At 66.8% G+C, this 111,455-nt stretch carries 109 protein-coding genes (2 of these 109 only partly in view); 41 read left to right on the forward strand and 68 right to left on the reverse strand.

What is annotated here, in order from left to right:
* The 5 genes from ACSQ3M_RS13940 to ACSQ3M_RS13960 all read right to left on the reverse strand — a co-directional run.
* Positions 1-99, reverse strand: partial view of an S-methyl-5'-thioadenosine phosphorylase gene (locus ACSQ3M_RS13940; RefSeq protein WP_436150670.1) — the start only. It extends 783 nt beyond the left edge of the window; 99 of the gene's 882 nt are visible here — the first part of the coding sequence; its start codon is at positions 97-99; the stop codon falls past the left edge of the window.
* A 150-nt stretch (positions 100-249) separates the two neighbouring features.
* Positions 250-1,128 carry a cytochrome c1 gene (locus ACSQ3M_RS13945; RefSeq protein WP_436150671.1) on the reverse strand — a complete coding sequence of 293 codons (879 nt, stop codon included), beginning with the start codon at positions 1,126-1,128 and terminating at the stop codon, positions 250-252.
* Positions 1,129-1,132: 4 nt separating this feature from the next.
* Complete coding sequence (locus tag ACSQ3M_RS13950; RefSeq protein ID WP_436150672.1) at positions 1,133-2,407, reverse strand: cytochrome b; 1,275 nt, start codon at positions 2,405-2,407, stop codon at positions 1,133-1,135.
* A 57-nt stretch (positions 2,408-2,464) separates the two neighbouring features.
* On the reverse strand, positions 2,465-3,016 hold the full coding sequence (gene petA / locus ACSQ3M_RS13955; protein WP_436150673.1) for a ubiquinol-cytochrome c reductase iron-sulfur subunit: 552 nt from the start codon (positions 3,014-3,016) through the stop codon (positions 2,465-2,467).
* A gap of 190 nt (positions 3,017-3,206) precedes the next feature.
* Complete coding sequence (locus ACSQ3M_RS13960; RefSeq protein WP_436150674.1) at positions 3,207-5,072, reverse strand: ABC transporter ATP-binding protein; 1,866 nt, start codon at positions 5,070-5,072, stop codon at positions 3,207-3,209.
* Positions 5,073-5,427: 355 nt separating this feature from the next.
* Here ACSQ3M_RS13960 and ACSQ3M_RS13965 point away from each other — a divergent pair, with 355 nt between their 5' ends.
* The 4 genes from ACSQ3M_RS13965 (at position 5,428) to hemF (ending at position 8,856) form a co-directional block, all read left to right on the forward strand.
* On the forward strand, positions 5,428-5,886 hold the full coding sequence (locus tag ACSQ3M_RS13965) for a RidA family protein (protein ID WP_436150675.1): 459 nt from the start codon (positions 5,428-5,430) through the stop codon (positions 5,884-5,886).
* Positions 5,887-5,949: 63 nt separating this feature from the next.
* Positions 5,950-7,362: an aminotransferase class V-fold PLP-dependent enzyme gene (locus tag ACSQ3M_RS13970; protein WP_436150676.1), complete on the forward strand. Its 1,413-nt coding sequence runs from the start codon at positions 5,950-5,952 to the stop codon at positions 7,360-7,362.
* 83 nt (positions 7,363-7,445) lie between these two features.
* Positions 7,446-7,919, forward strand: coding sequence for a tRNA (cytidine(34)-2'-O)-methyltransferase (locus ACSQ3M_RS13975; protein WP_436150968.1), 474 nt, complete (start codon positions 7,446-7,448; stop codon positions 7,917-7,919).
* Positions 7,920-7,932: 13 nt separating this feature from the next.
* A complete protein-coding gene (hemF, locus tag ACSQ3M_RS13980) occupies positions 7,933-8,856 on the forward strand; it encodes an oxygen-dependent coproporphyrinogen oxidase (protein WP_436150677.1) in 924 nt (307 codons plus the stop codon).
* Between the two features lie 76 nt (positions 8,857-8,932).
* On the opposite strand, the gene ACSQ3M_RS13985 is transcribed toward hemF, so the two are convergent.
* From ACSQ3M_RS13985 to ACSQ3M_RS14000, 4 genes are read right to left on the reverse strand one after another with little or no spacing between them, the layout of a single operon-like run.
* The gene (locus tag ACSQ3M_RS13985) at positions 8,933-10,165 is read right to left on the reverse strand and encodes a CCA tRNA nucleotidyltransferase (RefSeq protein WP_436150678.1); all 1,233 of its coding nucleotides are present in this window, start codon (positions 10,163-10,165) and stop codon (positions 8,933-8,935) included.
* Positions 10,162-10,434 carry a DUF6111 family protein gene (locus ACSQ3M_RS13990; protein WP_436150679.1) on the reverse strand — a complete coding sequence of 91 codons (273 nt, stop codon included), beginning with the start codon at positions 10,432-10,434 and terminating at the stop codon, positions 10,162-10,164. Before ACSQ3M_RS13990 ends, ACSQ3M_RS13985 begins: the two co-directional genes overlap by 4 nt.
* A gap of 14 nt (positions 10,435-10,448) precedes the next feature.
* The gene (locus ACSQ3M_RS13995) at positions 10,449-11,117 is read right to left on the reverse strand and encodes a CoA pyrophosphatase (RefSeq protein WP_436150680.1); all 669 of its coding nucleotides are present in this window, start codon (positions 11,115-11,117) and stop codon (positions 10,449-10,451) included.
* Positions 11,117-11,722, reverse strand: a complete 606-nt coding sequence (locus ACSQ3M_RS14000; RefSeq protein ID WP_436150969.1) for a DUF1285 domain-containing protein — start codon at positions 11,720-11,722, stop codon at positions 11,117-11,119. The genes ACSQ3M_RS13995 and ACSQ3M_RS14000 overlap by 1 nt, the downstream gene beginning before the upstream one ends.
* Positions 11,723-11,884: 162 nt before the next feature.
* Here ACSQ3M_RS14000 and ACSQ3M_RS14005 point away from each other — a divergent pair, with 162 nt between their 5' ends.
* From ACSQ3M_RS14005 to ACSQ3M_RS14020, 4 genes are read left to right on the forward strand one after another with little or no spacing between them, the layout of a single operon-like run.
* A complete protein-coding gene (locus tag ACSQ3M_RS14005; protein WP_436150681.1) occupies positions 11,885-12,901 on the forward strand; it encodes an AAA family ATPase in 1,017 nt (338 codons plus the stop codon).
* A gap of 10 nt (positions 12,902-12,911) precedes the next feature.
* Positions 12,912-13,829, forward strand: a complete 918-nt coding sequence (locus tag ACSQ3M_RS14010; RefSeq protein WP_436150682.1) for a DUF58 domain-containing protein — start codon at positions 12,912-12,914, stop codon at positions 13,827-13,829.
* 18 nt (positions 13,830-13,847) lie between these two features.
* Entirely contained in the window at positions 13,848-16,673 is a 2,826-nt protein-coding gene (locus ACSQ3M_RS14015) for a DUF4159 domain-containing protein (RefSeq protein ID WP_436150970.1), read from the forward strand.
* Positions 16,674-16,691: 18 nt separating this feature from the next.
* Positions 16,692-18,779 (forward strand): hypothetical protein, encoded by a 2,088-nt coding sequence (locus ACSQ3M_RS14020; protein ID WP_436150683.1) that lies wholly within the window; start codon positions 16,692-16,694, stop codon positions 18,777-18,779.
* 121 nt (positions 18,780-18,900) lie between these two features.
* Here ACSQ3M_RS14020 and ACSQ3M_RS14025 read toward each other — a convergent pair whose 3' ends face one another.
* The 5 genes from ACSQ3M_RS14025 to ACSQ3M_RS14045 form a co-directional block, all read right to left on the reverse strand.
* Complete coding sequence (locus tag ACSQ3M_RS14025) at positions 18,901-19,401, reverse strand: GNAT family N-acetyltransferase (RefSeq protein WP_436150684.1); 501 nt, start codon at positions 19,399-19,401, stop codon at positions 18,901-18,903.
* 52 nt (positions 19,402-19,453) lie between these two features.
* Positions 19,454-20,293, reverse strand: coding sequence for an SAM-dependent methyltransferase (locus tag ACSQ3M_RS14030; protein WP_436150685.1), 840 nt, complete (start codon positions 20,291-20,293; stop codon positions 19,454-19,456).
* Positions 20,290-21,342: a glycosyltransferase family 4 protein gene (locus ACSQ3M_RS14035; protein ID WP_436150686.1), complete on the reverse strand. Its 1,053-nt coding sequence runs from the start codon at positions 21,340-21,342 to the stop codon at positions 20,290-20,292. The genes ACSQ3M_RS14030 and ACSQ3M_RS14035 overlap by 4 nt, the downstream gene beginning before the upstream one ends.
* Before the next feature lie 196 nt (positions 21,343-21,538).
* Positions 21,539-21,940 carry a 6-pyruvoyl trahydropterin synthase family protein gene (locus tag ACSQ3M_RS14040; protein ID WP_436150687.1) on the reverse strand — a complete coding sequence of 134 codons (402 nt, stop codon included), beginning with the start codon at positions 21,938-21,940 and terminating at the stop codon, positions 21,539-21,541.
* Positions 21,941-21,990: 50 nt separating this feature from the next.
* On the reverse strand, positions 21,991-22,983 hold the full coding sequence (locus ACSQ3M_RS14045; protein ID WP_436150688.1) for a zinc-dependent alcohol dehydrogenase: 993 nt from the start codon (positions 22,981-22,983) through the stop codon (positions 21,991-21,993).
* 56 nt (positions 22,984-23,039) lie between these two features.
* Between ACSQ3M_RS14045 and mdoH the strand changes: the two genes are divergently transcribed.
* Together mdoH and ACSQ3M_RS14055 are read left to right on the forward strand one after the other, a co-directional pair.
* Positions 23,040-24,848 carry a glucans biosynthesis glucosyltransferase MdoH gene (gene mdoH / locus ACSQ3M_RS14050; RefSeq protein ID WP_436150689.1) on the forward strand — a complete coding sequence of 603 codons (1,809 nt, stop codon included), beginning with the start codon at positions 23,040-23,042 and terminating at the stop codon, positions 24,846-24,848.
* A complete protein-coding gene (locus ACSQ3M_RS14055) occupies positions 24,845-25,603 on the forward strand; it encodes an FkbM family methyltransferase (protein ID WP_436150690.1) in 759 nt (252 codons plus the stop codon). Before mdoH ends, ACSQ3M_RS14055 begins: the two co-directional genes overlap by 4 nt.
* Before the next feature lie 22 nt (positions 25,604-25,625).
* Here ACSQ3M_RS14055 and ACSQ3M_RS14060 read toward each other — a convergent pair whose 3' ends face one another.
* The gene (locus ACSQ3M_RS14060; RefSeq protein ID WP_436150691.1) at positions 25,626-26,084 is read right to left on the reverse strand and encodes a DUF3237 domain-containing protein; all 459 of its coding nucleotides are present in this window, start codon (positions 26,082-26,084) and stop codon (positions 25,626-25,628) included.
* Positions 26,085-26,176: 92 nt separating this feature from the next.
* Between ACSQ3M_RS14060 and ACSQ3M_RS14065 the strand changes: the two genes are divergently transcribed.
* Entirely contained in the window at positions 26,177-27,034 is an 858-nt protein-coding gene (locus ACSQ3M_RS14065; RefSeq protein WP_436150692.1) for a LysR family transcriptional regulator, read from the forward strand.
* An 85-nt stretch (positions 27,035-27,119) separates the two neighbouring features.
* Here the strand turns inward: ACSQ3M_RS14065 and ACSQ3M_RS14070 are convergent, their stop codons facing one another.
* Positions 27,120-27,476 carry a hypothetical protein gene (locus ACSQ3M_RS14070; RefSeq protein WP_436150693.1) on the reverse strand — a complete coding sequence of 119 codons (357 nt, stop codon included), beginning with the start codon at positions 27,474-27,476 and terminating at the stop codon, positions 27,120-27,122.
* A 205-nt stretch (positions 27,477-27,681) separates the two neighbouring features.
* Here ACSQ3M_RS14070 and ACSQ3M_RS14075 point away from each other — a divergent pair, with 205 nt between their 5' ends.
* From ACSQ3M_RS14075 to ACSQ3M_RS14095, 5 genes are all read left to right on the forward strand, one after another.
* The gene (locus ACSQ3M_RS14075) at positions 27,682-28,665 is read left to right on the forward strand and encodes a hypothetical protein (RefSeq protein ID WP_436150694.1); all 984 of its coding nucleotides are present in this window, start codon (positions 27,682-27,684) and stop codon (positions 28,663-28,665) included.
* A 40-nt stretch (positions 28,666-28,705) separates the two neighbouring features.
* Positions 28,706-29,455, forward strand: coding sequence for a sulfite exporter TauE/SafE family protein (locus ACSQ3M_RS14080; RefSeq protein ID WP_436150695.1), 750 nt, complete (start codon positions 28,706-28,708; stop codon positions 29,453-29,455).
* A gap of 104 nt (positions 29,456-29,559) precedes the next feature.
* The gene (otnI, locus tag ACSQ3M_RS14085) at positions 29,560-30,339 is read left to right on the forward strand and encodes a 2-oxo-tetronate isomerase (protein ID WP_436150696.1); all 780 of its coding nucleotides are present in this window, start codon (positions 29,560-29,562) and stop codon (positions 30,337-30,339) included.
* On the forward strand, positions 30,336-31,340 hold the full coding sequence (locus tag ACSQ3M_RS14090; RefSeq protein WP_436150697.1) for a glucokinase: 1,005 nt from the start codon (positions 30,336-30,338) through the stop codon (positions 31,338-31,340). Before otnI ends, ACSQ3M_RS14090 begins: the two co-directional genes overlap by 4 nt.
* A gap of 44 nt (positions 31,341-31,384) precedes the next feature.
* Positions 31,385-32,431 (forward strand): acyltransferase family protein, encoded by a 1,047-nt coding sequence (locus tag ACSQ3M_RS14095; RefSeq protein WP_436150698.1) that lies wholly within the window; start codon positions 31,385-31,387, stop codon positions 32,429-32,431.
* 99 nt (positions 32,432-32,530) lie between these two features.
* Here ACSQ3M_RS14095 and ACSQ3M_RS14100 read toward each other — a convergent pair whose 3' ends face one another.
* Positions 32,531-32,890 carry a hypothetical protein gene (locus ACSQ3M_RS14100; RefSeq protein ID WP_436150699.1) on the reverse strand — a complete coding sequence of 120 codons (360 nt, stop codon included), beginning with the start codon at positions 32,888-32,890 and terminating at the stop codon, positions 32,531-32,533.
* 111 nt (positions 32,891-33,001) lie between these two features.
* Between ACSQ3M_RS14100 and ACSQ3M_RS14105 the strand changes: the two genes are divergently transcribed.
* Positions 33,002-34,813 carry an ABC-F family ATP-binding cassette domain-containing protein gene (locus ACSQ3M_RS14105; RefSeq protein WP_436150700.1) on the forward strand — a complete coding sequence of 604 codons (1,812 nt, stop codon included), beginning with the start codon at positions 33,002-33,004 and terminating at the stop codon, positions 34,811-34,813.
* A 290-nt stretch (positions 34,814-35,103) separates the two neighbouring features.
* The gene (locus ACSQ3M_RS14110; RefSeq protein ID WP_436150701.1) at positions 35,104-35,850 is read left to right on the forward strand and encodes a glucose 1-dehydrogenase; all 747 of its coding nucleotides are present in this window, start codon (positions 35,104-35,106) and stop codon (positions 35,848-35,850) included.
* Between the two features lie 162 nt (positions 35,851-36,012).
* On the opposite strand, the gene ACSQ3M_RS14115 is transcribed toward ACSQ3M_RS14110, so the two are convergent.
* The gene (locus tag ACSQ3M_RS14115) at positions 36,013-36,912 is read right to left on the reverse strand and encodes a metallophosphoesterase family protein (protein ID WP_436150702.1); all 900 of its coding nucleotides are present in this window, start codon (positions 36,910-36,912) and stop codon (positions 36,013-36,015) included.
* Positions 36,913-37,290: 378 nt separating this feature from the next.
* Between ACSQ3M_RS14115 and ACSQ3M_RS14120 the strand changes: the two genes are divergently transcribed.
* Complete coding sequence (locus tag ACSQ3M_RS14120) at positions 37,291-37,767, forward strand: NUDIX domain-containing protein (RefSeq protein WP_436150971.1); 477 nt, start codon at positions 37,291-37,293, stop codon at positions 37,765-37,767.
* 3 nt (positions 37,768-37,770) lie between these two features.
* Here ACSQ3M_RS14120 and ACSQ3M_RS14125 read toward each other — a convergent pair whose 3' ends face one another.
* Positions 37,771-38,355: a cytochrome b gene (locus ACSQ3M_RS14125; RefSeq protein ID WP_436150703.1), complete on the reverse strand. Its 585-nt coding sequence runs from the start codon at positions 38,353-38,355 to the stop codon at positions 37,771-37,773.
* A gap of 255 nt (positions 38,356-38,610) precedes the next feature.
* On the opposite strand from ACSQ3M_RS14125, the gene ribA reads away from it, so the two are divergent.
* Positions 38,611-39,738 (forward strand): GTP cyclohydrolase II RibA, encoded by a 1,128-nt coding sequence (gene ribA, locus ACSQ3M_RS14130; protein WP_436150704.1) that lies wholly within the window; start codon positions 38,611-38,613, stop codon positions 39,736-39,738.
* A 47-nt stretch (positions 39,739-39,785) separates the two neighbouring features.
* Entirely contained in the window at positions 39,786-42,146 is a 2,361-nt protein-coding gene (locus ACSQ3M_RS14135; RefSeq protein WP_436150705.1) for a hypothetical protein, read from the forward strand.
* Here the strand turns inward: ACSQ3M_RS14135 and ACSQ3M_RS14140 are convergent, their stop codons facing one another.
* From ACSQ3M_RS14140 to ACSQ3M_RS14155, 4 genes are all read right to left on the reverse strand, one after another.
* Positions 42,147-43,007 (reverse strand): TIGR01459 family HAD-type hydrolase, encoded by an 861-nt coding sequence (locus ACSQ3M_RS14140; RefSeq protein WP_436150706.1) that lies wholly within the window; start codon positions 43,005-43,007, stop codon positions 42,147-42,149.
* Complete coding sequence (locus ACSQ3M_RS14145) at positions 43,004-43,936, reverse strand: sugar kinase (RefSeq protein WP_436150707.1); 933 nt, start codon at positions 43,934-43,936, stop codon at positions 43,004-43,006. Before ACSQ3M_RS14145 ends, ACSQ3M_RS14140 begins: the two co-directional genes overlap by 4 nt.
* Positions 43,937-44,028: 92 nt before the next feature.
* The gene (locus ACSQ3M_RS14150; protein ID WP_436150708.1) at positions 44,029-45,276 is read right to left on the reverse strand and encodes a hypothetical protein; all 1,248 of its coding nucleotides are present in this window, start codon (positions 45,274-45,276) and stop codon (positions 44,029-44,031) included.
* 86 nt (positions 45,277-45,362) lie between these two features.
* Positions 45,363-45,935 (reverse strand): DUF1134 domain-containing protein, encoded by a 573-nt coding sequence (locus tag ACSQ3M_RS14155; RefSeq protein WP_436150709.1) that lies wholly within the window; start codon positions 45,933-45,935, stop codon positions 45,363-45,365.
* A 298-nt stretch (positions 45,936-46,233) separates the two neighbouring features.
* Between ACSQ3M_RS14155 and ACSQ3M_RS14160 the strand changes: the two genes are divergently transcribed.
* Positions 46,234-46,635, forward strand: a complete 402-nt coding sequence (locus ACSQ3M_RS14160; protein WP_436150710.1) for a YHS domain-containing (seleno)protein — start codon at positions 46,234-46,236, stop codon at positions 46,633-46,635.
* A gap of 16 nt (positions 46,636-46,651) precedes the next feature.
* Here ACSQ3M_RS14160 and ACSQ3M_RS14165 read toward each other — a convergent pair whose 3' ends face one another.
* The gene (locus ACSQ3M_RS14165; protein WP_436150711.1) at positions 46,652-47,494 is read right to left on the reverse strand and encodes a 3'(2'),5'-bisphosphate nucleotidase CysQ family protein; all 843 of its coding nucleotides are present in this window, start codon (positions 47,492-47,494) and stop codon (positions 46,652-46,654) included.
* Positions 47,495-47,767: 273 nt separating this feature from the next.
* Between ACSQ3M_RS14165 and chpT the strand changes: the two genes are divergently transcribed.
* From chpT to ACSQ3M_RS14195, 6 genes are all read left to right on the forward strand, one after another.
* Positions 47,768-48,406 carry a histidine phosphotransferase ChpT gene (gene chpT / locus ACSQ3M_RS14170; RefSeq protein ID WP_436150712.1) on the forward strand — a complete coding sequence of 213 codons (639 nt, stop codon included), beginning with the start codon at positions 47,768-47,770 and terminating at the stop codon, positions 48,404-48,406.
* 123 nt (positions 48,407-48,529) lie between these two features.
* Positions 48,530-51,145 (forward strand): chemotaxis protein CheW, encoded by a 2,616-nt coding sequence (locus ACSQ3M_RS14175; RefSeq protein ID WP_436150713.1) that lies wholly within the window; start codon positions 48,530-48,532, stop codon positions 51,143-51,145.
* Positions 51,142-51,645 carry a chemotaxis protein CheW gene (locus ACSQ3M_RS14180; protein ID WP_436150714.1) on the forward strand — a complete coding sequence of 168 codons (504 nt, stop codon included), beginning with the start codon at positions 51,142-51,144 and terminating at the stop codon, positions 51,643-51,645. Before ACSQ3M_RS14175 ends, ACSQ3M_RS14180 begins: the two co-directional genes overlap by 4 nt.
* 29 nt (positions 51,646-51,674) lie before the next feature.
* Positions 51,675-52,040 carry a response regulator gene (locus ACSQ3M_RS14185; RefSeq protein ID WP_110488743.1) on the forward strand — a complete coding sequence of 122 codons (366 nt, stop codon included), beginning with the start codon at positions 51,675-51,677 and terminating at the stop codon, positions 52,038-52,040.
* Between the two features lie 112 nt (positions 52,041-52,152).
* A complete protein-coding gene (cheB, locus tag ACSQ3M_RS14190; RefSeq protein WP_436150715.1) occupies positions 52,153-53,271 on the forward strand; it encodes a chemotaxis-specific protein-glutamate methyltransferase CheB in 1,119 nt (372 codons plus the stop codon).
* Positions 53,268-54,164 carry a CheR family methyltransferase gene (locus ACSQ3M_RS14195; protein ID WP_436150716.1) on the forward strand — a complete coding sequence of 299 codons (897 nt, stop codon included), beginning with the start codon at positions 53,268-53,270 and terminating at the stop codon, positions 54,162-54,164. The genes cheB and ACSQ3M_RS14195 overlap by 4 nt, the downstream gene beginning before the upstream one ends.
* 155 nt (positions 54,165-54,319) lie before the next feature.
* On the opposite strand, the gene ctrA is transcribed toward ACSQ3M_RS14195, so the two are convergent.
* A complete protein-coding gene (gene ctrA, locus ACSQ3M_RS14200; RefSeq protein WP_114829414.1) occupies positions 54,320-55,021 on the reverse strand; it encodes a response regulator transcription factor CtrA in 702 nt (233 codons plus the stop codon).
* Between the two features lie 389 nt (positions 55,022-55,410).
* Here ctrA and fliI point away from each other — a divergent pair, with 389 nt between their 5' ends.
* Positions 55,411-56,703 (forward strand): flagellar protein export ATPase FliI, encoded by a 1,293-nt coding sequence (gene fliI / locus ACSQ3M_RS14205; protein ID WP_436150972.1) that lies wholly within the window; start codon positions 55,411-55,413, stop codon positions 56,701-56,703.
* Between the two features lie 5 nt (positions 56,704-56,708).
* Here fliI and ACSQ3M_RS14210 read toward each other — a convergent pair whose 3' ends face one another.
* Positions 56,709-57,272, reverse strand: coding sequence for a TlpA disulfide reductase family protein (locus tag ACSQ3M_RS14210; protein ID WP_436150717.1), 564 nt, complete (start codon positions 57,270-57,272; stop codon positions 56,709-56,711).
* Between the two features lie 128 nt (positions 57,273-57,400).
* Positions 57,401-58,603 (reverse strand): MFS transporter, encoded by a 1,203-nt coding sequence (locus ACSQ3M_RS14215; RefSeq protein ID WP_436150718.1) that lies wholly within the window; start codon positions 58,601-58,603, stop codon positions 57,401-57,403.
* Between the two features lie 351 nt (positions 58,604-58,954).
* Here ACSQ3M_RS14215 and fliJ point away from each other — a divergent pair, with 351 nt between their 5' ends.
* Complete coding sequence (gene fliJ, locus ACSQ3M_RS14220) at positions 58,955-59,359, forward strand: flagellar export protein FliJ (RefSeq protein ID WP_092156084.1); 405 nt, start codon at positions 58,955-58,957, stop codon at positions 59,357-59,359.
* A 10-nt stretch (positions 59,360-59,369) separates the two neighbouring features.
* Here fliJ and ACSQ3M_RS14225 read toward each other — a convergent pair whose 3' ends face one another.
* From ACSQ3M_RS14225 to ACSQ3M_RS14240, 4 genes are all read right to left on the reverse strand, one after another.
* Entirely contained in the window at positions 59,370-59,984 is a 615-nt protein-coding gene (locus ACSQ3M_RS14225; protein WP_436150719.1) for a GNAT family N-acetyltransferase, read from the reverse strand.
* 64 nt (positions 59,985-60,048) lie between these two features.
* Complete coding sequence (locus ACSQ3M_RS14230) at positions 60,049-60,612, reverse strand: TetR/AcrR family transcriptional regulator (protein ID WP_436150720.1); 564 nt, start codon at positions 60,610-60,612, stop codon at positions 60,049-60,051.
* A 399-nt stretch (positions 60,613-61,011) separates the two neighbouring features.
* The gene (locus ACSQ3M_RS14235; protein ID WP_436150721.1) at positions 61,012-61,227 is read right to left on the reverse strand and encodes a hypothetical protein; all 216 of its coding nucleotides are present in this window, start codon (positions 61,225-61,227) and stop codon (positions 61,012-61,014) included.
* 57 nt (positions 61,228-61,284) lie between these two features.
* On the reverse strand, positions 61,285-62,079 hold the full coding sequence (locus ACSQ3M_RS14240; protein ID WP_436150722.1) for an NAD(P)H-dependent oxidoreductase: 795 nt from the start codon (positions 62,077-62,079) through the stop codon (positions 61,285-61,287).
* Between the two features lie 93 nt (positions 62,080-62,172).
* On the opposite strand from ACSQ3M_RS14240, the gene ACSQ3M_RS14245 reads away from it, so the two are divergent.
* Entirely contained in the window at positions 62,173-63,093 is a 921-nt protein-coding gene (locus tag ACSQ3M_RS14245; protein ID WP_436150723.1) for a LysR family transcriptional regulator, read from the forward strand.
* A 7-nt stretch (positions 63,094-63,100) separates the two neighbouring features.
* Here ACSQ3M_RS14245 and gpmI read toward each other — a convergent pair whose 3' ends face one another.
* Positions 63,101-64,615 carry a 2,3-bisphosphoglycerate-independent phosphoglycerate mutase gene (gpmI, locus tag ACSQ3M_RS14250; RefSeq protein WP_436150724.1) on the reverse strand — a complete coding sequence of 505 codons (1,515 nt, stop codon included), beginning with the start codon at positions 64,613-64,615 and terminating at the stop codon, positions 63,101-63,103.
* Between the two features lie 119 nt (positions 64,616-64,734).
* Between gpmI and ACSQ3M_RS14255 the strand changes: the two genes are divergently transcribed.
* Both ACSQ3M_RS14255 and ACSQ3M_RS14260 read left to right on the forward strand, forming a co-directional pair.
* Positions 64,735-65,478, forward strand: coding sequence for a haloacid dehalogenase type II (locus ACSQ3M_RS14255; RefSeq protein ID WP_436150725.1), 744 nt, complete (start codon positions 64,735-64,737; stop codon positions 65,476-65,478).
* 22 nt (positions 65,479-65,500) lie between these two features.
* A complete protein-coding gene (locus ACSQ3M_RS14260) occupies positions 65,501-66,187 on the forward strand; it encodes a glutathione S-transferase family protein (RefSeq protein WP_436150726.1) in 687 nt (228 codons plus the stop codon).
* Positions 66,188-66,310: 123 nt separating this feature from the next.
* On the opposite strand, the gene ACSQ3M_RS14265 is transcribed toward ACSQ3M_RS14260, so the two are convergent.
* Complete coding sequence (locus ACSQ3M_RS14265) at positions 66,311-67,078, reverse strand: glucose 1-dehydrogenase (RefSeq protein ID WP_436150727.1); 768 nt, start codon at positions 67,076-67,078, stop codon at positions 66,311-66,313.
* Positions 67,079-67,199: 121 nt separating this feature from the next.
* Between ACSQ3M_RS14265 and ACSQ3M_RS14270 the strand changes: the two genes are divergently transcribed.
* On the forward strand, positions 67,200-68,237 hold the full coding sequence (locus tag ACSQ3M_RS14270) for an L-idonate 5-dehydrogenase (RefSeq protein ID WP_436150728.1): 1,038 nt from the start codon (positions 67,200-67,202) through the stop codon (positions 68,235-68,237).
* Positions 68,238-68,241: 4 nt separating this feature from the next.
* On the opposite strand, the gene ACSQ3M_RS14275 is transcribed toward ACSQ3M_RS14270, so the two are convergent.
* Both ACSQ3M_RS14275 and ACSQ3M_RS14280 read right to left on the reverse strand, forming a co-directional pair.
* A complete protein-coding gene (locus ACSQ3M_RS14275; protein WP_436150729.1) occupies positions 68,242-69,993 on the reverse strand; it encodes a sensor domain-containing diguanylate cyclase in 1,752 nt (583 codons plus the stop codon).
* Positions 69,994-70,318: 325 nt separating this feature from the next.
* Complete coding sequence (locus tag ACSQ3M_RS14280; protein WP_436150730.1) at positions 70,319-71,992, reverse strand: formate--tetrahydrofolate ligase; 1,674 nt, start codon at positions 71,990-71,992, stop codon at positions 70,319-70,321.
* Between the two features lie 233 nt (positions 71,993-72,225).
* Between ACSQ3M_RS14280 and ACSQ3M_RS14285 the strand changes: the two genes are divergently transcribed.
* Positions 72,226-72,822: an intradiol ring-cleavage dioxygenase gene (locus ACSQ3M_RS14285; protein WP_436150731.1), complete on the forward strand. Its 597-nt coding sequence runs from the start codon at positions 72,226-72,228 to the stop codon at positions 72,820-72,822.
* Between the two features lie 32 nt (positions 72,823-72,854).
* Here the strand turns inward: ACSQ3M_RS14285 and ACSQ3M_RS14290 are convergent, their stop codons facing one another.
* The 18 genes from ACSQ3M_RS14290 to ybgC form a co-directional block, all read right to left on the reverse strand.
* Positions 72,855-73,118 (reverse strand): hypothetical protein, encoded by a 264-nt coding sequence (locus ACSQ3M_RS14290; protein WP_436150732.1) that lies wholly within the window; start codon positions 73,116-73,118, stop codon positions 72,855-72,857.
* An 18-nt stretch (positions 73,119-73,136) separates the two neighbouring features.
* Positions 73,137-75,116 carry a hypothetical protein gene (locus ACSQ3M_RS14295; protein ID WP_436150733.1) on the reverse strand — a complete coding sequence of 660 codons (1,980 nt, stop codon included), beginning with the start codon at positions 75,114-75,116 and terminating at the stop codon, positions 73,137-73,139.
* 98 nt (positions 75,117-75,214) lie between these two features.
* The gene (locus tag ACSQ3M_RS14300; RefSeq protein ID WP_436150734.1) at positions 75,215-75,625 is read right to left on the reverse strand and encodes a low affinity iron permease family protein; all 411 of its coding nucleotides are present in this window, start codon (positions 75,623-75,625) and stop codon (positions 75,215-75,217) included.
* Between the two features lie 74 nt (positions 75,626-75,699).
* Positions 75,700-76,812 (reverse strand): S-(hydroxymethyl)glutathione dehydrogenase/class III alcohol dehydrogenase, encoded by a 1,113-nt coding sequence (locus ACSQ3M_RS14305; RefSeq protein ID WP_436150735.1) that lies wholly within the window; start codon positions 76,810-76,812, stop codon positions 75,700-75,702.
* 137 nt (positions 76,813-76,949) lie between these two features.
* Complete coding sequence (locus tag ACSQ3M_RS14310; protein WP_436150736.1) at positions 76,950-77,846, reverse strand: hypothetical protein; 897 nt, start codon at positions 77,844-77,846, stop codon at positions 76,950-76,952.
* Between the two features lie 291 nt (positions 77,847-78,137).
* On the reverse strand, positions 78,138-78,998 hold the full coding sequence (locus ACSQ3M_RS14315) for an outer membrane protein (protein ID WP_436150737.1): 861 nt from the start codon (positions 78,996-78,998) through the stop codon (positions 78,138-78,140).
* Between the two features lie 267 nt (positions 78,999-79,265).
* On the reverse strand, positions 79,266-80,609 hold the full coding sequence (gene glmM, locus ACSQ3M_RS14320; RefSeq protein ID WP_436150738.1) for a phosphoglucosamine mutase: 1,344 nt from the start codon (positions 80,607-80,609) through the stop codon (positions 79,266-79,268).
* A gap of 198 nt (positions 80,610-80,807) precedes the next feature.
* The gene (gene ftsH, locus ACSQ3M_RS14325) at positions 80,808-82,733 is read right to left on the reverse strand and encodes an ATP-dependent zinc metalloprotease FtsH (protein ID WP_436150739.1); all 1,926 of its coding nucleotides are present in this window, start codon (positions 82,731-82,733) and stop codon (positions 80,808-80,810) included.
* Between the two features lie 111 nt (positions 82,734-82,844).
* On the reverse strand, positions 82,845-83,903 hold the full coding sequence (tilS, locus tag ACSQ3M_RS14330) for a tRNA lysidine(34) synthetase TilS (protein ID WP_436150740.1): 1,059 nt from the start codon (positions 83,901-83,903) through the stop codon (positions 82,845-82,847).
* Positions 83,900-84,835, reverse strand: a complete 936-nt coding sequence (gene ybgF, locus ACSQ3M_RS14335; protein WP_436150741.1) for a tol-pal system protein YbgF — start codon at positions 84,833-84,835, stop codon at positions 83,900-83,902. Before ybgF ends, tilS begins: the two co-directional genes overlap by 4 nt.
* Before the next feature lie 129 nt (positions 84,836-84,964).
* Positions 84,965-85,465: a peptidoglycan-associated lipoprotein Pal gene (gene pal, locus ACSQ3M_RS14340; RefSeq protein ID WP_436150742.1), complete on the reverse strand. Its 501-nt coding sequence runs from the start codon at positions 85,463-85,465 to the stop codon at positions 84,965-84,967.
* A gap of 178 nt (positions 85,466-85,643) precedes the next feature.
* On the reverse strand, positions 85,644-87,002 hold the full coding sequence (gene tolB, locus ACSQ3M_RS14345) for a Tol-Pal system beta propeller repeat protein TolB (protein ID WP_436150743.1): 1,359 nt from the start codon (positions 87,000-87,002) through the stop codon (positions 85,644-85,646).
* A gap of 5 nt (positions 87,003-87,007) precedes the next feature.
* Positions 87,008-88,129, reverse strand: a complete 1,122-nt coding sequence (gene tolA / locus ACSQ3M_RS14350) for a cell envelope integrity protein TolA (protein ID WP_436150744.1) — start codon at positions 88,127-88,129, stop codon at positions 87,008-87,010.
* Positions 88,130-88,175: 46 nt separating this feature from the next.
* Positions 88,176-88,625, reverse strand: coding sequence for an ExbD/TolR family protein (locus tag ACSQ3M_RS14355; RefSeq protein ID WP_436150745.1), 450 nt, complete (start codon positions 88,623-88,625; stop codon positions 88,176-88,178).
* Between the two features lie 11 nt (positions 88,626-88,636).
* Positions 88,637-89,350, reverse strand: coding sequence for a protein TolQ (gene tolQ / locus ACSQ3M_RS14360; RefSeq protein WP_126115987.1), 714 nt, complete (start codon positions 89,348-89,350; stop codon positions 88,637-88,639).
* Positions 89,351-89,740: 390 nt separating this feature from the next.
* Positions 89,741-90,190, reverse strand: coding sequence for a DUF2852 domain-containing protein (locus tag ACSQ3M_RS14365; RefSeq protein ID WP_436150746.1), 450 nt, complete (start codon positions 90,188-90,190; stop codon positions 89,741-89,743).
* Positions 90,191-90,347: 157 nt separating this feature from the next.
* A complete protein-coding gene (locus tag ACSQ3M_RS14370; protein WP_436150747.1) occupies positions 90,348-90,995 on the reverse strand; it encodes a TetR/AcrR family transcriptional regulator in 648 nt (215 codons plus the stop codon).
* Between the two features lie 58 nt (positions 90,996-91,053).
* Positions 91,054-91,461, reverse strand: a complete 408-nt coding sequence (gene ybgC, locus ACSQ3M_RS14375; RefSeq protein ID WP_436150748.1) for a tol-pal system-associated acyl-CoA thioesterase — start codon at positions 91,459-91,461, stop codon at positions 91,054-91,056.
* A 127-nt stretch (positions 91,462-91,588) separates the two neighbouring features.
* Between ybgC and ACSQ3M_RS14380 the strand changes: the two genes are divergently transcribed.
* Positions 91,589-91,783 carry a hypothetical protein gene (locus ACSQ3M_RS14380; RefSeq protein ID WP_436150749.1) on the forward strand — a complete coding sequence of 65 codons (195 nt, stop codon included), beginning with the start codon at positions 91,589-91,591 and terminating at the stop codon, positions 91,781-91,783.
* A 7-nt stretch (positions 91,784-91,790) separates the two neighbouring features.
* Here the strand turns inward: ACSQ3M_RS14380 and ACSQ3M_RS14385 are convergent, their stop codons facing one another.
* The 4 genes from ACSQ3M_RS14385 to ruvA all read right to left on the reverse strand — a co-directional run bounded on the left by ACSQ3M_RS14385 (position 91,791) and on the right by ruvA (position 94,538).
* On the reverse strand, positions 91,791-92,294 hold the full coding sequence (locus ACSQ3M_RS14385) for a DUF3828 domain-containing protein (RefSeq protein WP_436150750.1): 504 nt from the start codon (positions 92,292-92,294) through the stop codon (positions 91,791-91,793).
* Positions 92,295-92,389: 95 nt separating this feature from the next.
* A complete protein-coding gene (gene ruvB / locus ACSQ3M_RS14390) occupies positions 92,390-93,412 on the reverse strand; it encodes a Holliday junction branch migration DNA helicase RuvB (RefSeq protein ID WP_436150973.1) in 1,023 nt (340 codons plus the stop codon).
* Between the two features lie 23 nt (positions 93,413-93,435).
* Positions 93,436-93,924, reverse strand: coding sequence for a GNAT family N-acetyltransferase (locus ACSQ3M_RS14395; protein ID WP_436150751.1), 489 nt, complete (start codon positions 93,922-93,924; stop codon positions 93,436-93,438).
* Positions 93,921-94,538, reverse strand: a complete 618-nt coding sequence (gene ruvA, locus ACSQ3M_RS14400; protein ID WP_436150752.1) for a Holliday junction branch migration protein RuvA — start codon at positions 94,536-94,538, stop codon at positions 93,921-93,923. The genes ACSQ3M_RS14395 and ruvA overlap by 4 nt, the downstream gene beginning before the upstream one ends.
* Before the next feature lie 92 nt (positions 94,539-94,630).
* Here ruvA and ACSQ3M_RS14405 point away from each other — a divergent pair, with 92 nt between their 5' ends.
* Positions 94,631-95,842 (forward strand): NAD(P)/FAD-dependent oxidoreductase, encoded by a 1,212-nt coding sequence (locus ACSQ3M_RS14405; protein ID WP_436150753.1) that lies wholly within the window; start codon positions 94,631-94,633, stop codon positions 95,840-95,842.
* Here the strand turns inward: ACSQ3M_RS14405 and ruvC are convergent.
* Together ruvC and ACSQ3M_RS14415 are read right to left on the reverse strand one after the other, a co-directional pair.
* On the reverse strand, positions 95,824-96,342 hold the full coding sequence (gene ruvC / locus ACSQ3M_RS14410) for a crossover junction endodeoxyribonuclease RuvC (protein ID WP_436150754.1): 519 nt from the start codon (positions 96,340-96,342) through the stop codon (positions 95,824-95,826). The genes ACSQ3M_RS14405 and ruvC overlap by 19 nt on opposite strands.
* A gap of 105 nt (positions 96,343-96,447) precedes the next feature.
* Positions 96,448-96,927: a hypothetical protein gene (locus ACSQ3M_RS14415; RefSeq protein WP_436150755.1), complete on the reverse strand. Its 480-nt coding sequence runs from the start codon at positions 96,925-96,927 to the stop codon at positions 96,448-96,450.
* Between the two features lie 320 nt (positions 96,928-97,247).
* On the opposite strand from ACSQ3M_RS14415, the gene ACSQ3M_RS14420 reads away from it, so the two are divergent.
* Positions 97,248-98,027 carry a sulfite exporter TauE/SafE family protein gene (locus ACSQ3M_RS14420; protein ID WP_436150756.1) on the forward strand — a complete coding sequence of 260 codons (780 nt, stop codon included), beginning with the start codon at positions 97,248-97,250 and terminating at the stop codon, positions 98,025-98,027.
* Between the two features lie 2 nt (positions 98,028-98,029).
* Here the strand turns inward: ACSQ3M_RS14420 and ACSQ3M_RS14425 are convergent, their stop codons facing one another.
* Entirely contained in the window at positions 98,030-98,776 is a 747-nt protein-coding gene (locus ACSQ3M_RS14425) for a YebC/PmpR family DNA-binding transcriptional regulator (RefSeq protein WP_436150757.1), read from the reverse strand.
* 165 nt (positions 98,777-98,941) lie between these two features.
* Between ACSQ3M_RS14425 and ACSQ3M_RS14430 the strand changes: the two genes are divergently transcribed.
* Complete coding sequence (locus ACSQ3M_RS14430) at positions 98,942-100,294, forward strand: methyl-accepting chemotaxis protein (RefSeq protein WP_436150758.1); 1,353 nt, start codon at positions 98,942-98,944, stop codon at positions 100,292-100,294.
* A 78-nt stretch (positions 100,295-100,372) separates the two neighbouring features.
* A complete protein-coding gene (locus ACSQ3M_RS14435) occupies positions 100,373-102,376 on the forward strand; it encodes a PhoX family protein (protein WP_436150759.1) in 2,004 nt (667 codons plus the stop codon).
* A 108-nt stretch (positions 102,377-102,484) separates the two neighbouring features.
* Here the strand turns inward: ACSQ3M_RS14435 and fba are convergent, their stop codons facing one another.
* From fba to rpmE, 8 genes are all read right to left on the reverse strand, one after another.
* Positions 102,485-103,567, reverse strand: coding sequence for a class II fructose-bisphosphate aldolase (gene fba / locus ACSQ3M_RS14440; RefSeq protein WP_126115974.1), 1,083 nt, complete (start codon positions 103,565-103,567; stop codon positions 102,485-102,487).
* A 92-nt stretch (positions 103,568-103,659) separates the two neighbouring features.
* Positions 103,660-103,896 (reverse strand): hypothetical protein, encoded by a 237-nt coding sequence (locus ACSQ3M_RS14445; protein ID WP_436150760.1) that lies wholly within the window; start codon positions 103,894-103,896, stop codon positions 103,660-103,662.
* 54 nt (positions 103,897-103,950) lie between these two features.
* Positions 103,951-105,144 carry a phosphoglycerate kinase gene (locus tag ACSQ3M_RS14450; RefSeq protein ID WP_436150761.1) on the reverse strand — a complete coding sequence of 398 codons (1,194 nt, stop codon included), beginning with the start codon at positions 105,142-105,144 and terminating at the stop codon, positions 103,951-103,953.
* Positions 105,145-105,155: 11 nt separating this feature from the next.
* Entirely contained in the window at positions 105,156-105,725 is a 570-nt protein-coding gene (locus ACSQ3M_RS14455) for a putative glycolipid-binding domain-containing protein (protein WP_436150762.1), read from the reverse strand.
* Entirely contained in the window at positions 105,722-106,171 is a 450-nt protein-coding gene (locus ACSQ3M_RS14460) for a hypothetical protein (RefSeq protein WP_436150763.1), read from the reverse strand. The genes ACSQ3M_RS14455 and ACSQ3M_RS14460 overlap by 4 nt, the downstream gene beginning before the upstream one ends.
* Before the next feature lie 70 nt (positions 106,172-106,241).
* Positions 106,242-107,252: a type I glyceraldehyde-3-phosphate dehydrogenase gene (gene gap / locus ACSQ3M_RS14465; RefSeq protein WP_436150764.1), complete on the reverse strand. Its 1,011-nt coding sequence runs from the start codon at positions 107,250-107,252 to the stop codon at positions 106,242-106,244.
* 108 nt (positions 107,253-107,360) lie between these two features.
* Positions 107,361-109,364 (reverse strand): transketolase, encoded by a 2,004-nt coding sequence (tkt, locus tag ACSQ3M_RS14470; protein WP_436150765.1) that lies wholly within the window; start codon positions 109,362-109,364, stop codon positions 107,361-107,363.
* A gap of 308 nt (positions 109,365-109,672) precedes the next feature.
* A complete protein-coding gene (gene rpmE / locus ACSQ3M_RS14475) occupies positions 109,673-109,906 on the reverse strand; it encodes a 50S ribosomal protein L31 (protein WP_066471911.1) in 234 nt (77 codons plus the stop codon).
* Positions 109,907-110,052: 146 nt separating this feature from the next.
* Here rpmE and ACSQ3M_RS14480 point away from each other — a divergent pair, with 146 nt between their 5' ends.
* Positions 110,053-111,455: the 5' portion of an ABC transporter transmembrane domain-containing protein gene (locus tag ACSQ3M_RS14480; RefSeq protein WP_436150766.1), read on the forward strand. 376 nt of this gene lie beyond the right edge of the window; only the first 1,403 of its 1,779 coding nucleotides appear in the window; its start codon is at positions 110,053-110,055; its stop codon lies beyond the right edge, outside the window.

Here is a 111,455-nt window from a genome sequence, read left to right on the forward strand (position 1 = left end):
GCCCCAGGGGCTCTCGATCCGCTCCTCGCGAAGGTCGCTGAGCCCCGGCAGGTCGTAGATGCCGGAGCCGCCGATGATGCCCAGAACCGCTTCAGCCATGTCGCCTGCCCTCGAAAGCTTTCCCGGCCAAGGATCAGAAGTTTGTGACGCCTGCGCAACCGCCGACGGCTGCGAAGCACGCTGATCCACAGCCTCGCCCACAAACAAAAAGGGCCCCGTTTCCGGGGCCCTTTCTGATTTCAATTCCGCTCAGTGCACCGAAGCGTGGTCGGGCAGGCGCGACCAGATCTTCTTCTTGGTGAAGTAGAGCAGACCGGCGAAGAGCGCGAGGAAGAGCATGACCTGCAGGCCCATGCGCTTGCGCGCCTCGAGATGCGGCTCCGCCATCCACATCATGAAGGCCGTGACGTCCTTGGCGTATTGATCGACCGTCTCGGGCGCTTGCGGCTTGCCGTCCGCCGCCTTCGTATACTCGACCTGCCCGTCATTGAGCGGCTTCGGCATCGCGATCAGATGGCCGGACATGTATTCGTTGTAGTTCTGGCCGGGCAGCAGCGCCGGGAAGTCCTTCGGCGGATCCTTGTAGCCGGTCAGGAGCGCATGGATATAGTCCGGCCCATTCTCCTGATACTGCGTGAAGATGTCGAAGATGAACCATGGGAAACCGCGCTCATAGGTGCGCGCCTTGGCCAGTACCGACATATCGGTCGGATAGGCTCCGCCATTGGCCGCGCGCGCCGCCAGCTCGTTCGGGAAGGGCGAAGGGAAACGATCGGCCGCACGGCCAGGACGCTCGAACATCTCGCCGACGTCGTTGGGACCGTCCTTGATCTGATAGGTCGCAGCCAGCGCGTCCACCTGGCTGCGCGAGAACTCCGGCCCGCCGGGCTGGGCGAGATTGCGGAACGCGACCAGGCTGGCGCCATGGCAGGCGGCACAGACCTCCTTGTAGATCTTGAAGCCGCGCTGCAATTGCGCGCGGTCGAACTTACCGAACGGGCCGGAGAACGACCAGGACACGCCCGGCGGCTTCGGGGCGCCCTCGGCGGCCAGGACCGGCGAGGCTGCAGCGATGGCGAGGCCGGTGACGAGGCCCGTCAGGGCGCGGCGAAACGAGGTGGTCTTCATCTCGTCAACCCTTGACGTTCGGTTCGGAAGCGGTGGCGTGGGCCAGGCGGGTACCCGAGCCGCCGAGCACCGAGTCGGCAATAGAGGTCGGCAGCTGCGTCGGCCTTTCGAAGATGCCGATCAGTGTCAGCGCCGCGAAGAAGCCGAAATACAGCACCGTCAGGATGCGCGAGATCGTCACATAAGGTTCTGCGGCCGGCATGGCGCCGAGATAGCCGAGCCCAATGCAGACCAGCACGAACATCCAGAAGAACTGGCGCGCGATCGGCCGGTAGGTCATCGACTTGACCTTGGAGGTGTCGAGCCAGGGCAGGAAGGCCAGGATCACGATCGCGCCGCCCATGGCGAGCACGCCGCCGAGCTTGTCGGGGATGGCGCGCAGGATCGCGTAGAACGGCAGGAAGTACCATTCCGGCACGATGTGGGCAGGCGTCGAAGCCGGGTTGGCCGGGATATAGTTGTCGGCATGGCCCATGAAGTTCGGCTGGTAGAACACGAACCAGGCGAAGACCAGCATGAAGCAGACCATGCCGAACAGGTCCTTGATGGTGGCGTAGGGCGTGAAGGGAACGGTATCCTTCTTGACGTCCTTCACCTCGACGCCGGTCGGATTGTTCTGGCCGACATGATGCAGCGCCCAGATGTGCAGCCCGACGACGCCGACGATCATGAACGGCAGCAGGAAGTGCAGCGAGAAGAAGCGGTTCAGCGTCGGATTATCGACCGAGTAGCCACCCCACAGGAAGGTCACGATCGTCTCGCCGATCACCGGCAGCGCCGAGAACAGATTGGTGATGACGGTCGCGCCCCAGAACGACATCTGGCCCCAGGGCAGGACGTAGCCCATGAACGCTGTGGCCATCATCAGCAGGAAGATGATGACGCCGAGGATCCACAGCACCTCGCGCGGCGCCTTGTACGAACCGTAATAGAGCCCGCGGAAAATGTGGACATAGACGGCGACGAAGAACATTGAGGCGCCGTTGGAGTGCAGATAACGCAGCAGCCAGCCGAAGTTCACGTCGCGCATGATGTGCTCGACGGAGTTGAAGGCGAGCGCGGCGTTTGGCGTGTAGTGCATCGCCAGGATCACGCCGGTGATGATCTGCGCCACCAGCATGAAGGCGAGGATGCCGCCGAAGGTCCAGAGGTAGTTGAGGTTGCGCGGCACCGGATAGGACACCGCCGAATCGTGCACCAGACGCACGATCGGCAGGCGCGCATCGAGCCAGCGCTCGATCCCCGTCTTCGGCTGGTAGCTGCTGCTGTGACCGCTCATTCTGCTCGCCTCAAGCTCTCTCAAATCTGCCGATGCCGTCTTCGCCTGCTTGGAGGCTCAGCCGATCTTGATCTTGGTGTCCGCGGTGAACGCATAGGGCGGCACCGGCAGGTTCAGCGGCGCTGGACCCTTGCGGATGCGGCCGGAGGAATCGTAGTGCGAGCCATGGCAGGGGCAGTACCAGCCGTCGAACTCGCCCTTCGACTCGCCGGGAGCAGTGCCGAGCGGCACGCAGCCGAGATGCGTGCAGCTGCCATAGACGACGAGATACTTCTCGTGGCCGGCCTTGGTGCGCTGCTCGTCGGTCTGCGGATCGCGCAGCGTCGCGACGTCGACCGCCTTGGCCTCGTCGACCTCCTTCTTGGTGCGGTTGCGCACGAAGATCAGCTTGCCGCGCCAGAACAGCTTGATCGCCTGGCCTTCCGCGATCGGAGCGAGGTCGAGATCGATCGGGGCGCCGGCAGCGACGACCTGCGCGTCGGGCGCCAGCTGGCCGACCAACGGCAGCAGCAGCGAACCGGCACCGACCACGCCGACCGCGGCAGTGGTCAGGAACAGAAAATCGCGGCGGGTAGGTTCGGTGCCAGTCGTCTCTGTCGCGTGCGCCACGATCCAGTTCCCTGCTCGGCTGCCGGCCTGGCCGGCTCAATCAAAATCACGCGCCCTCATAGGAGCGCGGGCGCTGAGCCGCCGTTTGGCGGCGCGTCGCCTGCGCGCTCTTTGGCATGCAGTTTTGATGAAGTCTACTGTCGCACGTGCCGCACCTGTCGCATCGCAGCAACGCTGCTCTGCAGTCGGCTCAGGCCGGCATCCTGTCGCCGTCGGCGAGCGCCAGGAAGCCGCCCGACTGCCGCGCCCACAGCCTTGCGTAGAGGCCGCCGCGCCGCACCAGCTCGTCATGGCTGCCCATATCGACGATCCTGCCGTTGTCGAGCACGATCAAACGGTCGAGCGCGGCGATGGTGGAGAGCCGGTGCGCGATCGCGATCACAGTTTTACCTTCCATCAATGTGGAAAGCTGTGCCTGAATCTCGGCTTCCACCTCCGAATCGAGTGCCGAGGTCGCCTCGTCGAGGATCAGGATCGGGGCGTCCTTGAGCAGCACGCGCGCGATCGCGATGCGTTGGCGCTGGCCGCCGGAGAGCTTGACGCCGCGCTCGCCAACCCGCGAGTCGAAGCCCTGCCGCCCGTCCTGGTCGCTGAGGCCGACGACGAAATCATGCGCGGCGGCACGCCTGGCTGCCGCCGCGATCTCGTCTTGCGTCGCGCCGATCCGGCCATAGGCGATGTTGTCACCGATCGAGCGGTGCAGCAGCGAGTTGTCCTGCGTCACCATGCCGATCTGGCTGCGCAGCGATTCCTGCGTCACCCCGGCGATGTCCTGCCCATCGATCAGGATACGGCCCGCATCGAGCGGATAGAGCCGCAGCAACAGGTTGACCAGCGTCGACTTGCCGGCTCCGGAGGGACCGACCAGCCCGACCTTTTCACCAGGCTTGATCTCCAGGTTGAGGTCGTCGAACAGGCCCAGCGGCTTGCCGTAGTTGAACCGGACATGCTCGAAGCGCACCCCGCCGCGCGCGACCTGGAGCGGCACGGCGTCCGGCGCATCCGGCAGGTCGTGCGGCTTGGCGATCGTCTCCATGCTCTCCTGCACCGAGCCGATATTCTCGAAGACGCCGCGCACCAGATGGATCAGCCAGCTCGACATCTGCACGAGGCGCAGGACGAGCCCGATCGCAGCGGCGACCGCGCCCGGCGTCATCTCGCCCTGGCTCCATAGATGCAGGCAGAGCCAGGCCGTCGCCACGACGAGCAGGCTGTTCATCGTCTGCAGGATGACGCTGACCCCGGTGATCAGCCGCGACAGGTTGAGAAAGGAGGCGTTCCAGCGTGTCAGCGCGTCGCGGACCGCCGAGCGCTCGGCATCGGCACGGGCGAAAAGCTTGACCGTCAGGATATTGGTGTAGGCATCGACGATCCGGCCCGTCGTGGTCGAGCGGCCAAGCGAGTTCGCCTCCGAACGCTTTTTGGCGCGTGGCACGAAATAGACCAGCAGCACGACATAGGCGGCGAGCCAGACGATCACCGGCATGGCGAGCCAGATGCTGGTCGAGCCGAAAAAGCCGAGCGCGACCGAGGCGAAGATCAGCGCGTACCAGAGATCGTCGATCACCTCGATCGTCGCGCCGCGGATCGCCTGCCCGGCCTGGATCACCCGCGACGAGAGCCGACCGGCGAAATCGTTCTGGAAATAGGAGAGCGCGTGGCCGAGCGTGTAGACATGGTTGCGCCAGCGGATCTGGTTGGTGATCTGCGGCACCACCACCTGGTCGACGATGGCGTGATTGGCGAAATAGATCAGTGGCCTGAACACCGTAACGAGGATGGCCGCACCGATCAGCAGCCTGCCATGCTCGCTGAAGACCTGCTCCGGCGAGTTCTTCGCCAGCAGGTCAACGAACCAGCCGACCATCAGGTACATCGCCGCCTCGATGCCGGAAAAGCCGAGACCGGTCAGCATGATCAGGGCCATCCAGCCCTTCGCGCCCTTGATATGGTGCCACATGAAGCGGAACACGCCTGTCGGCGGCGTCTTGCGCTCGTCGAACGGCGCGAAGACGTCGATGCGGCTTTCAAGGAAACGGAAGAGCGGGGCGAACATGAAGGGGCCGCCCTCCTCGGATCGGTCGATACCGATATGGGGCGCATTGCGCGCTGTGGCCAGAGCTTGTGGCGCGCTCCGGTCAAGCCATGACAGCAGCGCATGGCGAACGGGAGACTAGCGGTCGGAAGGCTGCGGAGCGCGGATCGTTCAGGCGCCTGCACAGGCAATGCGGGAACGTAGAATAAAATTCCACCTGAGCGCGCATTATTGGAAGAATGTTACCGACAGTCGTACGACAAAGGAACCACTACTTCTGCATGGCGGAGTGCACACCTGCCTCCTTGCCTGCGTCCTCCGGCCCCGCCGAGCATGCCTCTACGCCGCGTGTGACAGCGGCGCTTTGGAGGCGACAATGACCAAGATGCTTTGCGGGCTTGCTCTGGCGGGCGCGCTTGTCCTGCCGGTATCGGTGCAGGCCCAGACCGCCGGCAAGACGGTGATCGCGACGCCGAACGCCCCCGAGGCGATCGGCCCCTATTCGCAGGCGATCAAGGCCGGAAACATGGTGTTCCTCGCTGGACAGATCCCGATCGACCCAAAGACCAAGCAGTTGATGAAGGATGCCAGCATCGAGGATCAGACCAAGCTCGTCCTCGACAATCTCAAGGCCGTGCTCGAGGCCGACGGCCTGACCATGGACAATGTCGTCTCGACCAGCGTTTTCATGAAGGACCTCAACGAGTTCGGCAAGATGAACGAGGTCTATGCGACCTATTTCAAGACCGCGCCGCCCGCGCGCGCCACGGTCGAGGTCGCCCGTCTCCCCAGAGACGTGAAGGTCGAGATCGGCGCCATCGCCGTCCGCCCCTGAGCTGCCGCCCTCCGGCAGCTCACCGCCCGACAAGAGGTTCCCTCGCAACCATGGAGTAGGCCTATGCAAGCCTCGGACGAGAAGACACTCGCTTTCGATCCGAACCGCCGCGCCTTTATCGGCGCCCTCGCTTCCTCCGCCGCCTTCGCCGGCTCGCTGGCGGGCTTCGTGCCGACCAGCGCCAGCGCTCAGGCGCCAGCGGCTGCTGCCCTCGCCAACGACGCCGCCTTCTGGACGGATGTCCGCAAGCTCTTCGACCAGAAGTCCGGCGTCCGCTACATGAACATCGGCACCGCCGGCTCCATGCCGGTCGAGACGCAAGCCTTCCTCGACACCGAGACCCGCCGGCACGCCCGCGAGTCGATGAGCGGCTACGGCAACTATCTGCCGCAGCGCCAGGCACTGGCAAAGAGCTTCGGCTGCGACGCCGACGAGATCGTCATGTCGGGCAATACCTCGGACGGCATGTGCCATGCGCTGCTCGGCATGGTCTGGCGCCCGGGCGACGAGATCGTCACCACCAATCACGAGCATTCCGGCGGCAACGCACCGATGGCGTTGCTCCAGGATCGCTACGGCGTGGTGATCAAGCGCGTCATCCTGCCGGTCGGCAACAAGCAGAAGGCGGAGGACTATGTCGAGCTGTTCTCGGCCGCGATCGGGCCGCGCACCAAGGCGCTGGTCTTCTCGGCGCCGACCTACAAGACCGGCACCCTGCTGCCGGTCAAGATGCTGGCCAAGCTCGCCCAGGACAAGGGCATCGTCAGCATCTGCGACGCCGCACACCTGCCGGGGATGATCAACATCAACATGCGCGACCTCGGTGTCGATTTCCTGGCCGGCGCCGGCCACAAATGGCAGTGCGGACCACTCGGGACCGGCATCCTCTATGTCCGCAACAAGGTGCTGCCGCAGTTCAACCCGCTGCCGTTGCCGGACTATTTCCCGGTGGTGACCAGCGCCTATCCGGCCTCCGGCGGCCTGCCCCCGCGCACCAGGACCGGCAAGGAAACCGACGACCTCGCCGCGCGCATCCAGAGCACCGGCAGCCGCAATGCGCCCGTCTATCTGGCGCTCGCCAAATCGGTCGAGATCTGGGACCGGATCGGGCGCGACAAGATCGCGACCTACACGGTCGGCATGGCGCAGCACCTCAAGGAGAAGATCGCGGCGAAATGGGGCGTCGACTCCCTCTATTCGCCGAAGGACGACCCGCGCCTTGTCTGCGCCCTGACCGCTTTCAATCCGTTCCGCAATCCCGAGCACATCAAGGACAAGGCCAAGTCCGACGCTTTCGTGAAACGGGCGCTGGACGAATACGGCTTCGTCATCCGCAACTCGAACTTCCCGGTCGCAGGCCAGAAGGACGAGCATTACGGCGTGCGCGTCTCGACCCATCTGTGGAGCAATATGGGCGATGTCGATCAGCTGGTCGACGCCATGTGGGAACTCTCCGGCAAGATGCACGCGGTCTGACGCACCACTTCGCCACCGGCCGGAACGACCCGGCCGGTGGCGAAGCTTGACGATGGCGGTCGCAGCGCAGCATGACGCTCGCCATGCTGCGCCTCGCCCTCTACCAGCCCGACATCCCACAGAACGCCGGCACGATGATTCGTCTGGCGGCCTGCCTCGGCGTCGCCATCGACATCGTCGAGCCCGCCGCCTTCGATGTCTCCGACCGCAATTTTCGCCGCTCCGGCATGGACTATATCGAGCGGGCTGCGGTGACGCGCCATGACAGCTTCCGCGCCTTCGAGGCCTGGCGGCGCGAGAACAGCCATCGCCTCGTCCTCGCAGAGACCGACGGCGCCATCGCCCATACGGATTTTGCCTTCCGGCCCGGCGACATTGTCATGGTCGGCCGCGAGAGCGCCGGTGTTCCGCCGGAGGTCTACGCTGCGGCCGAAGCCAGCGTGCATATCCCGATGCGCCGCGATTTGCGCTCGCTCAATGTCGCCATGGCCGCGGCGATGGTCGTAGGCGAGGCGCTGCGTCAGCTTGGCGCCTATCCCGGGCCGGCCGATATCTGACAAAGAGGCCGCCATGACCGGACAAGCCACCGAGACCGCCGCCTTCGATCCCGCCATCGTCGAGGCACTGAAGCCGCGCGCCAGCATCTGGTTCGAGAGCCTGCGCGACCGCATCTGCGCCGCCTTCGAGCAGATCGAGGGCGAGGCGAGCGGCCCCTTCCCCGCCGAAACCGACAAGCCCGGCCGCTTCGTGCGCACGCCCTGGCAGCGCACCAACCATGACGGCGCTCCGGGCGGCGGCGGCGTGATGTCGCTGATGTCGGGACGGGTCTTCGAGAAGGTCGGCGTCCACGTCTCGACCGTCCATGGCAGCTTCGCACCGGAATTCGCCACCCAGATTCCCGGCGCCGCCGAGGACCCGCGCTTCCACGCCACCGGCATCTCGCTGATCGCCCATCCCTGGAACCCGCACGCGCCGACCGTGCACATGAACACCCGCTTCGTCGTGACGACAAAGCCCTGGTTCGGTGGCGGCGCGGACCTCACCCCGGTGCTGGAGCGCCGGCGTTCGCAAGACGATCCCGACGCGATCGCCTTCCACGCCGCGATGCGCACGCCGTGCGATACCCATGCGGGCATCGCCGACTATCAGCGCTTCAAGGCCTGGTGCGACGAGTACTTCTTCCTCAAGCACCGCAGCGAGCCGCGCGGCATAGGCGGCATCTTCTACGACTATCTCTGGTCGGGTGATCCGGACGCCGACCTCGCCTTCACCAAGGCGGTCGGCGAAGCTTTCCTCGACAGCTACCCGCGAATCCTGCGCGCCAATCTGGCGACACCATGGAGCGAGGCCGAACGACATGAGCAGCAGGTCCGCCGCGGCCGCTATGTCGAATTCAACCTGCTCTACGACCGCGGCACGATCTTCGGCCTGAAGACCGGCGGCAACGTCGCTTCGATCCTGTCCTCGATGCCGCCGACAGTGAGGTGGCCTTAGCAATCATCGTCATTGCGAGTGCAGCGAAGCAATCCAGGGGGACATAGAGCTCTGCAGCCCTGGATTGCTTCGTCGCTCACGCTCCTCGCAATGACGATGCGGCCTTCACCAGCAGCGCCATCTGCTCGCCCCGATCGGTCGGGCAGCCGGCCTCGATCCAGGCCTCACGCACCTCGTCGAGCACCTGACCCACCTTTGGACCAGCGCTGATACCGAGAGCCAGAACGTCTTTTCCGGTGGGCAGGAAGGCAGGCGTGTGCGCCATCTTGGCAATCAGGCCCTGGATATCGGCCAATGTTTCGGCTGTTCCGAGCAGAACCAGTGCGCCTGCGACAGCATCCGCTCCAACGCGATGAGCCAATCGGCGCAGCGTGGCGATCTCCGGCCGCCTTCCTCTCCCCGACAACGCTTCCAGAGCGGCGGCTAAGCCGGAAATCCGCTCGAACTCCGCGTTCGACAACCGCAGCCGATCGCGCAGCCTGAGCGCATCCTCGCTGACCGCGACGGCGAGCGCCGCCAAGCGGAAGGCCGGGTAAATTCCATCCCCCGGCGCGTCAGCGATCGCGGCGAAGCGCGACAGATGGGGCACGCCGCCGATCACCGGCATCAGCAAACCCGCCCCCGCCATGGCCGACAGGGTCTCGGCGGCACGGGGCGCAACCAGCAGCTTGCGCATTTCCGCCCAGACCCGCTCGCGCGACAACCCGTCGAGCCCGGCGCGTGCCGCTATGCAGGCATCGAGCGCAACCCGATCCAGCTCGCCCGCGCCGTAGCGGGCGTGAAAGCGGAAGAAGCGCAGGATGCGTAGGTAATCCTCGGCGATCCGGTCTCCGGCAGCACCGATGAAGCGCACCTGCCTTGCCGCGAGATCGGCGAGCCCGTCGGCATAATCGTGCAGCGCGCCTGCGGCATCGAGCCCGAGCGCATTGAAGGTGAAGTCGCGCCGCAGCGCGTCCTCGCGGAAGTCGCGGCCGAAGGCGACGACGGCGTGGCGGCCGTCGGTCTCGACATCGCGGCGCAGCGTCGTGACCTCGAAGGGCGCACCGTCGATCACGACGGTGACCGTGCCGTGCTCGATCCCGGTCGGGATCGCCTTGAACCCTGCAGCACGCGCGCGCCGCATCGTCTCGTCCGGAAGGCAGGTCGTGGCGATATCGATATCCGCCACCGGCTCACCGAGGAGCGCGTTGCGCACAGCGCCGCCGACGATGCGGGCCTCCTCCCCGTCGCGGTTCAGCGCGGAAAGAAGCGCTGTGACGTCGGCTCGCACCAGCAGGGCAGCAAGGCGCTGCCGCTCAACTCCGGTCATGGCTTCGGCCGGTCGTCGAAATAGCCGGGCACCAGCCGGCCGTTCTCGACATGGGGCGGCACGAACGGGCCGGTATGCCGCGGCGCGATCAGACCGGCAAAGATGAAGGAGGCGATGCCGAGGACGAGCCCCGTCACCGACAGCCAGAACAGATGCCGGCTCCAGTGCTCGACATCGAACGGATTGCGCCGCCGGATCACGAGATAGCCTGCGAACAGGCAGAACGGCAGGACGAAGAGCAGGAACTCCTCGATCAGCGTGCGCAGCATCGGGCGTAACCTCTTTAACCGACGAGCCGCTCGTAGAGATTGCGGATCATGCCGGCCGTCGCTCCCCAGATATAGCGATCGCCATGCGGCATCGCATAGTAGGTGCGATAACGCCCCCTGAATTCGCGGCCATGGCGCTGGTGGTTGGCCGGGTCGAGCAGGAAGGCGAGCGGCGTCTCGAAGGCCTCGTCGACCTCGTGCGGATTGATCGTCAGCGCCAGCGGCGGCTCGACCAGGCCGACCACCGGCGTGACGCGATAACCGGTGCCGGTGAGATAGGCGTCGAGATAGCCGACCGTCCGAACCTTGTCGGGCGCAAGTCCGATCTCCTCCTCCGCCTCGCGCAGCGCCGCGACCAGCGGCGAGCCGTCGGTGGCGTCGATCCGCCCCCCTGGGAAGGCAATTTGAGCCGAATGACTGCGAAGCGCCGCGGCGCGCTGGGTCAGGAGCACGGTCGGTCCGTCCGGGTGCAGCACGATCGGGATCAGCACCGCCGCCTCGATCGCGCTCGTCTCGTCCGGGATGTCGATCGGCTCGGACTGCAGGTCGTGGTCGCCACGCGGCCGCGCGATCAGGTCGCCGAGGGCGGGCGGCTCGGTCCGCAAGCTGCGCAGCAGCAAGGCCTCGAGGTCGCCTCCGTTCCAGAACGCCGTCTCGGCAAGCCGCTTCGCCGGATGCTGCATCACAGTCCCTCGATCTCGCTGGCCGGCGCGACGATATGGAAGGCGCCGCCGCCGGCAATGCCGAACTGCGCCTCTCCGTCACCGTCGCGTACCTCGCCGAGCGCCAGGAGATCATAGGTCAGCGCCCGCGTGAGCCGGGCCCAGAGCCCGCGCCGGACATGCACATAGGGCTTCACCCCCTCGTTTGCAGCCCTGGCGAAGCGCAGCGCGTTGTCCGGCCCGACCATCACGAGATCGTCGGTCCGGGTTCGGAAGGCGATGCTGCGGGCATCGCCCTCGCCTTCCACCGCCATCTCGACCGCTTGCAGCGGCGCATCCTCGACCTTGATCCCGACCTTCTCGACCGGGGTCACGAGAAAGTAATCGTCGCCCTCGCGCTTCAGCACCGAGGAGAACAGCTTCACCAGCGCCGGCCGGCCAATCGGCGTGCCCAAATAGAACCAGGTGCCGTCGCCAGCGATACGCATGTCGAGATCACCGCAGAAAGGTGGATTCCAGCGCTCGACCGGTGGCAATCCACGGGAAGAGTCGCTGCCGAGGGCGCTCAGCAAACGATTCATCGCGCCGCCCGCCTCGGTCGTCACCTCACCTCGCGTTTTCGTCATCGGCATGCCGGTTGCATCGCTCCCTCGCCTTGAACTCTACATAATCGTGAAGCGGACTGTTGTGCACCGCCGCTCTCTGCCCCTTGAGCATGTTCCCCGCGAGGGTCAGAGTTTGGAATCGGACAGGAAGGCCGCGCGACGGCGAGGCTGAAGGAGATCGACATGGTGGCGCAAGCCCGTGATGCAAACGCCCCGATCAACCTCGACACCGGCGTGGTCGAGGCGGCCGAGGCGGCGCTCGCCGCCATCGGCGCCGCCCGCACCGAGATCGGCCAGGTCATCTTCGGCCAGCAGAAGGTGGTCGATCTCTCGCTGATCACCCTGCTCGCCGGCGGCCACGGCCTGCTCGTCGGCGTGCCGGGCCTCGCCAAGACCAAGCTCGTCGAGGCGATGGGCACCGTGCTTGGCCTGTCAGCCCGCCGCGTCCAGTTCACGCCCGACCTGATGCCATCAGACATCCTCGGCTCCGAGGTGCTCGACGAGAGCCCCGACGGCAAGCGCCATTTCCGCTTCATCAAGGGCCCGGTCTTCGCCCAGTTGTTGATGGCGGACGAGATCAACCGCGCCTCGCCCCGCACCCAGTCGGCCCTGTTGCAGGCGATGCAGGAGCATCACGTCACCGTCGCCGGCGAACGCCATGACCTGCCGGCGCCCTTCCACGTGCTCGCCACCCAGAACCCGATCGAGCAGGAAGGCACCTATCCGCTGCCGGAAGCCCAGCTCGACCGGTTTTTGCTCGAGATCGACGTCGGCTATCCCGATCGCGAGGCCGAGCGCCGCATCCTGCTCGAGACCACGGGTTCAGCCGAGCACAAGCCGGTGCAGGCGATGACGGCCGAGACCCTGATGTCGACGCAGCGCCTGGTGCGGCGCCTGCCGGTTGGCGAGGCCGTTGTCGATTCCATCCTCGATCTCGTCCGCTCGGCCCGCCCCGGCGATGGCGAAAAGGCGATCACCGACAAGCTCGCCTGGGGGCCTGGCCCGCGCGCCAGCCAGGCGCTGACGCTCGCCGCCCGCGCCCGTGCCCTCGTTGAAGGCCGGCTCGCCCCCTCGGTCGATGATGTCGCCGCGCTCGCAGCGCCGGTCCTCAAGCACCGCATCGCGCTGACCTTCGCCGCCCGCGCCGATGGCGTGACGGTCGAGGGCATCGTCGCCAAGCTGGTGGAGCGCCTGGGTTGAGGAAAAGCTGATGCTGCGCACGCGTGTCCTCGGCCAAGCTGAACGCCAGCCGGGACAGCCGGTCCTCAAGGCTTCTCTCGATCTCGCCGCGCGCCTGCCCCGGCTGGTCCTGGAAGCGCGGCGGGTCTCGGCGAGCGTGCACGGCATCCATGGTCGCAGACGTTCCGGTCCGGGCGAGACCTTCTGGCAGTATCGCCCGCTGGTGCCCGGCGAGGCCGCCTCGCGCATCGACTGGCGCCGCTCTGCGCGCGACGGACACCTCTTCGTGCGCGAGCGCGAATGGGAGGCCTCGCACGCGATCTGGCTCTGGATCGACCGCTCGCCCTCCATGGGCTTTGCTTCCTCGCTCGCTTTGGCGAGCAAGGTCGACCGCGCGCTGATCGCGGGCTTCGCACTGGCGGAAACGCTGGTCGAAGGCGGCGAGCGCGTCGGCCATCTCGGCCTGACCCGGCCGATGGCCTCACGCCGGATCGTCGAAATGCTGGCGCAGGCAATCCTGGCTGATCGCCGCAATGGCGAGGCCGACCTGCCGCCGGAGGAGCCGCTGCCGCGCCTCGCCGACGCGATCCTGATCACCGATGGGCTGACGCCGGCCGCGGCGCTGGCCAAGCGCATCGCCACGCTGGCGAGCAGCGGCGCCAAGGGCCATATCCTTCTGATCGCCGACCCGATCGAGGAGACCTTCCCCTTCTCCGGACAGGCCGAATTGTTCGACCTGGAGGATGGCCTCTCGCTGCGGGTCGGTGATGCCGGCAAATGGGGCGAGGATTATCGCGAGCGGCTTCAGGCTCATCGCGACGCCATCCGCGAGGCCTGCCGCCATGCCGGCTGGACGTTGACCCTGCACCGCACCGACCGCCCGGCGAGCGAGGGGGTCCTGCGCATCGCCAGCCTGATCGCCGCCTCGCGCGGCGGCCCGGCCGGCTAGCGGGAAAGGACGACGATGCTGTCATCGCTGCCGATCGCCTTCTCCGCGCCGCTGGCCCTGATCGCGCTGGCCGTCCTGCCTGTGCTCTGGCTGATCCTGCGGGTGACGCCACCGCGGCCGAAGCGGATCGACTTCCCGCCGCTCAAGATCATGCGTGACCTGATCCCGCAGCGCGAGACGCCGGCGCATACGCCCTGGTGGCTGCTGGCGCTGCGCATGGCGGTGGCGGCACTGGCGATCCTCGCCGTCGCCGGCCCGGTCTGGAACCCCGTGCGCGATGCGGCCGCCCTGCGCGGTCCGCTGCTTCTCCTGGTCGACAACGGCTTTGGCGCGGCGACCGACTGGACCGAGCGCCTGGCCATCGCCGAGAGCCGCATCGCCGCGGCCACCCGCGAGGGCCGGCCTGTCGCCGTCGTCGGCCTCGGCGAAGCGCCGGCCGAGATTGCGCTATCGCAACCGCAAGGCGCACTCGAACGCCTGCGCGCACTCGCCCTTCAGCCGCACGCGCCCGACCGCGGCGCCCATCTCCAGCGGCTCGAAACCTTCTGGCGCGCCCAGCCCCAGGCCGAGACTGTCTGGGTTGCCGATGGGCTCGGTATCGGCAACGGCGATGCCGATTTCCTCACCCGACTGAAGCAGGAAGCCAGCGCTGGCCGGCTGTCGATCCATGCCGGCCCGGCCGACCAGCGCGCACTCACCACGCCCGAAAATCTCGCCGGTGCGCTGACCGTCAAGGTGCTGCGCCCGACGCTGAATGCCGCGGCCAGCGGCCAGGTCCGCGCCCTCGACCTCAAGGGTCTGCCGCTCGGCGACGCCCCCTTCGTCTTCGGCGGCAATGAACTCGCGACCACCGCGCGGCTGACCCTGCCAATCGAGGTTCGCAACGCCGTCTCCCGGCTCGAGATCACCGGCGAGCGCAGCGCCGGCGCCGTCGCTTTGCTCGATGACCGTGCCAAGCGCCGGCGCGTCGGCATCGTCTCCGGCGCCACCGCCGACACGGCCCAGCCGCTGCTGTCGCCGACCTACTACGTCTCGCGCGCGCTCTCGCCCTTCGCCGAGATCCGCGAGCCCCGCTCGGGCTCGACCGACCCGGTCGGCGAGCTTCTGGCGCAGAACCTCTCCGTCCTTGTCCTCGCCGATATCGGCGCGCTCGATAGCGACACTGCGGCCAAGGTCTCGGCCTTCGTCGAGCGCGGCGGCGTGCTGCTGCGCTTTGCCGGGGCGCGGCTTGCTGCCTCCTCGGACGAGCTGACGCCGGTGCGCCTGCGCCGTGGCGGCCGCACGCTCGGCGGCGGTCTCTCCTGGGAGACGCCGCGCAAGCTCGCGCCCTTCACCCGCGAGAGCCCGTTCTTCGGCTCGTCTCTGGCCGAGGATGTCCGCGTCACCCGCCAGATCCTGGCCGAGCCCGAGCCGGATCTCGCCCGCAAGACCTGGGCGGCGCTGGAGGATGGCACGCCGGTCGTCACCGGCGAGCGCCGCGGTGACGGCGTGCTCGCCATGGTCCATGTCACTGCCGACACCACCTGGTCGAACCTGCCGCTCTCTGGCCTCTTCGTCGAAATGCTGCGCAAGGTCGTCGCCATGTCCGGTACCAGCGCGACCGAGGGACAAGGCGGCGAGATCAGGGTCGAGACCCTCTCGCCGACGCGCGTGCTCGACGGCCAGGGCGCCTTCCGCTCGCCACCGGCGACTGCGCAGCCGGTGGCACGCACCTTCGCCGGGCGCGCCACGCTCGCCCATCCGCCGGGCATCTATGGCCCGACCGATGGCGCCATGGCGGTCAATACGCTGGCCGCTGCCGACACGCTGACCGCCCTCGACCTCGCCGGGCTCGGCGCAACCGTGCTGCCGATCGACCAGCCGGTCGCTCGCGATATCCGTCCGCAGCTCCTGGTGCTGGCCCTGATCCTGCTCGTCGCCGACACGCTGGCAACGCTCTGGCTCGGTGGCCGGATGAATCTCGCCCGCTTCCGCCGGGCGGCACCGGCTGCGCTGCTACTCGGCTTAGCTCTCGGAACTCTCTTCATTCCGGACGCGGCGCGCGCCCAGCAGCAGCCGGCGCCCCCGGCCCCGCCGGCCGAGCAGCGCCCGCCGGTGACCCGCGACATCGTCACGGCCGCGAGCGCCACACGGCTCGCTTATGTCGTCACCGGCGACAGGGCGGTCGACGACATATCCAAGGCCGGGATGGCCGGCCTCAACATCGTGCTTGGCGCCCGCACCGCGCTGGAGCCGGGCGAAGCGGCCGGCGTCGACATCGCCCGCGACGAACTCGCCATGTATCCGATCCTCTATTGGCCGGTGGTCGCCGGCCGGCCGATCCCCGCGGCCGAGACGCTGCGCAAGCTTGAAGCCTATATGAAGGGCGGCGGACTGGTGATCTTCGACACCCGCGACGCGATGAGCACCCGGCCCGGCGGCGGCACCACGCCGGAAGGCGACCAGCTCCGCCGCATGCTGCAGACGCTCGATATTCCCGAGCTCGAGCCGATCCCGCGCGACCACGTCCTGACCAAGACCTTCTACATCCTCGACGGCTTCATCGGCCGTTATGACACCGGTACGACCTGGGTCGAGGTACTGCCGCCCGCCAGCGAGGATGGCCGCCGCCCGGCCCGCGCCGGTGACAACGTCTCGCCGATCGTGATCACCTCGAACGATCTCGCCGCCGCCTGGGCCGTCGGACGGCGCGGCGAGGCGCTCGTGCCGATGTCAGGCTCCGATCCGCGCCAGCGCGAGATGGCGCTGCGCGCCGGCGTCAATCTCGTGATGTACGCGCTGACCGGCAACTACAAGGCCGATCAGGTCCATGTCCCGGCCCTGCTCGAACGCCTCGGTCAGTAGCGAAGGAAATCCCGCCCGATGTGGAGCCTGACCTTCGCCCCGCTTGTCCCGCTGCCGCTGCTGATCGGCTTGGCCGCTCTCGCTGCGGCCGCTGCCGGCATGGCGCTCGTGCTCGCCGGGCATAGCGCGATACTGCGGGCGCTGGCGCTCGCCGTGCTCGCAGTCGCCCTGGCAGATCCCTCGCTCGTCTTCGAGGATCGCGAGCCGGTCAAGGACGTCGTCGCCGTCGTCGTCGACAAGTCCGCCTCGAACCGCCTCGCCGATCGCGCGCAGCAGACGCAAGCCGCCCAGGCCGAGGTCGAGCGACAATTGCGCGGCATCACCGGCGTCGAGACGCGGACCATCGAGGTCACCGACCAGCAGGGCGCCGGCGATGGCACCCGCCTGTTCGAGGCGCTCGCCTCGGGTCTCGCCGACGTCCCGTCCGAGCGCGTCGCCGGAGCGATCCTGCTGACCGACGGCCTCGCCCATGATGCGCCGACCACTGCCCAGGCGCTCGGCCTGCGTGCGCCGCTGCATGTGCTGACCACCGGCCGCGAACGCGAGATCGACCGGCGCATCGTGCTGGTCGATTCGCCGCGCTTCGGCATCGTCGGCAAGGAGCAGAACGTACGCCTGCGCGTCGTCGACAAGGGCGGGCCCGGCCGCGCCGCGATCACGGTGCGCCGCGACGGCGAGATCATCGCCCGGCGCGAGGCGATCACCGGCGAGACGATCCAGGTTCCGGTCCGCATCGATCGCGGCGGTCCCAACGTGATCGAGATCGAGGCGGCGCCGATCGACAACGAACTGACGCTCGCCAACAACCGCGCCGTCATCACCATCGAGGGCGTCCGCGACAAATTGCGGGTCCTGCTCGTCTCCGGCGAGCCGCATCCGGGCGAGCGCACCTGGCGCAACCTGCTCAAGGCCGACGCCAATGTCGACCTTGTCCACTTCACCATCCTGCGCCCCCCGGAGAAGCAGGACGGCACGCCGATCAACGAGCTCTCGCTGATCGCCTTCCCGACGCGCGAGCTGTTCCAGGTCAAGATCAAGGATTTCGACCTGATCATCTTCGATCGCTACGCCAACCAGTCGATCCTGCCGCTGGTCTATTTCGACAACATCGTCCGCTATGTCCGCGACGGCGGCGCGCTGCTGATCGCCGCCGGGCCGGAATATTCCGGCGCGCAGTCGCTGGCCCGCACCCCGCTCGGCCAGATCCTGCCGGCGCAGCCCGATGGCAGCGTCATCGACGAGGCCTATCGCGCCCGTGTCAGCGAACCCGGCAAGCGCCATCCCGTCACCCGCGACCTCCCGGGCTCCGAGACCGAGCCGCCGCGCTGGGGCGAATGGCTGCGCATGGTCGGCGCCCGCACCCGTTCGGGCTCGGCCGTGATGACCGGGCCGGGCGAGCGCCCGCTCCTCCTGCTGGCGCGCGAGCAGAAGGGCCGCGTTGCGCTTTTCCTCTCCGACCATGCCTGGCTCTGGGCCCGCGGCTTCCGCGACGGCGGCCCACATCTCGACCTGCTGCGCCGGCTCGGCCACTGGCTGATGAAAGAACCGGACCTTGAGGAAGAGGCACTGCGCGCCAGCGCCCGCGGCCGCAACATCGAGATCGAGCGCCAGACGCTCGGTGATAGCCCGGCACCGGCTGTGATCACCGCGCCCGATGGCTCGGTCCGCACCGTGCCGTTCGAGGCCGGTCGCCCCGGCCTCTTCGTCGCCCGCACCGCGGCAAGCGAGTTCGGCCTGCACAAGATCACCACCGAGAACCTCACCGCCTTCGCCAGCATCGGCCCGGAAAACCCGCGCGAGCTGATGGAGGTGGTCAGCGACCCCGGCAAGCTCCAGGCGCTGGCAGAGGCGACCGGCGGCTCCTCGCGCCGGATCGGGCAAGAGAACGGCTCGGGCGTCACCATCCCGCGCATCGTGCCGGTCCGCTCCGGGCGTCAGTTCGCCGGCGCCGATTGGATCGGCCTGCGCATCAGCGATTCCGGCATCGTCCGCGGCGTCTCGATCTCGCCGCTCTTCGTCGGGCTGATCGGGCTTGCCATCCTGTTCGGCGCGCTGGTTGCCGGCTGGATCGGCGAGAGCGGTCGGGGATTCAAGCGCGAGGCGTGAGCACCACCGTCATGCTCGGGCTTGACCCGAGTATCTCAGGCCTGATGAGGCTCCGGTCGGCGCTTTCTCGTCACGAGATTCTCGGGTCTGCGCTTCGCTTCGCCCGAGAATGACGGCGTGATCAGCGCAGCGCCGTAACCGTGCCGCTGCGCTTTGCCAGCACGTCATCGACAAGTTCCAGCGCCAGGAAGCGCCCCGGATCGGCCGGGCCGGGCAGGACGAGCTGGCCCGGCCTCACCGGCTTGAAGCCGAAGCGGGCGTAATAGGGCGCGTCGCCCACCAGCAGGATCAGCTCGTGGCCGTGCTCGCGCGCCGCCTCGATTGCGGCGTTCATCAGCGCCGCCCCGATCCCCCGGCCCTCGAAGGCAGGATCGACCGTGAGCGGCCCGAGCATCAACGCCGGCGCGCCGCCCGCCACGACCGGCGTCACCCGGACCGCGCCGACGAGGAAGGTGCCGACATGGCTGGCAAAGGAAAGCGCCGGATCGGGCGGCGCGCCCTCGCGCAGGCGGAAGGCCGTGCGGGCATAGCGTCCCGGCCCGAAGGCACGCTCGTGCAGGCGCTCGATCGCCGCGGCGTCGCCCGGCAATTCCTGGCGGATGGTGAGGGGAAGCGAGGTCATGGTCGGGATCGCGGCATGGCTGAATTCGGCGCGATTGGCAATGGCGCCGGCTTCAGACCGGCCGCGCCCAGAGGTCCTGATGGCCGACGCTAACGGAGGTCGCGCTCCGCTTCGCCTCCAGCCAACCCGCGATCGCCTCCGGCGCGACATGCCCGGTCTCGCCAACGGCAGCGGCGATCCCGGCCGCCAGCTCGCGGATCAGATCGGGCTGGCCTGCTTCGAGCTGCCACGGGCTCTCGCCGACCGTGACCGCAGTGCCCGCCTTGCGGAAGGCCTGGGCCAGCGCTTCGGTGGCATCGGGCCCGGCCGCCGGGCCGAAGCCCTTGTCGCTGCGCTGGTGATGGTGGAAGGCGGCGAGCATGCGCGGGTCCTCGGCATGCGCCGGCTCCCAGCTCTCGCGGCCGTCATAGGTCAGCACGGTGTAGAGCGGCAGCCGCATGCTGACGAGCGAGGCGACAAAGCGTTCGAGCCAGCGCGCCGAGGCAAGGTCGAACAGCGCCGCGGCGGTGACCAAGTCCGGCTGCCAGCCGAGCACCCATTCGAGTTCCTTGTTCAGGTCCGCGTTGCGGAAATCGACCGTCAGCGTCTTGTCGCCCTTGCGTAGGACGAGTTCCTCGCCCTGCTCCTGCGCTTCGTCGGCCCATTCAGCGAGCTTGCGCCGCGCGACGGACAACAGGCGCGAATCAGCATCGACCAGCGTCCAGTGCTGGCGCACGGGCAGCGCGCTGTAGCTGCCGCGCAGGTTCGAGCCGGCACCACAGCCGAGATCGACGACCGAGAGCGATTGCCGTCCGGCAAAGGTCGAGCCGACTGCAGCGAGTACCTGCGGATTGCGCGCGGCATGGTCGGCGGGTTCGCGCAGAGCGAGCCAATCGGGGGAAAATCCGCTCATGGAATAACCTTCGCACAAACTTCAGCGACGATCGTCGCAGTCCGCCGCCAGCGCGGCAATGCGCCGGCCGCACGCCAGGCCGCGTCGGCACGGCGCTGTCGCTCCTGTGGATCATCCAACAACCGTGCCAGCCCGGCGCGCAACGCCGCGACATCGCCCGGCGGCACCTTCAGCGCCGCGTCGTCGGGCGCCGTCTCGGCAGCGGCTCCGCCCGTCGTGCACAGGATCGGCAGGCCTTGCGCCAGCGCCTCGGTCAGCACCATGCCATAGCCCTCGAACAGCGAGGGCATGACGAAGAGGTCAGCCTTCGGATAGGCGGCGTCGAGATCGACCTGTGCGAGGGCGCCTGCAAGCCTGATCCGCTCGGACAGCCCGGTGGCGGCGATCTGCGCCATCAGGGCAGCCGTGGTGGCAGGAGCGCGATCATCCGCGCCGACGATGGTGAGACGCCACGGCTTGTCGGCCAGCCCCTCCAGCGCTGCGATGAGAACATCGTAACCCTTGCGCGGCACGAGCGAGCCGACCGCCAGCAGCTCGACGCTCTCGCCACCCCCCGAGCCGACAGCCCGCTTGGCTGGATCGACACCGGGCTCGGCAACCGCGATCCGCTCCGCCGGCACGCCGAAATCGGCGACGAGCAGCCGCTTGGTCGTCTCGCTGGAGGCGATGACTCCAGCTGCATAGCGCAAGGCCGCCGCCTCGCGCCTGGCGAACTCCGCCGCCTGCACCGGCGACAGCCCCGTTTCCAGCCCGAGCGGATGATGCACCAGCGCGACGACGCGTCCGGCGAGCCCGGCCGCGATGCTTTCCGGGAAGGCGCCATAGGCGAGGCCGTCGACCAGCAGCACGCTGTCATAGGGTTGCGACAGGATCGCCCGGCCAGTCTCGGCGAGATCGGCTTCGCTCGGATTCGGGAAGCCTCCCGGCAGCGGCAGATGCCGCGCCGCGACGCCCATCTCGCGCCATTCCGCCAGGAGCCGCCGATCGTAAGCGTAGCCGCCGGTCGGCAGCGACAGATCGCCCGGAATGGCGAAGACGATCTCGCTCACGACGTTTCGCCCAGACCAAGCGCGACGCAAAGTCCTCCCCCCTTGTGGGGGAGGGTTGGGAGGGGGGTGACTGGGTGAGCGGCGTCGAGGCTTCGCCAACAATCAGCCGCACGGCTGACTACCCCCCTCTCCAACTCTCCCCCACAAGGGGGGAGAGGGTAGGTCGAGCCATCCGACGCTTCTACCCGACCGGCTATCACGCGAGCGCGCCCTCATAGCTCGCCCTGGCCAGATCGGTCTCGTGCAGGATAACGCGAATCTTGGCGAGATCGGCGGCGTCTGCGCCGAGCTTGCCGGAGCGCGCCGCGGCCGCCATCGCATCGAAGATGTATTTGCAGAGGAATTCGGTCGTGGTCAGCACGCCCGCGAACTGCGGCAGGGCATCGAGGTTCTGGTAGTTCAGCGGCTTCAGCGTCTGGTTCAGCACGGAGAGCGCCGCGCCGATGTCGACCACCACGTTCTGGCGGGTCAGGTTCTCGCGGAAGAAGGCGACATCGACGACGAAGGTCGCACCGTGCATCCCCTGCGCCGGGCCGAAGAACGGATCGGGCAGCGAATGGCCGATCATGATGCGATCGCGGACTTCGACGGAAAACATGGGCGGTCTCCTTCAGCGCGCGCAGTCTTGGCGAAGGCCGGTGCGCGACGTCAATAGCGCAGAACCGCCGTCAGCCCTGCGCCGGCGAACAGCGCCGGCAATCGCGCAGGCGCATCCTTGAACGCGATCTCGTCCGTGATCAGCGCATCGAGCCGCGCGTCGGCCAGCAGCGCCAGTGCGGCATTGGCACGTCGCGCATAATCGAAACGCGCCCGCCGCGACGGTGAAACCTGCCCGACCTGGGAGGAAACGAGCTGCAGACGCCGGGCATGAAAAGCGCCGCCAAGCGGAACCGCCACGCTACCCTCGCCATACCAGCTCAATTCGACGATCCGTGCCTCGAACCCGGCTGCGTCGATCGCCGTGGCGAGGCCGGCGGCGCTGGCGCTGGCATGGAAGACGAGATCCGCATTCCGCGGGCAGTCCGCCGGCAGTGCGAACCGGCAGCCCAACGACTCCGCAAGCCCGGCGCGGCTCTCGTCGAGATCGACCAGCGTCACCTCCGCACCCGGCAGCCTCGCCGCGATATACGCAACGAGCAGGCCAAGCACGCCGCCGCCGACCACGACGATGCGATCAGCCGGGCCCGAGCCAGCATCCCAATGCGCGTTGAGCGCAGTTTCCATGTTCGCGGCGAGCACGGCACGCCTCGCCGGGACGCCCTCGGGCACCAACGTCACGCGATCCGCAGGCACGACGAAGCGGTCCTGATGCGGATGCAGGCAGAAGACCCGCTTGCCGAGCAGCTCGGCCGGCCCCGCATCCACCATGCCGACAGCGCAGTAGCCGTACTTCACCGGAAACGGGAACGCGCCCTGCTGGAAGGGAGCACGCATGCGCTCATATTCGCTCTCGGGCACTCGGCCCTCGAAGACCAGCCGCTCGGTGCCGCGGCTGATGCCGCTCCAGAGCGTGCGCACAAGGCACTCGTCCGGTCCCGGCGCAGGCAATTCTTCCGTGTTCAGGACGCATTCACGCGCGGCGGCATACCAGAGCGCGGTCGCCTGCGCGCTTGCTTCGTTCGCAATTGCCGGCTTTACCACGCATCGCCCTCCGCGCCGTTCCCCGCCAGCCTGATGAGCCCATGACGGAAACCGCCATGAACCAGCGTCCCGCTCCGACCACGTTCCAGGCGGCGGCGCAAGAGGACACCAGGCTGACGCCGGCGGGGCTGCAGTCCTTCTCCACCTTGCGGGCGCGGCGCTTGCTCGTCGCGGCCATGAACCTCGTCACACTGGCGGCACTGCTCTACGGCCTGTCGCGCGTGCTCTCGGCCGGCGGCTGGAGCCTTGCCGATATCGCGATCTTCATCGCCTTCCTGTTCGGCGCGCCCTGGACCGTGCTCGGTTTCTGGAACGCCGTGATCGGACTCTGGCTGCTGCATGGCATCAAGGACGGGCTCGATCAGGTCGCGCCCTTCGCCGTTGCCGGCGAGGCCGATACGCCGCTCACCATCCGCACCGCGGTGCTGATGACGCTGCGCAACGAGGATCCGGCCCGCGCCTTTGCGCGGCTGCGTATCGTCAAGGACAGCGTCAACGCCACTGGCGAAGGCGGCTGGTTCGATTATTTCGTGCTCTCCGACACGAACGATCCCGCGGTTGCCGCCCGCGAAGAGGCGCTTGCGGCCGAGCTCTCCCGCGACGCTGGCGAGGATTGCACCGTCGTCTACCGCCGCCGTAGCGACAATGCCGGCTACAAGGCCGGCAACGTCCGCGATTTCTGCGAGCGCTGGGGCGATCGCTATGAATTGATGCTGCCGCTCGACGCTGATAGCGTCATGTCCGGCGACGCCATCGTGAAGCTCGCCCGGATGATGCAGGCCTATCCGAAACTCGGCATCCTGCAGAGCCTCGTCGTCGGCATGCCGAGCCAATCGGCCTTCGCCCGCATCTTCCAGTTCGGCATGCGCCACGGCATGCGGCCCTACACCATGGGCTCGGCCTGGTGGATCGGCGAATGCGGCCCGTTCTGGGGCCACAACGCCATGGTGCGGATCGCACCCTTCCGGGATCACTGCCATCTGCCGGTCGTGCCCGGCGGGCCGCCGCTCGGCGGACCGATCATGAGCCACGACCAGGTCGAGGCGACATTGATGCGCCGCGCCGGCTACGAGGTCCGCGTGCTCCCGGTCGAGGCGGGCAGCTGGGAGGAAAATCCGCCGACCATGCTGGAATTCGCCCGGCGTGACCTGCGCTGGTGCCTCGGCAATCTGCAGTACCTGAAGATCCTCGATATCCCCGGCCTCAAGGCGATGAGCCGCTTCCAGCTTGCCTGGGCGATCCTGATGTTCATCGGCCTCCCCGCCTGGACGCTGATGATCGCGCTCTTGCCGCTGAAGGTGCTGGAGGACCGCGGCATCGCCGACTACCCGGCGGGCTTTGCAGCCTTCCTCTACGTGCTGTTCTTCGCGATGTACCTCTCGCCGAAGCTCGCCGGCTTTGCCGATATCCTGCTGACCAAGGGCGGCACGCAGCGCTACGGCGGCACCTTGCGTTTCGTCGTCTCCTCGCTGATCGAGATCGTCTTCGCCTTCCTGCAGGGCGCGGTCTCGACCTTCCGGACCACGCTGTTCATGATCGGCCTCGCCTTCGGCAAGGCCAGGATCGGCTGGAACGGCCAGGCGCGCGATGCCCACGCGCTCTCCTTCGCCACCGCCTTCGCCGGCCTCTGGCCGCATCTGTTGTTCGGGCTCTACATCTTCGGCACGCTCGCAATGCTCTCGCCGACTGTGCTGATCTGGTCGCTGCCGCTGACCGCCGGCTACGTCCTCGCCATCCCCTTCGCCATGCTGACCGCCGCGCCGGCGCTGGGCGGCTGGTTCGTCCGCTCGGGCCTCTGCGGCATCCCCGAGGATTTCGACCCGCCGGCCGAGATCGTCGCGATCCAGGGCGGTGACATCAGATGAAGCCGGTCGCCTATCCCAAAGGCACGGCGAAAAGCGTGGCGCGCTCGCTGCGCGTCTACCATGGCGACCATGTCCGCAAGGTCGCGATGGACTCGCTCTATGCCCGCTTCTTGCGCCCCGGCGATCTCGCCTTCGACATCGGCGCCCATGTCGGCGACCGTATCTCCTCCTTCCGCCGGCTCGGCGCCCGCGTCGTCGCACTCGAGCCACAGCCCGGGCCGGCAAGGGCACTGCGCCTGATCCATGGCCGCGATCTGAAGGTGACGCTGGTCGAGGCGGCCTGCGGCGACAGCTTGGGCACCGCGACGCTGAGGATCAACAGCGCCAATCCGACGGTCTCGACCCTCTCAGCCGAGTTCGTCGATGCGGCGCAGGGCCAGGGTGGCTGGCGCGAGCAGGTCTGGGATCGCGAGCTCACCGTGCCTTGCACCACGCTCGATGCGCTGATCGGCGAGTATGGGCAGCCCGCCTTCGTCAAGATTGACGTCGAGGGCTTCGAGGCACATGTCCTCGCCGGGCTTAACCAGACGCCGCCTGCTCTCTCCTTCGAGTTCACCACGATCCAGCGCGATGTCGCTGAGAACTGCCTCGCCCGGCTCGCCGCCCTCGGCCCCTATCGCTTCAACGTCGCGCTGGGCGAGAGCCAGGCACTGGTCTTTCCAGAGCCGGTCGATGCGGAGGCCATGCGCAGCCATCTCCGCAACCTCCCGCACGAGGCGAACTCCGGCGACGTCTACGCGGTGCTGCAAGCCTGACACACGACCTACACAGGCGTAGTCAGAGAATCTCGAAGACCTCGTACTCAACGCCACCCGGACACCGACCGCCTTTTGCGACGGCGACAATGCCGTTGAGCCAGGCATGCGCAGGTGCGGCGGTTTCGAAATAGGGCGTCGTGCGCAGATAGTATTCGGAGGCGTCGACCGCTTCACCGCGGGCCAGACGCTCGGCCACCGCCTGCGACGCCCGCCTGACGCCGCGATACGTCATGAGGATGAGGCCGCCGTCGTCGGCGACCAGAAGGAGCCTGACATCCTGCTGGGATGTCCCGTCGGTGCGAGCGAGCAGAAGATCCGAACCGGCCAGCGGCGATACCTCTCCCTTCAGCCGCTCACCTCCGAAGCGCCCGCCTGAGACCGGGAAGATGCGCCGGCCGCCAGCAGGCGTCTGCCCCAACTCGACTGTCGGATGAAGCGAGATGAAGAGCGTAAACAGGTGCTGCGATTGCAGGGACACGGCAAATCTCCTAATTTTCGCCCCAACACTGCTCCCGAGCGCTCCGTCTCCAAAACGCGCTTTGCTTGTCGTCACCACAAGAGAAACTGATCATGCGGCCCTCCCTGGAGTCTCTGCGGGTCCTGGAAACATGCGTCTCGGCCGGCAGCTTTGCGCGCGCGGCCGAACGCCTGTTCCTGACGCCGGCAGCGGTCAGCCTGCGCATTCGCACCCTGGAACGCGAACTCGCTCAGCCGCTCTTCGTGCGTGTCGGCCGGCGAGTCATCCCGACCGAGGCCGCCACCAGGCTGGCCAATCGGGTTCGAGAGGCATTGACCGATATCGGCGAAGCGCTCGACGATTTTCGGGCCGCCCTGCCGCCGCTCAGGGTCACTGCGCCGCCGACATTCGCATCACGCTGGCTCGCACAGCGGCTGGCGCGCTATCCAGCGCCGGGAGTTCCCGGCATCGAGCTCGATGTCTCGACGGATATACGTGACCCGGACGCATTCGATGTCGCCATCAGGACGGGTCGCGGCGGATGGGTCGGGCATGACGAGTATCCGCTCTCTCCCGTGGAAGTGACGCCCATGCTGGCGCCCTCCCTGCTCGGGACTCGGCCCCTTTCCGCGCCCGCAGCGCTGGCCGACTTCGAGCTCTTGCCGCACCGCGACTGGGAGCGGTGGTTTACCGAGGCCCAGGGCGAAGTGCCGAGCGGCCTGCGCTTTGCCGCGGTCGATTATCCGACGCATGAGTTGAACGCCAACGCTGCGCTGACCGGCGCCGGCGTGGCGCTGCTGTCGCCCTCCTTGTTTCAGCCGCTTTTGCGCGCAGGCCTGCTGATCGCGCCGTTCGCTTGTGTGCTGAGCGGGCCGGCCTGGCATTTTGCGCTGATGCGCGCGAACGACCCCCGCCCTGCCCCAAGGCATTTCTGTGCATGGCTTTGCGAACAGGCGCGGGGCGTCGCGTAATCCCGGCCCGTGCATACCCGCCCGACGAAGTATCAGATTGGCGGTGCTGCGCTGGCTCCGGCGCGAGACTCCCCGCCACTGCCGCTCAGGGTGCCCCTTGGCCCAGCCAGGCGAGCCCAGCCGCGACCAGCAGACCGAACCACCCGGGATGCCGGCCTTTGGTCGCGAACAGCACCAGCATCGCGCCGGCGAAGGTCGCAATGGCGATGATTCGTATGTGAAGGGCATGCGCCGGCAGATCCGGCGACATCGCGAACAGAATCAACAGCGCCGCCAGCGCCCAGCCGAGCACCGAGCACAGGTGCCAGTTCGCCCAGAGGATCCGCAGGTGCCGCTCACGCAGCGGCGGCGGCGCGAGCAGCGGTACGATCGTCCCCGCTCGCAATCGCCGGAAGATCAGGATCTCGCCGAGTGCGGAATGGACGACGCCGATCAGGATCATCAGCGCGCCAGCGGCCAGCAATTGCATCTGCATCGACGACCACCCCGCATCACGCCCTGCCGATATGAGCCTGCTTTCATGGCTCGCGGAAGCGGCGCCGTTGTCGCGCTTTCATCCCGCGCCGGTCGGCTCTATGACGCGGCTCAGCCTGCGTTCATCTTGCACTGCTCAGGCTAATCACGAACGCACCCGGCCAAGGATGACCATGCTCGCTCTCGTTCGCCCGCTCGCCGTCTCCGTGACGCTTCTGCTGACTGCTTTCGCGGCCCACGCCGCCGGCGACGTTGCCGTCGAGGTCAAGAACGAGTCGGAGCAGGTCGCCTGCGCCGAGAAGGACAACGTCACCATCAAGGCGATCTCGCCCGAGGTCCGGCGCTTCCGCATCGAGGCGGCGCACCCGGCCTATATCGCCGGCCTGTTGCGCGACAACTGGGACGCCGACTGGACCGATTGCGACATGACCGGCGACCCGGTCTTCAAGGCGCCAGTGCCGCCGCAGCGCATCACCTTCTACGAGAGCATCGAGTACTGGCTCGTCGGCTACACCTTCGAGAGCTTCTGGCGCCCGGCCGAGACGACCTTCAGGGTCGGCGACCGCGTCGAGAAGGGCTTGCATCTCGTCCAGCTCTGGAAACTGGGCAAGACCGGCTCCTACGAGGTACTGGTCGTCTATCCGCAGGATGGCTACTGGCGCGTCCGGCCGCTGCCGCCGCAGCAATTGTCGGCGGCCGCCTACGGCTCCTCCTTCCTGTTCGGACCGGTCGAGCAGGACGGCGCCCGGCCTGTGGTGAACATCAAGGAGATCGCGTTCGACCCCAAGACGCTCTCCTTCAAGCTCGCCTTCAGGGATGGTTCGTCCGGCACGCTGAAGCTCGACAGCGTCGACGAGAACCGCATGGTCCTCGACGCCGTGCTCGACAAGCCGGTGACCGGCGGCAAGGCCTTCGCCGCGCTGCGCTCGATGTATGTCACCGAGTTCAACAACGACGTCGCTCGCATCGCCATCCGCGAGCCCGGCGCCAAGGGCTGGCGCGAGGAGGCGCTGATGCCCTTCACCGGCGGCAAGGCGACCGATGTCTGGATGGGCCGCACCACCCATTCGCGTCACAACACCTCCTCGCCCGACATGGTCTTCCGCAACTTCTCCAAGGATCCGAACCCGCCGGCCAAGCCGGAGGCGAAGAAGTAAGCCCGGCGCGCTCGGCCTGAAGGCACTGCGGGAGCAGCTCATGGACATCCCGATCGCGAGCCTCGCGCTCGGCGCGGCGCTGGCTGGCTTCGTGCAGGGCCTCTCCGGCTTTGCCTTCAGCCTCGTCGCCATGTCGGTCTGGGCCTGGACGCTCGACCCCAAGCTCGCCGCCGTCATGGCCGTGTTCGGTGGCCTGACCGGCCAGACCATCGCGGCGCTGACCGTGCGCCGCGGCTTCGATTTCGCCCGGCTCTGGCCTTTCCTGCTCGGCGGCCTTGCCGGCATCCCGGTCGGCGTCCTGCTCCTGCCGCTGGTCGACGCCAACCTGTTCAAGGCCGGGCTCGGCATCCTGCTGGCGGTGTGGTGCCCGATCATGCTGTTTGCCCCGCATCTGCCGCCGGTCCGCGCTGGCGGGCGCCTGGCGGATGGCGCGATCGGCCTGATGGGAGGCGTCATGGGTGGTTTCGGCGGCTTCACTGGCGTGCTGCCGACGCTGTGGTGCAGCTTGCGCCGCATGGACAAGGACGTGCAGCGCTCCATCGTCCAGAACTTCAACCTGACGATGATCGCCGCCACCATGCTGGGCTATGTTCTGGCGGGAAACGTCACGCGCGCGATGTGGCCCGCCTTCGCCATCGTCGCACCGGCGATGCTGATCCCGACCCTCGTCGGCGGGCGGCTCTATATCGGCATCAGCGAGCAGGCCTTCCGCCGCATCGTGCTGACCCTGCTGACACTGTCGGGGGTCGCGCTGCTGATGTCGTCGCTGCCGCGCCTGCTGGGCGCCTGATGAGCGCCGCAGCGCGGAACGTCCTGCGCCCATGCAGGTTACCAATGACGTGCCTGCCCGAACGGGCTAGCTTGCCGCCCACAATCTGACTGACGAGACTGTCCATGCCGCGTTTTGCCGCCAATCTCTCGATGATGTTCAACGAGTGGGATTTCCTCGACCGCTTCAAGGCGGCCGCCGAGGCGGGCTTCGAGGCGGTGGAGTTCCTGTTCCCCTACGAGCATGCCCCGGAGAAGGTTGGCCTCGCGCTCGCCGGCGGTGAGCTCGAGCAGGCGCTGTTCAACCTGCCGCCCGGCGACTGGGCCAAGGGCGAGCGCGGCATGGCCGCCCTGCCCGGCCGCGAGGAGGAGTTCCGCACCGGCGTCGAGACAGCTCTGGCCTATGTCCACGAGACCGGCGTCAAGCGCGTGCACATGATGGCGGGGCTCACCGACCCGAACGATCCGGCGGCGCAAAACGCCTATCGCGCCTCGCTCGCCTATGCCGCCGACAAGCTCGGCGAGCACGGTGTCGACCTCTTGCTCGAGCCGATCAACGGCAAGGACATGCCGGGCTATTTCCTCAACGATTTCGACCAGGCGGCGGCTTACGTTCGCGAATCCGGCCGGCCGAACGTCAAGCTGCAGTTCGACATGTATCATTGCGAGCTGATCCACGGCGATGTCGGCGCGCGTCTTGAAGCGCTCTACCCGCTGGTCGGCCATGTCCAGATCGCCAATGCCGAGGGACGGCACGAGCCCGACGGAACGCGGCCCGACTACCCCGCGCTGTTCACCCAGCTCGATTCGCTCGGCTATCCCGGCTTCGTCGGCTGCGAATATCGTCCGCGCGCCGGTACGCTCGAAGGCCTCGGCTGGTTCTTGCCCTGGAAGAAGCACGCGTGAGCGGCTCAAGGTTCCCCCATCCGGTCCTGGTCGCCGATATCGGCGGCACCAATTGCCGGCTCTCGCTGGTGCCGACGCCGGGCGCGCTGCACGAGCCGCTGGCCCGGATCAGCACCGGCGCGCATCCGACGCCCGAGGCGGCGCTCGGCTCTGTACTCTCGACGCTGACGGTGAAGCCACGCTCGGCGATCCTCGCCGTTGCCGGCCCGCTCGACGGGCGCAAGGCGCAGCTCACCAATGCCAGCTGGCATTTCGACGGTCCGGTGCTCGGCCGGGCACTTGGCTTTGAGCAGGGTCTGCTGGTCAATGATTTCGAGGCGCTCGCCGCCTCGCTGGCGGTGCTCAGGGACCGCGACCTGGTCAATCTCGTCCGCGGCCAGCCGGAGCCGGAAGGCCCGCGTCTCGTGCTCGGCCCCGGCACCGGCTTCGGCGCCGCAGCCCTGCTGAGGCGTGGCGAGACCGGCATGTTGGTGCCGACCGAATCCGGCCATATCGGCATCGGCCCCGAGGATCCGACCGAGGTGAAGCTCTGGCCGGCTTTGGCCGAAGGCTTGCCGCGCGTCACGGTCGAGGAACTGCTCAGCGGCAGCGGCCTCATCCGCTTTCACCGCGCGGTGATGCGCCAATCCGATGTAGCGGAACCCGATGTCAGCGCCGCCGACGTCTCCGCGCTCGCCCTCGACGGCAATCCTGCGGCGCTGATGGCAGTGGTCTGCTTCTGGCGGCTGCTCGCCCGCGTTGCCGGCGACCTCGCGCTCGGCTTCAAGGCAACGGGCGGCGTCTATCTCGCCGGCGGCATCGCACCGCGCATCCTGCCGCTCGCCGACAAGGCGACGATCCAGGCCGTGTTCTGCGGCAAGCCGCCGGTCGAGGATCTCGCTGCCCGCTTCGCTCTCAACGTCATCACCTGCGACGACCCGGCCGAACAGGGACTAGCCGCCATTGCCGCGGCGCCGGCGCGCTTCGGTCTCGACGATCCCGCGCGCTTGTGGTTTGGCTGAGCGCAACCGTGCTCGCCTGACCTCTTTCGAAGACGATTCCCGCCTTGCCCCAGCTCTACGGCATTCAGGTCCTGCGCGCGCTCGCGGCGCTGATGGTCGCTGTCCATCACGTCCAGAGCGATGCAGGCTTCCTCGCGGCAAAGGCCGGCACCAGCTTTACGCCTTCGCATGCCTTGCCTTGGACCGCCGGCGTCGACCTGTTCTTCGTCATCTCCGGCTTCATCATGGTGCACTCCTCGGCCGGGCTGTTCGACCGGCCGGACGGCGCGCGGCTGTTCATCGCCCGGCGCATCGCGCGGATCGTGCCGCTCTACTGGGCCGCGACCACGCTCTTCCTCATGGTGCTCCTGGCCTCGCCGGCGCTGATCAATTCCGACACGCCGAGCCTCAAGCAGATCACCGCCTCCTATCTGTTCTGGCCGATGCCGAACGTCGCTGGCCAGTTGCAGCCGATCTATTCGCTCGGCTGGACGCTGAACTACGAGATGCTGTTCTACGTCCTGTTCGGCGTCGCACTGTTCGCGCCCGGGCGGCTTGTCGTTCCGCTCGCCGCTGCTGCCCTCGCCGGACTGGTCACGGCGCAGGCCTTCGCCGGGCCACTCCCCCTGCCCTTCGGCTTCTGGGGCCAGCCGATCGTGCTCGAATTTGCCGCCGGCATGGCGGTCGGCCTGCTCCGCAGGGGCGGCCTGCGCATCGACGGCCGCCTGCGCTGGTTGATGGCCGCAGCGGGAATCGCGCTGTTCGTGATCGCCTCCGGCGATGGCTGGGCCCAGACCTCCTGGGGCGCCGTCGCTCTGCGTGGCCCGGCGGCGCTGCTCCTGGTTACGGCCGCCGCCTGTGGCCGCAACGTCACCGCCCCTTCGGCGCTGGTCCGCGCGCTCGCCCTCCTGGGCGACGCCTCCTACGCGCTCTATCTCGTCCATCCCTTCGCCATGCGGGCACTGCGCGAGATCTTCGCCCGCATGGCGCCGGAGGCGACCGGCCTTTTCATCGTGCTGGCGCTGATTGCCGCCGTGCTCGCGGCATTGGCGGTCTACCACTGGTTCGAGCGGCCGATGACCAAGGTGCTGCGACGCACGCTGCGGGCCTAAAGGCTCGTCATGGTCGGGCTTGACCCGACCATCTCGGAAACCAGCTTACTCGTCCTGAGATTCTCGGATCTGCGCTTCGCTCCGTCCGAGAATGACGGTCTACGATTTCTTCAACCTCATCCCTTTCAACGATTGCCCGACCACGCCACCGTCGCTCCGGCGCTGGGGCCGCTTGGCGACGATCGTCTCGACATGTTCGACCTGCGGGAAATAGCCGCGCTCCAGCACTTCGAGTGTATATTCCTCATAGGTCAGGCCGAGCGCCTCGGCTCGTTCCTGGCGCCGCAGCGCGATCTCGCGCGGCTTCTTCCAGGCTTTGCGATGGGCGAAACGCCAGTCGAAAGAACGGCCGATCTCGCCCTTGCCGGTTTCCGGCTTGCGCTTCTTCTCCTCCAGCGGCGGGCCGCCATTGTCACCGATGCGGGCAGGACGTGGCTTGCGGAGAGCCGGCTGTCTCATCGAGAAAGTCTCATATAAGATACGATTTGTACCTCATAGTGGATTAAGCTGGAACACCCGGCAAGACCCGGCGGGGTGACAGGCGCGCCGCCGCAGTCTATCCCCCGCCCCATGGCTCCTCTCCTTCATCTTCGCGACGTTGCGCTCACCTTCGGCGGCCAGCCCTTGCTGGAGGGCGCGGAAATCGCCGTCTCGGCCGGTGAGCGGGTCTGCCTGGTCGGCCGCAACGGCTCCGGCAAGTCGACTCTGCTCAAGATCGTCGCCGGGCTGGTCGAGCCCGACGGCGCCGAGCGCTTCGTCCAGCCGGGCGCGACCATCCGCTATCTGCCGCAGGAGCCCGACTTCTCCGGCTACAAGACCTCGCTGTCCTATGTCGAGGCGGGGCTCGGCCCCGGCGACGATGCCTATCGCGCGCAATACCTGATCGAGGAACTCGGCCTGACCGGCGAGGAAGACCCCGCCAGCATGTCGGGTGGCGAATCGCGCCGCGCCGCACTCGCCCGCGTGCTCGCGCCCGAGCCCGACATCCTGCTGCTCGACGAGCCGACCAACCATCTCGATTTGCCGGTGATCGAATGGCTCGAGCAGGAGCTGAAGTCGCTGCGCTCGGCGATGGTGCTGATCAGCCATGACCGCCGCTTCCTGAGCTCGCTCTCGCGCGCCACGATCTGGCTCGACCGCGGCGTGACCCGGCGTGTCGAGCGCGGCTTCGGCGAGTTCGAAGCCTGGCGCGACGAGGTGCTGGCGCAGGAGGAGCTCGACCGCCACAAGCTCGACCGCAAGATCGCCCGCGAGGAGGATTGGCTGCGCTACGGCGTCAGCGCCCGGCGCACCCGCAACCAACGCCGGCTCGGCGAACTGCATGGCCTGCGCGAGCAGCGCCGCACCGCCCGCCAAGCCGTCGGCTCCGTCCGGCTCGAAGCGAGCGAGGCGCAGGCCTCGGGCAAGCTGGTAATCGAGGCCGTCGACATCGCCAAGGCCTATGACGGCCGGCCGGTGGTCAAGGACTTCTCGCTGCGCGTCGCCCGCGGCGACTGCATCGGCATCGTCGGCCCCAACGGCGCCGGCAAGACGACGCTGATCAACCTGCTCACCGGGGCTCTGAAGCCCGATTCAGGCAGGGTCAAGCTCGGCGCCACGCTCGAAATGGTGACGCTCGACCAGCGCCGCGAAAGCCTCGATCCGGCGACGCCGCTCGGCGACGCCCTGACCGGCGGCGGCTCGGACCAGATCATGGTCGGCGGTACGCCACGCCACGTCATCAGCTACATGAAGGACTTCCTTTTCCAGCCGATCCAGCGCGGCACCGCGGTCGGCGCGCTCTCCGGCGGCGAACGCGGCCGGCTGATGCTGGCCCGCGCCCTCGCCAAGCCCTCCAACCTGCTGGTGCTCGACGAGCCGACCAACGATCTGGACATCGAGACGCTCGACCTGCTGCAGGAGCTGCTCGCCGACTATGCCGGCACCGTGCTGCTCGTCAGCCATGACCGCGACTTCCTCGACCGGGTCGTCTCGTCGACCCTGATCTCGGATGGCGATGGCGTCTGGACCGAGTTCGCCGGCGGCTATTCCGACATGCTGGCCCAGCGCGGGCGCGGCGTCGGCGCCAAGGCACGGGCCGTTCCTGTGAAGGGGCCAACAGCAGAATCACGTAAGCCCGCACCGGCGGCGGGCGCGGCGGTTGCGAAGCGCAAGCTCTCCTTCAACGAGCAGCACGCGCTGAAGACCCTGCCGCAACAGCTTGAGAAGCTGCAGGCCGAAGCCGGCAAGCTCAACGCGGCGCTGGCCGGGGATCTCTACACCCGCGATCCCAGGCTCTTCGCCAAGGCCACGGCAAGGCTCGACGAGATCACGCGCGAGATCGCGCAGACCGAGGAGCGCTGGCTCGCGCTGGAGATGCTGCGCGAGGAGATCGAGGCTTAGGGCGCGGGGAACCCCTCTCCCGGATGGGAGAGGGGCAGGGGTGAGGGACCGCCACTGATTATTGAAGTGATGCAGGGCCGCTGTGCCTTCTACGGATAGGGCAGGCCCTCATCCCTGCCCTTCTCCCACACGGGAGAAGGGTTCCCCGCGCCTTTCATTGCGCTGCGCCTTGTTCGGGAACTCCGCTCAGCCCATACAATTCCGCTATCCGGCCAATCGCGAAAGCGTATTTATCCCGCCTGCGAAATCAGCCCAAAGTCGCCGGGCAAAACGCTTTCCGAGGGAACACCATGAGACTGAAGGGCAAGACCGCGCTGATCACCGGCGCGGCGCAAGGGTTCGGCTTCGGCATCGCCGAGACCTTCGTGCGCGAGGGCGCCCGCGTCGCCGTGCTCGACATCAACGGCGACAAGGCGAAGGAAGCGGCAAAGGCGATCGGCCGCAAGGCCTTCGCGATCGCCTGCGACGTCGGCAAGGGCAAGAGTGTCGACAGCGCCGTGGCCAAGGTGATCGCGCGCTTCGGCCGCCTCGACATCGTCGTCAACAATGCCGGTATCAGCCATCGCAACCAGCCGATGCTCGATGTCAGCGAGGCCGAGTTCGACCGCGTCTTCGACGTCAACGTCAAGTCGATCTACCTGATGGCCAAAGCGACGGTGCCGCATTTCCGCGAGCATGGCGGCGGCGTCATCCTCAATATCGGCTCGACCGCGGGCGTCCGCCCCCGCCCCGGCCTGACCTGGTATAACGGCTCGAAGGGCGCGGCGAACCTGCTCTCCAAGTCGATGGCGGTCGAGCTCGCGCCTGACCGCATCCGCGTCAACGCCATCGCCCCGGTCGCCGGCGAGACGCCGCTGCTCGCGACCTTCATGGGCGAGGACACGCCGGAGAAGCGCAAGGCCTTCACCGCGACCATCCCCTGGGGCCGCTTCTCGACGCCGCAGGACATCGCCAACGCCGCGCTGTTCCTGTGCTCGGACGAGTCGGAGATGGTGACCGGCTCGGTGCTGGCGGTCGACGGCGGCCGCTGCGTCTGAACCTCAAACTGTCATTCCGGGGCAGGCCATAGGCCTGAGCCCGGAACCCAGAACCGATGACGGTGACCAAGAAGGCGACGATAGTGGCGCCTCATCTGGAGGATGGCATCGGTTCTGGGTTCCGGGCTCTTCGCTACGCGAAGCCCCGGAATGACCAAGGGCTCAGACCATCCCGCCGCCCGTCAGCGGCATCAGCTGCAGCAGCTTGACCGTGCCATCAAGATCGAAGGCACGGCGCTCCAGGCTGATGATCGGGGCCGCTGGCGGCCCCGCGATGCGCAGCAGGTGCCAGCAGGCGAGCTCGCCATGGCCGCCGCGCAGGCCGATCGAAGCCGAGGGCACGCCGACGATCGGCACGTCGTGGTCGAGGCCCGGGCGCCAGGCCAGCGAGAAGCGATGGTTGTGGCCGTGCAGGACGAGCTCGGCCCCGGCCCGGCGCAGCATCGCCTCGAAGGCATCGGCGTCGATCAGTTCACGCGTGCGCCGCGCGCCACCGACATAGGGCGGATGGTGGATCAGCACGACGCGGATCAGCCCTTCGGCCTTGGCCCGTGCCAGCAGCTTCTCCGTCGCGGCAATTTGGGCCGAGCCGACCCGTCCGGTCGCCATCAGCGGCATGGTCGGAATGCCGGTATTCATCCCGATCAGCGCGACCGGCCCTCGCTTGCGATACCAGGGATAGCCGGCGTCGCCGCCATCGCTGGCGCACCAGGGCGCGAGCTCGCGCGCCAGCGCCGACAGTGACGAGCGGGCATAGCAATCGTGATTGCCCGGCACGAAACTGACGGTGTCGCGTGGGCCCAGAGTGTCGAGGAAGGAGAGCGCCGTTTTGAACTCGGTCGGCAGGCCGATATGGGAGACATCGCCGGTGCAGGCGATATGGTCGGGCTTCTGCGCCAGGATGTCGGCGACGATCAGCCCGAGGATTTCCATGTCATGGGCATGGCGGCGCTTGCGTCGCCAGTTGACGTATCCGGTCGCGCGCTTGCCGAGCAGCTCGCGCAGCGAGAACTTGGTCAGCGGCCCGAGATGCGGGTCGGAGAGGTGCGCGAGCGTGAACACGCTCCAGCGCTTGCCTTCAACGCCCGCGCCGCGTCAAGCGCGACGGCGGCGGCGGGCGAAGATGACGCAGGCCGAAAGGCTCAGTTGGCCGAGCCCATCAGCTCCGAGACGATGCGCGGATCGGTCAGGGTGACAGCCGGCTTCCAGACGAAGCGGGGCTTGGCGTTCAGACGAGCGGTGATGAAGGCGAGAAGCATGACAATTCCCCAGCGGTGATGCGAAGTTTGTAGCCCTCATTTAAGGCGCGTTTGTGTTATATCGAGAGGCAAAATAGAGTTCTGATATGCGTATGACGCATGGAGAGTTAACCTGGCACCGGGATCTGCCCAAATCGTGAGCAATGAGGATGAATCCGGGCCGCGCTCCGGCGCGACGGGAATAGAGCGGGTGCCGCAACCCCTCCGGCGCCTGGCCGGCCGCGGCCTGCACCTCTATTTCCGCCTGCGCCGCGGCATGACGCTCGGCGCGCGCGCAGCCGTGCTGAGCGAGGCCGGCGAGGTCCTGCTGGTGCGCCATACCTATACGCCAGGCTGGCACCTGCCCGGTGGCGGCGTCGAGCCGAACGAGACGCTTGTCGATGCGATCGCCAAGGAACTGCGCGAGGAAGCGAACATCGCGCTGACCGGCCCGGCCGTGCTGCACGGGGTCTTCCTCAACCGCCATGTCTCCGATCGCGACCATGTCGCCGTCTTCGTCGTACGCGCCTTCACGCAGACGGCAGTGAAGCAACCGGATCGCGAGATCGCCGAGGCGCGCTTCTTCCCGCTTTCGGCCTTGCCGGACAAGACGACGCCCGGCACCCGCCGCCGCCTCGCCGAGATCATCGATGCGATGCCGCCGCCGGCGGAATGGTGAGCGCTATTTCAGCCCGGGCAGCATCCGGCGCAGCACTCCGTCCTTGCGGATGACATGATGAAACAGCGCGGCTGCGATATGCCCGCAGACCAGCAGCGCGAGCAGGATGGCAAGCCAACCATGGACGAAGAGCACGCGCTTGGCAGCCTCTTCATTTGGCGCGGCCAGCGCCGGCAGGTCGAACAGGTTGAACACCGTCAGCGATGGGAACAGCGAAATGCCGGTCCAGCCGAGCAGCGGCACGATCAGCAGCAGGCCGTAGAGCGCCCAATGGACGAGATGTGAGGCGGCCTTCTGCCACCACTCCAGCGTCGGCTCGTCTGGCGGCGCGCCATGGACCAGCCTGTAAATCAACCGGCCGGCGCTGAGCCAGAGCACGAGGAAACCGAGCAACTTGTGCGTCGAATAGAGCGCATCGGTCAGACCGTCCCAGATATCGAGCGTGTTGCCGCGATAGGTCATGGCCAGCCCGAGCGGCACCATCACGAACGCTGCCGCGGCGGTGACCCAGTGCAGGGACCGCGCCACCGGGCTGTAGACCGCGGCGCGTCCCGCGCTGGTTGTCACCTCGTCATGTCGCTGCGTCATTTCCCTTCGACGCTCCCGATAGCCATATTCGCCCCGCTGCTGCGACTATTCATCTGGTGTTCAATCTCGCGCTTTTATAGGCCAGTCTGCAATCCGCCGGCGATCAGGTGGATTGCAGGCACTGTCTTGGGAACCACGCAGAAACGGGCACGTTGTAGGAACGCGATATTGCATCGGATGCATCCGTCCGAGCGAGACGCGCGTAGCAAGCATACTTCCTCCGCCGCTTTCGGGCGCAATCTGACGGACCTTCCGATGCCTCAGTCGCGTACGCTTTTCGGCCGGCCGGGTGAAACCGATCTGGTCACCGTCGACCGCGCTCTCGCCGAGTTCCGCGCTGCCCGCCCCGTGCTGCTGCGCCATGGCGGTGATCTGGCGCTGGCATTGTCGGCAGAACTTGCTGAGGCCGATCTCGCCAGCCGTCTCGACGATCTTTCCGCTGGCCATGCCCGTCTCGTGCTGAGCGCTGCGCGCCTGCGCCGTCTCGGCGCCAAAGGCCGTGCGGAAACCGGCATCCTCGCCATGCCGGCGATCGATCTTGCCCGTATCGAGGCCCTTGCCCTGAAGCTCGACGCCCGCGTCGATGCGCCTGTCGGCCCGGCCGGCCCGCTCGACAATGCCGCGCTCGAACTGGCGCGTCTCGCACTTGTGCTGCCGGCGGTGATCCTCGTCCCGGTTTCGGCCCAGCAGGTCGCCAGCGAGCCGTTGATCGAGGTCACCATTGAGGCCCTCAATGGCTACCGTACCGCCCAGGTCGCCCGGCTTGCCATCGTCGGCCGTGCGCCGGTGCCGCTTGAGGGCGCGCCCGACACAGAATTCGTCGTCTTCCGCGGTGGCGAGGGCCTGCGCGACCAGGTCGCGATCATCGTCGGCAAGCCGGATCTCTCGACCGCCGTGCCGGTGCGCCTGCATTCGGCCTGCCTGACCGGCGACCTGTTCGGCTCGCTGAAATGCGATTGCGGCGACCAGCTGCGCGAGACCGTGCAGTGGATGGCGCAGAACGAGGGCGGCATCCTGCTCTATCTCGACCAGGAAGGCCGCGGCAACGGCATCTCCAACAAGATGCGCGCCTACAAGCTGCAGAGCCAGGGCTGGGACACCTACGATGCCGACGAGGTGCTCGGCTTCGATCTCGACCAGCGCCATTTCGACTTCGCCGCCGCCATGCTGAAGCAGCTCGGCGTCTCCAGCGTCACGGCGCTGACCAATAACCCGCTGAAGGTCGGGGCGATCAAGGCCGCCGGCCTCGAAGTCGCCGCGACCCAGCGCGTGCTCGGCCGCCCGAATGTCCATAATGTCCGCTATCTCGCCTCAAAGCGTGATCGAGCCGGGCATTTCATCGACATGGACGCGCTGATGGCGCGCGCTGCGCCCAAGGATTGACGGGCGCCGGCATTGATCCCACGCCGGGCCTGAGGCAGGAAGCCTCCATGCCCGACCGGGACCGCCACAACATCGAACCAACGCCCGCGCCCTGGCCGACCGCCAGGGTGATGCTGCTAGTCTGCGCCGGCTGGCTCGCTTTGTCCTGGCCCTGGCTCTCCGGCGCCGTCACCATACCCTGGGACGCCAAGGCGCATTTCCATCCGCAGCTGCAATTCCTCGCAAGCGCCCTGCACAAGGGCCTCTCGCCATTCTGGACGCCCTTCGTCTTCGCCGGCTCGCCGCAGGTCGCCGATCCGCAATCGCTGATCTTCTCGCCGCCCTTCTTCCTGATCGCCCTGCTCAATCCGACGCCGGACTTCCGCTGGAGTGACGGCGCGCTGCTCGGCGCGCTGCTCGTCGGCGCGCTCTGCCTCGTCCTGCTCTTCCGGGATCGCGGCTGGCACCCGGCTGGTGCGGTCGTCTGCGCCCTCTCCTTCGCCTTCGGCGCCGCCGCCGCCTGGCGCATCCAGCATGTCGGGCAGGTGCTGAGCCTGTCCTATTTCGCGGTGACGCTGCTGCTGCTCTCGCGCGCGCTCGAGCGCAGCTCCTGGCGTTACGGTTTCGCGGCCGGCCTCGCCGCCGGCTTCATGGTGCTCGGGCGCGACCAGGTCGCGCTGCTCGGCGTCTATGTCCTCGTCGGGCTGGTGCTCGCCGCCGTCGCCATGGCCGACAAGCCGCTGGCGGCACTGCGGGCGAGCGTCGTGCCCCTTCTGCTCGGCGCGCTCGGCGCCATCATGGTCGCGACGGTCCCGATCCTGCTCACCGCCGTCCTGGCGGAGGAATCCAACCGGCCGGTCATCGATCTCGCCGGGGCCGGCAAGGGCTCGCTGCATCCAGGCTCGCTACTGACCGGGTTGATCGCCAATCTCTACGGCGCATCCGGGCCGCTCGATAATTTCTGGGGGCCGCCGAGCCCGGCCTGGGAGAAACGCTTCGGCCCGCTCGATCTCTACCTCGCCCGCAATATGGGCGAGCTCTATCTCGGCCTGCTGCCGATCCTGCTCGTCGTCGGCGTCGGCATCGTCCGCGGCGCCCTGCTGCGGCGCGAGATCGTCGCCCTGAGCGCCGCAGCATTGATCGTGCTGGTCTTTGCGCTCGGCCGCTACACGCCGGGCTTTGCCCTGCTCTTCCACTTGCCCGGCATCGATTTCTACCGCCGCCCAGCCGATGCGCTCTTCATTCTCGGCGCGCTGCTGGCGATCCTCGGCGGCTATCTCACGCATCTCGTCCTGACCGACACGGCGCCACGCCCGCGCCGCTGGCAGATCGCGCTTGAAACCCTGCTGCTGCTCGCGGGCTTCGGCCTGGCGATCTGGCTCGCCTGGACGATTGGCCGTCTCCACGTCGCCTTCGTGCCGCTGGTGACCGCCGCACTCTGCCTGATGCTGGTTGCAGGCGCGCTAGTCGCGGCGCGCGGCCTCGCTCTGCAGGACGCCGGCATGGCCGCGACAGTCATTCTCGCCATCGCCATGATCGTCGATCTCTCAGTCAACAACGGCCCGAGCGAATCGACCGCATTGCCTGCCGGGCACTACGAAGTCCTGCGCGCCGACAGCAGCAACGAGACCATCGCGCTGCTCAAACGCGAGACCGCCCGAACCGCCGGCCCCGACCGGCGCGACCGCATCGAGCTCGCCGGCATCGATTTCCACTGGCCGAACGCCAGCCTGGTGCACGGGCTCGACAACACGCTGGGCTACAACCCGCTCCGGCTCGGCCTTTACAGCGCGGCAACCGGCGCCGGTGACCATGTCGCTTTGCCCGACCAGCGCACCTTCTCGGCGCTGATGCCATCCTACCGCTCCCTGCTCGCCGACATGCTGGGGTTACGCTTCATCGCGACCGGCGTCCCGGTCGAGGAGATCGACAAGCGGCTCAAGCCCGGCGACCTCGTCCAGATCGCGCGGACCAAGGACGCCTATGTCTACGAGAACCCGCGCGCCTTGCCGCGCGTACTTCTCGTCACCGAAGCGCAAGCCGCCGATTTCAGCGCCATCCTGAAAGGCGGGCAATGGCCTGCTGGCTTCGATCCGCGCCGCACCGTCCTGCTCGACAAGGCGCCGCCGCTGCCAACCGGCCCGGCTCAGGCAGGAAGCGTGCGCATCCGCAATTATGGCACGACCGAAGTGCTGCTCGAGGCCGACGCGCCGCGCGGCGGCTTCGTCGTGCTGAACGATGTCTGGCAGCCCTGGTGGCAAGTCGAGGTCGACGGCAAGCCGGCCGAGCTGATGCGGGCAAACGTCATCTTCCGCGCCGTGCAGGTGCCACCCGGCCGCTCGACGATCCGCTTCGTCTTCCGCCCGCTCGACGGGCTCTATCACGCAATCGGCGAGCGGATCCGCAAGGCGAACCCGCCGCCGGTCTGATCAACCCAGCGCCGCCATCGCCGCGACCGGCAGCGGCCAGTGCGCCGCCAGCACCCGGGCGAGTCCGTCCGGGACGACGGAGCCGTCGCGGATCGTCTCGTCGCGATGGATGCCGCCGGCGATGAACAGGCTGTCGAAGCCCATCATCCTGGCGCCGGCCAAATCGGTGCGCACCGCATCGCCGATCACCAGCACGCGGGCGGGATCGACATCCCGGCCGCCGCGCGCCTCGCGGGCGGCCGCGAGCGCAAGATCATAAGCCGGACGGTGCGGCTTGCCAGCCCAGGCGACGTGGCCTCCTAGCTCCTCATAGATCGTCGCCAGCGCTCCGGCGCAGGGCAGGAGATCATGGCCGACATGGACGACGAGATCGGGATTGCCGCAGATGAAGGGTAGCCTGCGCGCCGCAAAGCGCGACAGCAGCGGCCGGTATTGCTCCGGCGTCTCGCGGCGATAATCGTTGAGCTCGGTCGCGACGACGAACTCGGCGTCAGTCTCGCCGACAAGTTCGATGTCGAAGCCCGCGAACACCGCACGGTCGCCATGCTCGCCGATATGATAGACCTTGCGCAGATGCGTCTCGGCGATCAGCGCCCGCGTCACGTCGCCCGAGGTCACCAGCCGGTCCCAGGCGGCCCGCGGCACGCGCTTTTCGTCGAGCACGCCCGCGATCTGCGCCGAGGGCCCCGGTGCGTTCGAGAGCAGCACCACCGTGCCACCGCCCTGGCGATAGCGCATCAGAGCGTCGCAGGCCGGCCTAAGCGCCAGCACGCCGTCATGGACGACGCCCCAGACATCGCTGATCAGCACGTCGTAGCGGGCGAGCAGCGCGCCCGCTTCCATCAAGACAGGAACGTTCATGCCCGGCCAACCGCTTCCTTGGCGATGCGCGCCTCGACCTCGGCCCGGCGCGGCAGCGGCGCGACCGCGCCATAGCCCTGCGTCGACAGGGCCGCCGCGACATTGGCATAGGCACCGGCCATGAAGGCGTCGCCGGTGCGGATGTATTCGGCGAGGAAAGCGCCATCATAGCAATCGCCGGCCCCGGTCGCGTCGATCGCATCGACCTTGATCGGCACGAAGCGCTGACGCTTCTCCGGCGTCGCCACCAGCGAACCCTCATGGCCGAGCGTCAGGGCCACGACCTTGGCGCCGCGCTTCAGGTAGAAGTCGACGATCGCATCCGGTTGCTCCAGACCGGTCAGCAGTTTCGCATCGCCATCGCCCGGCAGGACGATATCAGCCATCTCGCAGGCGGCGTGGATGATCGCCCGCGCCCGCGTCAGGGGCCAGAGCTTCAGCCGGAGATTGGTGTCGTAGGCAGTCAGCACGCCGTTCTCGCGCGCGATGGCGAAAGCCTCGAACACCGCATCGCAGGCGCTCGCCGAGATCGCCTGGCTGATGCCGGAGGCCTGGATCACCTTGGCCGAGGCGATGACATCCTTCGGCAATTGCGCCGGGCCATAGAGGGCCGCAGCCGAACCGGCGCGCACATAGGAGAAGACGTGGCCCTGCGGCCCATGCGAAACGAAATAAAGCCCAGTCGATGCAGATGGATGCGTCGAGACATGGGTGTCGTCGACGCCTTCTTCAGCCCACAGCGTCCGGAAGGACCGGCCCGGCTCGTCATCGCCGAGCGCACCGATATAGGCGACCTTCGCCCCCTGCCGCGCCGCAGCGATCGCGCAATTGGACGTGTCGCCGCCTTGGCCGAAGCGATAGGCACCAGCCTCGCCCCGCGTCGCGTTGAACTCGCCGAGGGGTTCGCCGATACAAACGATATCCGTCATGAATCCAAACCGAGAAGGGCGGCCGCGAATGCGACCCGCTTTCTCACTAGAACATCGCCGGCCGCGGTGAAAAGGCTTTGGCGAACGGATGCCTATTCCGCCGCCTCGCGGCTCTCGGACGCGACGAGCAGCGCATCGGCCAACCGGACGATCTCCTGGCGCAGGGCCGCTTCGCCGGCTGCCTTGCCGCCGCCCTGCTTGCGCAAGGCCGCAAGCTCGCGCTTGAGGCCGGCCCGATCGGTCCGCGCCTGATCGCGAGCGCCCTGGACGGTGCTTAGTTCGGCATGGAGCGCCTCGACTGTCTCGTCGCGCTCGCGCAAGGCCTCGCGGTGAGCCGCCGCGTCGCTGGCCAGCTGTCCCTTCAGGCGGGCCTCGGCCGCAGCAGCCGCTTCGATCTTGTCTTCGAGCGCCTTGATTCGGGCCAGCGCCTCGGCGTGCTCCAAGGATGCCTGCGTCACGGCCGCCTCCTGTCGTGCGATCTCGGCGCCAAGCTTGACGGCGTTCGCATCGGCCGTGCGCAGCGCTGCCTCGGCCTCGGTCGCGCGTGTCGAAAGCGCGTCAGCGCGCAGCCTCTCGCTGTCGCGGTCCAGCTTCATGGCGGAGAGGTTCGTGCGCGCCTCGGCAAGCGCCGTTTCGGCCGTGGTGAGACGCGCCGATAGATCGTCCCGCTCGGTCTCCAGCTTGAGCCTCAGCGTGCCGGCCTCGACCAGGACGACGCGCTGGCGGTCATGTTCGCTGTTCAAAGCCGAAAGCGCCTGGTCGCGCTCGGCGAGCATCGCCCCGGCCTTGTCATGCAAGGCCCTGAGCTCGGCGAGTTCCTGAATGCGCGCCGCCAGATCGGCGGAGTTGCCGCTGAGTGCCTGGCGGGTCTCGGCGAGCTGTGCCTCAACGGCGGCAAGATCGGCGATGCGGCTCGAAAGCGTCGCCTGCACCGTCTGATGACCGGCGCTCTCCCCAGCTAGCGCCTCGCGCGTTTGAGCGAGTTCCTGCGTCCTTTGCCCCAGCTCCGCTTCGAGATCCGCGATCCTCTGCCGGCGCTCGGCGAGTTCGGTTTCTAGTCGACCGATCGTCATGTCGCGGCGGCCGAGTTCGCTCATCGCGCCGGCCTTGGCGGCAAAGCCGCTCTCGGCCCTCTGCTCCAGAGCCCGCTCGCGGATCGCCAGCTCGGCGCGCAGATGATCGCGATCGGCGGCGATCTCGGCAAGGGACAAAGGAAATGCCGCTTCGGCGCGTCGTCGCGCCAGCCGATCGGCCCGGCGGCTCAAAGCCGGCAACGCCGAGAGGGCGAGCAGGCTGGCCGACAGGAAGCCGAGCAAGACGAGCATCACGGCTTCGATCAAGGCAGGGCAGCTCCAGTTTCTGCGATCAGCCCGATCTCAGGCTGCCATGTCTTGCAAGATAAGACCAGCAGCGCCGAATTATCAGATCAGAACGGGTTCCAGGTCGCTTCCGGGGTGAATTTCAGGTAGCCGAGATTGACGCCGAGCCGCCAGCCGACACCAGTGCGGATCGGCACGACCGTCACGCCAGCAGCCGTCAGCGCGGTGAAGCCGAAGCCGCCGACGAAATAGACCGAGCCGTCGACCCCGCCGAAACGCTGATAGAGGGCGCCCACGCTCGGCAGATTGTAGATCAGCATCATGGTGCGGGCGCCGTCGCCGCCGAAATCGAAGCCGACCGAAGGTCCCTGCCAGTACACCTTGCGGTCTCCGGCATTGCGGGTGAACAGCGTGCCCTCGCCAAAGCGCAGCCCGCCGACGAAAGCGCCGGACGCTTCCTGGCCAAGCACATAGCCGTTCGGCTCGCCCCAGCGGCGCACCGCCTCCTCGATCGTCAGCGCGAGTCCGCGCGAGACGTTGCCGAAGAACTGGTGGCCGGAGGTGACCAGCTCGTTCTGCGAAAACGAACGCGGGCTCTGCTGAGCGGCGGCGGGACCGGCGGCCAGGCCTGCGCCCAGCAGCAGGGCGCTGGCGAGCAGGGTGCGGCGGGTATGGTTCATCTCATCGTCTCCAGGCAAGCGCCGGGCATGGGCATTCGGCCTCCTGCCGGGTGGCGTCGACGGTGGGTCGTGCGAATCCTCGTGACCACGGTAACCTCCTGGATACGCTGTATGTGTATCCAAGCGGTGAACTGCGGCGCAGAACGCGCCGTGACGCGACTTGAACCAAGGATTGGTGTCGATGAAGGCCGCAGCAAGGCATGCCGGGATTGTGCTCGCCGGCATCGGATTAAGCTGTGCGCTTCCCTTCACGGCCATAGCGAGCCGGGCTTCAGCCCTCCCTCCGGGCCTGCCGCAAATGCCGAATCTCGGCGAGGCCATGCAGCGCGACAACCGTTCCGGCTTCGCGCTCTCCGGCTTCGATCCCGTCGCCTATTTCCTGAACGATGCCGCGGTGCCGGGCCTGCCCGATTACGAACTGATCTCCGACGGAACGGTCTGGCGCTTCGCCAGCGCCGCCAATCGCGACGCCTTCCGTGAGGCGCCCGAGGTCTATACCCCGCGCTTCGGCGGCTTTGATGCCAGCGGCGTCGCGGAAGGACGCGTTGTCGATGCCGACCCGCGCCGTTTCGCCGTCATCGGATCGCGGCTCTATTTCTTCCGCAGCGACGAGAATCGCCAGCGCTTCCTCACTGAGGCGGCCTTGCGGGTGAAAGCCCAGGAACGCTGGTCAGCCGTGACGGCATTGATCGCACGCTGAGCCCGCCCGTCAACGGTCAGCAGCGGCAGGCCGCCGCCTTCTCGATCGCGAGCCTGGCCAGCCTCTCACAGCTCGCAGCGACGAAAGGCGGATTGCGGAAATCGCGATCGACATTGCCGTAAACCGGCTTTTCGCCGTCGAGGGTCAAAAGCACACCGCCGGCGGCCGCAAGGATCGCATCGCCGGCGGCAATGTCCCATTCCATCGTGGTGCCACCGCGAACATGCAGGTCGGCCTCGCCGCTGGCGATGAGCCCGAACTTCACGGCCGAGGACACCGGCGCGCCCTCTCCCTTCGCGAGCGCAGTCGCAACCCCGGCACTGACCGTGTCCCCGTGGAAGCGGCTCACCAGCATCAGCGGGCCGTCTGTCGGCTCCGTGCGGACATGGACTTCGCGCGCCGCGCCCAGCGCCGCCGCTTCTGCATCCAGTGCCTGGGCGAAGCTCCGCTCACCACCATACCAGAGCCGGCCCAGAGCAGGCGCCGCGATCGCACCCGCGAGCGGCCGGCCATCGTGGATCACGGCGATGGCGACGCAATAGCTGTCGCCGGAGGCCAGGAACTCGCGCGTGCCGTCGAGCGGGTCGAGCAGGATGAAGACCGAAGCCGGCGCGACGTCGTCGACACTCTCCTCGCTGATCACCGGAAAGCCGGGCAGCAGCTCGGCCAGCGCCTGCTTCGCGGTGAAATCCGCGGCGAGGTCGGCAGAACAGACCGGCGAGCCGTCCGCCTTGAGCTTGACGTCGCGCACCGCCCGCTTCGCCAGCAGGACGGCCGCCGTGCGCCGCGCCGCCTCGCCGAGCGAGCGTGCAAGCCCGTCCCGGTCGATCAGACGCGGATCGTCGTGAGCGATGGCCATGTCTCGAACCAGTCTCGCCGGCGCCGTATGCCATGCAGTGCGAATGCCGGGCGGCGCCTCCGGCGGTCTCGTTCTGTTAGGTAATGCATGGCGGGCCAAAGAAAAAGCCGGCTCGCCTTCTGGCAGCCATCTTGCCCCGGCATGCCAGAGTGGAATGCTCCGACGGTGGCTCCCTCGCGGCTATGGTTAACCAGCTGCAAACCAGCGTGGCGCATGCTGCACCATCATATTGGGCGCGTACCGCCCTGATTCTCTTGATCGCAGGACCGGATCATGACCGCCATCTCGCTCGAGCCGCTCGATCTGGCCGCACTTCTCTGCAGCCGCGTCTGCCATGATGTGATCAGCCCGGTCGGCGCGATCGTCAACGCGCTCGAAGTGCTCGAGGAGGACGATCCCTCGATGAAGGACTTCGCGCTCGACCTGATCAAGAAGAGCGCGCGCAACGCCTCCGCCCGCCTGCAGTTCGCCCGGCTCGCCTTCGGCGCGGCCGGCTCCGCCGGCGCGATGATCGACTTGGGCGACGCCGGCTCCGTCGCCAACGGCTTTCTCAACGACGAGAAGCTGTCGCTCGACTGGGAGGCTCCGCGCGCCCTCCTGCCGAAGAACCAGGTCAAGCTGGTGCTCAACCTGCTCGTTCTGGCGACGCAGGCGATCCCGCGCGGCGGCAAGATCACGTCCCGGGCCACCGTCACCGGCGAGCAGGGCAGCTTCGCCATCACCGCTACGGGCTCGCATGCGCGTATTCCCGCTCATGTCGAGGAGCTGATTGCCGGGCGCTCCGAGAGCGGCGTCATCGACGCTCATGCGGTCCAGCCGCTCTATACCGGCCTGGTCGCCCGCGCCGCCGGGATGAAGATCGCTTTCGCGATCGAGGGCGATACCGTCAGCATCAATGCGGAAGCGGCCTGAGCGCCAGGAAAACAGCATCTGGTGAATGTAATATTGTGCGGTTTCCGCTCGCTCTCAACTGATCATAAACCCTTGCACCGCACTATCCGGGCCAAATCCGTGATGTAAGTGAGCAGTCCGTGCATGGACGAGTTGCTGCAAGAGTTTCTCGGCGAGACCGGCGAGCATCTCGATATGGTCGATCGAGAACTCGTCCGCTTTGAGCAGGAGCCCAATAACGGGGATATCCTGCGCAATATCTTCCGGCTCGTTCACACGGTCAAAGGCACCTGTGGCTTCATCGGACTGCCGCGGCTCGAAGCACTGACGCATGCGGCCGAATCCGTCATTGGCCAGTTCCGCGACGGCGCCAGCGTCTCCTCGACCGCGGTCACCGCGATCCTCGAGACCATCGACCGGATCAAGGAGATCATGGCCGAGCTCACCGAGAAGGGGCAGGAGCCACCCGGCCATGACGGCCAGCTGATCGACGAATTGCGCGGCCTCGCCCAGCGGGCGAAGCAGGAGCTGGCCGCCCGGCAGACGCAGCCGCCGCTCGATCCGGTCGCAGCCTATCTTGCCCGCACTTCAGGAACTCGCCCGGCAGAGCCTACGCCCCCGCCCGCTGCGGATGCGGCGACGGACGAGATGGATCTGGTCTTCCGCGCGGCGCCGAGCCCGCTCGACCAACCCGGACAGGCTCATGGCGATGCTGCCCGGGACGCGAGGGCGGCCGGGCCGGCGACGTTGCGCGTCAATGTCGACACGCTCGAGCATCTGATGACCATGGTCTCGGAGCTGGTGCTGACCCGCAACCAGTTGCTCGAGATCGCCCGTCGACAGGAGGATGCCGGCCTGAAAGGACCGCTGCAGCGGCTCTCGCTCATCACCGCCGAACTGCAGGACGGCGTGATGAAGACGCGCATGCAGCCGATCGGCAATGCCTGGTCGAAGCTGCCGCGTATCGTCCGCGATCTCTCCACCGACCTCGGCAAGAAGATCGAGCTGGTGACGGAAGGGGCCGACACCGAGCTCGACCGGCAGATCCTCGAACTGATCAAGGACCCACTCATCCACATGGTCCGCAACTGCGCCGACCATGCGATCGAGGAACCGCAGGAGCGCGCTGCGCTCGGCAAGCCCGAAATGGGCACGATCCGGGTGTCGGCCTATCACGAAGGTGGGTCGGTCACGATCGCGATCACCGATGACGGCCGCGGCATGGACACCACCCGGATCCGTCGCAAGGCGGTACAGCGGGGATTGGTCGGTGAAGCCGAGGCCGAACGGCTGAGTGAGATGCAGGTCCTGCGCTTCATCTTCCACCCGGGCTTCTCGACCTCCGATACCGTCTCCGCTATTTCCGGACGCGGCGTCGGGATGGACGTGGTCAAGGTCAATGTCGATGCGATCGGCGGCATGATCGACGTCGCCAGCATCGCCGGCACGGGCACCACCATCACCATCAAGATCCCGCTGACGCTGGCGATCGTCTCGGCCCTGATCGTCGCGACCGCTGGCCAGCGCCTCGCCATCCCGCAGGTGGTTGTGCGCGAACTGGTGCGCGTCAAGGTCGGTGGCGAACACAGCATCGAACGCATCAACAACGCGCCCGTGCTGCGACTGCGCGAGCGGTTGCTGCCGATCATCGCCCTCGCCGGGGTGATGGACAAGGCGAGTGACGCGACCGTCGACGATGGCTTCATCGTCGTGACGCAAGTCGGTGAGCGCCAGTTCGGCATCCTCGTGGAGTCCGTGTTCCACACCGAGGAAATCGTCGTCAAACCGATGTCGACGCGGTTGCGCCATATCCCGCTCTTTTCGGGCAACACCATTCTGGGCGACGGCGCCGTGGTGCTGATCGTCGATCCCAACGGCGTGGCGCGTCTGGTCGGCGTGGCGGCGCCTCAGGACGAAGCCGCCTCGGACAGTTCCGCCGAGGCCGCCCTCCCCGTCGAGCGCACCACGATGTTGGTCTTCCGCGCCGGCAAGGATCGGCTGAAAGCTGTCCCCCTGTCCCTGGTCACGCGGCTCGAGGAGGTCGATGCCGGGCTGTTCGAGAGCGGCGGCGGGCGCACGCTGCTCAACTATCGCGGCAGGCTGATGCCCGTCGTGCCCGTCGAAGAGGTTCAACTCCGACAGACCGGCCTGCAGCCGCTGGTGATCTTCTCGGAAGGAGACTTCAGCATGGCGCTGGCAGTCGACGCTATCGTCGACATCGTCGATGAAGTGCTCGACATCGAGATGCTGGCCATGCCTGAGCAGGGACTGCTTGGCTCCGCGATCGTCAGAGGCCGCGCGACCGAGATCCTCGACCTGGCGTATTACCTGCCCAAGGCCAACCCAAATTGGCTGCATGTGCGCCGCAGCGAGCCGGGTGGAGCACGCGTTCTGCTGGTCGAGCCGTCCGAGTTTCTGCGCGAGATGCTCGCCCCCGTGCTCAAGGCCGCCGGCCTGCAGGTAATCCATGCGGCCGACCTCGGCATGGCGGCCGGCCTCGCCTCAGGCGGCACCGAGTTGAACGCCGTCGTGATCGATCTCGACCGCAACGCCGAGGCTGCATTCGCGCTCGCTGCGCGGCTGCGCGCCGAAGGCCGGCATGCCGGTTTGCGCATCATCGGGCTCGCAAGTCTGCCGACCCCCGAACTCCATGTCATGGCCGCGCAGGCGCAATTCGACGAAGTTGTCGCCAAATTCGATCGGCGCGCGCTGATTGCGGAACTCGCAGAAACCCGGCCGAAGCTGAGGCAAGCCGCATGACCAGCGCAAGCGCCGCTATCCAACCCGGCCTGGCGGCTTTCGAGGATTCGCTCGACTACGTCACCGTCACGGTCGGCGGGCAACTGCTCGGCCTGCCGATCGCGCGCGTCCAGGATGTGTTCATCGCCACTCGCATCACGCCGGTGCCATTGGCGCCGAGCGAGATCGTCGGCCTCATCAATCTGCGCGGGCGCGTCGTCACCGCGATCTGCATGCGCCGTCGGATGGGCCACGCCAACATCCACGCTGCGCCGGCCGGCGCCGACGGGCGCGAACTCACCGCCGTCGGCATCGATCAGGGCGGCGAGGCTTTCGCGCTCATCGTCGACACGGTCGGCGAGGTGATGCGCCTCAGCCGCACGACCTTCGAGCCTGTGCCGATCCATCTCGATCGCGCCTGGGCTGCCCTCGCCAAGGGTGTTCACCGCCTCGACGATCGCCTCCTGGTCGTGATCGACGTCGACGCCGTCCTCAACATCGAACTGCCGGTCGCCGCCTGACGGCAATCGCCGCTGCCTGGAGCCACACCATGAAATATTGCCTCGTCGTCGATGACTCTGCCGTCATCCGCAAGGTCGCCCGCCGCATCCTGGAAGGGCTGCAGTTTCGTATCGCCGAGGCCGAGGACGGCGCACGCGCGATCGACGCCTGCAAGGGCGAGATGCCGGACGCCATCCTGCTCGACTGGAACATGCCGGTCATGGACGGCTACGACTTCCTGCGGAACCTCCGGCAGATGCCCGGCGGCAAACGGCCCAAGGTCGTGTTCTGCACGACCGAGAACGACATCGCCCACATCGCCCGCGCCATGCATGCCGGGGCCGACGAGTACATCATGAAGCCGTTCGACAAGGAAATCGTGGCCTCGAAATTCCATCAGGTCGGCCTGCTCTAGAAAAGCCGCACGACATGCGACATCCCCGCACTCCGGCTGCGCAAGAGCATGTTCTGCAAAAGTGGATCCCACTTTTGCGATCGGACCATGCTCAACTTTTTGATTTCGCGCGATGATCACGCTGCCGAATCCTGCCGACCAGGCCCGTGTGCGTCCGAGTACGGTCGTGATCGCCGATGACTCGATGGTCGTGCGTGGGCTGTTCGCGCGCTGGCTCGGCGAAAGCGGTCGCTTCCATGTCGTCGGCGTCGCCGGCGACGGGGAAGCAGCGATCGAGCATGCCGAGCGCCATCATCCCGATATCATGGTGCTCGATCTCGACATGCCCGTGCTGGACGGCGTCGAGGCCTTGCCCAGAATCGTCAAGCAGAGTCCCAGGACCGCTGTCCTGCTGACCACCACGCTCACCGAGCGCAATGCGAAACTCGCGCTGCAATGCATGAGCATGGGCGCCGTCGACGTTCTGCCCAAGCCGGACAGTCGCAGCGGCCTGACGCTATCGCTGGGGTTCCGCAGCGAGCTTTTGGGCAAGCTGGGGAGCATCGCGCAGACCCGGCTGCGTCACGGCGACGTCGGCGCTGAGGCCGGCCATGGCGCCTTGCCGCCAAGCGGCATCGTCGACCTGCGCCCGCTGGTATCGGCGATGCCGCGTTATTTGGTGATCGGCGCCTCGACCGGCGGGCCACGTGCCGTCGCGCGCGTCCTCGGCGATCTCGGCGATGCGGCAGCCAGCCTGGCGATACTGGTCGTCCAGCATATGCCGCCGCTCTTCACCGCCTCCTTTGCCGAGCAGATTTCTGCGCAGCTCGGACTGCCGGCACGCGAGCCACATGACGGCGAGCGGCTCGCCCGTGGCACGATCTATGTCGCGCCGGGGGGACGTCATCTCGGCATCGAGCGGAAGCTCGGCCATATCGTCGCCAGCATCAGCGACGGCCCGCCGGTGCATTTCTGCCGGCCGGCCGTGGACGTGCTGTTTAATGAAGCCGCGCGCCATCTCGGCCCGGCCGCGCTCGGCCTGATCATGACCGGCATGGGCAGCGACGGCACGGAAGGGGCGACCGCTTTGCGCCGTGCCGGCGCCGCGGTCATCGCCCAGGACGAGCCGTCGAGTACGGTCTGGGGCATGCCGGGCTCGGTCGTACGCGCCAGGCAAGCGAGCGCGGTCCTGCCGCTCGGCAATATCGGCCCAGCAATCCGGGCGCTCGTCGGTGGGAGCCATCCCGCATGACCGAGCTGGATTTCGATTTCCTGCGCGTGCTCCTGCAGCGGCGTTCAGGCCTCTTTCTCAGCACGGAGAAGCGTTATCTCGTCGAGAGCCGGCTCGGCATGCTCTGCCGGCGGCGTACAATTGCGGGGATACCGGCACTGGTGGCGCAATTGCGCATCTGCCCCGCTTCCGAACTCGAAGCCGCCGTCGTCGATGCTATGACGACCAATGAGACGCTGTTTTTCCGCGACCGCACGCCTTTCGACCTGTTCCGCGATATCATCCTGCCCGAGAAGCTCGCCAGCAATGCGCAGAGCCGGACGCTGCGCATCTGGTGCGCCGCGGTCTCGACCGGTCAGGAGGCCTATTCGCTCGCCATGCTGCTCGACGAGGTGGCCGACCGCCTCGTCGGTTGGAGGGTCGAGATCCTCGGCACCGACATTTCCGCCGATGTCCTCGAGCGGGCACGCCAGGGGCTTTACAGCCAGTTCGAGGTGCAGCGCGGCTTGCCGATCCAGCTCCTGCTCAAGCATTTCCGGCAGGAGGGCGACAAATGGCGCCTGTCCGAGCGCATCCGTGACAGGGTTGAACTCAAGCAGCACAACCTCCTGGAGCCGAATCACCAATTCGGCCAGTTCGACGTCATCTTCTGCCGCAACGTGCTGATCTATTTCGACGTCCCGACGAAGGCGCGGGTGATGGCCGCGCTCGCCGCCCGGCTCGCGCAAAACGGCGCCTTCCTTCTTGGCGCGGCAGAAACGGTCATCGGCATCACCACGACGCTGGTGCCGGACCCGCAATACCGCGGTGTCTACCGCGACGCCGCTTCGACCGCACAGGCGCGACGGCCGGGCTTTGCCGCTGCGGCAGAGCGCGGCAGCGCGCTTCCCCCGCTCAAAACCGCCCGGACCTGATCGCTGGGCGATTGTCCCGGTGTTCGACGAGGGCTGATCTCGCCGACAAACAAAAACCCCGCCTCGCGGCGGGGTCCCCGTTCACCTGTCGTGTACATCCGACGATCAGGCGATCTAACTTCTAGGCGTCCACGATGACGCCGGGATGACGAGCTTCAGGCCGGAATGCGCTCTTCGACCTCGGTCGGCTCGCGCAGCACATAGCCGCGGCCCCAGACCGTCTCGATGTAGTTCTTGCCGTCGGAGGCGTTCGCGAGCTTCTTGCGCAGCTTGCAAATGAAGACGTCGATGATCTTGAGCTCGGGCTCGTCCATGCCGCCATAAAGGTGGTTCAGGAACATTTCCTTGGTCAGCGTCGTGCCCTTGCGGAGCGAGAGCAGCTCCAGCATCTGGTATTCCTTGCCGGTCAGGTGCACCCGGGCTGCATCCACTTCGACGGTCTTGGTGTCGAGGTTGACGACGAGGTCGCCGGTCGTGATCACCGACTGGGCATGGCCCTTCGAGCGACGCACGATGGCGTGGATGCGGGCGACCAGTTCGTCCTTGTGGAATGGCTTGGTCAGATAGTCGTCGGCCCCGAAACCGAGCCCCTTCACCTTGTCCTCGATCCCGGCGAGACCGGAGAGAATCAGGATCGGCGTCTTGACCTTGGCGACGCGCAGGGAGCGCAGCACCTCGTAACCCGACATGTCGGGCAGGTTCAGGTCGAGCAGGATGATGTCGTAGTCGTAGAGCTTGCCGAGATCGACACCTTCTTCGCCCAAATCGGTCGTGTAGACGTTGAAGCTCTCGGACTTCAGCATCAGCTCGATGCTCTGAGCGGTCGCGCTATCGTCTTCGATCAGCAGAACCCGCATGTCACGTCCCCAATTTCGCCCCGAGGCAGCGATCCCGTTCAACCACCCAGAACCCTCGTGGTCCTGGAGACGAACGCTTGCCCGATGAAACGCCACGCGACACGCTACGGGGAAATGGTTAACAAACCCTGATTCCCTGACGCAAGCGCTTCTTGGCGAAAGGTTGACGATCCTTGTCGAGGTGAGTCGAATTTGACACGGATCGTACGAGCTTCAGCCGCGAAAGCACCTTTCGCGTAAGCTCGCGTCGAGGAATCAGGCGCAAATCGCTTAACTCTTCGACGCAGCTTCGAAACGCAGTGTTAATCACTCAGCTTAATGAAAGGTTTACGGCAGGGTCCATGAGCGGCACTTCGACAGGCCCGGATCGGTTATCCACACTCGCCGCGATGATCGGCGAGCTCGAGGCCACCTCGGTCTATGGCCGCGTCACCGCCGTGCGCGGCCTGCTGGTCGAGGTCTCCGGGCCGATCTCCGCGATGAGTCTGGGCGGCCGGGTCGGCATCGAGATTGCGCCGGGCACCCGCGTTCCCTGCGAAGTCATCGGCTTTTCCGGCGAAAAGGCGCTGGTCATGCCGTATGGCGGGCTCGATGGCGTTCGCCGCGGCTGTCCGGCCTATGTCGACCGCACGGTGGCCGGCCTGCGCCCGACTCCCGCCTGGCTCGGCCGCGTCGTCGACGCGCTCGGCCGGCCAGTCGATGGCGGCCCGCCGTTACCGCAGGGCGAGCACACTATCCCGTTCCGCAACGATCCACCGTCAGCCCATGCCCGAAGGCGCGTCGGCGGGCCGCTTGACCTTGGTGTGCGCGCCCTCAACGCCTTCCTCTCCTGCTGTCTTGGCCAGCGCATGGGCATCTTCGCCGGTTCCGGCGTCGGCAAATCAGTGCTCCTCTCGATGCTGGCGCGCTATGCGAGGGCCGACGTCAACATCATCGGCCTCGTCGGCGAGCGTGGCCGCGAGGTTCAGGAATTCCTCCAGGACGATCTCGGGCCGGATGGCCTTGCCCGCTCGGTCGTCGTGGTCGCGACCTCGGACGAGCCGGCTTTGATGCGCAAGCAGGCGGCGCTGACGACACTGACGCTCGCCGAATTCTTCCGCGATCAGGGCCTGCAGGTGATGTGCCTGATGGATTCGGTCACGCGATTCGCCATGGCGATGCGCGAGATCGGCCTCGCCGCCGGTGAGCCGCCTACGACCAAAGGCTATACCCCGACCGTCTTCGCCGAACTGCCGCGCCTGCTCGAACGCGCCGGCCCGGGCACCGGCGACGGCGCGATCACCGGTCTCTTCACCGTGCTGGTCGATGGCGGAGACCATGACGAACCCGTCGCCGATGCGGTGCGCGGCATCCTCGACGGCCATATCGTGATGGAGCGCTCCATCGCCGAGCGCGGCCGCTATCCGGCGATCAACATCCTGAAATCGGTGTCGCGCACCATGCCGCGCTCCTGCGATCCACTCTATTATCCGGTCGTGCAGAAGGCGCGCGCCACGCTCGCGACCTATGCCGACATGGAGGAACTGATTCGGCTCGGCGCCTATCGCCAAGGCGCGTCCGCCGAGGTCGACGAGGCGATCCGGCTCAATCCCGAGCTCGAAGCCTTCCTGAAGCAGGCCAAGGACGAGGCGACCGGCCTCGCCGACGGCTATTCCCGGCTCGCCCGAATCATGGGGATGTGAGCAGCCTACAGCCGCCCGACATGATCGAGCAGAGCTGTCGCCTGGGGCGACGCCCAGTCCGCCTCGCCGAGCATATAGCCGCGCACGCCGCCACGCCGGTCGGTGACATAGATCACCGGCAGTCCTTCAGCGGTCGACAGCGGCTGCCCCGCCCCGGACGCCGCGATGACCTTGCCGGCGCGATCGTAGAAGACCGGCAGCCGCTTGATGCCGAGGCGCGCCAGATATTGTCGGACGTGAGCCAGCTCGCGCTCATCGGTGCTGATGGTCACGAGCTCGACACCCCTCGCCTTGAAGTCGGCGAGCTGCCGCTCGAAGCGCGGCAAGGTGATTCGGCAGACCGGGCACCAGGTTGCCCAGAGATAGATGAGACAGACCTTGCCCGGCACCGGCCTGGCAATGGCGGGCTTGCCGTCGAGCCCTTGCAGGGAAAGCAGCGCCATCGGCTCGACCGGATCGAGCTCGATGAACTGGTAGCGCGCCGTGCGGAACTGCGGCAGCCGTGTTTCGGCCAGCCCCGGTGCCGCGAGCAGTCCGAGCGTGGCCTGCAGGGCAAGGCGGCGGGTCAATGAACAGGGCGGCATATCGTCTTGAGCTCGATCACGTCGGAAAGGCCGCGTGATAGGCCGGCGGGAGCCGCGATCCCATGCACGATCGCGTCAGCGGCGCACCCGACCATGTCGCTTCTGGGGCAGCGCTAAGTCCGCAGCCTGCGCACCAGCACGATCATGGCGAGCAAGGCCATGCTCTGGATCACCGCCGACACCATAAGCGTGCCCGAAGCGCCCAGCCGCTCGACCAGCAGCGCGAACAGCAGCGGCGCCGCCGCGAAGGTCAGATTCTGCGGCACGGTCAGGCGGCCGAGCATCGCGCCGAAGCCTTGGCGGCCAAACAGCGCCAGCGGCAGGGTCGCGCGCGCGACCGCGATCACGCCCATGGCCGCGCTGAACAGCATGACGAAGGCAATCGCGATAGCGCTGGACCCCGGTGCAAGCGCCATCAGCACACAGGCGGCCGGTCCGAGCGCGAGTCCGGCCAGAGCCACACGCTCGACCGGGAGGCGCTCGCCCGCAACCGCATCGACCGCTCGCGCCATCAGGGTCGCGGGGCCACTCAGCGAGGCGATCGTCACCGCGCTCACCGCACCGATGCCAGCCCCCTGCATCAGCCCGATGATGTGCAGCGGCAATCCCCAGGAGACCAGGCCACTCGCCGAAAAGCTCAGCGCCAGCAGCCAGAATATCGCCCGCCGCTCGCCAGGCGGCACCCTGCCCTGCTCTTCGGCCGGCATGGCCGACGGGCCAGGTTCAGCCAGCGGCTTGGCGCGATAGGCCGGGATGGCGAGATGGATCGGCAGCACAATCACGAGCTGGATCGCTGCGAAGACCATGAGGCAGGTGCGCCAGCCATAATCGGCACTGAGCCAGGCGGTCAGCGGCCAGAACACGCTGGAGGCAAGGCCGGTGACCAGCATCATCAGCCCGATCACGCGGCGGGTACGCTCGCCCATCAACTGCGCCACCGTGACGTTGCCGGTATTGGCGAGCTGCATCGCATGACCGATGCCGATGACGAACCAGGTTGCAAGATAACTGACCGGCCCCTGCGCCAACGCCAGCAGCGCCAGCCCCAGCCCCGAGATCACGGCGCCCAGCGCCATAGCGTGTCGCGTGCCGCGCCGGTCGAGATGGCGCCCGAGCAGGGGCGCGATCGCCGCTCCGATCACCAGCAGGATCGTGATTCCACCGAAGATGACCGCAGGTCCGAGCTTGAGCTCACGATCGAGATAGGCCGCCAGAACCGAGGGCGAATAGTAGATCGAGCCCCAGCCGATGATCCGTGTCAGGGCAAGTCCGCTCAGCAGCAGACTGTACTCGGGGAGGCGGCGCGAGACGGGCAAGGATTCTGTCCGGCGCGCTGGCACGCACGCCCCTTGTTATTGATTCGCCCCACGCTAGCGCGAGCTGCGCTCGACCGGGAGAGCCCGGGACGCACCCGTTGCATGCATCGAAAGCGAGCGATCCTGGTAAGAAACGGTCAACCTCCTTGCGCCATTGTGATTTTCGTCTCGCGGAGTGTTCCGGTGGTGGGCCGAGGGGTCGGCGCGCCACCAGAGTCGGATCCGATCAGGTTGAACCAACCCGGTCGGTGAATCCGTCTCTGAACGAAAGTTGGAGACCGTTCTAGCGGCCGGCTTGCGATGCAGGCAGTCCGGAGCGGGCTCGATGCGTAATCAGGAGTTGGGCACGACATGAAGTCGCGAGAGACCCTTTTGCGTCTCAAACGCTTCCAGGTGGACGAAAAGCGCCGCCGGGTAAGCCAGATTGAGATGATGATCGCGGAATTCAACCGAATGGCTGGAGATCTCGACCGCGAGATCCAGAACGAGGAAACGCGTGCCGGTATCTCCGATCCGGCCCATTTCGCCTACCCGACCTATGCCAAGGCGGCACTGGGACGTCGCGACAATCTGCGCCAATCCGCAGACAACCTGCAGGGCCAGCTCGACGAGGCCAAGGCCGAGCTGCAGGAAGCCTTCGAGGACATGAAAAAAGTCGAGATCCTCGACGATCGCGAGCGCGCCACCGAACGTGCTGCGGAAGCTGCCCGCGACCAGGCGATGATGGACTCGATCGGCCTGCGCTCGCGCGCCTGAAGACGGGCGCCTATTCGATCACCGGGTGATGCGGGACGGCGGTGCGCGCCATCGCCCCGTGCAGGCGCGGATCGTCGTCGACCTCGACGCTGCGCTTGAATGCCGAAAAGCCCGAGCGCTGATAGAACTCGACCGCCCCCTGGTGGTCGAGCGTGCAGGTGTGCACCCAGAATCGGCCGATCGGCCTCGCCCAGGCGCGCTCCAGCGCCCGGTTCATCAGCCAGCGCCCTGCCCCCTTGCCGACGACACTCTCGTCCAGGCCGAAGAAGGCGAGCTCGCCCTCGCCTTCAACCCTGAAGTCGAGCTCGAGCAGGCCGACGTCCCGCCCGTCGAAGCGCACCGCGAAAAAGTCGACGGCCGGGTCGGAGAGGATCGCCCGGAGTCCTTCGGCTGGCTTGACCAGGCGGCTGAACCACATCCAGCGCTCGCCGAGCAGGCGATAGACCGCCAGATACCGGGCCACATCCTCGCGGCCGATCGGCTCCAGCGAGAAGCCCGCGACGCCCGGCGGGTCGGGCCGTCGCGTCGGCGCTGAGAACATCTCGAGCGAGGTCACGACGGCGGCAATCTTGCCGGCCGGCAGGTCGGTGGTGCCGTTCAGGCTGATGGCAAAGGTTTTGGGCATGGCTTCCGGCGAGGCTGACGGGGCAATCGGTTGCGCGACTCTCATCACGCGACCGACCTCCGAACTACTGCCTGGCGCCGATTCCGTCGAGCAGGGTTGCGGTTGCGAGCGCTGCGATCTGCTCGCTGCCAGCGCCGCTGGTGCGGATCCATTCCGGCACCCGATTCAGCCCGCCCAGGAAATACGGCACCAGCAGGCGCAGATCGTGTCCGCCATTGATCTCGCCGCTCGCCACGCCCGTGGCGAACACCTCGTACCAGAGCTGAGCGTATTTTTCCCGCATCTTGCGGCTGCGCCGCCTGATCACCGGCGGCAGATGCTCGTAGACATGCATATATTTCTGGTCCTTGCCGACCAGGCTGGCGACATGCATTCCCACCGCGGTTGAAAGCCGCTGCGCGAATGGCGCCGCCTTTGGCATGTCTCGGACAGCCTCTGCCACCCGGGAATAGAGCGTCTCGATCCCCTGATTCAGGATCTCCTCGACGATCTCGTCCTTCGACCTGAAATGGTAATAGAGGCTGCCGGCCTTCATACCGACCAGCGCCGCCACCGCCCGCATCGTACAGGCGTCATAGCCCTCGCGAACAATGATCTCCGCCGCAGCGTCGAGGATCTCGTCCCGCATTGTCCTTTGCTTTGCCGACTCCACCGTACCGGCCAGAGCCGGCTTTCTCGCATTGCGCGCTCTCATCCTGGATCCGCCCGTCCCCGGCATCCGCGACGACCCGCCCCCCAGGTCGACATGCGCCCATCCGGAAGCGCATGATTGCCGTCACTACTTTCACTTGCGCGAGGGATCAAGGCGACAACCTTGCCGTTCAGCGTGAAATTCCATAGTCATCGCATGAATATTAAACCAAACGATAGTTTGGGTTGACTTGCAGCGAGCGTTTCCGCCCGATTTCGGAGCTGCCGAAACCACCGTGATCTGCTCGTAATCGGCGGATGTACCTGCGCATAATGGGCCGCCAGCACGAGATGGGGCAAGGCGTCTCGAAGATCGCCCCCGTCGCGTCTCTATCTGTCAGAGCTTGCTGGTTTTCTCGTTCCGCTCGTGCTTGCCGGCAGCCAGGCCTTCCGGATCACCCAGCTCATAGGGGGCATGCGGCCCGGTCTGGTGAGCGGAACGCGGATTCGGTCCCGCGCGCCGCTGGTCCTGCGCGCCGGACTGTCCCGGGCGCTGCGCAGTCACGAAGGCAGCGGGCGTATCGGTCAGGTGGTCGCTGTGCTTGTTCGGCATGGGTGGTCCTCCCCTTCGGGACAACCACCCAACGCCGGGGGAGTTCCGAGGCGCCGGCTATTCCGCCGTGCCTGCATCGACATGCAGGGCAAAACCGCGGGCTTCCGGCTCGCCTAGGCCCGGGCGCAGCGTCATCCCCGGGATAAGGTAATCACCGAAATTCTGACGCCGGTAGGGAATCGGCCCGCTGGTCTCCAGCGTCTGCATGCGCCCACGCAATTGTTCTGCGACGCGCTCGAAATCCGCCGGCTGGAACCGGTCCACCTGGTAGACGACGAAGGACGGCAGCACGTCGTAGCCGGGGTAATAGAGAATGCCGTGATTGATCGGGAACAACAGGTCCTCGATCGGCCCGTTGATGCCGCGGGCTGAATAATGCTCCTCCCAGCCGCCAGCGGTGACGATCAGCATGGCGCGTTTTCCTGCGAGCGTCCCCTCGCCGAAACGCTCGCCCCAGCGTCTGTCGCTGTGCTCACCGACGCCATAGGCGAAGCCATAGGCATAGACCCGATCGACCCAGCCCTTGAGGATCGCCGGCATCGTGTACCACCACAGCGGGAATTGCAGGATCAGCGTGTCGGCCCAGAGCAGCTTCTCGATCTCGGCCTTGACGTCGTCGGTGAGATTACCTGCCTCGAAACTCTTCTTAGAGGCAGTCCCCACGCGTAGCCCCTCGTCTCGCGGCCAGTTTGGGAAGTCCGCCCTATCGACTTCCGACTTCCAGCCTTCGGCATAGAGATCGGTGACACGGACCTCGTGCCCTTGGGCTTCGAGTTCGGCGACGGCGACGTCGCGCAACGCGCCATTGAGCGAACGACGTTCGGGATGAGCGAAAACGAGCAGGACCTTCATGGGATAGCCTTTCCGGATGGGAACCGGCTTCCGAACTAGGCGCTGACTCAGCTCTACACTATAATGCAGCAATGCATATGATTATGCCGTTTTATGGATAGATCTGACATCACACTGGAGCGGATGCGCAGCTTCGTCCGCGTAGCCGAACGCGGCAGCCTGTCGGCAGTCGCGCGCGAGCTCGGCCTCGGCCAATCGACGGTGACGCGGCATCTCAACGAGCTGGAGGCCGCGCTCGGCATCCCCTTGCTCAGCCGCACCACCCGCCGCGTGACGCTGACCGACGAAGGCAGCCGCTATTACCAGCACTGCCTCGCCATCCTGCGGCTGGTCGAGCAGGCAGGCGACGAAGCCCGCGGCGCCCGCGACGGTCATTCCGGCACGGTGCGCATCTCCTGCACCGCCGCTTTCGGCGTGTTGCACATGACGCGGCTGATCTTCGCCTTCCAGGATCGCCATCCCGAGATCGGCGTCGACCTCAGCCTCAGCGACGAGCGCATCGATCTCATCCGCGAAGGCGTCGACATCGCCATTCGCCTCGGCCCGCTCGCCGACAGCACGATGCGGCTTCGCCCGCTCGGCCGCTCCCAGCGGCTCCTAGTGGCGGCGCCTTCCTATCTCGCTGCGCGTGGACGGCCTGTGTCACCGCGCGACCTGACGAGCCATGACGGCATCCGCATGACAAACATCGCCGGCAGCGACCTGCTCACGCTCCAGGACTCCGGCGGAGAGCGCCACGCCGTACCGTTCGGCGGCCCCCTGCGGGTGGACCATGGCCTGGCAGCACGCGAGGCGCTGCGCGCCGGCCGTGGCATCGCCCCGGCCCATCGCTGGCTGATCGACGACCTGCTGGGCTCAGGCGAGCTCGAGCCGATCCTGACCGATTATGCCCTGCCGAGCATTGCGCTCAGCATGCTGATCGTGCCGGAGCGGGCGGCTGTCGCCCGCGTCCGCCTGCTCATCGATTTCCTGGCTGCGGAGATCGCCGCGATCCCCGGCATCACGTCGGCCTGACCGCCGCTCAGCGCAGCAGCGACTGCCCGGTCATCTCGGCTGGCTGCTTCAAGCCGAGCAGCGCGAGCAGGGTCGGCGCGACATCGGCGAGGCGGCCCTCGGCCAGCCCCGTCGCCTGCCCGCCGATCAGCATGACCGGCACGGGAAAAGTGGTGTGGGCGGTGTGCGGGTTGCCGGTCACGGGATCGACCATCAGCTCGGCATTGCCATGGTCGGCAGTCACGATCAGCGCCCCACCCTTGGCGAGGATGGCCTCGGCGATCTGGCCCAGGCTCGCATCGATCGTCTCGACCGCCTTGATCGCTGCCGACAGCACGCCGGTATGGCCGACCATGTCGGGATTGGCGAAGTTCAGCACGAAGAGATCGTACTGCCCGCTCTCCACCGCGGCAACGACCTTCCCGGTCAGCTCCGGCGCCGACATTTCCGGCTGCAAATCATAGGTCGCGACCTTCGGCGACGGCGTCATGCTGCGCTCTTCGCCGGCGAAAGGCTCCTCGCGCCCGCCATTGAAGAAATAGGTGACGTGCGGATACTTCTCGGTCTCGGCGAAGCGGATCTGCCTGAGACCCGCCTGCGACACCGTCTCGCCAAGCCCGTTGGCCAGGCTCTGCGGTGCGAACAGCGCCGGCATGATCGGATCGAGCGTCGAGCTGTACGAGGTCATCCCGACCGCGCCGACAAGCTTCGGCATGCGCAGACGTGGAAAGCCGCTGAATTCGGCAAACAGCAGCGGCGCCAGGATCTCGCGGATGCGGTCGGCACGGAAGTTGAAGCTGAGCAGGCCATCGCCATCGGCCATGCCGCTGTAGTCGCCGATCGCCGCCGGCTTGATGAACTCGTCGCTGACATTGGCGGCATAGGCGGCTTCGATCGCCGAGCCCGCATTCGGCATGCGCTCGCCCTCGCCGAGCGCCAGCACCTTCCAGGCGAGCTCGACGCGCTCCCAGCGATTGTCACGGTCCATCGCATAATAGCGTCCGCTCACCGTTGCGATCTTGACCTGCGGCGGCAGCGCCGCCTCCAGCGCGGCGACATAGTCCTTCGCCGAGCGCGGCGGCGTATCGCGGCCATCGGTGAAGACATGGATAAGCACCGGAACGCCCGCCGCGACGACGAGCTTCGCCAGCGCCACCGCATGGTCCTGATGGGCATGGACGCCGCCGGGCGAGACCAGGCCGAGGATATGGCAGGTCCCGCCGCTGGCCTTGAGCCTGCCGATCAGCCCGCTCGCGTCCAGCGCCTGCTTCAGTGTGCCATCCACAACGGACTGGTTGATGCGCGGCAGATCCTGCATCACGACGCGGCCGGCGCCTAAGTTGAGGTGGCCGACCTCGGAATTGCCCATCTGCCCCTCAGGCAGGCCGACATCGAGGCCAGAGGTGCGCAGGAAGGCGTGCGGCGACGAGGCCCAGAACCGATCGAAATTCGGAGTCTTCGCCAACAGGACCGCGTTGTTGTCCTTCTCATCGCGCCAGCCCCAGCCATCGAGGATCATCAGCATGACGGGGCGGCTGGACATTCGCGTATCCTGTGCGTCTGCGAACAAGTGCTTGTGCGGATATCACGCTCCGCGCGGCCAAGGCGAGCGCTAAGAATAGCGCCACAACGCCCCCAAGACCTCCAAGGGAGAACGCAGCCATGCCGATCAAGGCCGTTGTCTTCGATGCCTATGGCACGCTCTTCGACGTGCAGTCGGTCGCCGGCGTCACCGATGCCGCCTTCCCCGGCCATGGCGAGACGATCACCCAGATCTGGCGGCTGAAGCAGCTCGAATACACCTGGCTGCGCGCCCTGATGGGCCGCTACGAGGACTTCTGGAGCGTGACACAGGCCTCGCTCGACTTCACGCTGAAGACGCTCGGGCTCGAGGCCGCGCCCGATTTCATTGCCCGCATCGCCGCAGCCTATGACGCGCTGGCGCTCTATCCGGAGGCGCTGGCAGCGCTGCAGGGTCTCGCCCCCACACGCCTCGCCATCTTCTCCAATGGCAGCCCGGCCATGCTGGCCAATCTCACCCGGCAGGCCGGCATCGACACGCTGCTGGAGACCGTGATCAGCGTCGACGAGATCGGCAGCTACAAGCCCGATCCGCGCGGCTATCGCCTGGTCGAGGAGCGGCTGGGCCTGACGCGCGACGAGATCCTGTTCGTCTCCTCAAACGGCTTCGACATCGCCGGCGCCAAGGCTTACGGCATGACGGTAGCGCGCATCGAGCGTGTAACCTCGCAGGCCCTGCGCGACGAACTTGCAGGCGCAGCGGTGATCGGGCCGAAGAGCCTGTTCAAGGCGCTGCGCATACAACCGGAACAGCTCGGTGCGGGTGCCGATCTCACCATTTCGGCCCTGACCGATCTCGTCCCTTACGTCGCCGCGCGCCGCTGAGCGCTTCCACCGGAGAGCATAGATGATCCGCTTCTACTACCACCCCTCGCCCAACCCGGCGAAGATCGCGCTCTTCCTGGAAGAGGCCGGCCTGCCCTACGAATTCGTGCCGGTCGACACCCGCAAGGGCGATCAGTTCAAGCCCGATTTCCTCGCCATCAACCCGAACGGCAAGACCCCAGCCCTGACCGATGGCGACGTCAGGATCTTCGACAGCAACGCGATCCTGCTCTACCTCGCCGAGAAGACCGGCCAGTTCCTGCCGCCGGACACAGCTGAGATGCGCGGCCAGATGCTGTCCTGGCTGATGTTCGTCGCCACCGGCATCGGCCCCTATACCGGCCAGTCCGTGCATTTTTCGCGCATGGCGCCGGAGAAGGTGCCCTATGCGATCAACCGCTATGGCCGCGAGGCCGAGCGGCACTGGGGCCTGCTCGACGATCAGCTCGGCAAGCACCGCTACATGCTTGGCGATGACTACACGCTGATCGACATGGCGGTCTGGGGCTGGGCGACGCGCGCGCAGTTCGCGCTCGGCGACGAAGCCTTCGCCAAGCTTGGCAATGTCCGGCGCCATCTCGACGAGATCTCGGCCCGGCCGGCGGCACAGCGCGCCGTCGCGCTCAAGGACAAGTTCGCCTGGAAGACCGAGGTCGACGACGAGGCGCGGAAAATCCTCTTTCCGCAGAATGCTTTTCTGAAGGTGTAGCGTTTCAGCGTCATTCTCGGGCGAAGCGAAGCGCAGACCCGAGAATCTCATGACGATGGGGCGCTGTAGGAGCCTCATCCGGCCTAAGATGCTCGGGTCAAGCCCGAGCATGACGGCCAAGCCTCACACCACCGCGGTCAGGCCGCCATCGACCATCAGCAGGTGGCCGCTGACATAGTCGGAAGCTTCCGAGGACAGGAAGATCGCCGCCCCCGCCAGCTCCTTGGTTTCGCCCCAGCGGCCGACCGGGGCGCGGCTCTTCACCCAGTTCGAGAAGGTCTCGTCGGCGATCAGCGCCTGATTCAATTCGGTGACGAAATAGCCGGGGCCGATCGCGTTGACCTGGATGTTGTGCTTGCCTAGTTCGGCGGCGAGCCCCTGCGTCATCAGGCTGACCGCGCCCTTCGACGCCGTGTAGGGCACGATGCTCGGCCGGCCGAGCTTGCTCATCACCGAGCCTATATTGACGATCTTGCCGCGGTTGCGCGGGGCCATGCGCTTGGCCACCGCCTGGCTGACATAGAACACCGAGTGCAGGTTCGTCGCCATCAGGAAGTGCCAGTCCTCGGCCGGGAAGTCGACGAAGGCGCCGCGCTTTTGCGTGCCGGCATTATTGATCAGGATGTCGATCGGCCCGGTCTCGGCCTCGATCTTGGCAACGCCCGCCTCGACCGCCTTTTGGTCGGTGACGTCGAAGGCCGCGATCGAAGCCTTATGGCCGGCAGCCGCAATCGCATCGCGCGCCTTCTCCAGCTTGCCGGTGTCGCGGCCATTCAGCACGACATGGGCGCCGGCGGCAGCGAGGCCTTCGGCGATCGCGAGGCCGATGCCCTGGCCGGAGCCGGTCACCAGCGCGATGCGCCCGTCGAGCTTGAACAGATTGAGCGACATCCTATCCTCCCCTTCGGCGGCTGATCTTGCGGCTTGGCAGCGCGTCCAGGCTTGGGTAAGCGGTTTAAAACGATTAGACAATGCCGCAGCCGCATGGCCGCCGCTCACAGGAGACTTCGTCATGCGCGCCGTCGTGATCCATGCCGAGAAGGACCTGCGGGTCGAGGATGCGGCCGTTCCGGAACTCGGTCCGCTCGACGTCAAGGTCGCGATCAAGGCCGGCGGCATCTGCGGCTCCGACCTGCATTATTATCTCCATGGCGGCTTCGGCACGATCCGGGTGCGCGAGCCTCTGATCCTCGGCCATGAGATCGCCGGCATCGTCGAGGCGGTCGGCGGCGAGGTCTCGCGCGTCAAGCCGGGCGACCTCGTTGCGGTCAATCCGAGCCGGGCCTGCGGCCGTTGCCGCTATTGCCAGGCCGGCCAGCAGCAGCACTGCGTGGACATGCTGTTCTACGGCAGCGCCATGCGCTTCCCCCATGTCCAGGGCGGATTCCGCGAGGTGCTGGTCATCGAGGAGCGCCAGGCGGTGAAGCTGCCCGGCCATGTCGGCGCGGCGCAGGCCGCCTTCGCCGAACCCCTCGCCGTCTGCCTGCATGCGGTCAAGCGGGCTGGACCGCTTCTCGGCAAGCGCGTCCTCGTCACCGGCTCCGGGCCGATCGGCGTGCTGACCGTGGTCGCCGCCCGCGCCGCCGGTGCTTCCGAAATCGTCGTCACCGACGTGGTCGACGGCCCGCTGCCGATCGCACTCAAGATGGGCGCGACAGCTGCGATCAACGTCATGGCTGAGCCGGAGCGGCTGAAGGCCGATTACGGCGCGCAGAAGGGCGCCTTCGACGTCATGTTCGAATGCTCGGGCAACCAGCACGCGCTGACGGGCGCCTTCGATGTGCTGCGCCCCGGCGCAGTGATCGTCCAGATCGGCGTCGGCGGCAATTTCACCATTCCGATGAATGTCGTCGTCGCCAAGGAATTCGACTTGCGCGGCTCGTTCCGCTTCCACGAGGAGTTCGACTGGGCGGTCGAGCTGATCGCGTCGGGCAGGATCGACCTCTCGCCGCTGCTCACCGCCTCGATCCCGATCGAGCGCGCCGTCGAGGCTTTTGAACTGGCCGCCGACAAGTCCAAGGCGATGAAGGTGCAGCTGGTGTTCGGTTGAGGCCTCAGACCACCCGGCGCAGCATGGCGGCGGATTGCGGCTCGTCGATCGCGACGCCGTCGCGGCCATTGCGCTTGACCTGATAGAGCGCCGCATCGGCGCGCGCAGCGGCATCGGTCAGGCTGTCCTCAGGCCGCGCCATGGCCGCGCCGAGGCTCGCCGTCATCGGCACCGCCCGGCCATCGCTGAGCGCGACCGGCGCCTCGCGCAGCAGCGTCGCGATCTTGCTCGCCATCGTCGCGAGCGACTCCGCCGTGCAATCGCTGATCAGCAGGATGAATTCGTCGCCGCCCCAGCGGGCGCAGGCATCGTAGCTGCGTAAGGTCGAGAGCATCCGCCGGGCGCAGGCGATCAACACCTCATCCCCGGCATGGTGGCCGTAATCGTCATTGACGAGTTTGAAGCGGTCGAGGTCGACGATGATGAGCCCGCAGGCCTTGCCATCGCGCCGGGCCCGGTTCTGCTCGCGCGCGAAAACCTCCTCGAAACCGCGACGGTTCAGCACCGAGGTCAGCGGGTCATGCTGCGCCAGCTTTTCGAGCTTCTGCGTGCGCTCGGCGACCATCGCCTCGAGCCGCCCGGTATTGTCGCCGACGGCCTGGGCCATCTCGTTGAAGGCGCGCGAGAGCCGGGCGATCTCATCATTCCCCTCCTCCTTCGCAACGGCGGAGAAGTCGCCGGCGCGGACCCGGACGACGCCCTGCTCGACCCATGCCAGCCGGTCGAGCACCTTGCGCTTGAACAGGAAGGTCATCAGCCCGGCGGCCACGATGAGGATCGCGACCATCAACCCGGCGATCGGCGCAAACAGCTTGCGATCGATGATGGCGTCGACATCCATCACCGTGACGTTGAACCAGCCGAGCCGGTCGAGGAAACCGACGCCGACCAGGACCTCGTGTCCGTCCATCTGCATGAAGCGAGAGAGGACGACCGCCTCGCCCTTGGCCACGCGCTGCATCATGTCGGCGAGCGCCTTGCGGTCGCCCTCCTCGTCGAGCAGGCGGAAGATCGTCTTCTTGGCCGAGATGTCCTTGGTCAGACTGTGGAAGTCGACCACGCGCGGATCGCGATGCGCCTGCACCGCGCCCTGCAGATCGACGAACATGCTCTGCACGCCGGTCTGCGGGAATTCGACGACCTCCCTGATGAACTGGGTCAGGTCGACGCCGGTGCCGATCAGGCCGAGGACCTTGCCATCCTTCTGGATGATGCAATTGATCCAGACCTTGGTGACGGAGAGCACCTCGTCGCGGTTGACGTTGAGATGGCAGCCTTTGCCGAGCGCGCGCGTCTTGAAGTACCAGATGTCCTGCGCAGCATTCGGCGAGACGGTATAACGCAGCCGGTTGTGCTCGTAGGTGTTGTCCTTGTCGTTGAAATAGTAGTTTCCGCTCTTGTCGACGACGGCGAAATAGCTGCGGTCGGTGAAGGAGAGCCGATAGTGCTCGAGTTCGGCGAGCCCGCGTTTGGCCTTCTCCGGATCGGTCTCGTCCTGCGCCCATTCGACGATCACCGGCGCGCGCGCCACCGTCTCGGCCAGCGAGACCTCGCGCATCAGCGCTTCCAGCCCGCGATAGCGGTCGAACAGGATCTGCTTCTCGGCGAAGAGCGTGCCGAGCTTCACCACCGTGCCGTTGACCATCCAGAGGAAGATGCCGGAGGCCGGCACCGCGATCGCGACCAGCGTCGCCAGGACGAGCATGAGCACACGCGCCTTCAGGCCCGAATTGGTCCAGGCGGTCAGCAAACCCATCTCGTCGGCATCTCCTGCGCCTTCCGACATGTTCGAAAGCGCACGGGGCCATGGTGGCCACGATATGGTTTACACTTCGTTGACGAATGCGGCCGGGCTAGAGCGTCATTCCGGGGCAGGCCACAGGCCTGAGCCCGGAACCCATGAACACGCCCTCACCGTCATGGTCGGCCTTGTGCCGACCATCCACGTCTTCACTGATCGAAAGTGGTGTTCAAGACGTGGGTGCTCGCCACAAGGGCGAGCATGACGAACTGGAGTAACGCCGTAGTCATGGATTCCGGGCTCGCTGCTGCGCAACGCCCCGGAATGACGACGAAACGGGCTAGAACAGCCCCTCGATCTGGCCGTGCGCGTCGATGTAGATGCGCTCGGCAGCCGGCTGGCGCGGCAGGCCGGGCATGGTCATGATGTCCCCGCAGATCGCGACGATGAAGCCGGCGCCGGCCGAGAGCCTGAGCTCACGCACCGGTACGATATGCCCTGAGGGCGCGCCGCGCAGCGTCGGGTCGGCCGAGAAGGAATACTGCGTCTTCGCCACGCAGATCGGCAGGTTGCCATAGCCGGCCGCTTCGAGTTCGGCGATGCGCGCGGTCACCTTGGCGTCCATCGAGACGCCGGCGGCACCGTAGATCTCGTGCGCGATCGTCTCGAGCTTCTGGCGCAATGGCATCGCGTCCGGATAGAGCGGCGCGAAATCCGCCTCGCCGCTTTCCGTCAGCACCGCGACCTTGGTCGCGAGCTCGGCGGTGCCGGCCCCACCCTCGGCCCAGTGCCGGCAGACCACCGCTTCGACGCCAAGATGGTTGCGGCAGAAATTCTGGATCAGTGCGTGCTCGGCAGTGGTGTCGCTGGTGAAATGATTGATCGCGACGATCGCCGGCACGCCGAACTTGCGGACATTCTCGACATGGCGGGCGAGATTGGAAAGGCCCACCTCCAGCGCCTTGAGGTTCTCGTTGCCGAGCAGGTCGCGCGCGACGCCGCCATGCATCTTGAGAGCCCGCACGGTCGCGACCACCACCGCGACATCCGGCTTCAGCCCGGCCTTACGGCACTTGATGTCGAAGAATTTTTCGGCCCCGAGATCGGCGCCGAAACCGGCCTCGGTGACGACATAGTCGGCGAGCTTCAGCGCGGCGCGCGTTGCGATCACCGAATTGCAGCCATGGGCGATGTTGGCGAAGGGCCCGCCATGGACGAAGGCAGGCGTGCCCTCCAGCGTCTGCACCAGGTTCGGCATCAGCGCGTCGCGCAGCAGCACCGTCATCGCGCCCTGAGCGTTGAGCTCGGCCGCCGTGACCGGACGCTTGCTGCGGGTGCGGCCGATGACGATGCGACCGAGCCGCTCCTCGAGATCGGCAAGATCGTTGGCGAGGCAGAAGATCGCCATCACCTCGGAGGCGACGGTGATGTCGAAGCCGTCCTCGCGCGGGAAGCCGTTCGTCGCCCCACCGAGCGAGGAGACGATCGAACGCAGCGCCCGGTCGTTCATGTCGACCACCCGGCGCCAGGCGATATGGCGCTCGTCGAGATCGAGCCCGTTGCCCCAGTAGACATGGTTGTCGAGCATCGCCGCCAGCAGGTTGTGCGCGCTGGTGATGGCGTGGAAGTCGCCGGTGAAGTGCAGGTTGATCTGCTCCATCGGCACGACCTGGGCATAGCCGCCGCCGGCTGCTCCGCCCTTCTGGCCGAAACAGGGACCGAGCGAAGGCTCGCGCAGCGCGATCATGGTGCGCTTGCCGAGACGCTTCAGCCCGTCGCCGAGCCCGACCGTCGTCGTGGTCTTGCCCTCGCCGGCCGGCGTCGGACTGATCGCGGTGACGAGGATGAGCTTGCCGTCGGGCCTCTCGGCGAAATCCGGGATCGCGTCGGTTTCGATCTTGGCGATGTATTTGCCGAAAGGGTGCAGCGCCGCCTCTGGGATGCCGGCTTCCTCGGCGACGGTGCCGATCGGCTTAAGCGTCGCCGCCCGGGCGATCTCGATATCGGTCGACATGCCGTCCCTCAGAGCCTGCTTAAACGGGACGCCTCGCCTCCCTCGCGGGCGCGACTATTGCCGAAAAACGCGACCGGTCGCCAGCGCGCCGGCACATGGATGCAATGTGCCCACAGGAGACTTCCCAGCCTCAGCCACCATCACAGTTCGGCGAGGCGGCGCCTTCGCCTGAAATCGGACATGGCTCCTGTGGCAAGAATGGCGGCGCCGCAAGGCGCAAAGAGGGGAAAGCCATGTCAGACGCTCCAAGCCGCCGTGACCTGCTCGCGCGCCTCTCGGCCGCAGGCTTCGCAGGCCTCACCCTCCCCGCCGATGCATTCGCACAAAGCGTCGACCTGCCGGCGACCCCAGCCTGCGAGGGACACGCCACCGCGACGCCACGCCAGACCGAAGGCCCGTTCTTCACCCCGTCCTCTCCCCAGAGCGCCGATCTGCGGGCCGACGGCAATGGCACCTTGCTGGTGCTGAGCGGTTTCGTGCTGACGCGGCAATGCCGGCCGGTTGCGGGCGCCCTGCTCGATTTCTGGCATGCCGATGCCGGCGGCCAGTATGACAATCGCGGCTTCCGCTTCCGTGGCCACCTCTTCGCCGACCAGCAGGGGCGCTACCAGTTCATCACGCGCGCGCCGGGGCTCTATACCGGCCGCACGCGTCACCTCCATGTGAAGGTGCGTGCCGGCACGCAGAGCCCGGTTTTGACCACCCAACTCTATTTTCCCGACGAGCCCGGCAATCGCCGCGACAGCCTGTTCGATCAAAAGCTGCTGATGAGCCTGCGCCCGGCCGAAGGCGGCCAGCTCGGCCGCTTCGACTTCGTGCTGGCGGGATAACCACGCCGCTAATCCGGCAAGCGCTCTTCCGGTTATCGCAACGGCCTCGCCGCAAGCGCCTCCGCCAGCCAGCCGACGACGGTTGCCGCCGCAGCCAGCGCTTCGGCTTCGCTCCCATAGCTCAGGCCGGAATAGTACTGCACCGGCGTCCAGCGGCCTTCATCCTCGGCATCGCGACGAAACTCCTCGAAGCCGAAACTGTGATCTGGCCGCCGGAACAGGTCGACGCAGCGATCATGCTCGCCGTTCTCTATGCTGCGAAACACCACCCAGGATTTGTCCAGCCGCCGTGACATCGCGTACCCCTACCCTCGTCAGCGCGCCTGCGGATCTGGGTGCCCGTCGATGCGCATCTGGAACAGGAAATAGGTCGGCGAGCAGAAGCCGTAATCCTTCACCGTCGTGGTCGCGCCCGGCACGTCGTCCGGAATCGCCTGGCACATGTAATCCTCGCGGCAGAAGCTGGTGGCGCTGCAGGTGCCGCGATTGCCGCGCGTCACCGCCTTCGACAGGCACTCATCGAAGCGATTGGTCGCAACGCAATCGTCGAAGGCCTTGCCGCCGGCGAGCCCGCAGATCTCGTCCGGCACCTTGCCATTGGCAAAGCCGGCGAAGGTCCGATCGGCGGGCGTGCACTGGCGATAGGCCATTCCGGCGGGAACACCGATCTTGGCCGGCCGGCAGTTGAAGGCGCTCTGCGAGAAGCCCGTGGCAAAGGCGCCGAACTGCCCGGTCTTGCGGTAGCGATCGAGATAGGGCTTGCCGGCAGCAGTAGTGATCGCCCCGGTCAGGCAGGGTTGGCCGGAGAAGTTGCGGGCCTCGTCGAGCCTGACGCACTGGCCGAACTCGATCCCGACCGCCTTGCTCTCGACCAGCGGCTTGCAGACCGAGCCCCCGGCACAGCCCCAGCTCTCGCCGAAGGCCCGGGCGCTCTCGCCCGTCAGGCAAGGCATGGTCAGCGCAGCCGGCTTATAGGCGAAGGGTGGGCCAGTTTGCCAGTTCGCCGGCGGTGCGAAGGACGGCGGACGGTAACGCGCCGGCTCGGTGCCATCAGCGACCGCTGCGACATAGGCCGCGCGGCGAAAACCTTCCGCGTAAAAATGCGGGGAGATGCCGGCCTTGATCCGGTTCAGCGGCGAGGTCGAGCCGTCGTCGAGCCCGAACATGTGGAAGCCGGCGGTGGCGCCGGCCTGATGGCAGCCCATGCAGGAGCCGTTGTCGAGCCGCTCCAGCAGCGCCTTCCCGTTGCGCACCAGCCGGGTTGCGCCGAAATCGAGCCCGGTCAGCGCGGCTGCCGGCACGGCCTCGGTGAAGGGGTGGTTGGCCAATCGGGCGCTGCCGAAGGTCGAATAGGAGATCGCCTTCGTCGCCAGGAAGCGCTCGGGAACCTGATAGACGCCCCGGTCGATCGCCGGGAGATTGGTTCTGACGTAGTCGATCAAGCCCTGCCGCAGCGCCGCATCGGTCTTCAGCCGCGCCACGTCGGGCGTGTTCTCCAGCGGCTTCGGCTTGAGTATGAGGCTCCCTTCGCTGCGGGACGCCGCGAAGACGCGCTGCAGATAGGCGGCCTGCCCACCGAACTCGGTCTCCATGCCGGACGGGAAGCGCACGATCTGGGCGTTGACCTCGACCTGCTTGAGACTGATCCGCTCCTTCGCCAGCGGTCCTTCGGCAAGCCGTCGCGCCAGCATGGCCGGATCGCCGACAGGCGCGATCAGCCAGGCTTGCGCGGCCTCGCGGCAGGAGCCGCCCTCGCCCGCCCTGACGCTGAAGACCGCGTTCAGCGTGAACGGCAAACGCGAGGCCAGCCGGCGCTTCAGCTTCGCATCGTCGAAAGCATAGGCGAGCCGGTAGATCAGGCGTACCTCGCCGCAGCTGGTCTCGCCGGACAGCGTGGCGAAATCCTGCCGGTCGAGCCGGTTGACCACGGCGGTCAGCTGGAACCGCGCGATCGGCGAGCGCAGCCAGCGCAGGTCGATGACCCGGCCGACATTACCGTCCGTGACCTCGTAGAGCTTGCGGCCATTGGCCAGCATCTCGGCACGCAGCGCGGTGACGTCCTCGCCGACATGGCTGGCGATCGTCCGGAAGGCGGCGCTGTCGCGGGCGAGATCGGCCGTGCTCTTGGCCGGCCCGCTGCCAAGGATATCGGACAGCCCGTAACCCGACGCTTCAAGCCGGCGCAGCGCGGCGACATCCTGGACATCGAGGAGCGGTTCGGCCGCGCCGACGGCCGTGCTCACGAGCGAGAGCAGCATCGCCAGGCCAAGCCTCCGCCAACCTGCGCCCCGCATGGCGTTGTCCCCGGCCGATTCGCACCGCATCGGGCGCTCCGCGGCGAAGGATAGCGTGGCGGCTGCCTGCGTCCAGCCGGGCAGGGTCGCAGTGGTCTTCAGCCGGGGCGCCCTTCGCGAGCCGCGCGTGCCTTGCGCGCCAGCTCCTCGAACTCCGCCCGCATCTCCTCGAGCTTGTCCTCGTCGAGCTCCTCGAGATCGAGCAGCTCCTCGCGCGCGCCTTCGATCTTGTTGATCAGCTCGTCGAGCTTGATCTGCATCGCCGCGGTATCACGGTTCTGGCTGTTCTGGATGATGAACACCATCAGGAAGGTGACGATCGTCGTCGAGGTGTTGATCACCAATTGCCAGGTGTCATTGAAGCCGAAGAACGGTCCCGATACCGCCCAAATGACGATGATGGCGAGCGCGATGAAGAAGGTCTGCGGCTTGCCGGCCCAGTGCGCCGTCGCCTGCGACAGGCGGGTGAAGAGGGAGCGGCTGGCGCTCCCTGGTTTGGCTGCTGTCATGGCTGGTCCCCCGATGCGCCGTCCCGATCAACGATGATCGGGCAGAAGCGTTCCGGGAGACCCGCCTGGTATTCTCAGTAGACCACGACCGAGCGGATCGACTTGCCCTCATGCATCAGGTCGAAACCGTGATTGATCTCGTCGAGCGAGAGCTTGTGGGTGATAAGATCGTCGATATTGATCTTCCCCTCCATGTACCAGTCGACGATCTTCGGCACGTCGGTACGCCCCCTCGCGCCACCGAAGGCAGTGCCCTTCCAGACGCGGCCGGTGACGAGCTGGAACGGCCGGGTCGCGATCTCCTTGCCGGCTTCGGCGACGCCGATGATGATCGATTCGCCCCAACCGCGATGGCAGCACTCCAGCGCCTGGCGCATCACATTGGTGTTGCCGGTGGCGTCGAAGGAGAAGTCGGCGCCGCCGCCGGTCAGGTCGACGATCGCCTGCACCACCTTGTCGTTGCCGATCTCGGCGGGGTTGATGAAGTCGGTCATGCCGAACTTCTCGGCCATGGCGCGCTTGCCCGGGTTGATGTCGACGCCGATGATCTTGTCGGCGCCGACCATGCGGGCGCCCTGGATGACGTTGAGGCCGATACCGCCGAGCCCGAAGACGACGACGTTCGCGCCTGGCCAGACCTTGGCCGTGTAGATCACCGCACCGATGCCGGTGGTCACGCCGCAACCGATATAGCAGATCTTGTCGAAGGGGGCGTCCTCGCGGACCTTCGCCAGCGCGATCTCGGGCAGCACGGTGAAGTTCGCGAAGGTCGAGCAGCCCATATAGTGGAAGACCTCACCGCCTTCGCAGGAGAAGCGCGAGGTGCCGTCCGGCATCAGCCCCTGCCCCTGCGTCGCCCGGATCGAGGTGCAGAGATTGGTCCGGCGCGACAGGCAGGACTTACAGCTGCGGCATTCCGGCGTGTAGAGCGGGATGACGTGGTCGCCGGCTTTAAGCGTCGTGACGCCCGCGCCAACCTCGCGCACGATACCGGCGCCCTCATGGCCGAGGATCGCCGGGAACTTGCCCTCGGAGTCCAGGCCCGACAGCGTATAGGCGTCGGTGTGGCAGATGCCGGTCGCCATCACCTCGACCAGAACCTCGCCGGCCTTCGGCCCGCCGATCTCGATGGTCTCGATCGTCAGCGGCTTACCGGCTTCCCAGGCGACGGCGGCGCGTGTCTTCATGGTCGTATCCTCGCAACGGCTGTTCGGCCGCTGACGAAACGCGCGCGACCGCAAACCATCTAGAGGCTGTCACGGACCCCGGACAAGGCTTGGAAGCGATTTGATCGCCAAGCGGCGGGCACACCGCCGCACGGAATTCAGAACGTCCAGCCGATATCGACCTGGACGAGATGGCGGCTGAAATTGGTCAGGTCGAGCGGGCCGTGGCGGCCGCGCTCATGGCCTGTGACCTGGACATTGTAGGCGATGGACAGCGCCAGCCGCTCGGTCGCCTGCCAATAGAGGCCGGGTCCGACGAAAGTGGCGTGGCCGGCATGGTTGCCGAAGCCGAGCGAATTCTGCTGCCGCAGATGCCGGACCTCGCCGCTCAGGAAAACGCCATCGACGACCTGCCAGGCCAGGGCCGCGCCGGCGGCGAAGGTCGAGGACCGTGAGAAAGGCTCGGTCCCGTTCCAAACCATGTTATGGGAGACGTTGATGGCGGCGTAGAGCGTCTCCGAAATCAGGACGCGGTCGGCCAGCAGGCGGAATCCGGTGTTGTAGCTGTCGAAGCGGCCCGTCTGCTTGTCGTCGTTGCGCTCGGCGCCGACATCCATGCCGAAGGTCAGGCCAAAACCGTGATGGCTGTGATTCAGCAGGCGGTAGCGCATTTCCAGGCCGGCGCCATGGCTCCTGTCCTTGAGCCTGTCGCGGGCGATGACCGAGCGTGTCGTGCCGCCGAACAGCGAGGCGCCGATCTCGAGACATGGCAGAAGCCCATAGGACCCGGTCAACGTGGCGCTGCGGCTGCGCGAGCGCCCTTCGCGAACACCGGCATTGCCGCCCAGCGTCAGGCCAAGGCTGCCGCCGCCGAGGTCGGCGATGCCCGAGCTGTCGGTGAAGCCGAAAGCGTCGGTCGGCGCATCGTCGGAACTGTCGCAGACCGAAGCGGCGCCGGGTCGCGGCTCGGCCTCGGTCGCCGAGACGGGAGTGCCCCAACTCGGTGCGATCACGGCAAGCGCTAAGGCCGACCGTGCCAAAAGGCTCAGTGTCATATGCAAATCCCCCCGGCTTGCTGCCAGCCAGCAAAGCAGGAGGGGTTTAAGTGCTCGTGAACAGGCTGCGCCGGGCCGGTCGATCTTTAGCGCCGGGCTTAACCCAAGGTAATTTCGACCGCCTGTATTGAAGCGATCGATTAATTGCCGCGACTTCGAGCGGCAGGTCGCAGCGCGGCGTCTCCGCGAAAAGCACCTTCCCCATGCGTACGCACGCATGCGAGACCGCTCAAACGAACGGCGCGGTCTTTCGACCGCGCCGCAAAATCGTCGCTAGGATTGGAGAGCCGTTCAGTACTTGCGCACGACCGGGGCCGGCGCGTAGGTGACCGGGCGCTCGACCGGGCCGCAGCAATCCGGCTCGCCGAAGTTCCAGCGCATGCCGATGCGGAAATCGTGGCTGTCGATATCCTTGACCTTCAGCGGCGAGTAGGTCTCGTTCAGGAAGGCGTTGCGGATACGCCCCGAGTTGGCGTCGCCGAGATTGAGATAGCGGTAGCCCACTTCGAGCGTGAGGTTCTTGTTCACCTCGTAGCCGACGCCGGCCATCAGCGCCCAGGCCACGCCCGACTTGTCGCCATTGCCGGCCGTGCCCAGCGTGCCGGCGCCGTTGAACTGCAGGCCCTGGTCGGTCAGGCCGGTGATGCGGTTGGTCGCATAGCCGATACCGGCGCCGATATAGGGCGTCAGGCAGTTCCAGGTACCGAGATCGACATAGGCGTTGAACAGGGCGACGATCGAGGAGAGGTTGCCCTTGTAGGTGTTGGTCTGATTGCCGCCGATGAAGGGGTTGAAGACCACGTCGGTGGCGCCGATCGTGGCCCCGCCGCGATATTCCAGCGTGCCGTCGACCCGGAACCAGTTGTTGAAGCGATAGCCGATACCCGCACCGCCGAAGAAGGATGTGGAGCTTTCTTCCTTGGCGACGAAGCTTCCGCCGAACTGGCTGATCTCCGCCTGCTGGTAACTGCCGTAATTCGTGACGCCGACGCCGATATCGCCGCGCAGATAGATGCCCGAGCTGATCGTGCCGCGCAGTTCCGGCGGCGGAGGAGCGGGCGGCGGGGCCATCGGGAAATCTGCCGCCTGGGCGATGGCGGACGCGCTCACGGCCATGGCGCCTGCAAGCGCAAGGGTTTTCAGGCTGCGCATGGCAGGCCCCTTCGAGTTTGCATGCAGCTGGACTCAAGCGCACGCGAGTTACCGATGGGGAAACCTTGCCACTGATTTCTTAAATGAGGCTTAACCCTAAAAAACAACCCTATCAGTCCGTAAACGGCTGCTTTGCGGGTTGTGGGACTTACTTCTCGCGCACGGAACAGTGCTGACATCCCGAGCGCCGCGCAGCAACGGGCGCGGAACTCCGGATTCGTGAGATGGGCTCGGCGGCCCGCCCGGAAGAACCGCGACGATGTCCGCTCAGGCGGCTGCCTTGGTCACCGCGTCGACCACCTCATCGACGGCGCGCATGACGAGGTCGCGATCATCGCCCTCGGCCATGACGCGGATCACCGGCTCGGTGCCCGAGGGACGGATCACCAGCCGCCCACTCTCGCCCAGCAGCTGTTCGGCCGCCTTGATCGCGCTGACGACCGGCTTCTCCTCGAGCGGGCGCCCCTGCTTGTAGCGGACGTTCTTGAGGATCTGCGGCAGCGGCTCGAAGCAATGGCAGACCTCGGAGACCGGCTTTTCCTGCCGCTTGACCACGGCGAGCAATTGCAGCGCCGCGACAAGGCCATCACCGGTCGTGCCATAATCCGAGAGGATGATATGGCCGGACTGCTCGCCGCCGAGATTGAAGCCGTTCGCGCGCATGTGCTCCAGCACATAGCGATCGCCGACCGCAGTGCGCGCCATCGACAGGCCGAGACCCGCCAGATAGCGCTCAAGGCCGAGATTGGACATCACGGTGGCGACGATGCCAGGGGCGGAAAGACGCCCATCCTCCTGCCAGCTGCGGGCGATCACGCCCATCAGCTGGTCGCCATCGACGACCTGACCCTGCTCGTCGACGATCAGGACGCGATCGGCGTCGCCGTCGAGCGCAATGCCGAGATCGGCACGCAGATCGCGCACCTTCTGGCTGAGTGCCGCTGGCTTGGTCGAGCCGACATCCTTGTTGATGTTGAAGCCATCCGGCTCGTCGCCGATGGTGATGACCTCGGCGCCCAGTTCCCAGAGCGCCTCGGGCGCGACCTTGTAAGCGGCGCCATTGGCGCAATCGAGCACGATGCGCAGGCCATCCAGGCCGAGATTGCGCGGCAGGGTCCGTTTGGCGAACTCGATATAGCGCGCATGGGCGCTGTCGATGCGCTTGGCCCGGCCGAGCATTGCCGAGGACGACAGCTGCTTGCCGAGATCGGAATCGATCAGCCGGGTGATCTCCGCCTCGACCTCGTCGTTGAGCTTATAGCCGTCCGGCCCGAACAGCTTGATGCCGTTGTCTTCATAAGGGTTGTGCGAAGCCGAGATCATCACGCCGAGATCGGCCCGCATCGAGCGGGTCAGCATCGCCACGGCCGGCGTCGGCATCGGGCCGAGCTGCAGCACATCCATGCCGACAGAGGTGAAGCCGGCGATCAGCGCAGTCTCGATCATGTAGCCAGAGAGCCGCGTATCCTTGCCGATCACCACGCGGTGGCGATGCTCGCCGCGGCGGAAGGCGATGCCGGTCGCCTGGCCGACACGCATGGCGAGGTCCGGCGTGATCACGCCATTGGCGCGCCCGCGAATGCCATCGGTACCGAAGTATTTGCGTGTCATGGTCGTCCTCGGAGCCTTGTCCGGCTCATTGCTTTTGCAGCTCATACAGGCGTTTTGCCCGCTCAGCTTCTCACAAATTGTGTCGGATCGTATCTATCAAGCATCGGCTATCCCCAATCGGCGCGAATGACGGGGGATCAGCATGACAAAGGGCGGCTCGAAGGCCGCCCTTTGATCGCTTTTACGGTCTTGTCCCGCTCAGGCCTGCGGCTGCGGCTCCAGCCCGGTATCGGGCTCGTCGCGCTTGCGGCCCTTGCCGGCGCTCGGCACAGCCGAACCGCGCGGCGCGTGCGGTGTGTCGTCGGCGTCGCGCGACGGGCGCTTGCCCGCGATCAGGTCGCGGATCTCGTCGCCGGTCAGGGTCTCGAACTCGAGCAGCGCCTCGGCCACCGCGACAAACTGCTCATGATGCTCGGTCAGGATCGCCGTGGCGTCGAGATAGCCCTGATGGACCAGCTTGCGTACCTCGGAATCGATCTTCTGCGCGGTCGCCTCCGACACGCTCTGGGTCCGGCCCATCGACATGCCAAGGAAAACCTCTTCCTGGTTGTCGCCATAGGCGACCATGCCGAGCTCCTTGGAATAGCCCATCTGGGTGACCATGGCCTTGGCCATCTTGGTCGCCTGCTGGATGTCGCCCGTGGCTCCGGAGGTCACATTCTCCATGCCGAAGGTCATCTCTTCCGCTACGCGCCCGCCCATGGCGACCGCGAGCTGCGAGGTGAACTCCTTGAATTTCATCGAGTAGCGGTCACCTTCCGGCAGGAATTTGACCATGCCGAGCGCGCGGCCGCGCGGGATGATCGTCGCCTTGTGGACCGGGATGCCGGCCGGCACATAGAGGCCGACGATGGCATGGCCGGCCTCGTGATAGGCGGTCAGCTTCTTCTCTTCCTCGGACATCGCCATCGATTTGCGCTCCGCGCCCATCATGACCTTGTCCTTGGCGTCCTCGAATTCGGCATGGGTGACCATGCGCTTGCCGCGTCGAGCAGCGAGCAGCGCGCCCTCGTTGACGAGGTTCATCAGGTCCGCGCCGGAGAAGCCCGGCGTGCCGCGGGCCAGAATCTTGAGGTCGACGTCGGGAGCGAGCGGGACCTTGCGGACATGCACGCGCAGGATCTTCTCGCGGCCGGCGACGTCCGGGTTCGGCACCACGATCTGACGGTCAAAGCGGCCCGGACGCAGCAGCGCCGGGTCGAGCACGTCGGGCCGGTTGGTCGCGGCGATGATGATCACGCCCTCGTTCGGCTCGAAGCCGTCCATTTCGACCAGCAACTGGTTCAGCGTCTGCTCGCGCTCGTCATTGCCACCGCCGAGGCCGGCGCCGCGATGGCGGCCGACCGCGTCGATCTCGTCGATGAAGATGATGCAAGGCGCATTCTTCTTGGCCTGCTCGAACATGTCGCGGACACGCGATGCGCCGACGCCGACGAACATCTCGACGAAGTCCGAGCCGGAGATGGTGAAGAACGGCACATTCGCCTCGCCGGCGACGGCGCGCGCGGTCAAGGTCTTGCCGGTGCCCGGAGGGCCGACCAGCAGCACGCCGCGCGGAATACGCCCGCCGAGGCGCTGGAACTTCTGCGGATCGCGCAGGAATTCGACGATCTCCTGCAGGTCTTCCTTGGCCTCGTCAATGCCCGCGACGTCCTCGAAGGTGACGCGGCCATGCGCCTCGGTGAGGAGCTTGGCTTTCGACTTGCCGAAGCCCATCGCCCGGCCGGCACCGTTCTGCATCTGGCGGGACATGAAGATCCACAGGCCGATGAAGATCACGAAGGGCAGCGAATTGACGAGCAGCGCCATGAACCAGGGCGTGCCTTCGGAGGGAGCGCGGGCCGAAACCTGCACGCCCTTCTGCGCCAGGGTCCTGACGAGCTGCGGATCGTTGTATGGCGCGTAAGCGACAAAGCTTCGGCCGTCGGAGAAGGTGCCGGTAATCTCCGGCCCCGCCACCACCACACTGGCGACGCGGCCGGCTTCGGACTCGTTGATCAGCTGGCTGAAGGGAATTTCGTTGGTGCTGGCGCGCTGGCTCGGGCTCTGGAACAAGGTGACCAGCGCCAGAACCAGCAGGAAGATCACCACCCAGAGGGCGAAATTGCGGAAGTTCGGATTCATCAGGGTTCCGATCCGCTCGCCAGCGGAATTGCCGCGCGAGCCTGTGGTTTTCGCTGCTTAATCTAGGGCTGACATGCCTCCTTGCCAAGGGAAGCGTCGTCCTTCTTCGGGTTATACCGTCGCAGGGTGAACGCCCCGGCGCCTCTCGCCCTCGCGACTGAGTGTCAGGACGCCATCGCCGGCAAGCGAAAGACGGAAGCCGCCGAGCGTACGGCGCAGCGCCCTGCCCTCGCGTGCGGCGGCGATCAGGGCCTGCGCGCAATCCTCGATCCGCGCCAGGCGCAGCGGCACATCGGCCTCCTCGTCGCTGTCCTGCGCTGCGGCAAGCGCGAGAGCCAGGCCCCGGATGACGATCTCCTCGGGTTCTTGGCAAAGCCGCGCGAAATCGAACCAGCGCTCTCCAGCTTCCTCGCCGGCAGGCAACGTTGCCAGAGCACGTACAGCGAGGGCATCCAGGGCCTCATCAGCCCGTGCCAGCCGGCGGGCGAGCTGACCGAGCCGCTCGGCGGTCAACCCGTCTTGCGCCAGCTCCGGCAATAGCTCGCGCCAGCGGATGCGTGCGAAGCGCGGGTCGTCGTTGGACGGATCGCGTACGAAGGAGAGCTCACGCGCCTTGCAGGTCGCGACGAGCCGGGCTTTCTCGACGCCGAGCAACGGCCTTGCGAGCACGACTCCGTTCACCGAGCTACGCGGCGCCATCCCCGCGAGGCCGGCGAGGCCGGAGCCGGCGGCCATGCGCATCAGCAAGGTCTCGGCCTGGTCGTCGAGGGTATGGGCGGTGACGATCGCAGCCGCGCCAAACGCCCTCGCCTCCTCTGCCAGCAGGGCGTAGCGGGCGGCGCGCGCCTTCTCCTGCAAGCCAGTCTGCGGCTTATGGCCCAGCCAGCGCTTCGTGCGATGCTCGACACCGAATCCGGCGCAGAGCCGGGCGACCATCAGCGCTTCGTCGGCCGCCTCGGGGCGCAGGCCGTGATCGACGGTGACAGCCAGGAGCCGTGGGCGGCCACGGCTGGCCCACTCGGCAAGAAGCGCGAGGAGAGCGACGGAGTCCGGCCCGCCGGACACTGCGACGACCAGTGCTTCCTCGCCCGCAAGCGGAGCAAACAGGACAGCGGCGTCTGCCGCCGTCAGGGGTTCGTATTCGGCAGTCCCTGGGGGTGTCGCGATCAAGCGCAGCGGGCGCGTCGCTGCTCGCGCTCCACGCCCTGGCGCACCGTGTTCGAGGCGGCGGGATAGTCGACGCCGACCTTGGCGAAGGTGGCGCAGGCCTGGTCGCGCGCGCCGAGCCCGTTCAGCGACATGCCGAGCTTGAGCAGGCTGTCGGGGCCCTTGCCGGCCTTCGGATAATCGCGCGAGATCTTCAGGAACTGCTCGGCCGCCTCGCGATAGCGCTGGCGCTGGAAATAGCTCTCGCCGAGCCAGAAGGTCGCGTCGGGCGCCAGCCGGTCGCGCGGATAGCTCTGCAGGAACTCGCGGAAGCTCATCTCGGCGCGCTCGTATTCCTTACGCAGCACATGCGCATAGGCGAGGTCGTAGAGTTCGCGCGGGGTGCCCGCCTGCCCGGTCGCAGCGACGCTCGGGCCACGTGGCGCCGTCGGTGGCAGTGCCCCTTCCGGCACCGGGCGGCCGACATTGGACAGGTCCATCGGACCCTGCCCCTGATTGCCGGCGAACTCTTCGTCGATGATCTGGCCGAGCTGACGCGGCCCGCCCGCGGCTCCCGGCTGAGCAGCCGGATCGAAAGCGTCGCCGCGACGCTCGCGCCCGGGCGGTGGCGGAGGATTGGCCGGGCGGGTGCCCTGCGGCGCCGGCGCGGCGGTGCTGCGCTGTCCACCGCGCTCCGACAGGCGGAAGTCGACATCTTCCTGGAATTTCCGCAACTGCTCGGTCAGGCGCCGGTTCTCGAACTGCAATTGCTCGATCTGGCCGGAGAGCTGGCGCAGCTGGTTTTCGAGGCGGCTCGTCCGCACCACGAGATCGGCGGCATCCTGCGCCGCGGCAGGCTGGATCAGGCCGATCGCCAGCAGGGACAGGCCGGCGAGCAGGCCGCGCCACAGCGAGAGCCGCTTCAGGCCCAAGATCGAAGTCGTGGCAAAGTTCATGTCAAGCAAACCGCATCGCCCCGGGGGTTTAAACTATCACACGCGAATACCGCGGCCAAAATATGGAAAAAGCCGGCGCTTTCCTTGCGGTAAGCGCCGGCTGCGTCAAGTTCTCGTCGGGCGCCTGGATCAGACGCCGCCAGCGCCGTCGAGCACCGTCACGGCGCGGCGGTTCTGCGACCAGCAGGAAATGTCGTTGCAGACCGCGACCGGACGCTCCTTGCCGTAGGAGACGGTGCGGATGCGGTTGCCCGGGATGCCGCGCGAGGCGAGGTAGTCGCGAACCGTCTGGGCGCGGCGGGAGCCGAGTGAAAAGTTGTATTCGCGGGTGCCGCGCTCGTCGGCATGGCCCTCGATCAGGAAAGTGTAGCGCGGATAGCGCTGCAGCCAGGCCGACTGCTTGTCGAGGGTCGCGACCGCGGTCGTGGTCAGGTCGGTCGAGTCGGTCTCGAAGAAGACGCGGTCGCCGACATTCACGACGAAGTCTTGCGCGCTACCGGGAGTGGCGGCGCCACCGGCGCCGAAACCATCGGCGTTCTGATCCTTGGCGCAGGCGCCGAGGGCGAGCGCGCCCATGAGGGCGGCAGCAAGGCGCACGGTACGGGCGCTGGCGGCAAAGGAGGCGAGCATGTCAATTCTCTCCGAATTTCGGACGCGGAGCGCGCCGGGCGGCGTCACGCGTTACCCATCAATGAAGTGTCAACCTAAACGAGACCTTGCCAGAACAAGGCGAAGTGGCGGCATTGCGGCGTATGGTTAACCAAATGTGGCTGGACAACCGACCGCTCAGCGATGTTGCATTTCCGCATCAGCGCGCGGCGGTGAGCAGCGGCGACCAGGTCGGGTCCGAGGCGAAGGCCGGCGTCGGCACCGGCACTTCGACGCGGCCGGTGATGTCGACCATGTAGAGCTTGCCGCCGGACTGCCCGCCGGGATCGCGGAAGAACATGAGGTACTGGCCGTTCGGCGCCCAGTTCGGCGCTTCGTTGTGGAAGCCCTCGGTCAGGATGCGCTCCCCCGAACCGTCGGGCTTCATTACGCCGATCGAGAAGGCTCCGCTGCCCTGGCGGGTAAAGGCGATGAGGTCGCCGCGCGGCGACCAGGACGGCTGCGAATAGGAACCTTGGCCGAAGGAGATGCGCTTGCCCTCCCCGCCACCGGCGCCCATGAGATACAGTTGCTGCGAGCCGCCGCGGTCGCTCTCGAAGACGATCTGCGAGCCGTCCGGCGCGTAGGAGGGCGAGGTGTCGATCGCCGCCGTCGAGGTCAGCCGCTGCGTGGTGCGCGAGCCGATGTCGATCGCATAGAGATTGGCGTTGCCGCCCTGCTGCAGGCTGAGCGCGATGCGCGCGCCATTGGGCGAGAAGCGCGGACTCGTCGTCATGTCGGGAAAATTGCCGACGACCTGGCGCTGGCCGGTCTCGATGTTCAGCACATGGACGCGCGGCTGCTCGCCGGTGCGCTGCGCCATATAGGTCACCTCCTGGGCCACCGGCGAATAGCGCGGCGTCACCACCGAGGTCGCGCCATCGGTCAGGTAGCGCACATTGGCACCGTCCTGGTCCATGATCGCCAGCCGCTTGCGCCGGGCCTCCTTCGACCCGGATTCGTCGACGAACACGACACGGGTGTCGAAGAAGCCGCCGACGCCGGTGATCTTGGTGAAGACCGCGTCCGAGATGATGTGGCCGACCCGGCGGGAATTGTTCGGGTCGGTGAAGTATTGCTGGCCGTCGATCTGCTGGCCCGCGACCACATCCCACAGCCGGAACTCGGCCTTGAGCCGGCCGCCGTCGCGCGAGACCCGGCCGATCACCAGCGCCTGCACGCCGGCCGCCTTCCAGGCTTCGAACTGGGGCGCTGCGTCGAAGGGCGGGTTCTTCTCGGGATGACGCGCCTTCTCGATCGGCAGGAAATAGCCGCAGCGTTTCAGGTTGTTGGTGATGATGCCGGAGACCAGCGCGCCGCCCTCGCCGGCGAAATCGGCGACCGCGATCGGCATCGGCTGGAAGGTGCCCTTGCGCAGGTCGATAACCAGCTCGGCCCGCGCCGGGGCGATCAGCGCCGGCAGGACCAGCGTCGAGCCGGCCAGCGCGAGCGCATGCCGGCGGGTCGGCCCGGCGGCCCTGCCAGCCGGGTCAAAGGCAGGATGATGGATGCGGTCCATGGCGGTCACAGCACGTCCCTGGCGTCGAAGTTGACGATGACGTCGCGCCAATCGTCATAATAGGAAGCAAATTGCGCGGGAATGCGCAGCGGCGAGCAGCGACGCGTCGCCGTCAGCGCCGAATCCGCCGCGACCCGGAAGAGCGGGTCGGACGAGGAATTGGTCACGCTCGCCTGGCCGATCAGCGAACCGTCGGTGTTGAGCTTCATGCGCACCTGCGGCACCACCGGCTTCGGTGCGCTCTGCAGTGCGATCGGCACGTTCCAGCACTTCTGCAGCTGGTCCTGGATGATGCCCATCAACTGCGCCCTGAGCGACGGCGAGAGCTTCTGCGAGGAGCCGGTCTGGGTGCCGAGCGAGGCGGTGCGGTTGATCTGCGGCGCGCTCGAACCCGAGGACTGCGCCTGCTCCTTCGACTGCAGGAGCTTGGCGATGTCGTTCGGGTTGAAATTCTTGGCGATCTCGGCCTCGCGCTTGGCCTTGGCCTCCGCCTCGCGCTTAGCCTTGGCCTCGGCGGCGATTTTGGCCTTCTGCTCGGCTTCCGCCTTCGCCTTGGCTTCCGCTTCGGCCTTCTGCTTGGCGGCCTTGGCCGCTTCGACACGCGCCTGCGCATCGGCCTCGGCTTTCGCCTTGGCTGCGGCCTTGGCCTCTTGCTCGGCCTGTTTGGCCTTGCTCTCGCGGTCGGCCTCCTCGGCCAACTTAGCCAGCTCCTCGCGGCGCTGTTCGGCTTCTTGGGCTGCGGCCTGCTCGGATTTCTGCGGCGGCTGCTTGACCGGCTCGGCCGGCGGCGTCGGCTTCGGGGTCGGACGCGCGGGCGGCAGCGGCGCTGCGGCATTGTCGTCGGCGACCTTGAGCTCCGGCGGGCGCGACGGCGGCGCAGGCGTATCCTGCTTGGCCTCGCCCGCTTCCTTGCGCTCGACGGTGTCGGACTGACGCTCGGCCCGCTGCTGCGGCTGCTCCTGGACCTTTTCGGCCTGGCGCTCGCCGCGCGTCACCTGGTTCAGCGCCGAGGGATCAACCACCTCGACAGCGATTGCCTCCTGATGCTCGGGCAATGGCGTCGCGCCGGCAAACGCCAGCAGCCCCGCGACCAGAACGGTCGCGTGGCCCAGGGCGGAAATCGCCAAGCCCGGCTCGGAACGCGAAACCATCAACGCGACGGCACCTTCTCGTTCAACGCGAATTCGGTTCGGTGACCAGCGCCACCCGCCTGAAGCCGGCGCTGGTGATCGTCGCCATCACCGAAGCGACGCGGCCGTAGTCCACCAGCTTGTGGCCACGCACATAAATCCGGTCCTCGACCCCCTGCTTGGCGATGCTCTGCAGCTTCTGCACGAGGTCAGGCTCGAGCGTCGGCTGGTCCTGGAGGAAGATCTGGCCCTTGTCGTCGATGGCGATGGTGATCGGCTTCTGATCGACATTGATCGGCTTGGCGCCGGTCTGCGGCAGGTCGATTGGTACACCCGTCGCGATCAGCGGCGCGGCCACCATGAAGATGATCAGCAACACCAGCATGACGTCGATGAACGGCGTCATGTTGATCTCGGCGATGGCGCCATGACGGCGCGGGCGACGCCCACGGCGTCCCCCGGCCTTGGCCCCGGCTGCGGCTGACATGCCCATGATTCAGCCCCTCACGCCGCCAGACGTTCGTCGATCTGCCGCGACAGGATCGCGGAGAACTCGTCGGCGAACGCTTCCAGCCGGTTCTGGGCCTTGGCGACCTCGGCCTGCAGCTTGTTGTAGGCCATCAGCGCCGGGATCGCGGCGAACAGGCCGATCGCAGTGGCGAACAGCGCTTCGGCGATGCCGGGGGCAACGACGGCGAGCGAGGAGTTCTTCGAGACCGCGATCGCGGTGAAGGAATTCATGATGCCCCAGACCGTGCCGAACAGGCCGATGAACGGGGCGGCCGAAGCGATGGTCGAGAGCACGAGCAGCTTCGATTCGAGACGCTCGGCCTCACGCTGGATGGTGACGTCGAGCACCTTGTCGATGCGCGCGGACAGGCTCGCAACCGAACGCCCGCCGTTCTCGAAGGAGCGCTTCCATTCGCGCATCGCCGCGACGAAGACGGCGGCCATGTCGTTGACCGGCCGGTTGGCGAGGTCGCGATAGAGTTCCTCGAGCGAACGGCCGGACCAGAACACCTCCTCGAAAGCATCCATGTCGCGGCGGGTACGGCGGTAGAGCAGGGTCTTGTCGACGATGATCGACCAGCACCACACCGAAGCACCAAGCAGGCCCATCATCACGAGCTTGACGACGATATGGGCGTGCCAGAACAGCGACCAGAAAGACATGTCGATCTGCGGCGCGGCCTGCGCGATCTCCACGGCGGGGTTCATCCTGTCATCCTTCTGCCTGGCGGGCGCGAAACTAAGTTCAGTCCCGCACAGCCTGTAGCTTGCGCCGCGAAGGTCGCGCCGCCGCCCGATCTGCGCTCCGGGGATATGCCATTGACACCAATTGCCGCTGAATTCGGCGAAAGATGGGCCAAACGGCGGTGCTCGCGTGCGCCAGAGGCCTTGTGTCCCGTTAAATCCCCGTCGAGGTTAAGGACCGTCATGGTTAATATCGCGTTATGACGGCCGTGCGGGCCTCACCCGGGAGGGGCCCGTGGCTGTATCCGCGGCCTCGTGCGCGAAGCATTTCGTCGAGATGCGGCGCATAAACGCGAACGGCCCGCTTCCGTGAGGAAGCGGGCCGCCGATAGTCGACAGGGCTGACGGGGCGGGTCAGGCGCTTTCGACGGTATCCGTGCCGGTGCTGGGGCGGCGCGTGTTCATGAAGTCGTCGAACTCCGCCTTGTCCTTGGCCATGCGCAGCCGGCCGAGGAAGTCGTGGAACTCACGCTGCTCATCCTCGAGACGGCGCAGCGTCTCGTCACGGTATTCGTCGAAGGCGCGGTTGCCGCTCGACGCGCCGCGGCCCCAACCGCCGCCGAAGCCGCCACGACCCCAGGGCTGGGCCCCGCCCATGCGCTCGCGCAGGCGCTCCATTTTGTCCTGCAGGCGGCTCATCCGGTACTCGTAACGTGCCGGTCCACAACCATGTCCCATGCGTCCACTCCAGAACAGAAAGACCAGGGTCGCCAGACCCAGCGGCCAGAAAATGATGAAGCCGAGCACCGCAAAGGCGAGCCAGGCTCCTTTTCCGTATTCATCAAGCTTCGCGACGATCGGCATCGATTCCTCTCGAACCTGAATGGCAGCGACGGATGCCGCTGCCGACCAACCTCCCCGATCGGCGCTCGCCGACCGTGTGAATGTAAATCACATTCACATATCTGGCCGCACTTGCCAAGGCTTTCAAGGCAGGCGGATCAAAAATTTCAGAAAGAGATCAGGCAGGTTGGTCGGGAGGCAGGCCCAAGCCTTTGAGATAGACCAGCATTCCGGCCTCGAGCAGGTCGGCGGCGGACATCGGCAGCGGTCGCCGGCCGGCATCGGCGCGGCCGAACAGGGCCGCGACGCCGTGCGACATCGCCCAGATATGCAACGCCATCATCAGCGCCGGTGGCCGCTTTCCTTGCGGCAGCACCGCGATCAGCGTCTCCGCAGCCTGGCGCAATTGCTGGAAGGCGCGATCGGCGGCGGTGCGCAGCTCCGGGCTCGCGTCGAGCGGGACGCCGGCTTCGAACATTGCGGAATAGTAGGCCGGCTCGTCGTGGGCGAAGGCGAGATAGGCCGGACCGAGACGGTGGAAGGCTGTCTCGGCATCCGGCTTGCCGCCGTTCCAGGCCTTGGCCAGGGCTGCCTCGAAGGCGGTGAACCCCCGCACCGCGACATCGGCCAGCAGTTCATCGCGGTCGCGATAATGCCGGTAGGGCGCGGCCGGGCTGACGCCGGCCATGCGTGCGGCTTCGGCGAAGGTGAAGCCGTTCGGCCCCTTCTCGCCGATCAGCCCCAAAGCGGCGCGCACCAGCGCCTCCTTGAGGTTGCCGTGGTGATAGCCGCGCGGCTGCTCGGGCTCGTTGCGTTTCCAACTCATGTTACGGGCCCTAACATGGTGGCCGGCCAGCGTCGATGCCAGTTGGCATCGGGCGTGCTCAGACGATTTCCAGGCCGAGCCGATGCCTGAGCACATCGGGAATGCGCCGGGCCTTGCCGCCGCCGACGCAGGCGACCTTGACCTGCGCCGTGATCAGTACCTCCTCGCCGCGCAGGATGCGCTGGTCGAGTTCCATGGTCGCCCCGCGCGCCAGGGTCGGCTTGGTCTCAACCGTGAGCAGATCGTCCATCACCGCAGGCCTGACGAAATCGATCAGCATGCGCCGGACCGCGAAGCCGAGCGCCGCATCGCCATCGAAGAGCTCGCGCTGCTCGATGCCGAGCGCCCGGATCAGCTCGGTGCGACCGCGTTCCATGAAACGCAGATAGGAGGCGTGGTAGACGACGCCGGAAAAGTCGGTGTCCTCGTAATAGACGCGGACGGAGATGCTGTGGGCGCCGGCCATGACAGTCCTTCTGCAGAGTGGCGCGCGATCCTTAGACCGGCCTGCCCCACACGAACAACCGCGACGCGCCCGCCGGAACCGGATGCGGCTCCCCTCGTTCCAGCTTGAGAGCGAGACGGAGACCGCGATGCGTAAGCTGAAGCAGGCCACCCAGCGCGCCAAGACGCGTCGGGAGCTGAAGGAGAAGAAGGAGCGGGCAGAGACCGGCCATGTTGACCGGCCAGCGAGCAAGGTCGCGAAAACGAGCGTCCGGAACGGCCACTCACCGCCGCCAGGAAGGACCGCGAACGCCGAACGAAGCCAGAAAGCCACGCTTCATTGAGCAGGCGTCAGCGCTTGCAGGGCTTGCCCATGAAGGAGCCGCAATCATAGGGCTGCGCCAGCTCGCGCCGCACCGAATTGCGGCCAGCGCCGATATCGTCGATGCGCCAGCCGCCGCCTTCCTCGATCATGCGGAACGGCACCGACATCGCCTTGCCGAAGCTGCGGAAGCTCGCCGTCACCAGCGCCTTGCCGGCGGCCGGAGCCTGGGTGACCGTGACCCTAAGACTTTTCACCTCGCCGTCCTGGCCCTGGATGAACGGATCGGCGCCGACATGGCCGATATCGCCGCTCTCGTCCTGATAGCGGTCGTCGCGGGCGAACAGCGCCGCGAGGCTCTTGCTCATCAGGCCGTCGCGATGCGGCGGGCGCCAGGGCGGCTCACCGCCACCGTCCAAGGTCTTCTGCGTGATCTCGTAGGCCTTGCGCACTGTGGCGTCGGGCGTGGGCTCGGCGGCATGGCCAAGCACGGATGCCAGCATCAGGCCGGCCGCCACAAGCGCATACCGCATGAGTTTCTCCCAGGCTCGCGTCTCGGCCTGGACAACATCACGATCACGCCTGCCCCGCATCATTCAAATGCAGGGCCCCGCCTGCAGGCCCAAACTCAATCTTCGCCCTCATCCCCGAATAGGCCGAACTGCGCTGCCTCCCGGTTCGGCTCCGGCATGCCCAGATGGCGGAAGGCGTGCGGTGTCAGCAACCGCCCCCGGGGCGTGCGCTGGATGAAGCCCTGCTGCAGCAGGAAGGGCTCGATGATCTCCTCGATCGCGTCGCGCGGCTCGGAGAGCGAGGCGGCGATGGTCTCGATCCCGACCGGGCCACCGCCGAAATTGATCGCGACAGTGGTGAGATAGCGCCGGTCCATCTGGTCGAGGCCGATGGCATCGACATCGAGCAGGCCGAGTGCCTTGTCGGCGACCTTGCGGGTGACAATCGCATCGCCATCGACGATGGCGAAGTCGCGCACCCGTCTGAGCAGCCGGCCGGCGATACGCGGCGTCCCGCGCGCGCGGCGCGCAATCTCGTTCGCCCCGTCATCCGACATCGGCACGCCGAGCACCCGCGCGCCACGCGCGACAATGCTCTGCAATTCCTCGACCGTGTAGAACTGCAGCCGGATCGGGATGCCGAAACGGTCGCGCAGCGGCGTCGTCAACAGGCCGGCGCGGGTGGTGGCGCCGACGAGCGTGAACTTAGGCAGGTCGATCTTGACCGAGCGCGCTGCCGGCCCCTCGCCGATGATCAGGTCGAGCTGGTAGTCCTCCATCGCCGGGTAGAGGATCTCCTCGACCGCGGGATTGAGGCGGTGGATCTCGTCGATGAAGAGCACGTCGCGCTCTTCGAGATTGGTGAGCTGCGCCGCAAGGTCGCCGGCCTTGGCGATGACCGGCCCCGAGGTCGAGCGGAAGCTGACGCCGAGCTCGCGCGCCACGATCTGCGCCAGCGTGGTCTTGCCCAGCCCCGGCGGCCCGACGAACAGGACATGGTCGAGCGCGTCACCGCGCGACTTCGCCGCATTGATGAAGACCTGGAGGTTCGCCCGCGCCGCCGCCTGACCGGTGAAGTCGGCAAGCGAAAGCGGCCGCAGCGAGGTCTCGCTGTCGTCGTCGCGCTTGTCCGACGTCATCAGGCCGGGCCGCTTCGGGTCACTCACAACGCGATCTCCAGCTCCAGCGCGTCGTGCACCGGAATGTCCTGGTAGCCGATCTTGATGATCGTCGGAATCACCGAACGATAGGCGTCGATCGCCTCGACATAGAGCCCGGAGAAGCGGAAGCCGTGCTTCTGATAGAAGGCCAGGGCCGGCATGTTGTCATTGGTCAGCATCGCCCTGAGCTTGACCGCGCCGGCGGCGCGCGCTGCCGCCTTCACCGCCTCGAGCATGCGCGACGCGGCGCCCTCCCCCTCTTTCAGGGAATGCAAGGCGCACAGCACCGCAAGCTCGCCGTCATGGGCCCAGCTCGCCACCGCCAGAAGCTCGCCTTCGGCCGTGAACATGCCGAGCAAAGGCAATTCGGCGCAATCGTAGAGCTTCAGGCCGATCACCATGCGATGCGAGCCCCAGTGCCGCATCATCAGCGCAAGGAACGCCGACTTGTCGGCGATCTCCCGGAAGATCACCGTCGGACCGTTCTTCACTTGGCAAGCTCCTTCAGCCCGAGCCGGATCAGTTGCGCCGTGCCGGCCCCCTCGCCTGCCGTACGCGATGCAGCCGCGACCGCCGCAACCGCCTGCGCCTGCTGGTAGCCGAGATTGGTGAGCGCCGAGATCGCGTCTGCCACCGGCGGCGGCAGTTTCCTGTCCTCGAGCGCACCGGAGAGCTGCGCGATCGCCGGGTCGACATGGCCGAAGGCCGGCGCCTTGTCCTTCAGCTCGGCACAAATGCGCTGGGCGAGCTTGGGGCCGACGCCGGGGGCGCGCGCCACGGCCGCCTTGTCGTTGCTGGCAATCGCGGTCGCGAGCGCGCCGGGCTCGAACGTCGACAGGATGGCGAGAGCGACCTTGGCGCCGACCCCCTGCACCATCTGCATCAGCCTGAACCAGTCGCGCTCATTGTCCGACATGAAGCCGTAGAGCCGGATCGCGTCCTCGCGGACATGCGTCTCGATCGACAGGGCCGCCGCCTCGCCGACCTTGGGCAAGCGCTGCAGCGTGCGCGATGAGCACTGCACGACATAGCCGACGCCCTGCACGTCGACGATGACGAAGTCCTCGCCATACGAATCGATGAGGCCCTTGAGCTTTCCGATCATGCTTCCTGTTAGCATGGCGGTAGCCCGCCGCCAGATCGGATCATTCGTGGCGATCATGCGTTCTCCACCGACGATATGGAGGGTGTGAGCACGTGCTGACGAAAGCGAGGAACCTGCGGACCGGGCGCTCGGTCTGGCAGGGCGAGCGGCCACCGCGCTTTCCGAGGCAAGGCATCACCGAGGATACGCAGAGCGACGTCGTCATCATCGGCGCCGGCATCTCCGGCGCAATGCAGGCCGACGCGTTGAGCGAGGTTGGCTTCAGCGTGCTGGTCGTCGACCGCCGCGGGCCGGTGCGCGGCTCGACGCCGGCGAGCACCGCCCTGCTGCAATACGAGATCGACCAACCCCTGACCAAGCTGACGCGCCAGATCGGCGAGGAGGCCGCCATCCGCGCCTGGCGCCGCTCGCGGCTCGCCATCGATGGGCTCGGGGCACGGATCGAGGCGCTATCGATCGCTCCCGTCACCCGCCGCGACTCGCTTTATCTGGCCGGTGACGTGCTCGATGCCGGCGGCTTGGCCCGTGAGGGGGAAGCCCGCCGCCATGCCGGGCTGGAAACCGCCTTGCTCAATGCCGCGACACTGAAGAAGCGCTTCGGCATCGATCGCGAGGCGGCCCTGCTGGGCTACGACAATCTCGAAGCCGATCCGGTGCAGCTCGCCACCGGCTTCCTCCGCGCCGCGATCGCCCGCGGCGCCCGCCTCGCCTGGCCGGTCGAGATCGTCGACCTCGACGCCAAGCCGCGCTCGGTCAGCCTGCGCACCAAGGACGGCCACCGCATCCGCTGCCGCCATCTTGTCTTCTGCACCGGCTACGAATTGCCCTTCGGCGAGATGCCGAAGGGGCATGGCGTGCTCTCGACCTGGGCCATCGCCACCGCACCCCAGAAACGCAGCCTCTGGCCACGATGCTGCTTCATCTGGGAGGCATCCGACCCTTATCTTTACATGCGCACGACCCGCGACGGCCGCATTATCTGCGGCGGCGAGGACGAGGACTTCGTCGACGAGGACAAGCGCGACGCGCTGATCGACCAGAAGACAAAAGCCATCCAGCGCAAGCTCGGCAAGCTCCTGTCCGAGGTCTCGACTGAGGCCGACTATGCCTGGACCGGCACGTTCGGGGCCTCGACGACCGGCCTGCCGACCATCGGCCAGATGCCGGATCTCAGGAATTGCTGGACGGTGATGGGCTTCGGCGGCAACGGCATCACCTATAGCCGCATCGGTGCCGAAATCGTTCGGTCCGGCCTCCTCGGCAAGGGCGATCCGGACGCCGAGCTCTACGCCTTCCGCAGTTGATACTGCGCCAGCAGCGCCCTGGCGCCGCGATGCTGCGAATGGCAGATCGCGACAGCGAGCGCGTCCGCCGCATCAGCGCTGCGCGTCTCGGCCTTGGGCAGCAGCACGCGGATCATCGCCTGCACCTGCTTCTTGTCGGCATGGCCAACGCCGACCACGGTCTTCTTCACCAGATTGGCGGCGTACTCCGCCACATCGAGCCCAGCCAGCGCCGGCACGACCAGCGCGATGCCGCGCGCCTGACCGAGCTTCAAGGCTGATTGCGGATCGCGGTTGACGAAGGTCTCCTCGACCGCGACCTCCTGCGGCACATGCCGCGCGATCACGCCGGCGATGCCGTCATGCAGTTGCCGCAGCCGTTCGGCGAGCGACTGCTTCTCGTCGCTCTCGACCACGCCGCAGGCGACAAAGGAAAGTTTCGTCCCCTCGCTGACGATGAGGCCCCAGCCGGTCTTCCTGAGACCGGGATCGAGGCCGAGAATGCGAATCGGATCGGACATGCGCGCACGCTATTCCCGATCGGGCTCCGGCGCACCCCATTGGCGCGCCAGGACCGAGGCACGGGCCTCGGCCCAATCTTGTGACACAAACTGGGAACGCTTTGCTCAGGCGCCCTTCAGTCGGGTGTTGCACTGGCTGTAGTAGCCGCCACCCTTCTGGATCCACTTCAGCTCGCCATTCCCGCCATTGGCCTTGTTGGCGTTGTACTGGTCGTTGCAGGTCTTGAAGCGCTGCTTGCCAGCCGACAGGGTCGAGTATTTCGGATCGACCTTGCTCGGGAACATGGCATTGCCGGCCGCAGCGGCCGCGGGCTTGGCAGGGGCGCTGGCAACAGGCTTGGCAGGGGCTGTGGGAGCAGTCGTCGCGGCGGGGGTTGCCGCGGTGGGAGCAGCCGCGTCACCGCACTGCGCCTTGCGGAAATCGTTCCACGACTGTCCGGCCAGCGTATTGCCGGCCTTGGCGGCGTTGTACTTGGTGCTGCACTCCTTCATCGTCAGCGCGAGCGCCGGCGACGATGTCTGGAGCATGAAACTGCCGGTCAGTGCGAAGAGCCCGGCGGCAAGTGCAAATCTGGTGCGTGTCATGATCGCTATCCCCCTGTGGGGTCAGGTTGGTGCAGCGTCGGCCAGGCGGAACATCCCGGGAGGTCTCGCAGCTGGAAAACGCTAGGACCGCCAAGATGAACGCGCAATGACAGGCTGTATTAAAGTTTTGTAAGGTATCTGGCCCAGCAGCCTGTCGCGGCCCTGACAGGCGCGAAACACCCGCCGGTTCAGAAACAGCACGGAAGGCAGGGACGTGGCTCACACCATCGATGAGCAACACTCATCGCCGCCATCACTGCAACAGGGGTTGATCGGCCGACGCCTTGCGTGAAGGTAGAAAATCCTTCCCCGGCGTTCCAATGACAAACCTCCTGATTTCGCTCTTTCCCGGTGTCTCGCTCGACGGCATCGCCGTCCTGGTCGCCGCGACCTTGCTCGGCGGGCTGATCCGCGGCTTCACCGGCTTCGGCTTCGCCATGGTGTTCATGCCGCTGGCCTCGATCGTGCTCGGCCCGGTCGCGGCGCTCGGCCTGATCTGGGTGATCGACCTGCCCTTTGCCCTGCCGCTGGCGGCGCGCTCGGCAAAGCGGGCGGAATGGAGCGAGGTCATCCCGCTCCTGATCACCGCGACGCTGACCCTTCCGCTCGGTATCGCCCTGCTCACCTGGCTCGATCGCGAGACCATGCGCTGGCTGCTGGCGCTGCTCGTGCTCGCCGCCGTCCTGCTGATGGCCTCGGGCTGGCGCTACCACGGCAAGCCCGGCATCCCGCTCTCGCTCGGCGTCGGCGCGGCATCGGGCCTGTGCAACGGCCTCGCCAGCATCGGCGGCATGCCGCTCGCCGTGTTCTGGCTCGGCGCCCAGCGCAACGATCGGCACAAGACGCGCGCCAATATGCAGACCTATTTCGGGCTGAGCACCGTGGTCAGCGGCGCGGTCTTATGGGCGAAGGCTATCATCACCTTCACCTCGCTGGTGATGGCGCTGCCGCTCTTCGCCGTCTATGGCGCCGGCCTCTGGCTCGGCACCCATGCCTTCGGCCTGGCGTCCGAACAGACCTTCCGCCGCATCGCCTATCTGACGATCTTCCTGAGCGCGCTCGTCAGCTTACCGTTTTGGGACGGGCTGGTCGGGCGCTGAACTCAGCCGCCGAGCTTGGCCATCACCTCGTCGGCGATCTCGAAATTGGCGAAGACGTTCTGGACGTCGTCGTCATTGTCGAGCGCCTCCATCAGCCGCATCATCGACGCAGCTTTCTCCTCGTCGAGCGGCGTCGTGGTGGTCGGTCTCCAGACCGGCTTGGCCGAGGCCGGCGCGCCGAGCGTGCCTTCGAGCGCCTTAGAGACCTCGTTGAGCGCATCGAAGGCGCACAGGATGGTGTGGCCGTTCTCGTCACTGATCACGTCGTCGGCGCCGGCCTCGATCGCCGCCTCCATCACCTTGTCGGCATCGCCGGCTTCGGCGGGGTAGCTGACCTCGCCGACGCGATTGAACATGAACGAGACCGAGTTGCTCTCGCCCATCGCTCCGCCGGACTTGGTGAAGTAGGAGCGCACCGCCGAAGCCGTGCGGTTGCGGTTGTCGGTCAGCGCCTCGACGATCACAGCGGCGCCGCCAGGTCCATAGCCCTCGTAGCGGACCTCGTCATAGTTATCGCCCTCGCCACCGAGCGCCTTCTTGATCGCGCGCTCGATATTGTCCTTCGGCATGTTCTCGGCCCGCGCCGCCAGCACCGCCATGCGCAGGCGCGGATTCATGTTCGGGTCGGGCATGCCCAATTTGGCGGCGACGGTGATTTCGCGGCCCAGTTTCGAGAACAGCTTGGAGCGCACCGCGTCCTGCTTGCCCTTGCGGTGCATGATGTTCTTGAACTGTGAATGGCCGGCCATACGCCCAAATCTCCGCTGTTATGCGCCGGCCGGCTTATACTCAGCCGGCTCGGCGCGAGGCAAGCGCGGCGGCAGCGTTTCCGGCGCGCTCATGCTTAAGCGTTTATTCGCGAACCTGCAGCAATGTCGTGGGCAGGCCCACTAGCGGAAACGAACGCAGCGCGCATGACTAACGCCATCGCCGAGCACGCGGCGCGCCTGCGGACCTTTCGGATCGACGCCATCGACATCGACCTGCTGCGGCAGCAGGCGGAGTTCGCACGCCGACGCCTGCCGATCTTGCTGGCCGAGCTGCATGAGCATTTCGAGGCCTGGCCCGAAATCCTGAGCGCGATGCAGCGGCCGGAGGTGCACGAGCTCAGGCTCGCGCACTGGATCCGGCTGGTGTCGGGCGAGCTCGATGACGGATATCTGCAATCGGCGCACGCCCTTGCCGGCGCCTTCAACGACAACGGCGTTCCCGCCCATGCCGTCGCGATCTGTCACGCCATCGTCGGCAATGCGATCGGTGCCGAGCTCGGCCTGCTGCGCGACGGCCTCGCCAAGCTCAGCCATTTCTGGCAGGCGAAGGAATACAACCGCCGCATCGCGCTGCGCGCCGCCCTGCAGAAGGCGGTGCAGCTCGATCTCGAGCTGCTGCTCGAGATCTATTCGCATGTCCAGCGGCAAAGTCGCGCGAGTATCCAGAGCGAGATCTCGGCTTTCGAGGTCACGGTTCGCGACGTGGTCGGCGCCGTGACCGGTAGCGCCCGTGTCGTCGAGGCGACGGCGCATACGATGAACGGCATCGTCAAGGAGACCGGCACGCAGGCCGTTGCAGCCGCCCGGGCGTCGGACGAGGCTTCCGACAATGTCGCCAGCGTCGCCAGCGCCGCTGAGGAGCTTTCCATCTCGCTCAGCCAGATTTCCGAGGAAGTCGCCCGCGCCACGACCAAGGCGCACGATGCCAGCCAGGCAGCGTTGCGAACCGAGGCGATCGTCAAGGGGCTCGCACAATCGGCGCAGACGATCGGCTCCATCGTCGACCTGATCCGCGACATCGCCGCACAGACCAATCTGCTTGCCCTCAACGCAACGATCGAGGCGGCGCGCGCCGGTGAGGCGGGGCGGGGCTTCGCCGTGGTCGCACAAGAGGTGAAACAGCTGTCCGCCCGCACCGCCAAGGCGACCGACGAGATCGCGGCCCAGGTTCCGGCCATGCAGGCGGCGACGCAGGAGGCCGTCGAGGCGATCGAGAGCATCGTCGGCTTCGTCAGCGACATGGACCAGACCACGCTGACGATCGCGAGTTCCGTCGACGAGCAGCGGGCAGCGACCCAGGAAATCGCCCGCAGCGTCAGTTTCGCGTCGCAAGGCACGCAGGAGGTCGCGCACGCGATCGCCAGCGTCAACGAATCCGCCCAGGCCGCCGGCATGGGCGTAGGCGAGATGCTCGGCCTCGCCCAGGCGCTGACGCGCCAGGCCGAAACCCTGACCGAAGCCTTCGACAACCTGACCCGGCAGAACCGCGCCGCCTGAAGGGCTACCGTCACCGACCTGTCAAGCATGGCTCATAGCTTTGAGTCATTCTAGTTTAGATGGCAGCGGGGACCGATCATGGCCGAAGAGATCCAATACGAATCCACCTTCGGCGCCAGCATGCTCGAGCATGACGACGCTCCGCCGCAGAACCATTCGGCCAACCCGACCATGGGCGAGCTCATCGGCCAGCGCTTCTCGCGCCGCGGCCTGCTCAAGGGCGCGCTCGCCGTCTCGGCCATCTCGGCGACGGTCGGCGCAGCCGCGCTGGTGACCGCCGACGAGGCCAGGGCCCAGGCGAAGGTGTCTGCTTTCAACTTCAAGGAGATCGAAGCCGGCGTCGACGCCGACCACCATGTCGCCGAAGGCTATCAGGCCGACGTGCTCCTGCGCTGGGGTGATCCGCTGTTCGCAGACGCGCCGGATTTCGACCCGGCCAAGCAGACGCCGGAGGCCCAGGCCAGACAATTCGGCTACAATAACGACTTTGTCGGCTATCTGCCGGTGCCGGGCGCGGCCGATCCGTCTGCCCATGGCGTACTCTTCGTCAATCACGAATACACCAACCCGCATCTGATGTTTCCGGGTGTCGTCGAGATCAAGGACGGCAAACCGGTGATGAAGAACGCCACGCCCGAGCGCTTCCGGATCGAGGCCATGGCACATGGTGCGACCGTCGCCGAGGTCCGCCGGACCGACGGCAAGTGGGCGCTGGTGAAAGACTCCAAGTACAATCGCCGCATCACTGTTGCGACCGAGATGCAGCTTTCGGGTCCCGTTGCCGGCTCCGACCGCGTGAAGACCAATGCCGATTCCAGCGGCCGCAAGGTCTTCGGCACGCTCAATAACTGCGCGGGCGCGATGACGCCCTGGGGCACTTTCGTCTCGGGCGAGGAGAACTTCCACGGCTACTTCTCCGGCAAGCTGCCGGAAGGACATCGTGAGGAAGCCAACTACAAGCGGCTGGCCCTGCCGTCGGCGCCCTATGCATGGGGCCGCTTCGAGGACCGGTTCGATATCGGCAAGGAGCCGAACGAGCCCAATCGCTTCGGCTGGGTGATCGAGGTCGATCCGTTCGACCCGAACTCGGTGCCGAAGAAGCGTACAGCACTCGGCCGCTTCAAGCATGAGGGCGCCGACAGCATCGTCGCCAAGGACGGCCGCGTCGTCGCCTATCTCGGCGACGACGAGCGCTTCGACTATGTCTACAAGTTCGTCACGGCCGGCCGCTTCGATCCGAACAATCGCGCTACCAACATGGATCTGCTCGACACGGGCACGCTCTACGTCGCGAAGTTCGCTGCCGACGGCACGGTCGAGTGGCTGCCGCTGGTCTTCGGCCAGGGTCCGCTCACTGCGGCAAACGGCTTCGGCAGCCAGGCCGACGTGCTGATCGAAACCCGCCGCGCCGGCGACCTGCTCGGCGCCACCAAGATGGACCGGCCGGAAGACATCACCCCCAACGGCGTCAATGGCCGCGTCTATGTGATGCTGACCAACAACACCAGCCGCAAGGACGACCAGGTCGACGCCGCTAATCCGCGCGCCAAGAACGCCTTCGGCCACATCATCGAGATCATCGAGGACGGCGGCGATTTCACCGCGCTGAAGGGCAAATGGGAAGTGCTGCTGAAATGCGGCGATCCTTCGGTCGCCGCAGTCGGTGCTAGCTTCTCGACCGAGACCAGCAAGAACGGCTGGTTCGGCATGCCGGACAATGCGGTGGTCGATTCCGCCGGCCGGCTCTGGGTCTCGACCGACGGCAACGGCCCGCAGGAGACCGGACGCACCGACGGCCTCTGGGCCATCGATACTGAAGGCGAGGCGCGCCGCACCTCGAAGCTGTTCTACCGTGTTCCGCACGGCGCCGAGCTCTGCGGCCCCTGCTTCACGCCCGACGATACGACGGCCTTCGTCGCCGTCCAGCATCCGGGCGACGATGGCCCGGACTGGCCGGCTTTCGGCCGCCGCTCCTATTACGAGGACCTCTCGACGCGCTGGCCGGACTTCAAGCCGGACATGCCGGTGCGCCCCTCGGTGGTAGCGATCACCAGGCGTGGCGGCGGCAAGATCGGCGTGTGAGCGATTGGCAACCGGTCCTGCCCCGGCTTGGCCCGACCATTTCCTGAAATGAAAACGCCCGGCACAGCCGGGCGTTTTTTTACTAGCTCGCGAGACTGACCGCTCGGTTCACGCCGCCTTCTTCGCGCCGAAGGTCGGGTCGAGCTCGCCCTTGGCGTAGCGCTTGGCCATGTCCGCCAGCGTGATGACGCGCTTGATCTTCGAGGCCTGGCCGGCGGTGTTGAACTCCTCGAGCCGCTTCTTGCAGAGGGCGGTCATCGCCTCCATCGCCGGCTTCAGGTACTTGCGCGGATCGAATTCGCCGGGGTTCTCGGAGAGAATCTTGCGGATCTGGCCGGTCATCGCCATCCGGTTGTCGGTGTCGATGTTGATCTTGCGCACGCCATGCTTGATGCCGCGCTGGATCTCCTCGACCGGCACGCCCCAGGTCTGGGGCATCTTGCCGCCATACTGGTTGATCACGTCCTGCAGGTCCTGCGGCACCGAGGACGAGCCGTGCATGACAAGGTGCATGTTCGGCAGCTTCTTGTGGATCTCCTCGATGACGTGCATCGCCAGGATCGCGCCGTCGGGCTTGCGGGTGAATTTGTAGGCGCCGTGCGAGGTGCCCATGGCGATGGCAAGCGCGTCGACCTTGGTCTCGGCGACGAACTTCACCGCTTCGTCCGGATTGGTCAGGAGCTGGTCGTGGCTGAGCTTGCCCTCGAAGCCGTGGCCGTCCTCCTTCTCGCCCTCGCCACTTTCAAGCGAGCCCAAAACACCGAGCTCTCCTTCGACGGAGATGCCGCCGAGATGGGACATCTCGGTGACGGTCTTGGTCACGCCGACATTGTAGTCCCAGTCGCCCGGGGTCTTGCCGTCGGCCTTGAGCGAGCCGTCCATCATCACCGAGGTGAAGCCGGCCTGGATCGCGGTCATGCAGGTCGCCGGCTCGTTGCCATGGTCGAGATGCACGCAGACCGGGATGTGCGGGTAGATCTCGGTGACGGCGTCCATCATGTGCTTGAGCATGATGTCGTTGGCGTAGGAGCGCGCGCCACGCGAGGCCTGGATGATCACCGGCGCGTCAGTCGCGTCCGCCGCGGCCATGATCGCGAGCGCCTGCTCCATGTTGTTGATGTTGAAGGCCGGAACGCCGTAGTCGTTCTCGGCGGCATGGTCGAGCAATTGGCGAAGCGTGATGCGGGCCACGATGATCCTCCGGTTGGGCTCTGCTTTATCCGGAGGGTTTAGAATCGAACTGTGGCGGACGCAAAGCGAAACGGCCAAAAACGTGAATGCGATCAGCGCCCGCGCGCTTCCAGGACCCTGACGCGCTCCTCGATCGCCGCAACCTGCTCGGCGAAATCGCCCGTCACGGCCTTGGCCATGACGAGCAAACCGGCCGTGTCGCGGCGCTGCTTGCGAACGAGATCTTCGAGCCGCTCAAAGCGGTCGTTGGTCTCGGATCGAAAAGACGCCATGTCGCCCTGAAGTTTCTTCAGGATCTCGTACATTGCCGTCTGCACGTTCTCGCTCATACACGAGAACATAGCATAAACATCGCGCTCCGCAACTGTAAGCTGCGGTTCCGCTTACCCCTTCCGCAGCGCCTCAACGCCGGGCAGCGCTTTGCCTTCCATCCATTCGAGGAAGGCGCCGCCGGCGGTCGAGACATAAGTCAGATCCTCGGCGACGCCGGCATGGTTCATCGCCGCGACCGTGTCGCCGCCACCGGCGACCGCGACGAGCTTGCCAGCCTGGACGCGCTCCGCCACCGCCTGCGCCACCGCAACCGTCGCCGTGTCGAAGGGCGGCAGCTCGAAGGCGCCGAACGGCCCGTTCCAGACCACCGTCTTCACGGTGTTGAGCTTGAGCACGACCTCGGCGACGCTGAGCGGGCCGGCATCGAGGATCATCTCGTCGGCCCCGACCTCGGCGATCGAGACGACGCGATGTCCGGGATTGGCCCTGAACTCGCGCGCCACCAGCGCATCGACCGGCAGAATGATCTCGCAGCCCGCCGCCTTGGCCTTCTCCTCGATCTCGCGGGCGGTGCCGGCGAGATCGTGCTCGCAGAGCGACTTGCCGACATTGACGCCGCGCGCCGCGAGGAAGGTGTTGGCCATGCCCCCGCCGATGACGAGCACGTCGACCTTCTTGACGAGGTTGCCGAGCAGCTCGAGCTTGGTCGAGACCTTGGCGCCGCCGACGATCGCCATCACCGGCCGGGCCGGGTTGTCGAGGCCGGAGGAGAGTGCCTCGAGCTCGGCCTGCATGGTGCGCCCGGCATAGGCCGGCAGCAGATGCGCCAGCCCTTCTGTTGATGCATGGGCGCGATGGGCAGCCGAGAAGGCATCGTTGACATAGAGGTCGCCATTGGCGGCGAGCGCCTTGACGAATTCGGAATCGTTCGCCTCGTCGCCGGCGTGGAAGCGGGTGTTCTCGAGCAGCAGGATTTCGCCGTTCTTGGCGGCGGCGATCGCTTTCGGCGCCTCCGTGCCGATGCAGTCACCGACGAAGATCACCGGCTGGCCGAGCGCATGCGCCAGCGCCGGCACGACCTGCCGCAGGCTGTTCTTGTCGTCGCGCCCTTTCGGTCGGCCGAAATGCGCCAGCAGGATGACCTTGCCGCCCTTCTGCGCGATCTCGCGGATCGTCGGCAGGATGCGGTCGATGCGGGTGGTGTCGGTGACCCTCCCCTCCTCCGTCGGAACGTTGAGGTCGACACGGACGAGGACGCGCTTGCCGGCGAGATCGGCGTCGTCGAGGGTGCGGAAAGCAGGCATGGAGAACTCTCTCACAAGCGTTGAAACAGGCTGGGATAATCCATGACGAGGCCGTCCTCGTCGACCGGGAGCTCGGCGATGAAACTGCCATCGGCCGTCTCGAACCGGAAGAGCCTCTGCGCAAGGCAGGTATAGACCTGCTCGGTGACGAAGGGCTCGAAGCTGTCGAACGGCACGAACAGTATGGCGACGCGCCGCTGCTGGCCTGGCTGCCAGTGGCAGCGGCGGATCGGCAGCGTGTTGGTGAAGGGTGTGGCGGAGAGGTCGATGTCGATGCAGGCATCGAAGGCCGGCAGATGACCGCCCGACCTGTCGTGCCAAGCGCCGTCGCGCCGAGTCATGGCGAGACCGCGGCCATCGGTCGTCGCAATCTCGAAGCCACGGACCGTGAAGTCAGGATCGCAGTCGATCCGATAGCTCGCGCCGTAGCGCTGCCCGTCACGCTCGCCGATCAGCACGGAATCGGCGCGAAGACCATTCGCCTCCGTCCGCAGCGTCAGATGCTCCAGCCCGTCGCCTTCCCGCGCCCGCCAGCGGACATTGCGCCCGTCCGCGAGTTCGGCGGCCGGGCGAAAGCTCATCGCGGCAGGATTGGCGGCAACACGCCGGGAACGCCGCTTTTCAGCACGATCACCGTCAGGATGACGGTCAGCACCGCCGTGACGATGCCGGTGAGCAGCAGAGCCCCGAAGCGCGGCGTCGCGCTGACGCGCTGGCGCAGTGCCGAGAGTTCTTCGCGCAGGCCGGCGAAATCCATGGTGCCGGCGGCGAGCTCGACCTTCTGGGCGCTGCGATCGAGCGAAGCCTCGGCGCGGGTCAGCACCGCCTCGTAGCGCGCGAACTTCTCTTCGATCCGCGCCGCCTTGTCTTCGATACGCGAGAGCTGGTCGAGCTTGCGCGGATCGCTGGCCGCGAGCGGCTCGGGGACACGGGCCGCAGCGATCTCGGCCATGCTCGGCGCCGGCGGCACGGCGATGGTCTCGACGGGCGTGGTCGGCGTGGCGACGGTCGGCTCGATCTTGTTCATTGCGCGGTCCGTTCCTCGGCGGTGTGGACGCGGCCGCACCCTGCAGGTGCGGCCGCAGCAGGAGTGTGGGTCAGATCAGCTTCGCCATGGCGACGGCAGTGTCGCTCATGCGGTTCGAGAAGCCCCACTCATTGTCGTACCAGGTGAGGATGCGGACGAACTTCTCGTCCAGGACCTTGGTCTGGTCGAGCGCGAAGGTCGACGACGCCGGATCGTGGTTGAAGTCGATCGAGACGTTGGGTTGGTCGGTGACGGCGAGGATGCCCTTCAGCGCGCCGCGCTTGCTCGCCTTGATGATCGCCTCGTTGATCTTCTCGACCGTGGTCTTGCGCTTCGCGATGAACTTGAAGTCGACGACCGAGACGTTCGGCGTCGGCACGCGGATCGAGGTGCCGTCGAGCCGGCCCTTGAGCTCGGGAATGACGAGGCCGATCGCCTTGGCGGCGCCGGTCGAGGTCGGGATCATCGACATCGCCGCGGCGCGGCCGCGGTAGAGATCCTTGTGCATCGTGTCGAGCGTCGGCTGATCGCCGGTATAGGCATGGATCGTGGTCATGAAGCCCTTGTCGATGCCGACAGCGTCATGCAGCACCCGAACCACGGGGGCAAGGCAGTTGGTCGTGCAGGAGGCATTCGAGACGACGACGTGATCCTTGGTCAGGGCGTCGTTGTTGACGCCGAAGACCACCGTCAGGTCGGCGCCGTCGCAGGGGGCCGAGACCAGCACGCGCTTGGCGCCGGCGGCGAGATGGGCCGCCGCCTTCTCGCGGGTGGTGAAGATGCCGGTGCATTCCAGCGCGATGTCGACGCCGAGCGCCTTGTGCGGCAGGTCCTTGGGATCGCGGATCGCGGTGACCTTGATCGGGCCGCGGCCGACATCGATCGTGTCGCCGGAGACGGTCACCGTGCCGGGGAAGCGGCCATGGACGGAGTCGAAGCGGAAGAGATGGGCGTTGGTCTCGACCGGGCCGAGATCGTTGATCGCCACGACCTCGATGTCCTTGCGCTTCGACTCGATGATCGCGCGCAGAACGTTGCGCCCGATACGGCCGAAGCCGTTGATCGCCACCTTGACCGTCATCTCAATCCTCTCCTTCGCCATTCGCCAGCAGAGCCGGCGTCATTCACGCGGGCAAATCGGCCAAACCATGGCGGAACGCAAGGGCAGGCCTTAAAAATTTCAAGGAGGTCAGCCGTTGTGACGCTTGATCGCCGCCTCGGCCACCGCCTCCGGCGTGATGCCGAAATGCTTGTAGACCTCCTTGTAAGGGCCGCTCGCCCCGAAGGAGGACATGCCGACGAAGCCGCCATCGGCGCCGATCACGCCATCCCAGCCGAAGCGCACGGCAGCCTCGACCGCGATCTTGATCGGCGCATCGCCGATGATCGCAGCCTTGGTCGCCTCGTCCTGTTCCAGCAGCAGTTCGAGCGCCGGCACCGAGACGACGCGGGCGCGAATGCCCTTCTCGGCCAAGAGTTTGCGCGCCGCGACCGCGATCTCGACCTCGGAGCCCGAGGCGAACAGCGAGACCTGCACCTTGCCACCCTCGGCTGCCAAAAGCTCATAGGCGCCCTTGGCCGAGCGGTTCGTCGCGGTGCCGTCGGTGCGGACCGGCGTCAGGTTCTGGCGCGACAGCGCCAGCACGGTCGGCCCATCGGTGCGCTCCAGCGCGATCTGCCAGGCTTCCGCCGTCTCGATCGCATCGGCCGGGCGCAGCACGCGCATGTTCGGCATCGCCCGCAGCGAGGCGATCTGCTCGACCGGCTGGTGGGTCGGACCGTCCTCGCCGAGGCCGATCGAATCATGGGTCATGACGTAGACGACCGGCAGGCCCATCAGCGCGGCAAGCCGCATCGACGGGCGGGCATAGTCGGCGAAAACCAGGAAGGTGCCGCCGGCGGTGCGGAAACCGCCATGCAGCGTGATGCCGTTCATCGCCGCGGCCATGCCGTGCTCGCGGATGCCGTAGCGCACATAGCGCCCCTTGGGGGTCTTCGGCGTGAAATCCTCGGCCGCCTTGGTGCGGGTGTTGTTGGACGGCGTCAGGTCGGCCGAGCCCATCACCAGCTCCGGCATCATCGGCATGATGGCTTCAAGTGCCAGCTCCGAAGCCTTGCGGGTCGCGACCGTGACCGGGCTCGCAGCCAGCGCCTTCTTGTGGGCGACGAGCGCCTTGGCGAGCTTGGCCGGAGGGGTCAGCGACAGCCGGCGCTCGAACTCGCTGCGCTTGCGCTCGGACAGCGCCGCGAGGCGCGCATTCCAGTCCTTGCGCTCGGCGAAGCCGGTGGCGCCGAAGCCGCGCCAGGCCTTGAGCACGTCGGCCGCAACCTCGAATGGCCCACCGGTGATGCCGAGCGCCTTCTTGGCGGCGGCGAGTTCTTCGGCGCCGAGCGGCTCGCCATGCGCCTTGGAGGTGCCGGCCTTCTTCGGGGCACCGAAGCCGATCACGGTCTTGCAGGCGATCAGGGTCGGCTTGTTCGACTTCTGGGCGCGGCGGACCGCCGCCTCGATCGCATCGGGATCATGGCCGTCGACGCGCTCGGCCTTCCAGCCGCAAGCCTTGAAGCGGGCGACCTGGTCGACCGAGTCGGAGATCGACAGCGGCCCGTCGATCGAGATGCCGTTATCGTCCCAGAATACGATCAGCTTGTTGAGCTTCTGATGGCCGGCGAGCGCGATCGCCTCCTGGCTGATGCCTTCCATCAGGTCGCCGTCGGAGGCGAGCACATAGGTCTTGTGGTCGACCAGCTTCCGGCCAAACTCGGCGGCGAGCATGCGCTCGGCCATTGCCATGCCGACGGCGGTCGCAAGTCCCTGACCGAGCGGGCCGGTGGTGGTCTCGACGCCCGCCGTCATGAAGTTTTCCGGATGGCCCGGGGTCTTCGATTCGAGCTGGCGGAACTTCTTGAGGTCCTCGAGCTCCAGGCCCGGCGTGCCGGTGAGGTAGAGCAGAGCGTAGATCAGCATCGAGCCATGGCCGGCCGAGAGCACGAAGCGGTCGCGATCAGGCCAGCGCGGCTCGGCCGCATCGTATTTCAGGATGCGGGTAAAGAGCACGGTCGCGACATCGGCCGCGCCCATCGGCAGGCCGGGATGGCCGGACTTCGCCTGCTCGACGCCATCCATGGCAAGCGAGCGGATGGCGTTGGCGAGCCGCTCGTGCAAAGCGCGGTCGATCGCGGGCGTCGTCATGAAGTCTCTCCGGCGAAGCGGGAACGAGACTCGCGCGCCGGAGCTGGCCGGGGGCGAGCAGCGAACTTGTGAAAAAGGTCGCGCGTTCGATAGGCCGCCGGCTCAAGCGGAGTCAATTCGCCTGAAGCGGCCTGCAGGCCGTCTTGGAGTGCATTACACCGCGATGGATTTGCCCGCGCCGTATCGCCATGCCGGAATAGCGGACGAGTGGACCGCGGCCTATCGTCGCCATCAATGCAAAAAGCCCGGCCGTGAGGCCGGGCTTTTCTGTCGTGCTCGCCGGCCCCGAAAGGCCGCGAAAACGCGAATTACTTCTTGCCGAGGGCGCCCAGCGCGCCGAAACGCGAGTTGAAGCGCGAGACGCGGCCGCCGCGATCCAGCATATGCTGGGTGCCGCCGGTCCAGGCCGGATGGGTCTTCGGGTCGATGTCGAGGTTGAGGGTGTCGCCCTCCTTGCCCAGCGTCGAACGGGTGAAGTATTCGGTGCCATCGGTCATGACGACCTTGATGGTGTGGTAGTCGGGATGAATGCCGGTCTTCATGGCGAAATCCTCAATTGTCGAAAAGCGGGCGTCCGGAACTCGGCGCGCATCGCCGGCTCTTCGAACAATTCGTATGAGCCTGTCGTGAAGTCGGGTGCCCATAGCGCAGCCGCAGCGACGGTGCAAGCTTTTCGGGATAGGTAAGCGTGGCGAACGAGACCAAGGAAGACACCAAGGCGCGGCCGGATTTCAGCGCGCTGCGCTCGTTCTGGCCCTATGCATTGGCGCAGAAGCAGCGGATCGCCTTCGCGCTCGTCGCGCTGATCGTCGCCTCGGTGGCGACGCTGATACTGCCCATGGCGGTGCGGCGCGTCATTGATGTCGGCTTCTCCGCCGGCGAGCAGCAACTAGCGAATTCCTATTTCGCCCTGCTGATCGGCGTCGTCGCCATCCTGGCGCTGGCGAGCTCGTTCCGCTTCTACCTGGTGATGACGGTTGGCGAGCGCGTCGTCTCGCAATTGCGCGCCGACGTCTTCCGGCACCTGACCCGGCTCGAGCCGGCCTTCTTCGATGCCAGCCGCGCCGGCGACCTGGTCTCGCGCCTGACTGCCGACACCACCCAGATCAAGTCGACCTTCGCCTCGACCGCCTCGATCGCGCTGCGCAACGGCATCATGTTCCTCGGCGCGCTCGTCATGATGATCGTGACCAGCCCGCAGCTCTCGGCGATCGTGATCGGCGCGATTCCGCTGATCGTGCTGCCGCTGGTGTTCTCCGGCCGCACGGTGCGCAAACGGGCCCGCGCCGCACAGGACCGGCTCGCCGATGCTTCTGCCTTCGCCGCCGAGGCGATCGGCGCGATCCGGACCATGCAGTCCTTCGGCGCGGAACGTGAGACGACACAGCGCTTCCAGGGGGCTTCGGACGGCGCCTATGCCGCCTCGCGCGATGCGACGCGCTCCCGCGCCTGGCTCTCCGGCGTTGCGATCTTTCTGGTTTCAGCCAGCGTCGTGCTGGTGCTCTGGGTCGGCGCGACCGAGGTCTTCGCCGGGCGGATGAGCGGCGGGCGCCTTTCGCAATTCGTGCTCTACGCCGTGCTGGCGGCAAGCTCGCTCGGCCAGCTCTCGGAAGTCTATGGCGATATCTCGGCTGCGGCCGGTGCTGCCGGGCGGCTCGGCGAGATTCTGGCGACCAAACCTGCAATCTCCGCTCCGCCTCACCCCAAAGCGCTGCCCACGCCGCCAGTCGGCGCGCTCTCTTTCGAGGGCGTCTCCTTCCGCTATCCCGGTCGCAGCAACCTCGCGCTCGCCGATCTCGATCTTACGATCAGGCCGGGCGAGCGGGTCGCGCTGGTCGGCCCATCCGGCGCCGGCAAGAGCACGGTGCTGCAACTGGCGCTACGCTTCAATGACCCCTTCGCCGGCCGCGTCGTCGTCGATGGCGTCGCCGGGCCGGAAGCCGACCCGACCGATTGGCGCAGCCGCTTCGCCCTGGTCCCGCAGGAGCCGACCGTGTTCGGCGTCTCGGTCGCCGACAACATCGCCTATGGCCGCCCCGGTGCGAGCCGGGCGCAGATCGAGGAAGCGGCACAGCTCGCCGCTGCCGACGG

This window comes from Allobosea sp. LjRoot90 (genome assembly GCF_964254315.1).
In the GTDB taxonomy this organism is placed as follows: Bacteria; Pseudomonadota; Alphaproteobacteria; order Rhizobiales; family Beijerinckiaceae; genus Allobosea.

Excerpts from the sequence above, each read along its gene's own strand:
- ACSQ3M_RS14285 (WP_436150731.1), top strand. The coding sequence starts at position 72,226 with ATGTCAGACGCTCCAAGCCGCCGTGACCTGCTCGCGCGCCTCTCGGCC.
- ACSQ3M_RS14185 (WP_110488743.1), top strand. The coding sequence starts at position 51,675 with ATGAAATATTGCCTCGTCGTCGATGACTCTGCCGTCATCCGCAAGGTC.
- ACSQ3M_RS14135 (WP_436150705.1), top strand. The coding sequence starts at position 39,786 with ATGCCCGACCGGGACCGCCACAACATCGAACCAACGCCCGCGCCCTGG.
- ACSQ3M_RS14420 (WP_436150756.1), top strand. The coding sequence starts at position 97,248 with ATGACAAACCTCCTGATTTCGCTCTTTCCCGGTGTCTCGCTCGACGGC.
- ACSQ3M_RS14030 (WP_436150685.1), bottom strand. The coding sequence starts at position 20,293 with ATGAGCGGATTTTCCCCCGATTGGCTCGCTCTGCGCGAACCCGCCGAC.
- ACSQ3M_RS14385 (WP_436150750.1), bottom strand. The coding sequence starts at position 92,294 with ATGCGGTATGCGCTTGTGGCGGCCGGCCTGATGCTGGCATCCGTGCTT.
- tolB (WP_436150743.1), bottom strand. The coding sequence starts at position 87,002 with ATGGACCGCATCCATCATCCTGCCTTTGACCCGGCTGGCAGGGCCGCC.
- gpmI (WP_436150724.1), bottom strand. The coding sequence starts at position 64,615 with ATGTCCAGCCGCCCCGTCATGCTGATGATCCTCGATGGCTGGGGCTGG.
- otnI (WP_436150696.1), top strand. The coding sequence starts at position 29,560 with ATGCCGCGTTTTGCCGCCAATCTCTCGATGATGTTCAACGAGTGGGAT.
- ACSQ3M_RS14315 (WP_436150737.1), bottom strand. The coding sequence starts at position 78,998 with ATGCGCAGCCTGAAAACCCTTGCGCTTGCAGGCGCCATGGCCGTGAGC.
- ACSQ3M_RS14235 (WP_436150721.1), bottom strand. The coding sequence starts at position 61,227 with ATGCCGAACAAGCACAGCGACCACCTGACCGATACGCCCGCTGCCTTC.
- ACSQ3M_RS14430 (WP_436150758.1), top strand. The coding sequence starts at position 98,942 with ATGACTAACGCCATCGCCGAGCACGCGGCGCGCCTGCGGACCTTTCGG.
- ACSQ3M_RS14240 (WP_436150722.1), bottom strand. The coding sequence starts at position 62,079 with ATGAAGGTCCTGCTCGTTTTCGCTCATCCCGAACGTCGTTCGCTCAAT.
- ACSQ3M_RS14195 (WP_436150716.1), top strand. The coding sequence starts at position 53,268 with ATGACCGAGCTGGATTTCGATTTCCTGCGCGTGCTCCTGCAGCGGCGT.
- ACSQ3M_RS13995 (WP_436150680.1), bottom strand. The coding sequence starts at position 11,117 with ATGCAGCATCCGGCGAAGCGGCTTGCCGAGACGGCGTTCTGGAACGGA.
- ACSQ3M_RS13965 (WP_436150675.1), top strand. The coding sequence starts at position 5,428 with ATGACCAAGATGCTTTGCGGGCTTGCTCTGGCGGGCGCGCTTGTCCTG.
- ACSQ3M_RS14070 (WP_436150693.1), bottom strand. The coding sequence starts at position 27,476 with ATGATCCTGATCGGCGTCGTCCATTCCGCACTCGGCGAGATCCTGATC.
- ACSQ3M_RS14040 (WP_436150687.1), bottom strand. The coding sequence starts at position 21,940 with ATGTTTTCCGTCGAAGTCCGCGATCGCATCATGATCGGCCATTCGCTG.
- ACSQ3M_RS14380 (WP_436150749.1), top strand. The coding sequence starts at position 91,589 with ATGCGTAAGCTGAAGCAGGCCACCCAGCGCGCCAAGACGCGTCGGGAG.
- ruvC (WP_436150754.1), bottom strand. The coding sequence starts at position 96,342 with ATGTCCGATCCGATTCGCATTCTCGGCCTCGATCCCGGTCTCAGGAAG.
- ACSQ3M_RS14300 (WP_436150734.1), bottom strand. The coding sequence starts at position 75,625 with ATGACAGCAGCCAAACCAGGGAGCGCCAGCCGCTCCCTCTTCACCCGC.
- glmM (WP_436150738.1), bottom strand. The coding sequence starts at position 80,609 with ATGACACGCAAATACTTCGGTACCGATGGCATTCGCGGGCGCGCCAAT.
- ybgF (WP_436150741.1), bottom strand. The coding sequence starts at position 84,835 with ATGAACTTTGCCACGACTTCGATCTTGGGCCTGAAGCGGCTCTCGCTG.
- ribA (WP_436150704.1), top strand. The coding sequence starts at position 38,611 with ATGCCTCAGTCGCGTACGCTTTTCGGCCGGCCGGGTGAAACCGATCTG.
- ACSQ3M_RS14260 (WP_436150726.1), top strand. The coding sequence starts at position 65,501 with ATGATCCGCTTCTACTACCACCCCTCGCCCAACCCGGCGAAGATCGCG.
- ACSQ3M_RS14445 (WP_436150760.1), bottom strand. The coding sequence starts at position 103,896 with ATGAGCGAGAACGTGCAGACGGCAATGTACGAGATCCTGAAGAAACTT.
- ACSQ3M_RS14180 (WP_436150714.1), top strand. The coding sequence starts at position 51,142 with ATGACCAGCGCAAGCGCCGCTATCCAACCCGGCCTGGCGGCTTTCGAG.
- ACSQ3M_RS13950 (WP_436150672.1), bottom strand. The coding sequence starts at position 2,407 with ATGAGCGGTCACAGCAGCAGCTACCAGCCGAAGACGGGGATCGAGCGC.
- ACSQ3M_RS14020 (WP_436150683.1), top strand. The coding sequence starts at position 16,692 with ATGTGGAGCCTGACCTTCGCCCCGCTTGTCCCGCTGCCGCTGCTGATC.
- cheB (WP_436150715.1), top strand. The coding sequence starts at position 52,153 with ATGATCACGCTGCCGAATCCTGCCGACCAGGCCCGTGTGCGTCCGAGT.
- ACSQ3M_RS13985 (WP_436150678.1), bottom strand. The coding sequence starts at position 10,165 with ATGACCGGAGTTGAGCGGCAGCGCCTTGCTGCCCTGCTGGTGCGAGCC.
- ACSQ3M_RS14110 (WP_436150701.1), top strand. The coding sequence starts at position 35,104 with ATGAGACTGAAGGGCAAGACCGCGCTGATCACCGGCGCGGCGCAAGGG.
- ACSQ3M_RS14460 (WP_436150763.1), bottom strand. The coding sequence starts at position 106,171 with ATGAACAAGATCGAGCCGACCGTCGCCACGCCGACCACGCCCGTCGAG.
- ACSQ3M_RS14265 (WP_436150727.1), bottom strand. The coding sequence starts at position 67,078 with ATGTCGCTCAATCTGTTCAAGCTCGACGGGCGCATCGCGCTGGTGACC.
- ACSQ3M_RS13960 (WP_436150674.1), bottom strand. The coding sequence starts at position 5,072 with ATGTTCGCCCCGCTCTTCCGTTTCCTTGAAAGCCGCATCGACGTCTTC.
- ACSQ3M_RS14455 (WP_436150762.1), bottom strand. The coding sequence starts at position 105,725 with ATGAGCTTTCGCCCGGCCGCCGAACTCGCGGACGGGCGCAATGTCCGC.
- ACSQ3M_RS14270 (WP_436150728.1), top strand. The coding sequence starts at position 67,200 with ATGCGCGCCGTCGTGATCCATGCCGAGAAGGACCTGCGGGTCGAGGAT.
- ACSQ3M_RS14005 (WP_436150681.1), top strand. The coding sequence starts at position 11,885 with ATGGTGGCGCAAGCCCGTGATGCAAACGCCCCGATCAACCTCGACACC.
- ACSQ3M_RS14280 (WP_436150730.1), bottom strand. The coding sequence starts at position 71,992 with ATGTCGACCGATATCGAGATCGCCCGGGCGGCGACGCTTAAGCCGATC.
- ACSQ3M_RS14075 (WP_436150694.1), top strand. The coding sequence starts at position 27,682 with ATGCTCGCTCTCGTTCGCCCGCTCGCCGTCTCCGTGACGCTTCTGCTG.
- ACSQ3M_RS14225 (WP_436150719.1), bottom strand. The coding sequence starts at position 59,984 with ATGCCCAAAACCTTTGCCATCAGCCTGAACGGCACCACCGACCTGCCG.
- ACSQ3M_RS14155 (WP_436150709.1), bottom strand. The coding sequence starts at position 45,935 with ATGAACCATACCCGCCGCACCCTGCTCGCCAGCGCCCTGCTGCTGGGC.
- hemF (WP_436150677.1), top strand. The coding sequence starts at position 7,933 with ATGACCGGACAAGCCACCGAGACCGCCGCCTTCGATCCCGCCATCGTC.
- ACSQ3M_RS14055 (WP_436150690.1), top strand. The coding sequence starts at position 24,845 with ATGAAGCCGGTCGCCTATCCCAAAGGCACGGCGAAAAGCGTGGCGCGC.
- ACSQ3M_RS14010 (WP_436150682.1), top strand. The coding sequence starts at position 12,912 with ATGCTGCGCACGCGTGTCCTCGGCCAAGCTGAACGCCAGCCGGGACAG.
- ACSQ3M_RS14145 (WP_436150707.1), bottom strand. The coding sequence starts at position 43,936 with ATGACGGATATCGTTTGTATCGGCGAACCCCTCGGCGAGTTCAACGCG.
- ACSQ3M_RS14365 (WP_436150746.1), bottom strand. The coding sequence starts at position 90,190 with ATGCCGATCGTCGCGAAGCTTGATGAATACGGAAAAGGAGCCTGGCTC.
- pal (WP_436150742.1), bottom strand. The coding sequence starts at position 85,465 with ATGCTCGCCTCCTTTGCCGCCAGCGCCCGTACCGTGCGCCTTGCTGCC.
- ACSQ3M_RS14305 (WP_436150735.1), bottom strand. The coding sequence starts at position 76,812 with ATGAAGACACGCGCCGCCGTCGCCTGGGAAGCCGGTAAGCCGCTGACG.
- ACSQ3M_RS14290 (WP_436150732.1), bottom strand. The coding sequence starts at position 73,118 with ATGTCACGGCGGCTGGACAAATCCTGGGTGGTGTTTCGCAGCATAGAG.
- ACSQ3M_RS14175 (WP_436150713.1), top strand. The coding sequence starts at position 48,530 with ATGGACGAGTTGCTGCAAGAGTTTCTCGGCGAGACCGGCGAGCATCTC.
- mdoH (WP_436150689.1), top strand. The coding sequence starts at position 23,040 with ATGAACCAGCGTCCCGCTCCGACCACGTTCCAGGCGGCGGCGCAAGAG.
- ACSQ3M_RS14450 (WP_436150761.1), bottom strand. The coding sequence starts at position 105,144 with ATGCCTGCTTTCCGCACCCTCGACGACGCCGATCTCGCCGGCAAGCGC.
- ACSQ3M_RS14125 (WP_436150703.1), bottom strand. The coding sequence starts at position 38,355 with ATGACGCAGCGACATGACGAGGTGACAACCAGCGCGGGACGCGCCGCG.
- ACSQ3M_RS14000 (WP_436150969.1), bottom strand. The coding sequence starts at position 11,722 with ATGACGAAAACGCGAGGTGAGGTGACGACCGAGGCGGGCGGCGCGATG.
- ACSQ3M_RS14310 (WP_436150736.1), bottom strand. The coding sequence starts at position 77,846 with ATGACACTGAGCCTTTTGGCACGGTCGGCCTTAGCGCTTGCCGTGATC.
- ACSQ3M_RS14425 (WP_436150757.1), bottom strand. The coding sequence starts at position 98,776 with ATGGCCGGCCATTCACAGTTCAAGAACATCATGCACCGCAAGGGCAAG.
- ACSQ3M_RS13990 (WP_436150679.1), bottom strand. The coding sequence starts at position 10,434 with ATGCTGCGCACGCTGATCGAGGAGTTCCTGCTCTTCGTCCTGCCGTTC.
- tkt (WP_436150765.1), bottom strand. The coding sequence starts at position 109,364 with ATGACGACGCCCGCGATCGACCGCGCTTTGCACGAGCGGCTCGCCAAC.
- ftsH (WP_436150739.1), bottom strand. The coding sequence starts at position 82,733 with ATGAATCCGAACTTCCGCAATTTCGCCCTCTGGGTGGTGATCTTCCTG.
- tolQ (WP_126115987.1), bottom strand. The coding sequence starts at position 89,350 with ATGAACCCCGCCGTGGAGATCGCGCAGGCCGCGCCGCAGATCGACATG.
- ACSQ3M_RS14140 (WP_436150706.1), bottom strand. The coding sequence starts at position 43,007 with ATGAACGTTCCTGTCTTGATGGAAGCGGGCGCGCTGCTCGCCCGCTAC.
- ACSQ3M_RS14025 (WP_436150684.1), bottom strand. The coding sequence starts at position 19,401 with ATGACCTCGCTTCCCCTCACCATCCGCCAGGAATTGCCGGGCGACGCC.
- ACSQ3M_RS14160 (WP_436150710.1), top strand. The coding sequence starts at position 46,234 with ATGCCGAATCTCGGCGAGGCCATGCAGCGCGACAACCGTTCCGGCTTC.
- ACSQ3M_RS14435 (WP_436150759.1), top strand. The coding sequence starts at position 100,373 with ATGGCCGAAGAGATCCAATACGAATCCACCTTCGGCGCCAGCATGCTC.
- chpT (WP_436150712.1), top strand. The coding sequence starts at position 47,768 with ATGACCGCCATCTCGCTCGAGCCGCTCGATCTGGCCGCACTTCTCTGC.
- ACSQ3M_RS14275 (WP_436150729.1), bottom strand. The coding sequence starts at position 69,993 with ATGGGTTTGCTGACCGCCTGGACCAATTCGGGCCTGAAGGCGCGTGTG.
- ACSQ3M_RS14065 (WP_436150692.1), top strand. The coding sequence starts at position 26,177 with ATGCGGCCCTCCCTGGAGTCTCTGCGGGTCCTGGAAACATGCGTCTCG.
- ruvA (WP_436150752.1), bottom strand. The coding sequence starts at position 94,538 with ATGATCGGAAAGCTCAAGGGCCTCATCGATTCGTATGGCGAGGACTTC.
- ACSQ3M_RS14165 (WP_436150711.1), bottom strand. The coding sequence starts at position 47,494 with ATGGCCATCGCTCACGACGATCCGCGTCTGATCGACCGGGACGGGCTT.
- ACSQ3M_RS14230 (WP_436150720.1), bottom strand. The coding sequence starts at position 60,612 with ATGCGGGACGAGATCCTCGACGCTGCGGCGGAGATCATTGTTCGCGAG.
- fliI (WP_436150972.1), top strand. The coding sequence starts at position 55,411 with ATGATCGGCGAGCTCGAGGCCACCTCGGTCTATGGCCGCGTCACCGCC.
- ACSQ3M_RS14100 (WP_436150699.1), bottom strand. The coding sequence starts at position 32,890 with ATGAGACAGCCGGCTCTCCGCAAGCCACGTCCTGCCCGCATCGGTGAC.
- ACSQ3M_RS13975 (WP_436150968.1), top strand. The coding sequence starts at position 7,446 with ATGCTGCGCCTCGCCCTCTACCAGCCCGACATCCCACAGAACGCCGGC.
- ruvB (WP_436150973.1), bottom strand. The coding sequence starts at position 93,412 with ATGACGTCGGACAAGCGCGACGACGACAGCGAGACCTCGCTGCGGCCG.
- gap (WP_436150764.1), bottom strand. The coding sequence starts at position 107,252 with ATGACGGTCAAGGTGGCGATCAACGGCTTCGGCCGTATCGGGCGCAAC.
- ACSQ3M_RS14370 (WP_436150747.1), bottom strand. The coding sequence starts at position 90,995 with ATGAGTTGGAAACGCAACGAGCCCGAGCAGCCGCGCGGCTATCACCAC.
- rpmE (WP_066471911.1), bottom strand. The coding sequence starts at position 109,906 with ATGAAGACCGGCATTCATCCCGACTACCACACCATCAAGGTCGTCATG.
- ACSQ3M_RS13945 (WP_436150671.1), bottom strand. The coding sequence starts at position 1,128 with ATGAAGACCACCTCGTTTCGCCGCGCCCTGACGGGCCTCGTCACCGGC.
- ctrA (WP_114829414.1), bottom strand. The coding sequence starts at position 55,021 with ATGCGGGTTCTGCTGATCGAAGACGATAGCGCGACCGCTCAGAGCATC.
- ACSQ3M_RS13970 (WP_436150676.1), top strand. The coding sequence starts at position 5,950 with ATGCAAGCCTCGGACGAGAAGACACTCGCTTTCGATCCGAACCGCCGC.
- ACSQ3M_RS14355 (WP_436150745.1), bottom strand. The coding sequence starts at position 88,625 with ATGGGCATGTCAGCCGCAGCCGGGGCCAAGGCCGGGGGACGCCGTGGG.
- ACSQ3M_RS14080 (WP_436150695.1), top strand. The coding sequence starts at position 28,706 with ATGGACATCCCGATCGCGAGCCTCGCGCTCGGCGCGGCGCTGGCTGGC.
- ACSQ3M_RS14245 (WP_436150723.1), top strand. The coding sequence starts at position 62,173 with ATGGATAGATCTGACATCACACTGGAGCGGATGCGCAGCTTCGTCCGC.
- ACSQ3M_RS14415 (WP_436150755.1), bottom strand. The coding sequence starts at position 96,927 with ATGACACGCACCAGATTTGCACTTGCCGCCGGGCTCTTCGCACTGACC.
- ACSQ3M_RS14295 (WP_436150733.1), bottom strand. The coding sequence starts at position 75,116 with ATGCGGGGCGCAGGTTGGCGGAGGCTTGGCCTGGCGATGCTGCTCTCG.
- fliJ (WP_092156084.1), top strand. The coding sequence starts at position 58,955 with ATGAAGTCGCGAGAGACCCTTTTGCGTCTCAAACGCTTCCAGGTGGAC.
- ACSQ3M_RS14255 (WP_436150725.1), top strand. The coding sequence starts at position 64,735 with ATGCCGATCAAGGCCGTTGTCTTCGATGCCTATGGCACGCTCTTCGAC.
- ACSQ3M_RS14105 (WP_436150700.1), top strand. The coding sequence starts at position 33,002 with ATGGCTCCTCTCCTTCATCTTCGCGACGTTGCGCTCACCTTCGGCGGC.
- ybgC (WP_436150748.1), bottom strand. The coding sequence starts at position 91,461 with ATGGCCGGCGCCCACAGCATCTCCGTCCGCGTCTATTACGAGGACACC.